This is a genomic window from Streptomyces antimicrobicus, from assembly GCF_020532625.1.
GTDB classification, from domain to species: Bacteria; Actinomycetota; Actinomycetes; order Streptomycetales; family Streptomycetaceae; genus Streptomyces; species Streptomyces antimicrobicus.
Genome location: NZ_JAJAUY010000010.1, coordinates 1 through 88,004, shown reverse-complemented (window position 1 = coordinate 88,004; position 88,004 = coordinate 1). Strand labels below are relative to the sequence as shown.

91 protein-coding genes and 4 tRNA genes are annotated in these 88,004 nt (G+C 70.6%); 79 read left to right on the top strand and 16 right to left on the bottom strand.

All coding sequences use genetic code 11. The features are described 5' to 3' along the window. Nucleotides 1–466 precede the first annotated feature (466 nt). Nucleotides 467–1,639 (bottom strand): sensor histidine kinase, encoded by a 1,173-nt coding sequence (locus LG632_RS04720; protein ID WP_226725454.1) that lies wholly within the window; start codon nucleotides 1,637–1,639, stop codon nucleotides 467–469. A 298-nt stretch (nucleotides 1,640–1,937) separates the two neighbouring features. Here LG632_RS04720 and LG632_RS04715 point away from each other — a divergent pair, with 298 nt between their 5' ends. From LG632_RS04715 to LG632_RS04660, 12 genes are all read left to right on the top strand, one after another. After that, nucleotides 1,938–2,345, top strand: a complete 408-nt coding sequence (locus tag LG632_RS04715; protein WP_226725447.1) for an NADH-quinone oxidoreductase subunit A — start codon at nucleotides 1,938–1,940, stop codon at nucleotides 2,343–2,345. Continuing rightward, entirely contained in the window at nucleotides 2,336–2,986 is a 651-nt protein-coding gene (locus LG632_RS04710; RefSeq protein WP_226725446.1) for an NADH-quinone oxidoreductase subunit B, read from the top strand. Before LG632_RS04715 ends, LG632_RS04710 begins: the two co-directional genes overlap by 10 nt. Nucleotides 2,987–3,003: 17 nt before the next feature. Continuing rightward, nucleotides 3,004–4,494 carry an NADH-quinone oxidoreductase subunit C gene (locus tag LG632_RS04705; RefSeq protein WP_226725452.1) on the top strand — a complete coding sequence of 497 codons (1,491 nt, stop codon included), beginning with the start codon at nucleotides 3,004–3,006 and terminating at the stop codon, nucleotides 4,492–4,494. Further along, nucleotides 4,491–5,459 (top strand): complex I subunit 1/NuoH family protein, encoded by a 969-nt coding sequence (locus LG632_RS04700; RefSeq protein ID WP_226725445.1) that lies wholly within the window; start codon nucleotides 4,491–4,493, stop codon nucleotides 5,457–5,459. Before LG632_RS04705 ends, LG632_RS04700 begins: the two co-directional genes overlap by 4 nt. Continuing rightward, a complete protein-coding gene (locus LG632_RS04695) occupies nucleotides 5,459–6,238 on the top strand; it encodes a NuoI/complex I 23 kDa subunit family protein (protein ID WP_226725444.1) in 780 nt (259 codons plus the stop codon). The genes LG632_RS04700 and LG632_RS04695 overlap by 1 nt, the downstream gene beginning before the upstream one ends. Further along, the gene (locus tag LG632_RS04690; RefSeq protein WP_226725442.1) at nucleotides 6,238–6,885 is read left to right on the top strand and encodes an NADH-quinone oxidoreductase subunit J family protein; all 648 of its coding nucleotides are present in this window, start codon (nucleotides 6,238–6,240) and stop codon (nucleotides 6,883–6,885) included. Before LG632_RS04695 ends, LG632_RS04690 begins: the two co-directional genes overlap by 1 nt. Continuing rightward, nucleotides 6,885–7,247, top strand: coding sequence for an NADH-quinone oxidoreductase subunit NuoK (nuoK, locus tag LG632_RS04685; protein ID WP_226725440.1), 363 nt, complete (start codon nucleotides 6,885–6,887; stop codon nucleotides 7,245–7,247). Before LG632_RS04690 ends, nuoK begins: the two co-directional genes overlap by 1 nt. Next, the gene (locus LG632_RS04680; protein WP_226725438.1) at nucleotides 7,244–9,259 is read left to right on the top strand and encodes an NADH-quinone oxidoreductase subunit 5 family protein; all 2,016 of its coding nucleotides are present in this window, start codon (nucleotides 7,244–7,246) and stop codon (nucleotides 9,257–9,259) included. The genes nuoK and LG632_RS04680 overlap by 4 nt, the downstream gene beginning before the upstream one ends. A 38-nt stretch (nucleotides 9,260–9,297) precedes the next feature. After that, on the top strand, nucleotides 9,298–10,875 hold the full coding sequence (locus LG632_RS04675; RefSeq protein WP_226725450.1) for a complex I subunit 4 family protein: 1,578 nt from the start codon (nucleotides 9,298–9,300) through the stop codon (nucleotides 10,873–10,875). 20 nt (nucleotides 10,876–10,895) lie between these two features. After that, nucleotides 10,896–12,572, top strand: a complete 1,677-nt coding sequence (locus tag LG632_RS04670) for an NADH-quinone oxidoreductase subunit N (protein WP_374203398.1) — start codon at nucleotides 10,896–10,898, stop codon at nucleotides 12,570–12,572. 218 nt (nucleotides 12,573–12,790) lie between these two features. Then, nucleotides 12,791–13,654: a zinc metalloprotease HtpX gene (htpX, locus tag LG632_RS04665; protein WP_226725435.1), complete on the top strand. Its 864-nt coding sequence runs from the start codon at nucleotides 12,791–12,793 to the stop codon at nucleotides 13,652–13,654. After that, nucleotides 13,651–14,043, top strand: coding sequence for a YccF domain-containing protein (locus tag LG632_RS04660; RefSeq protein ID WP_226725433.1), 393 nt, complete (start codon nucleotides 13,651–13,653; stop codon nucleotides 14,041–14,043). Before htpX ends, LG632_RS04660 begins: the two co-directional genes overlap by 4 nt. 271 nt (nucleotides 14,044–14,314) lie before the next feature. On the opposite strand, the gene LG632_RS04655 is transcribed toward LG632_RS04660, so the two are convergent. The 3 genes from LG632_RS04655 to LG632_RS04645 all read right to left on the bottom strand — a co-directional run bounded on the left by LG632_RS04655 (nucleotide 14,315) and on the right by LG632_RS04645 (nucleotide 17,640). Beyond that, nucleotides 14,315–15,559 (bottom strand): APC family permease, encoded by a 1,245-nt coding sequence (locus LG632_RS04655; protein ID WP_226725430.1) that lies wholly within the window; start codon nucleotides 15,557–15,559, stop codon nucleotides 14,315–14,317. 10 nt (nucleotides 15,560–15,569) lie between these two features. Beyond that, complete coding sequence (locus tag LG632_RS04650) at nucleotides 15,570–17,015, bottom strand: SulP family inorganic anion transporter (RefSeq protein ID WP_226725427.1); 1,446 nt, start codon at nucleotides 17,013–17,015, stop codon at nucleotides 15,570–15,572. 136 nt (nucleotides 17,016–17,151) lie between these two features. Further along, the gene (locus tag LG632_RS04645) at nucleotides 17,152–17,640 is read right to left on the bottom strand and encodes a YajQ family cyclic di-GMP-binding protein (RefSeq protein ID WP_226725425.1); all 489 of its coding nucleotides are present in this window, start codon (nucleotides 17,638–17,640) and stop codon (nucleotides 17,152–17,154) included. 167 nt (nucleotides 17,641–17,807) lie between these two features. On the opposite strand from LG632_RS04645, the gene LG632_RS04640 reads away from it, so the two are divergent. Beyond that, nucleotides 17,808–17,889, top strand: a tRNA-Tyr gene (locus tag LG632_RS04640). 147 nt (nucleotides 17,890–18,036) lie between these two features. Further along, entirely contained in the window at nucleotides 18,037–18,471 is a 435-nt protein-coding gene (locus LG632_RS04635) for a DUF3574 domain-containing protein (protein WP_226725423.1), read from the top strand. Between the two features lie 30 nt (nucleotides 18,472–18,501). Here LG632_RS04635 and LG632_RS04630 read toward each other — a convergent pair whose 3' ends face one another. Then, the gene (locus LG632_RS04630; RefSeq protein ID WP_226725421.1) at nucleotides 18,502–19,158 is read right to left on the bottom strand and encodes an SDR family oxidoreductase; all 657 of its coding nucleotides are present in this window, start codon (nucleotides 19,156–19,158) and stop codon (nucleotides 18,502–18,504) included. A gap of 43 nt (nucleotides 19,159–19,201) precedes the next feature. After that, nucleotides 19,202–20,455: an amidohydrolase family protein gene (locus LG632_RS04625; protein ID WP_226725418.1), complete on the bottom strand. Its 1,254-nt coding sequence runs from the start codon at nucleotides 20,453–20,455 to the stop codon at nucleotides 19,202–19,204. A 1,129-nt stretch (nucleotides 20,456–21,584) separates the two neighbouring features. On the opposite strand from LG632_RS04625, the gene LG632_RS04620 reads away from it, so the two are divergent. The 10 genes from LG632_RS04620 (at nucleotide 21,585) to LG632_RS04575 (ending at nucleotide 27,583) form a co-directional block, all read left to right on the top strand. Then, nucleotides 21,585–21,657: transfer RNA gene (locus LG632_RS04620), tRNA-Thr, on the top strand. A 46-nt stretch (nucleotides 21,658–21,703) separates the two neighbouring features. Then, a tRNA-Met gene (locus tag LG632_RS04615) sits at nucleotides 21,704–21,776 on the top strand. 88 nt (nucleotides 21,777–21,864) lie between these two features. Continuing rightward, nucleotides 21,865–22,029 carry a 50S ribosomal protein L33 gene (gene rpmG / locus LG632_RS04610; RefSeq protein WP_003956487.1) on the top strand — a complete coding sequence of 55 codons (165 nt, stop codon included), beginning with the start codon at nucleotides 21,865–21,867 and terminating at the stop codon, nucleotides 22,027–22,029. Nucleotides 22,030–22,131: 102 nt separating this feature from the next. Continuing rightward, nucleotides 22,132–22,584, top strand: a complete 453-nt coding sequence (locus LG632_RS04605) for a MaoC family dehydratase N-terminal domain-containing protein (protein WP_226725416.1) — start codon at nucleotides 22,132–22,134, stop codon at nucleotides 22,582–22,584. Nucleotides 22,585–22,587: 3 nt separating this feature from the next. Next, the gene (locus LG632_RS04600; protein ID WP_226725415.1) at nucleotides 22,588–23,016 is read left to right on the top strand and encodes a MaoC family dehydratase; all 429 of its coding nucleotides are present in this window, start codon (nucleotides 22,588–22,590) and stop codon (nucleotides 23,014–23,016) included. A gap of 101 nt (nucleotides 23,017–23,117) precedes the next feature. Continuing rightward, the gene (locus LG632_RS04595) at nucleotides 23,118–23,807 is read left to right on the top strand and encodes a TetR/AcrR family transcriptional regulator (RefSeq protein WP_374203397.1); all 690 of its coding nucleotides are present in this window, start codon (nucleotides 23,118–23,120) and stop codon (nucleotides 23,805–23,807) included. 266 nt (nucleotides 23,808–24,073) lie between these two features. Beyond that, a complete protein-coding gene (locus LG632_RS04590; RefSeq protein WP_226725449.1) occupies nucleotides 24,074–25,519 on the top strand; it encodes a DHA2 family efflux MFS transporter permease subunit in 1,446 nt (481 codons plus the stop codon). Nucleotides 25,520–25,566: 47 nt separating this feature from the next. Then, complete coding sequence (locus LG632_RS04585; RefSeq protein WP_226725413.1) at nucleotides 25,567–25,995, top strand: DUF3291 domain-containing protein; 429 nt, start codon at nucleotides 25,567–25,569, stop codon at nucleotides 25,993–25,995. A gap of 115 nt (nucleotides 25,996–26,110) precedes the next feature. Next, a complete protein-coding gene (locus LG632_RS04580) occupies nucleotides 26,111–27,166 on the top strand; it encodes a UDP-N-acetylmuramate dehydrogenase (RefSeq protein ID WP_226725411.1) in 1,056 nt (351 codons plus the stop codon). Nucleotides 27,167–27,211: 45 nt separating this feature from the next. Then, the gene (locus tag LG632_RS04575) at nucleotides 27,212–27,583 is read left to right on the top strand and encodes a hypothetical protein (protein WP_226725409.1); all 372 of its coding nucleotides are present in this window, start codon (nucleotides 27,212–27,214) and stop codon (nucleotides 27,581–27,583) included. A gap of 193 nt (nucleotides 27,584–27,776) precedes the next feature. On the opposite strand, the gene LG632_RS04570 is transcribed toward LG632_RS04575, so the two are convergent. Beyond that, entirely contained in the window at nucleotides 27,777–28,796 is a 1,020-nt protein-coding gene (locus tag LG632_RS04570) for an adenosine deaminase (RefSeq protein ID WP_226725407.1), read from the bottom strand. A gap of 183 nt (nucleotides 28,797–28,979) precedes the next feature. Next, the gene (locus LG632_RS04565; RefSeq protein ID WP_226725405.1) at nucleotides 28,980–30,206 is read right to left on the bottom strand and encodes a pyridoxal phosphate-dependent aminotransferase; all 1,227 of its coding nucleotides are present in this window, start codon (nucleotides 30,204–30,206) and stop codon (nucleotides 28,980–28,982) included. 203 nt (nucleotides 30,207–30,409) lie between these two features. Between LG632_RS04565 and LG632_RS04560 the strand changes: the two genes are divergently transcribed. From LG632_RS04560 to LG632_RS04515, 10 genes are all read left to right on the top strand, one after another. Further along, nucleotides 30,410–30,482 (top strand) — tRNA-Trp (locus LG632_RS04560). Nucleotides 30,483–30,587: 105 nt separating this feature from the next. Next, a complete protein-coding gene (gene secE / locus LG632_RS04555; RefSeq protein WP_226725403.1) occupies nucleotides 30,588–30,869 on the top strand; it encodes a preprotein translocase subunit SecE in 282 nt (93 codons plus the stop codon). Nucleotides 30,870–30,952: 83 nt separating this feature from the next. Continuing rightward, entirely contained in the window at nucleotides 30,953–31,864 is a 912-nt protein-coding gene (gene nusG / locus LG632_RS04550; RefSeq protein WP_226725401.1) for a transcription termination/antitermination protein NusG, read from the top strand. Between the two features lie 167 nt (nucleotides 31,865–32,031). Then, entirely contained in the window at nucleotides 32,032–32,466 is a 435-nt protein-coding gene (gene rplK / locus LG632_RS04545; RefSeq protein WP_031076594.1) for a 50S ribosomal protein L11, read from the top strand. Nucleotides 32,467–32,554: 88 nt separating this feature from the next. Continuing rightward, entirely contained in the window at nucleotides 32,555–33,283 is a 729-nt protein-coding gene (gene rplA, locus LG632_RS04540) for a 50S ribosomal protein L1 (RefSeq protein ID WP_226725399.1), read from the top strand. Between the two features lie 238 nt (nucleotides 33,284–33,521). Continuing rightward, nucleotides 33,522–34,388, top strand: a complete 867-nt coding sequence (locus LG632_RS04535; protein ID WP_226725397.1) for an SCO4651 family lipoprotein — start codon at nucleotides 33,522–33,524, stop codon at nucleotides 34,386–34,388. 264 nt (nucleotides 34,389–34,652) lie between these two features. Then, nucleotides 34,653–35,183, top strand: a complete 531-nt coding sequence (gene rplJ, locus LG632_RS04530) for a 50S ribosomal protein L10 (protein WP_226725395.1) — start codon at nucleotides 34,653–34,655, stop codon at nucleotides 35,181–35,183. Nucleotides 35,184–35,294: 111 nt separating this feature from the next. After that, nucleotides 35,295–35,681 carry a 50S ribosomal protein L7/L12 gene (gene rplL, locus LG632_RS04525; protein ID WP_226725394.1) on the top strand — a complete coding sequence of 129 codons (387 nt, stop codon included), beginning with the start codon at nucleotides 35,295–35,297 and terminating at the stop codon, nucleotides 35,679–35,681. 573 nt (nucleotides 35,682–36,254) lie between these two features. Further along, nucleotides 36,255–39,737: a DNA-directed RNA polymerase subunit beta gene (gene rpoB / locus LG632_RS04520; protein ID WP_226725392.1), complete on the top strand. Its 3,483-nt coding sequence runs from the start codon at nucleotides 36,255–36,257 to the stop codon at nucleotides 39,735–39,737. A 98-nt stretch (nucleotides 39,738–39,835) separates the two neighbouring features. Continuing rightward, a complete protein-coding gene (locus tag LG632_RS04515) occupies nucleotides 39,836–43,735 on the top strand; it encodes a DNA-directed RNA polymerase subunit beta' (protein ID WP_226725390.1) in 3,900 nt (1,299 codons plus the stop codon). 99 nt (nucleotides 43,736–43,834) lie between these two features. On the opposite strand, the gene LG632_RS04510 is transcribed toward LG632_RS04515, so the two are convergent. The 6 genes from LG632_RS04510 to LG632_RS04485 all read right to left on the bottom strand — a co-directional run bounded on the left by LG632_RS04510 (nucleotide 43,835) and on the right by LG632_RS04485 (nucleotide 52,157). Next, on the bottom strand, nucleotides 43,835–44,779 hold the full coding sequence (locus LG632_RS04510) for a M48 family metalloprotease (protein WP_226725388.1): 945 nt from the start codon (nucleotides 44,777–44,779) through the stop codon (nucleotides 43,835–43,837). Beyond that, nucleotides 44,776–45,735 (bottom strand): hypothetical protein, encoded by a 960-nt coding sequence (locus LG632_RS04505; RefSeq protein WP_226725386.1) that lies wholly within the window; start codon nucleotides 45,733–45,735, stop codon nucleotides 44,776–44,778. The genes LG632_RS04510 and LG632_RS04505 overlap by 4 nt, the downstream gene beginning before the upstream one ends. Before the next feature lie 15 nt (nucleotides 45,736–45,750). Next, complete coding sequence (locus LG632_RS04500; RefSeq protein WP_226725384.1) at nucleotides 45,751–47,907, bottom strand: hypothetical protein; 2,157 nt, start codon at nucleotides 47,905–47,907, stop codon at nucleotides 45,751–45,753. Then, complete coding sequence (locus tag LG632_RS04495) at nucleotides 47,904–48,677, bottom strand: hypothetical protein (protein WP_226725382.1); 774 nt, start codon at nucleotides 48,675–48,677, stop codon at nucleotides 47,904–47,906. The genes LG632_RS04500 and LG632_RS04495 overlap by 4 nt, the downstream gene beginning before the upstream one ends. Nucleotides 48,678–48,855: 178 nt before the next feature. Continuing rightward, nucleotides 48,856–49,563, bottom strand: coding sequence for a Crp/Fnr family transcriptional regulator (locus LG632_RS04490; RefSeq protein ID WP_226725380.1), 708 nt, complete (start codon nucleotides 49,561–49,563; stop codon nucleotides 48,856–48,858). Nucleotides 49,564–49,589: 26 nt separating this feature from the next. Beyond that, nucleotides 49,590–52,157, bottom strand: a complete 2,568-nt coding sequence (locus LG632_RS04485; RefSeq protein WP_226725378.1) for a YfhO family protein — start codon at nucleotides 52,155–52,157, stop codon at nucleotides 49,590–49,592. A 66-nt stretch (nucleotides 52,158–52,223) separates the two neighbouring features. Here LG632_RS04485 and rfbB point away from each other — a divergent pair, with 66 nt between their 5' ends. The 42 genes from rfbB to glmM all read left to right on the top strand — a co-directional run bounded on the left by rfbB (nucleotide 52,224) and on the right by glmM (nucleotide 82,463). After that, nucleotides 52,224–53,303 (top strand): dTDP-glucose 4,6-dehydratase, encoded by a 1,080-nt coding sequence (rfbB, locus tag LG632_RS04480; RefSeq protein ID WP_374203396.1) that lies wholly within the window; start codon nucleotides 52,224–52,226, stop codon nucleotides 53,301–53,303. A 213-nt stretch (nucleotides 53,304–53,516) separates the two neighbouring features. Then, entirely contained in the window at nucleotides 53,517–53,888 is a 372-nt protein-coding gene (rpsL, locus tag LG632_RS04475) for a 30S ribosomal protein S12 (RefSeq protein WP_125642255.1), read from the top strand. A gap of 2 nt (nucleotides 53,889–53,890) precedes the next feature. Continuing rightward, nucleotides 53,891–54,361 carry a 30S ribosomal protein S7 gene (gene rpsG / locus LG632_RS04470; RefSeq protein ID WP_125642252.1) on the top strand — a complete coding sequence of 157 codons (471 nt, stop codon included), beginning with the start codon at nucleotides 53,891–53,893 and terminating at the stop codon, nucleotides 54,359–54,361. 39 nt (nucleotides 54,362–54,400) lie between these two features. After that, nucleotides 54,401–56,527: an elongation factor G gene (gene fusA, locus LG632_RS04465; RefSeq protein WP_226725374.1), complete on the top strand. Its 2,127-nt coding sequence runs from the start codon at nucleotides 54,401–54,403 to the stop codon at nucleotides 56,525–56,527. Between the two features lie 149 nt (nucleotides 56,528–56,676). Continuing rightward, entirely contained in the window at nucleotides 56,677–57,870 is a 1,194-nt protein-coding gene (gene tuf / locus LG632_RS04460; RefSeq protein ID WP_226725373.1) for an elongation factor Tu, read from the top strand. Nucleotides 57,871–58,109: 239 nt separating this feature from the next. Then, on the top strand, nucleotides 58,110–59,252 hold the full coding sequence (locus LG632_RS04455; protein ID WP_226725371.1) for a hypothetical protein: 1,143 nt from the start codon (nucleotides 58,110–58,112) through the stop codon (nucleotides 59,250–59,252). A gap of 488 nt (nucleotides 59,253–59,740) precedes the next feature. Continuing rightward, entirely contained in the window at nucleotides 59,741–60,049 is a 309-nt protein-coding gene (gene rpsJ, locus LG632_RS04450) for a 30S ribosomal protein S10 (RefSeq protein ID WP_003948644.1), read from the top strand. Nucleotides 60,050–60,063: 14 nt separating this feature from the next. After that, nucleotides 60,064–60,708, top strand: coding sequence for a 50S ribosomal protein L3 (gene rplC, locus LG632_RS04445; RefSeq protein ID WP_226725369.1), 645 nt, complete (start codon nucleotides 60,064–60,066; stop codon nucleotides 60,706–60,708). 5 nt (nucleotides 60,709–60,713) lie between these two features. Further along, nucleotides 60,714–61,364, top strand: a complete 651-nt coding sequence (gene rplD, locus LG632_RS04440; RefSeq protein WP_226725367.1) for a 50S ribosomal protein L4 — start codon at nucleotides 60,714–60,716, stop codon at nucleotides 61,362–61,364. Then, the gene (gene rplW, locus LG632_RS04435; protein WP_226725365.1) at nucleotides 61,364–61,684 is read left to right on the top strand and encodes a 50S ribosomal protein L23; all 321 of its coding nucleotides are present in this window, start codon (nucleotides 61,364–61,366) and stop codon (nucleotides 61,682–61,684) included. The genes rplD and rplW overlap by 1 nt, the downstream gene beginning before the upstream one ends. Nucleotides 61,685–61,723: 39 nt before the next feature. Then, a complete protein-coding gene (gene rplB, locus LG632_RS04430; RefSeq protein WP_125642230.1) occupies nucleotides 61,724–62,560 on the top strand; it encodes a 50S ribosomal protein L2 in 837 nt (278 codons plus the stop codon). A 12-nt stretch (nucleotides 62,561–62,572) separates the two neighbouring features. Beyond that, on the top strand, nucleotides 62,573–62,854 hold the full coding sequence (gene rpsS / locus LG632_RS04425; RefSeq protein WP_017949661.1) for a 30S ribosomal protein S19: 282 nt from the start codon (nucleotides 62,573–62,575) through the stop codon (nucleotides 62,852–62,854). A 43-nt stretch (nucleotides 62,855–62,897) separates the two neighbouring features. Then, the gene (gene rplV, locus LG632_RS04420) at nucleotides 62,898–63,245 is read left to right on the top strand and encodes a 50S ribosomal protein L22 (RefSeq protein WP_030201575.1); all 348 of its coding nucleotides are present in this window, start codon (nucleotides 62,898–62,900) and stop codon (nucleotides 63,243–63,245) included. Further along, nucleotides 63,245–64,078, top strand: a complete 834-nt coding sequence (rpsC, locus tag LG632_RS04415) for a 30S ribosomal protein S3 (RefSeq protein ID WP_125642222.1) — start codon at nucleotides 63,245–63,247, stop codon at nucleotides 64,076–64,078. Before rplV ends, rpsC begins: the two co-directional genes overlap by 1 nt. 5 nt (nucleotides 64,079–64,083) lie before the next feature. Further along, complete coding sequence (gene rplP / locus LG632_RS04410) at nucleotides 64,084–64,503, top strand: 50S ribosomal protein L16 (RefSeq protein ID WP_125642216.1); 420 nt, start codon at nucleotides 64,084–64,086, stop codon at nucleotides 64,501–64,503. Further along, complete coding sequence (gene rpmC / locus LG632_RS04405) at nucleotides 64,503–64,727, top strand: 50S ribosomal protein L29 (protein ID WP_125540842.1); 225 nt, start codon at nucleotides 64,503–64,505, stop codon at nucleotides 64,725–64,727. Before rplP ends, rpmC begins: the two co-directional genes overlap by 1 nt. Continuing rightward, entirely contained in the window at nucleotides 64,727–65,008 is a 282-nt protein-coding gene (gene rpsQ / locus LG632_RS04400) for a 30S ribosomal protein S17 (protein WP_125642213.1), read from the top strand. The genes rpmC and rpsQ overlap by 1 nt, the downstream gene beginning before the upstream one ends. A 107-nt stretch (nucleotides 65,009–65,115) precedes the next feature. Next, on the top strand, nucleotides 65,116–65,484 hold the full coding sequence (rplN, locus tag LG632_RS04395; RefSeq protein ID WP_003956455.1) for a 50S ribosomal protein L14: 369 nt from the start codon (nucleotides 65,116–65,118) through the stop codon (nucleotides 65,482–65,484). Nucleotides 65,485–65,486: 2 nt separating this feature from the next. Continuing rightward, complete coding sequence (rplX, locus tag LG632_RS04390) at nucleotides 65,487–65,798, top strand: 50S ribosomal protein L24 (RefSeq protein WP_226725363.1); 312 nt, start codon at nucleotides 65,487–65,489, stop codon at nucleotides 65,796–65,798. Further along, nucleotides 65,798–66,349, top strand: coding sequence for a 50S ribosomal protein L5 (gene rplE / locus LG632_RS04385; RefSeq protein WP_226725361.1), 552 nt, complete (start codon nucleotides 65,798–65,800; stop codon nucleotides 66,347–66,349). Before rplX ends, rplE begins: the two co-directional genes overlap by 1 nt. A 5-nt stretch (nucleotides 66,350–66,354) precedes the next feature. Continuing rightward, nucleotides 66,355–66,540: a type Z 30S ribosomal protein S14 gene (locus LG632_RS04380; RefSeq protein WP_003956452.1), complete on the top strand. Its 186-nt coding sequence runs from the start codon at nucleotides 66,355–66,357 to the stop codon at nucleotides 66,538–66,540. Between the two features lie 220 nt (nucleotides 66,541–66,760). Next, a complete protein-coding gene (gene rpsH / locus LG632_RS04375; RefSeq protein WP_030201558.1) occupies nucleotides 66,761–67,159 on the top strand; it encodes a 30S ribosomal protein S8 in 399 nt (132 codons plus the stop codon). A 20-nt stretch (nucleotides 67,160–67,179) separates the two neighbouring features. After that, a complete protein-coding gene (gene rplF, locus LG632_RS04370) occupies nucleotides 67,180–67,719 on the top strand; it encodes a 50S ribosomal protein L6 (RefSeq protein ID WP_125642205.1) in 540 nt (179 codons plus the stop codon). Between the two features lie 4 nt (nucleotides 67,720–67,723). Then, nucleotides 67,724–68,107: a 50S ribosomal protein L18 gene (gene rplR, locus LG632_RS04365; RefSeq protein ID WP_226725359.1), complete on the top strand. Its 384-nt coding sequence runs from the start codon at nucleotides 67,724–67,726 to the stop codon at nucleotides 68,105–68,107. 45 nt (nucleotides 68,108–68,152) lie between these two features. Further along, on the top strand, nucleotides 68,153–68,758 hold the full coding sequence (rpsE, locus tag LG632_RS04360) for a 30S ribosomal protein S5 (RefSeq protein ID WP_226725357.1): 606 nt from the start codon (nucleotides 68,153–68,155) through the stop codon (nucleotides 68,756–68,758). Then, nucleotides 68,758–68,940, top strand: coding sequence for a 50S ribosomal protein L30 (gene rpmD / locus LG632_RS04355; protein ID WP_071273185.1), 183 nt, complete (start codon nucleotides 68,758–68,760; stop codon nucleotides 68,938–68,940). The genes rpsE and rpmD overlap by 1 nt, the downstream gene beginning before the upstream one ends. Nucleotides 68,941–68,942: 2 nt before the next feature. After that, nucleotides 68,943–69,398, top strand: a complete 456-nt coding sequence (gene rplO, locus LG632_RS04350; protein ID WP_226725355.1) for a 50S ribosomal protein L15 — start codon at nucleotides 68,943–68,945, stop codon at nucleotides 69,396–69,398. 187 nt (nucleotides 69,399–69,585) lie between these two features. Further along, nucleotides 69,586–70,899: a preprotein translocase subunit SecY gene (gene secY / locus LG632_RS04345; RefSeq protein ID WP_226725353.1), complete on the top strand. Its 1,314-nt coding sequence runs from the start codon at nucleotides 69,586–69,588 to the stop codon at nucleotides 70,897–70,899. Then, nucleotides 70,899–71,546 (top strand): adenylate kinase, encoded by a 648-nt coding sequence (locus LG632_RS04340; RefSeq protein ID WP_226725351.1) that lies wholly within the window; start codon nucleotides 70,899–70,901, stop codon nucleotides 71,544–71,546. The genes secY and LG632_RS04340 overlap by 1 nt, the downstream gene beginning before the upstream one ends. A gap of 91 nt (nucleotides 71,547–71,637) precedes the next feature. Continuing rightward, nucleotides 71,638–72,498, top strand: a complete 861-nt coding sequence (gene map, locus LG632_RS04335; protein WP_226725349.1) for a type I methionyl aminopeptidase — start codon at nucleotides 71,638–71,640, stop codon at nucleotides 72,496–72,498. A gap of 138 nt (nucleotides 72,499–72,636) precedes the next feature. Then, entirely contained in the window at nucleotides 72,637–72,858 is a 222-nt protein-coding gene (gene infA, locus LG632_RS04330; RefSeq protein WP_003956442.1) for a translation initiation factor IF-1, read from the top strand. Nucleotides 72,859–72,929: 71 nt separating this feature from the next. Then, entirely contained in the window at nucleotides 72,930–73,043 is a 114-nt protein-coding gene (gene rpmJ / locus LG632_RS04325) for a 50S ribosomal protein L36 (RefSeq protein WP_003956441.1), read from the top strand. A 185-nt stretch (nucleotides 73,044–73,228) separates the two neighbouring features. Next, nucleotides 73,229–73,609: a 30S ribosomal protein S13 gene (gene rpsM, locus LG632_RS04320; RefSeq protein ID WP_125642187.1), complete on the top strand. Its 381-nt coding sequence runs from the start codon at nucleotides 73,229–73,231 to the stop codon at nucleotides 73,607–73,609. Between the two features lie 54 nt (nucleotides 73,610–73,663). Continuing rightward, nucleotides 73,664–74,068, top strand: coding sequence for a 30S ribosomal protein S11 (rpsK, locus tag LG632_RS04315; RefSeq protein WP_003956432.1), 405 nt, complete (start codon nucleotides 73,664–73,666; stop codon nucleotides 74,066–74,068). Nucleotides 74,069–74,186: 118 nt separating this feature from the next. Continuing rightward, nucleotides 74,187–75,209, top strand: coding sequence for a DNA-directed RNA polymerase subunit alpha (locus LG632_RS04310; protein WP_010473911.1), 1,023 nt, complete (start codon nucleotides 74,187–74,189; stop codon nucleotides 75,207–75,209). A gap of 108 nt (nucleotides 75,210–75,317) precedes the next feature. Beyond that, nucleotides 75,318–75,812, top strand: coding sequence for a 50S ribosomal protein L17 (gene rplQ / locus LG632_RS04305; protein WP_226725347.1), 495 nt, complete (start codon nucleotides 75,318–75,320; stop codon nucleotides 75,810–75,812). A 93-nt stretch (nucleotides 75,813–75,905) separates the two neighbouring features. After that, nucleotides 75,906–76,757 (top strand): tRNA pseudouridine(38-40) synthase TruA, encoded by an 852-nt coding sequence (gene truA / locus LG632_RS04300; protein ID WP_226725345.1) that lies wholly within the window; start codon nucleotides 75,906–75,908, stop codon nucleotides 76,755–76,757. 60 nt (nucleotides 76,758–76,817) lie between these two features. Then, a complete protein-coding gene (locus tag LG632_RS04295) occupies nucleotides 76,818–78,446 on the top strand; it encodes an ABC-F family ATP-binding cassette domain-containing protein (RefSeq protein WP_226725343.1) in 1,629 nt (542 codons plus the stop codon). Between the two features lie 25 nt (nucleotides 78,447–78,471). Then, nucleotides 78,472–79,707, top strand: coding sequence for a glycosyltransferase family 87 protein (locus LG632_RS04290; RefSeq protein WP_226725340.1), 1,236 nt, complete (start codon nucleotides 78,472–78,474; stop codon nucleotides 79,705–79,707). A gap of 254 nt (nucleotides 79,708–79,961) precedes the next feature. Further along, nucleotides 79,962–80,405 (top strand): 50S ribosomal protein L13, encoded by a 444-nt coding sequence (gene rplM, locus LG632_RS04285; RefSeq protein WP_226725337.1) that lies wholly within the window; start codon nucleotides 79,962–79,964, stop codon nucleotides 80,403–80,405. 42 nt (nucleotides 80,406–80,447) lie between these two features. Then, nucleotides 80,448–80,963, top strand: a complete 516-nt coding sequence (rpsI, locus tag LG632_RS04280; RefSeq protein WP_226725335.1) for a 30S ribosomal protein S9 — start codon at nucleotides 80,448–80,450, stop codon at nucleotides 80,961–80,963. A 141-nt stretch (nucleotides 80,964–81,104) separates the two neighbouring features. Next, nucleotides 81,105–82,463, top strand: a complete 1,359-nt coding sequence (gene glmM, locus LG632_RS04275) for a phosphoglucosamine mutase (protein WP_226725332.1) — start codon at nucleotides 81,105–81,107, stop codon at nucleotides 82,461–82,463. 54 nt (nucleotides 82,464–82,517) lie between these two features. On the opposite strand, the gene LG632_RS04270 is transcribed toward glmM, so the two are convergent. Both LG632_RS04270 and coaA read right to left on the bottom strand, forming a co-directional pair. Continuing rightward, nucleotides 82,518–83,474 (bottom strand): DUF389 domain-containing protein, encoded by a 957-nt coding sequence (locus tag LG632_RS04270; protein WP_226725331.1) that lies wholly within the window; start codon nucleotides 83,472–83,474, stop codon nucleotides 82,518–82,520. Between the two features lie 32 nt (nucleotides 83,475–83,506). Further along, nucleotides 83,507–84,502, bottom strand: coding sequence for a type I pantothenate kinase (gene coaA, locus LG632_RS04265; RefSeq protein ID WP_226725329.1), 996 nt, complete (start codon nucleotides 84,500–84,502; stop codon nucleotides 83,507–83,509). 214 nt (nucleotides 84,503–84,716) lie between these two features. Here coaA and LG632_RS04260 point away from each other — a divergent pair, with 214 nt between their 5' ends. From LG632_RS04260 to LG632_RS04250, 3 genes are all read left to right on the top strand, one after another. After that, entirely contained in the window at nucleotides 84,717–85,454 is a 738-nt protein-coding gene (locus LG632_RS04260) for a hypothetical protein (protein WP_226725327.1), read from the top strand. A 144-nt stretch (nucleotides 85,455–85,598) separates the two neighbouring features. Continuing rightward, nucleotides 85,599–87,446: a glutamine--fructose-6-phosphate transaminase (isomerizing) gene (gene glmS / locus LG632_RS04255; RefSeq protein ID WP_226725325.1), complete on the top strand. Its 1,848-nt coding sequence runs from the start codon at nucleotides 85,599–85,601 to the stop codon at nucleotides 87,444–87,446. Nucleotides 87,447–87,516: 70 nt separating this feature from the next. Further along, the gene (locus tag LG632_RS04250) at nucleotides 87,517–87,885 is read left to right on the top strand and encodes a holo-ACP synthase (protein WP_226725323.1); all 369 of its coding nucleotides are present in this window, start codon (nucleotides 87,517–87,519) and stop codon (nucleotides 87,883–87,885) included. Nucleotides 87,886–88,004: the final 119 nt, after the last annotated feature.

Sequence of the window (88,004 nt, the reverse complement as noted above, 5' to 3'; positions counted from 1 at the left end):
GGCGGGCGGCGCGGCTTGGGCTTCGAGCGGGCGCGCCCAGCCAGCGGCCAGGCGTCGGCGGGGCTAGCCCCGTGCCGTGTCCGGCCGGTCGACGAGCCGCCGTACGAGCCGACCTACAAGCGCGGTCGCCGACGGCGCCTAAGCCCGGAGGCCTGACCCAGGTCGGCTGGGCTCCGGGCCGAGGACGGCTGGGCGAGAACGGGCCGCCTGGGCCCGCCGGGCCAGATGGGCGGCGTCAGGCCGGGCCGTCTGGGCTCGACGGGCCAGCTGCGGGGCCGGCCAGATGGGGCGAGGCGGGCCCGGCCGGGGTCTGGGACGGCTGGGCGGGGGCCCCGGGCCTGGGGGCAGCCGGGGCATGTGTCGGGCCGGCCGCCCCCCCCAGAGGCCTCGGCCCGGCCGGGCCCGGTTGGGCCGGGCCCGCCCAGGGCCCGTAAGCCGGGGAACGGCCAGCCCCCGGCAGGATCGCTCAGGCCCCGCCGGCAGGCGTAGCACGGCGGTCGCGCCACGGGAGTTCCGCCGTGACGGTGGTGCCGCCGCCCTCGGGCGAGTCCACCACGAAGACGCCGTCGACGGCGCCGAGCCGTTCCGCCAGCCCCGCCATCCCCGAGCCGCGGTCCATCCGGGCCCCGCCCCGCCCGTCGTCGGACACCCGCAGCATCAGCCGCGGCCCCGAACGCCACACCTCGACCGTCGCGCTCCGCGCCTGCGCATGCTTGCTGACGTTCTGCAGCAGCTCCGACACCGTGAAGTACGCGATCCCCTCGATCGCCTCCGCCGGCCGCGCCGGCAGGTCCACCCGCACCCGCACCGGCACCGTGCACCGCGACGCCACCGACGACAGCGCCGCGTCCAGCCCCCGGTCCGTCAACACCGCCGGATGGATCCCGCGGGCCAGGTCCCGCAGCTCCTGCAGCGCCAGCTTGACCTCCCCGTGCGCCTCGTCCACCATCGCCGCCGCCGCGTCGGGGTCCTCCAGCAGCTTCTCCTTGGCCAGACCCAGCCCCATCGCCAGCGCCACCAGCCGCGCCTGGGCCCCGTCGTGCAGGTCCCGCTCGATCCGCCGCAGGTCCGCCGCCGCCGCGTCGACCACGACGCCCCGGTCCGTCTCCAGCTCCGCGATCCGCCGCTCCAGCTCGTCCGACGGCGACAGCAGCGCCCGCACCATGGCCCGGTCGACCAAGGTCAGGCCCCGGACGACGTACGGCAGCACCGGCCACAGCACGAACAACCCGGTCAGCACGACCGTGAAGGTCAGCACCCCCCACGGCAGCCGGATCAGCCCGTACAACGTGGTCCGCCACGCCACCGGGTCCTTCAGCGAGGCCCACAGCCACCCGAAGAACCCGCCGGCCCGCCGCGACCCGGGCAACGGCGTCGGCTCCTCCACCCGCGTCCCGAGCAGCACCCGGGCCCGCCACCGCTCCACCCGTCCCAGCTGCCGCGCCCCCCACAGGCCGCACGCCAGCAGCGGCAGCCCCACGACGGTCACGGAGAGCCCGGCCCCGACCGAAATCATGAACACCGTGTAAAGAAATCCGATGATCGTCATCGGGAGATTGGCCAGAAGGTGACAGATTTCCTTCCACGTCACCACACTGAAAACAGGGCGGACGGGCGGAAGTCGATCAGGGTCCAGCACGGAGCCCGTCGCCGGGCCTGCGGCCGGACCCGTGGCCGGGTTCGTCGCCCGGCCCGTCGCCGGGTTCGTCGCCGGGTTCGTCGCCGGGTTCGCGACCGGGCCCGTGGCCGGGTCGGTCACGGAGTTCGTCGCGGAGTTCGTCGCGGTCATGACCGACAGCCTGCCAACCCCGTCCGCCCTCGTGCCATGGGGTGCCCTTGCGCCGGTGAACGGGGGATAACCCCACCCGGTAGGAGGCAGGCCCTAGACTCCCGTGCGTAACAGATCGTCGACAGTGGCCAGGGAGCGAGGAACGGACGTGCCTGAAGGATCGGTATCGACCGTCACCGTGCTCGCGGCGGACTACTTCCGAAGCTATTCGGTCGTCGGCCTGCTCGCGGTCCTCGGTGTGCTCTTCGTGGCCGTCGCGTTCGGCGCGGGCCGCCTCCTGCGGCCCGTCGTACCGACCCCCGAGAAGCTGCTGACGTACGAATGCGGCGTCGACCCGGTGGGCGAGGGCTGGGCGCACACCCAGGTCCGCTACTACGTCTACGCGTTCCTCTACGTCATCTTCGCCGTCGACTCGATCTTCCTGTTCCCCTGGGCGACGGTCTTCGCCGCCGCCGGCTACGGCGCCACCACCCTGGTCGAGATGTTCATCTTCCTGGGCTTCCTCGCCGTCGGCCTGCTCTACGCGTACAAGAAGGGCGTCCTCGAATGGACGTGACACCTCAGGGCGCGACGCCTGACACGACGCGCCAGGACACGACGCCTCAGCCGGGGGCGGCCGCCCGCACCGAGCTGCTGCCCGAGCCGAGGCGCCTGGGGGTCCTGTCCCGGCTGGCTCCAGAGCCGATGAAGGTGGTCCTCAACTGGGGCCGCCGCTACAGCCTGTGGGTCTTCAACTTCGGCCTCGCCTGCTGCGCCATCGAGTTCATCGCGGCGTCCATGGCCCGGCACGACTTCATCCGACTGGGTGTGATCCCGTTCGCGCCCGGTCCCCGGCAGGCCGACCTGATGATCGTCTCGGGCACGGTCACCGACAAGATGGCCCCGGCCGTCAAGCGCCTGTACGAGCAGATGCCGGAGCCGAAGTACGTCATCTCCTTCGGCGCCTGCTCCAACTGCGGCGGCCCCTACTGGGACTCGTACTCCGTCACCAAGGGCGTCGACCAGATCATCCCGGTGGACGTGTACGTGCCCGGCTGCCCGCCGCGGCCCGAGGCGCTGCTCCAGGGGATCCTCAAGCTCCAGGAGAAGATCGCCCGGGAGTCGCTGGCGGCACGCTACGCCCCCGGCGCCGACGCCCCCGCTCCGCCGTCGGTCGCCCAGCTGACCAGCGGCCTGGTGAAGGGCCCCGACGCATGACGGACGACGCACGCGACATGACCACCTCCGCCGCCGCCCCGCACGACGCGGCCCACGGCTCGCCGTACGACGCCCTGCCCGAGGCCGCGGCGCAGATCTTCGGCGAGGAGGCCCTGGCCGAGGTCTCCTACGACGTCCTGACCGTCGACGTCCCCGTGGGCTCGTGGCTGCCGGCGCTGGAGATCGCCCGCGACAAGCTGGGCTGCACCTACTTCGACTGGCTGAGCGCGGTGGACGAGCCGGGCACCGGCTTCCGGATCTGCGCGCACGTCGTGGCCCTGGAGGGCCGCCAGGTGCGCCGGCTGCTGCTGCGCACGACCGTGCCGCACACCGTGCCGTCGCTGCCGTCGGCCGTCACCGTCTACGCCGGCGCCGCGTGGCACGAGCGCGAGACGCACGAGATGTTCGGCGTGGTCTTCACCGACCACCCCCACCTCGTGCCGCTGCTGCTGCCCGAGAACTTCGAGGGCCACCCGCTGCGCAAGGACTTCGTCCTCGCCGCCCGCGTCGCCAAGGCCTGGCCGGGCGCCAAGGAGCCGGGCGAGGGCGCCGAGGCCGGCGGCGCGAAGCGCCGCACGATGCTCCCGCCGGGCGTGCCGGACCCCAACGAGTGGGGCCCCCTGAAGGGCCAGCTCCCCCCGGCCCCGACCCGCCCCGCCCGCACCCCGCGCGCGGCCGGCACGACCCCCGCCCGCGAGGGCGCCCCGGCCCGCCGCACCCGCACCACGGCAGAAGGCTCGGCCAGCCAGGCGGCGGCTTCGGTGGAGTCGGGCGCGGAGTCCCCGGCCCGCCCGGCGCCGCGCCGCACCCGCTCGGCCTCGGACGGCTCGGCCAGCCAGGCCGCGGCCCCGACCACACCCCGCCGGGCCACGGCCCCCCGGAGTGCGGACGCCCCCTGGCACAACCCGAAGCCGGCCTTCGACGACCCGGACGCCACCCCGAACCGCCCGGCAACTGACGAGCCCGCGGCCGCGAAGCCCTCCGCCACGAGCCCGGCGGCAGCCGAACAGACCGCGGCAGCCGACGAGCCCGCGGCAACGAAGCCCTCCGCCACCGGCTCGGCCGCAGCCGAACAGACTGCGACAGCCGACGAGCCCGCGGCGGGGAAGCCCTCCGCCACCGGCCCGGCGGCAGCCGAACAGACTGCGGCAGCCGACGACGAGCCCGCGGCGGGGAAGCCCGCTGCGGAGGCCCCGGCGGACGCCGAATCCGCGTCCGAGCCCCCGGCCGCAGCCGACGCGCCGCGTCCCGGCAGCGACCCGGACCCGCACCCCGACCCGCACCCGGACCCGCACCCCGAGTCGGCCCCTGGCTCAGAGTCCGAGCCCGGCTCCGACCCCGGTACCGGGTCGGCCCCCGGCTCCGAGCCGGCCCCCGGTGCCGAGCCGGCCCGCAGCTCCGAGTCGGCCAGCGGTTCCGCCTCGGACTCGGACAACCACCCCGACCCACACTCACCACACCCTCACCCCCACCCCCACCCACGCCCACACCAGGGAGGCGACGCGTGAACGACGTCCTCGACGTCGCCCTGCGACTGCTCGTCGTCTTCGCCGTGTTCCTCGTGCTGCCGCTCGTCGTCGGACAGACCGAGCACAAGGTGATGGCTCACATGCAGGGCCGTCTCGGCCCCATGTACGCCGGCGGCTTCCACGGCTGGGCCCAGCTCGTCGCCGACGGGGTCAAGTTCGCGCAGAAGGAGGACGTGGTCCCGGCCAACGCCGACCGCCGCATCTTCCAGCTCGCCCCCGCCGTCGCCCTCCTGCCGTACCTCCTCGTCCTCATCGCCATCCCGATCGGCCCGAGCGAGAGCGCGGTCGGCCAGGTCATCGACGCCGGCCTCTTCTTCGTACTGGCCGTCATGGGCGTCGGTGTCCTCGGCAGCCTGATGGCAGGCTGGGCCTCCGCCAACAAGTTCTCCCTCCTCGGCGGCCTCCGTACCGCCGCCCAGCTGCTGGCCTACGAGCTCCCCATGCTGCTCGCGGCGGCCTCCGTAGCCATGGCCGCCGGAACCGTGTCCCTCCCCGGCATCCTCGAAGCGTTCGAGTGGTGGTGGCTGCCCTGGCAGGTCGTCGGCGCCCTGGTCTTCTTCACCGCCGGCCTCGCCGAGCTCCAGCGGCCCCCCTTCGACATGCCCGTCGCCGACTCCGAGATCATCTTCGGCGCGTACACCGAGTACACCGGCCTCCGCTTCGCCCTCTTCCTCCTCGCCGAGTACGCCGGCATCGTCGTCCTGTGCGCCCTGACCACCGTCCTCTTCCTCGGCGGCTGGCACGGCCCCTTCGGCGCCGACGGTCTCGGCTGGGTCTGGACCCTGCTCAAGACCGCCGTCCTCGCCTTCGTCGTGATCTGGCTGCGCGTCAGCTACCCGCGCCTGCGTGAGGACCAGCTCCAGAAGCTCGCCTGGACCGTACTCATCCCGCTCGCGCTCGCCCAGATCGCGCTCACCGGCATCGTGAAGGTGGCGATCCAGTAATGCCCCCCATTCCCGGCTCCGGCCTCGCCAAGGGCCTCGCCGTCACCCTGCGGACGATGACGAAGCGGTCGCACACCGCCCAGTACCCCGACGCGCAGCCCGAACTGCCGCCCCGCACCCGGGGCGTCATCGGCCTGTTCGAGGAGAACTGCACGGTCTGCATGCTCTGCGCCCGCGAGTGCCCCGACTGGTGCATCTACATCGACTCCCACAAGGAGACGATCCCGGCCGCCACCCCGGGCGGCCGCGAGCGCAGCCGTAACGTGCTCGACCGGTTCGCCATCGACTTCTCCCTCTGCATGTACTGCGGTATCTGCATCGAGGTGTGCCCCTTCGACGCCCTGTTCTGGTCTCCGGAGTTCGAGTACGCCGAGACCGACATCCACGACCTCACCCACGAGCGCGACAAGCTGCGCGAGTGGATGTGGACCGTGCCGGCCCCGCCGGCCCTCGACCCGGCGGCCGAGGAACCGAAGGAGATCGCGGCCGCCCGCAAGGCGGTCGAGAAGGCCGAGGCCGCGGCAGCCGCTGCTGCCGCTGCTGCCGCCGCCGAGCAGGCCCAGCCCACCCCGGCCGAGCCCACCCCGGCCGAGCCCACCCCGGGCGAGCCCACCCCGGCCGAGCCCACCCCGGGCCGGGCCACGGCGGGCCAGTCCCCCCAGGGCCAGGCAACGCCAGGTCGGCCCACCCCCGGCCAGGCCGCCCCCGGCACCTCGGGCACCCCCAGCAGCTCCGAGAGCCCCGGCACCCCGGACACCCCGGCGGGAGGAACCGCCTGATGATCGGCCTCACCCTGGCCGCCGCCGCCACCCAAGGCGCGGGCGTCGGCGCCGGCGCGAGCGCCGCTGCCGGCGTCGGCAACGGCTTCCTCTCGCCCAGCGGCGTCGAGATCGCCTTCCTCCTCGTCGGCCTCGTCACCCTCGGCGCGGCCGTCGTGACCGTCACGACCAAGCAGCTCGTGCACGCCGCCCTGTGGCTGGTCGTGGCGCTGGGCGGCATCGCCGTGGAGTACCTCCTGCTCACCGCCGAGTTCATCGCGTGGGTGCAGGTCCTGATCTATCTCGGTTCCGTGGTCGTCCTCCTCCTGTTCGGTCTGATGCTCACCAAGGCGCCCATCGGCCGCTCCCCGGACGCCGACTCGGGCAACCGCTGGGTCGCCCTCGCCGTCGCCGTGGCCGCCGCCGGTGCCCTGGTCTGGGTCGTCGTGGACGCCTTCCGGACGACCTGGATCGACCTCGACGGACCGGTCCAGGGCTCCACGAAGGTGTCCGGCGAGATCCTCTTCCGGCACTGGGTGCTGCCGTTCGAAGCGCTCTCCGTCCTGCTGCTGGCCGCCCTGATCGGAGCCGTCGTGCTGTCCCGCAAGAACGGCGACCCCGACAACACCACCCGCGAGGCCTCCCCCCGCGAGAAGGGGAAGCGCTGATGCACCTCGCCTACCCCGCCGTCCTCGCGGCGCTGCTCTTCTGCACGGGCCTGTACGGAGTACTGGCCCGCCGCAACGCCGTCCTGGTGCTGATGTCGGTCGAGCTGATGCTCAACGCCGTCAACCTCAACCTCGTGGCGTTCGACGTCTGGCTGCGCGACGCCCTGCACGCCGGCCAGGCCCTGACCCTGTTCACCATCGCCATCGCCGCCGCCGAGATCGGCATCGGCCTGGCCATCGTGCTGATGGTCTACCGCAACCGGGGCACCTCGGACGTGGACCGGCTGCGCGACACCGCCGAGGGCAACGAGCCCGCGCCGGGCCCCGACCAGAGCTCCGTCCGGTCGGAGGTGACCGCGTGACCACCACGACCCTCGCCGTCCTCGTCCCGGCGCTGCCCTTCCTGAGCGCCCTGGCGGGGCTGCTGCTGGGCCGTACCGCCCCCGGCTTCGTCCGGCCGCTGGCCGTGCTGCCCACCCTGGCCGCCGCGGTGCTGGCCGTCCTGGTCGCCGTACGCCAGGGCGGCGGCCCGGCGATCGACTCCGCGACCGAGCTGACCCCCACCGGGTCGGTCCCGATCGAGCTCGCGCTGCACATCGACGGCTTCGCCGCCCTGGTCGGCGTCCTGGTCGGGCTCGTGGCCACCTGCGTCCAGCTCTACTCGACGGCCTACCTGCGCGATGACCCGCGCTACCCGTCGTACGCCGCTCTGGTCTCACTGTTCACCTCCGCCATGCTGCTCGTCGTCTACTCCGGCGACCTGATGGTGCTGCTGGTCGGCTGGGAGATCATGGGCATCTGCTCGTACTTCCTGGTCGGCCACTACTGGGAGACGGAAGCCGCCCGCTCCGCCTCCCTCAAGGCCTTCCTCGTCACCAAGCTCGGTGACGTCCCGTTCCTGATCGGCCTGTTCGCGCTCGCCGCCGACGCCGGCTCCTTCCGGATCACCAAGATCCTCGGTGCCGTCGCCGCGGGCGGGCTCGACCACCCGACGCTGATCGCGCTGCTCCTGCTCGCCGGCGTCGCGGGCAAGTCCGCGCAGTTCCCGCTGCACACCTGGCTCCCCGACGCCATGGCGGGCCCGACCCCGGTCTCCGCGCTGATCCACGCCGCGACGATGGTCGCCGCCGGTGTCTACTTCATCGCCCGTCTCCTCCCCGTCTTCGCGGCCTCCCGCGCCGCACTCGTCGTCATGGCGGTCATGGCGGCGGTGACCATGGTCGGTTCCGCCCTGGCCGCCCTCGCCCAGGACGACATCAAGCGCGTCCTGGCCTACTCGACCGTCGGGCAGCTCGGCTACATGACCGGTGCCCTGGCCGTCGGCGACCGCGGGGCCGCCGTCTTCCACCTCCTGTCGCACGGTGCCTTCAAGGCGCTGCTGTTCCTCGGCGCCGGCGTGATCATCCACGCCGCCGGGACGAACTCCCTGTCCGCCATGGCCCGCATGGACGGACTGGCCAAGCGCATCCCCGACGCCTTCTGGACCATGACGATCGCGCTGCTCGCGCTCGCCGCGATCCCGCCGTTCGCCGGCTTCTTCTCCAAGGAAGCCGTCCTCGTCGCCGCCGAGCACACCGCCGCCGGGGAGTCCGAGTTCGCCCCGAGCGCCGCCGGCTGGCTGGTGCTCGTCGCCGGTGTGCTGACCGCCCTGCTCACCGCCGCCTACGCCACCCGCCTGTGGCTGATGGCCTTCCGCGGCCGGGGCGCCGCCGCCCCCGACCACGGCAAGGAGCCCCTCGCCATGACCGGCGTGCTGTGGCTGCTCGCCGTGCCCTCGATCGCGTTCGGCCTGGCGGCCGGACCGCTGCCCGACTGGTTCGACGGCCACGAGCTGTCCCCGACCCTGACCACCTCCGTGCTCGGCACGGGCGCGGCCGTCGTCGGCGTGATGCTCACCTACGCCCTGTGGCAGCGCGCCGCCGCCCAGGCCGCCCGGGTCCCCGCCGGCCTCCCGGCCGTCGCCGCGGCCGCCGAGGTGGAGACCGCCGTCGAGGAGTCGGCCGCCCAGGCGCCCGAGGTCGAAGAGGTCACCCACGAGCACCCCGCCGCCGCGGCCGGCCCCGTCGCCGACCCCGGCAAGGCGCTGCTCGGCCCGCTGCACCGGCACGCCGCCGCCGGCTTCCACCTGGACGCCGTCTACACCGCGCTGTTCGTGCGGCCCGTGCGGGCCGGCGCCGGGCTCGTCCGCTTCCTCGACCGGGAGGTCGTCGACACGTACGTCCGCGGGGCGGGCGGTGGGCCCCGGCTGCTCGGCGCCCTCGTCCGCCGGGCCCAGACGGGCAACGTGCAGAGCTACCTGAGCGCCCTGCTCGCCGGCGCCGTGGTCCTGGCGATCGCCACCGCCGTCCTCGCCAACGTCAACGCCGGATCGTGAGCCGTGAGTCAGCCGTGATCGATATCAGCCCGTCCGTGATGCAGTTCCTTCTGGCGTTCGTCGTGGCCGCCCCGCTCGTCGGCGCGCTCGCGGCCCTGCTGCCGCCCCCGCCCGGACTCAAGGGCCGCAGCCCCGAACAGGCCGTGCTGCGCCACGGCGTGACCGTGACCGCGGTCGTGCTCGCCGCGGCCGTCGCCCTGACGCTGGGCTTCGACCACGACGCCCCGTCCCGCTTCCAGGCGACGACGGACATCAGCTGGATCCAGGCCTTGAACGTCCGGATCCACCTCGGCATCGACGGCATCTCGCTCCCCCTCCTCCTGATGACCGCGCTGCTGTTCTTCCTGTGCGCGCTCTACAGCTACTTCAAGCTCCCCGCAGGCCCCTCCCCGAAGGCCTTCGTCGCGCTGCTCCTGGTCCTGGAGTCCGGCACCCTCGCGACCTTCGCCGTCCTCGACCTGCTGCTGTTCTTCCTCGCTTTCGAGATGGTGCTCATCCCCATGTACTTCCTCATCGCCCGCTGGGGCGGTGACCAGCGGCAGTCCGCCGCCTGGAAGTTCATCCTCTACACGCTGCTCGGTTCCGTGGTCATGCTGCTCGGGCTGCTGCTCATCGGGCTGAACAGCGGCACGTTCGACATGGTGGCACTGGCCTCTGACAACGGCCGCGAACTCACCCGCACCACGCAGATCCTGGCCGTCCTCGCCATCGGCGTCGGCCTGGCGGTGAAGACCCCGATGTGGCCGCTGCACAGCTGGCTGCCGGACGCGCACACCGCCGCCCCCACCGTCGGCTCGGTGCTGCTCGCCGGCGTGCTGCTGAAGATGGGTACGTACGGGTTCGTCCGGATCCTGCTGCCCGTCACCCCCGACGGCATGCACACCTTCGCGCCGTACCTGGCCGCCTTCGCGGCGATCGGCATCGTCTACGGGTCCCTGGCCTGCCTCGCGCTCACCCGCAAGGGATCCAAGGGCGACCTCAAGCGCCTGATCGCGTACTCCTCCGTCGGCCACATGGGCTTCGTGCTGCTCGGCATCGCGACCATGACCCCCACCGGCGTCAACGGCGCGCTGTTCGCGAACATCGCCCACGGCCTCATCACCGGCCTGCTCTTCTTCCTGGTCGGCGCACTCAAGGACCGCTACGGCAGCAGCGACCTCGACACCCTCGCCGGGGCCACCGGCGCGGCCCTGTACGGCCGGGCGCCCCGCCTGGGAGCCCTGCTCGCCTTCGCCGCCGTCGCCTCCCTCGGCCTGCCCGGCCTGGCCGGGTTCTGGGGGGAGATGCTGGCCCTGTTCGGGGCGTTCGACCCGGCCGAGGGCCTGTCGCGGCCGGCCTTCCTGACGTTCATGGCCATCGGCGCGTTCGGCACCCTGCTGACCGCCGCATATCTTCTGATCGTCGTACGCAGGGTGTGCATGGGCGATCCGCACGCCCGTGTCGACGCCGCGCCCGGCGCTCCCGCCGGTGTCGCCCTCGCGGACGTCCACGGCTACGAGTTCGCCGCCTGGACCCCGCTCGTCGCCCTCACCGTCCTCGCCGGCCTGTGGCCCGCGGTCCTCCTCGGCCTCACCGACCCGGCCGTCCAGAAGCTCCTCGCGGGAGGCAACGCATGACGGCGACGCTCATCACCGCCATCACCCCGGCCGCGGCCACCACGACGGCCACCACGACGGCCACCACCACGGCCGGCACGGTCACCACCGCCGCCGACCCGGGCGCCAGCCTGGTGCAGACCGTCGACTGGCTCGCCATCGCGCCCGCGGCCCTGCCCGCCGCCGTCGCGCTCGTCGTCCTCGTCGCCGACCTGTTCCTCAGCGAGCGCAACAAGCCGCTCCTCGGCTGGCTCTCCCTCGCCGGACTGGCCGCCTCCACCGCCCTCCTGCTGCCGCTGCGCTCGGGCGACCGGTCCACCTTCTGCCTCACCGACGCCCCCCAGGCCTGCAGCTACACCGCGGACCACTTCACGCTCGTCATCCAGTTCCTGGTGCTGGCGGGCGCCCTGGTCACCGCCCTGCTGTCGGTCGCCGAGACCCGGGAGGGAGGGCTGCCGGCCGGCGAGTTCTGGTTCCTGCTGCTCTCCTCCGTCGCCGGCGCCGCCCTGCTGCCGGCCTCCCGCGACCTCGCGACCTTGATCGTCGCCCTGGAGGTCGCCTCGCTGCCCGCCTTCGCGCTGGTGGGCCTGCGCCGCGGTGACCGGCTGTCCTCCGAGGCCGCGCTCAAGTTCTTCCTCTCCTCGGTCACCGCGACCGCCGTCTCCCTGCTGGGCGTCAGTTTCGTCTACGCCGCCACGGGTACCCTGCACCTGACCGAGGTCGCCGCCCGCCTCGACGACGTACCCGCCCAGCTCGACACCCTCGCCATGGCCGGCGTCGCCCTCACCCTTGTCGGCTTCGCCTTCAAGACGGCCGCGGTCCCGTTCCACTTCTGGGTCCCCGACACCTACGTCGGCGCGCCGCTGCCCATCGCGGGCTACTTGTCCGTGATCGGCAAGGCGGTCGGCTTCACCGGCCTCATCCTCGTCACCGTGATCGCCTTCCCGGCGTACTCGGACATCTGGGGGCCGGCCCTCGCGGTGCTCGCCGCACTCACCATGACCATCGGCAACGCCGCCGCCCTGCGCCAGGCGCCCGACCGCGCCCACAGCGCCGTACGGCTGCTGGCCTGGTCCTCGGTCGGACAGGCGGGCTACCTGCTGGTGCCGATCGCCGCGGCCGCCTACTCCGGGCGCGACGCCATCGGCTCCACGGTCGCGTACGCCCTCATGTACGCCGCCGTGAACCTCGGCGCCTTCGCCGTGGCCGCGCTGGTCGCCCGCACCAGGCCGCTGAACCGGATCAGCGACTACCGCGGGCTCTACGCCGAGCGCCCGGCGGCCGCCCTGGCCCTGGCCTTCTTCCTGCTCTGCCTGGCCGGCCTGCCGCCGGGCATCATCGGGCTCTTCGCGAAGGTCACGGTCTTCCAGGCCGCCGTCGACGCGGGCCTGGGATGGCTGGCCGTGGTGATGGCGGTCAACGTCGTCGTGGCGCTCTACTACTACCTGCAGTGGACGGCCGTGCTGTTCCGGTCGCCGGAGGGCGCTGAGGCGCCGGAGCGGGCGCTTGCGGCCGCCCCCGGGACCGGGGCCGAGGGGGGCGCCGCCGTCGCGGTGGCGACCCGCGCGCCGGTCACGACGGCCCCCGTCCCCGTGGCGGCCCGCGTGCCGGTCCCGATCACCCTCGCCATCGCGTCGACCGGCATCGTCTCGCTGATCCTCTCCGGCGCACCGCAGGCGGTCCTGCGCTTCGCGGCGACGAGCCTGTTCCCGCACTGAGACCGGCGGCCGGACGGCCGCGCGCCGCCGGGCGGACGGGGCCGCGTTCCGGCCTCGGCCGCCCGGAGCGTCCGCATGTCCCCCGAACGGCCTGACGCCCGCCCCGGCCCCGGCCGGGAACCGGGCGTCCCCGCCTGGCGTTGACCAGGAAGGGAGGGTCCACTGGACCGTAGAACCCCTTGCCGGGTCCCCCTGCCGTACCACTAGGAGGGCGTACCGTGCACCGCCGGCACAACGGGCTGAAGACCGCCGTACTCCTGGGCGGCCTGTCCGCACTCATCATCGTCATCGGGAGCTTCTTCGGCCGCGGTGGTCTGATCGTCGCGGTCCTGGTGGCCCTCGGCACCAACGCGTACGCGTACTGGAACAGCGACAAGCTGGCTCTACGCGCGATGCGCGCCCGGCCGGTGAGCGAGTTCGAGGCACCCGAGCTCTACCGCATGGTCCGCGAGCTCTCCACGTCCGCGCGCCAGCCCATGCCCCGGCTCTACATCTCGCCGACGGAGGCCCCGAACGCCTTCGCCACCGGCCGCAACCCGCGCAACGCCGCCGTGTGCTGCACGGAAGGCATCCTGCGCATCCTCGACGAGCGGGAGCTGCGCGGCGTCATCGGACACGAGCTCAGCCACGTCTACAACCGCGACATCCTCATCTCCTCGGTCGCCGGAGCCCTCGCTTCCGTGATCATGTTCCTGGTCAACTTCGCCTGGCTGATCCCCGTCGGCCGGTCCGACGACGACGAGGGCCCCGGTCTGCTCGGCATGCTGCTGATCATGATCCTCGGCCCGCTGGCGGCGACCGTGATCCAGCTGGCCGTCAGCCGCTCCCGGGAGTACGAGGCCGACGCCTCCGGCGCGCAGCTCACCGGCGACCCGCTGGCCCTGGCCAGCGCGTTGCGCAAGCTGGAGGCGGGCACCAAGCAGCTGCCGCTGCCGCCCGAGCCGCGGCTGGAGACCGCCAGTCACATGATGATCGCCAACCCCTTCCGTCCCGGGGCGGGCTTGTCCAAGATGTTTTCCACCCACCCACCGATGGCCGAGCGCATCGCCCGGCTCGAACAGATGGCAGGCCGCAGGCAGTGAAGACAATCCTGAACGTCATATGGCTCGTGCTCAGCGGGTTCTGGCTCTTCCTGGGCTACTGCCTGGCCGGCCTGATCCTGTGCGTCACGATCATCGGAATCCCCTTCGGCGTGGCCGCGTTCCGCATCGCGCTCTACGCCCTGTGGCCCTTCGGGTACACCACCGTCGAGCGCCGCGACGCCGGGGCCGGCTCCGCCCTCGGCAACATCCTGTGGCTGCTCCTGGCGGGCTGGTGGCTCGCCCTCGGCCACATCTTCACGGGCATCGCCCTGTGCGTCACGATCATCGGCATCCCGTTCGGCATCGCCAACTTCAAGATGATCCCGATCTCGTTGCTGCCGCTGGGCCGCGAAATCGTCCCGACGGACGCGCCGTTCGCGACGCGCTGACGGCGGGGGTGGCGTTTTCCGACGCGCGCTGACGGCGGTGCGCGCGGTGAGCCGTCTCCCTCGGAGAGCGTGAAGTCGGGGTTCCGGATCGGCGGGCGGCACGTTGTCCACAGGGTGTGCGGGATGTGGGCGGGGTGGTCCACGATGAGCCCATGAACCGGACACAGCAGTTACCGAAGTTGCCGAAGCAAGTCCTTGAACGCGTACGCCGGTGCGCGCGGGCCGGGCGGACCCGAGGGTCCGTGCGGGCGCGAGGACCGGGCGCCCGGGCTCAGGCTGCGTCGCGCCGCCCGATCCACCCCCGGGCGCCGTAGACCAGCGCGCCCAACGCGAGGACGGCCGCCCCGGCGACAGCACTCGCGGCGGGCAGCGTGCACGCCAGCAGCACACAGCCGGACAGCCCGACGGCTGCCACGGCCCGGCCCTTGACACCTGAATCGAGCGTCCACGCGGAGGCGTTCGCGATCGCGTAGTAGGCCAGCACCCCGAACGAGGAGAAACCGATCGCGCCCCGCAGGTCGACGGTGGCGGCCAGCACCGCCACCACCGCTCCCACGGCCAGTTCCGCGTGATGCGGCACCTGGTGGCGGGGATGTACGGCGGCCAGCACGCGCGGGAGATGGCCGTCCCGGGCCATGGCCAGCGTCGTCCGCGAAACCCCGAGCACCAGCGACAGCAACGCGCCCAGCGCGGCCAGCGCCGCACCCACCCGGACCACGGGGGCCAGTCCGGGCCGACCCGCCTCCCGTACCGCGTCGGCCAAGGGCGCCGTCGACGCGGCCAGCCCCTCCGCACCCAGCACCGACAGCGCCGCCACCGCCACGGCGGCGTAGACCAGCAGGGCGATCCCCAGGGCCACCGGCACCGCCCGCGGGATCGTGCGCTGCGGATCGCGCACCTCCTCGCCCAGGGTGGTGATCCGCGCGTACCCGGCGAAGGCGAAGAACAGCAGCCCGGCCGCCTGCAGCAGCCCGGCGACACCCCCGGACGCCCCGTCCGACAGCCGCCCGGCGTCGGCCGTTCCCGAGCCCAGGCACGCCGCCACGACCCCGGCCAGCACTGCCAGCACCACCGCCACGATCACCCGGGCGATCCGGGCGGACTTCTGCACACCCCCGTAGTTCGCCGCGGTGAGCGCCACCACCGCCGCGACCGCCACCGCGTGCTCCCGGCCCGGCCAGACGTACGCCCCGACCGTCAGCGCCATCGCCGCGCAGGACGCGGTCTTGCCGATCACGAAGCCCCAGCCGGCCAGATATCCCCAGAAGGGCCCGAGCCGCTCGCGCCCGTAGACGTACGTGCCCCCGGACGCCGGGTACCGGGCGGCCAGCCGCGCCGAGGAGTGCGCGTTCGCGTAGGCGACCACCGCCGCCAGGGCCAGCGCCCACAGCAGCGCACTGCCCGCCGCCCGGGCCGCAGGGGCGAGAGCGGCGAAGATCCCGGCGCCGATCATGGCGCCCAGCCCGACGACGACGGCGTCGGAGACGCCCAGGGTGCGTCTCAAGTCGCGTTCCACGCGGCGGAGACTAGCCCGGCTCGGGTGCGCTCTCCCGGCCGGGGGTCCCCGCGCGCCGCTCCCGCTGGCGGGCCCAGCCGTCCAACGCGGTCAGGCAGGCGTGGTCGAGGTGGCGAAGTCCGCTCAGGTCGAGGCGGACGGGCCGGTCGCCCGGCTGGGACTCCAGGGCGTCCAGCAGCTTGGGCAGCCGCAGGAAGCTGGCGTTGCCCACCACCCGCAGGCACAGGACCCCGTCCTCCCAGACCTGCTCCACATGCACGTGGGAGGTCTCCCAGGCGGCCTTGGCGACGGCCAGCGCCAGCCCGATCAGCACCCCCTCGAAAAGGTTCGTGGTCACGATCGCCCCGGCCGTCGCCACCAGCACCACCGCCTCGCCCCGGTGCGTGCGCCACAACGTGACCACCGCCCGGGTCGGCAACAGCTTCCAGCCGGCGTGCAGCAGCACCCCGGCCAGGGCCGCCAGGGGCACGGCCGACAGCGCCTGAGGCAGAGCCACGGCGAACAGCAGCAGCCAGGCGCCGTGCAGCACCCGCGAAGCCCTCGTCCGGGCTCCGGCCTGCACGTTGGTGGCGCTGCGCACGATCACGGCCGTCATGGGCAGCGCCCCGAGCACCCCGCACACGGTGTTGCCGACGCCCTGGGCGACGAGTTCGCGGTCGTAGTCGGTCCGCGGCCCGTCGTGCATCCGGTCCACGGCGGCGGCGCTGAACAGTGTTTCGGCCGAGGCGATGAGAGCCAGGGCGACCACGGTGCCGACGGCCGCGGGGGAGGCCAGTGCGCCGAGGTCCGTGACGCCGAGCGGCTCGACGGCGGAGAGGACGCCGGCCACCTGCACCCGCTGGGCGGGCAGCGACAGCAAGTTCGCGGCGGCGGTCGCGGCCGCCACCCCGACCAGGGCCCCGGGCACCACGCGGATCCGGTCCGGCATCCGCTGCCAGCCGGCCATGATCAGCACGGTCCCGGCCCCCAGCGCCACGGCCGCCCACTCGGCGCGGCCCGTCAGGTCCACGAGCCCGCCGAGCTTCCCGGGCATGTCTCCGGGGGCGGGGACGTCCCCGAGCGCGTAGACCTGCCCGGCGATCAGCACGAGCCCGATCCCGGCCAGCATCCCCTGCACCACCGCGACCGAGATCGCCCGGAACCAGCGCCCGAGCCGCAGCACCCCCATGCCCAGCTGCAGCACCCCGGCGCCCAGCACCAGCACCCCGAGAGCGGCCGGGCCGTGCGTGTGGACGGCCTCGTACACGAGCACGGTCAGCCCGGCGGCGGGCCCGCTGACCTGCAACGAGCTGCCCCGGAAGCAGCCGACCAGCAGCCCGCCCACGACGCCGGTGACGATCCCCAGCTCCGCCGGCACGCCGGAGGCGACGGCCACCCCCACGCAGAGCGGAAGTGCGACCAGCGCGACGACGACGGACGCTCCGAGGTCGTCGCGGAATGTGCCGGCCCCGAGCATGCGAGAACCCCCTGCCACGTGTGATGGACGTCACCCAGCGTGGTGGGCGCATTCGGCCCGTGCCAAGTGACCACAGGGGGTCTGCGGAGGGGCGCGCGCTGCACGCGCGCCGCATGCGACCGGCGAGCGCCGATCTTTACCGGTAGTTCACGAACTGGATCGCGAAGTCCAGGTCCTTGCCCTTGAGCAGCTGCTGGACGGCCTGGAGGTCGTCACGGCTCTTCGAGCTGACCCGCAGCTCGTCGCCCTGGACCTGGGCCTTGACGCCCTTGGGGCCCTCGTCGCGGATGATCTTGGCGACCTTCTTGGCGTTCTCCTGGGAGATGCCCTCCTGGATCGTCGCGAAGATCTTGTACTCCTTGCCGGAGAGCTGCGGCTCACCCGCGTCGAGCGCCTTGAGCGAGATCTGGCGCTTGACCAGCTTGGTCTCGAAGACGTCGAGGACGGCCTTGACCCGCTCCTCCGAGTTCGCCTCCATCAGGATCTTGTCGCCGGACCAGGAGATGGAGGCGCCGGTGCCCTTGAAGTCGTAGCGCTGCGAGAGCTCCTTGGCGGCCTGGTTGAGGGCGTTGTCGACCTCCTGCCGCTCGACCTTCGAGACGATGTCGAAACTGGAGTCGGCCATGTGCTGTGGCTCCTTGATGTCGGCTGCGATTGCTCTGGGCAAAGCCTAGCCACCGCACCCGGCGGAAGCGCTGATCAATCCGGTGGCGAAGCACCCCCGCGCATCAGGTATTGTTTACGTCGTTGCCAGAGAGCACCGCGGAAAGCGGATCCGAGGCGACATCCCATGGCGGTGTGCCCGAGTGGCCAATGGGAGCGGACTGTAAATCCGTCGGCTTAGCCTACCCAGGTTCGAATCCTGGCGCCGCCACACGAAGAGAGCCCCCTGATCGCGGAAGCGCGGTCAGGGGGCTTCTTCGATCTTCAGCCTCGTCCCGGCATCCTGAGGTGCGGGGCCAGAGGTGCAAAAGGGGAGCAGCGGGGCGTATCCGGCCGCTCTGGGCGTCGTTGACCTGGCGTGAAGTGGACTGCGAAGGCGCGGGGGAAGGTCGGCGGCGGGGTACTGCTCGCCCTGCTCGGAGCCGGGATCCCGGCTCTGGTGGGGGCGCTGCAGGGGCCGGTCGGCGAGTCGTACCACGAGACCCGGTTGTACTTCGGGACCCAGCGGGCCGGCGGGGGCGAGGTGCGCGAGCAGGAGTTCGCGGCGTTCCTCGACCGCGTCGTCACCCCCGCCTTCCCGGAAGGACTGACCCTCCACGAAGGCCGCGGGCAGTGGCGCGAGCGGGACGGGGACCTCGTCCGGGAGCGGTCGTACGAACTCGTGCTGCTCTACCCCGAGAGCGAGGCCGAGGAGCGCAACGCGCGGGTCGAGCGGATCCGGCGCGAGTACCGGCGCACGTACGACCAGGATTCGGTCGGGCGGTCCGACGACCAGGTCAAGGTCGACTTCTGACCGGGGGCGGCAGGTCCGTTCGCGCGGCGGTCAGTTGCCCGCCACGTCCTTGACCGCCACCGGGAACGGGGTGGAGCCGGAGACGAGTTCCAGCGTCAGACCCGCCGTCGCGGGCGTCTCCAGCAACTCGGCCACCACCGCCGCCACGTCGTCGCGCGGGATCGTCCCACGGCCGGTGCGGGCCTCCAGCCGGACCAGGCCGGTTCCCGGTTCGTCGGTCAACCCGCCCGGGCGCAGGATCGTCCACTCCAGGCCGAGCCGGGTGCGGACGTACTCGTCGGCCTGGCCCTTGGCCCGGAGGTAGGCGTCGAACACCTCGTCACCCGGACGGCGGGGGTCCGCGCCCATCGAGGAGACCATCACGAAGCGGTGGACGCGGGCGCGTTCGGCCGCATCGGCGAACAGCACCGCCGCGCCCCGGTCCACGGTGTCCTTGCGGGCCGCCCCGCTGCCCGGTCCCGCCCCGGCGGCGAACACCGCGGCCTGCGCGCCCTGGAGGACCGCGGCGACCTGCTCGACCGAGGCCGACTCCAGGTCGCACCACACCGGTTCGGCGCCGGCCTCCCGCAGGTCGTTGCCCTGCGCCGGGTCCCGGATGATGCCCGCGACCTCGTACCCGCGCGCGCTGAGCAGCCGCTCCAGCCGCAGCGCGATCCGACCGTGTCCCCCTGCGATGACGATGCGCATGCAACGACCGTACGACGGCGGGCGCGCGGCCGCCCGCAGCCGCTCAGGGACCTGGCTCCATACGGCCCTGCCGGGGCAGGTCCAGGGCCACCGCGACCGCCGAGTCGCAGTACTCGCGCACCGCGCTGGTTCGGGCCACCACCCGGCCCCGGTGGATGACGATCCGGCTGTACGCGAGGGAGAGCACGCCGGCGATCCGGTCGCCGCGCACGGCGAGGAGCTCGGCGGGGAACCCGGCCTCCACCCGCACCTCCGGCAGGCCCATCGCCTCCCGGGCGGCGGCGCTGACCGCCTCGTACGCCTCGGCCGGCCGCAGACCCCCCTGCGAGGCGAGGAGGTAGGCGGCCTCCAGGGGGTCGCCCCGCCCGACGGGGTTGCCGGCGTCGCGCAGTGCGCCGCTGCCCGCGGCGACGCGGACCCCGGCCGTGCGCAGCAGCCGGATCGGGGCCGGGAGGGGGCCGCGCCGCTCCAGGGCGGCGCAGTCGCCCTGCGGGAGACAGGTCACGCGGACGCCGGCGGCGGCCAGTTGGTCGGCCGCCCGGCCGGCCACGTCGGCGGGGAGGCGGGTGAGCCCGCCGCAGGGTCCGACGGACACGCCGGGGCGCAGCTCGCCGGCCATCGCCGCGAGGCGGGTCAGGCGGGCCGGGTCGTCGCCGTCGGTGTGGAGGTCGACGGGACAGCCGTGCTCGGCGGCGAGTTCGAGCACGGCCTCCAGGAAACCGGTGGGGTCGGGATCCAGGTCCGGGCAGCCGCCGACCACCGCCGCGCCCATCTTGAGGGCGTCGCGGAGCATCGCGAGGCCGTCGGCGCCGGCGACGCCGGTGAGGAGGCGGGGAACGGCGACGGCGGTGAGGTCGGCGAGTCCGCGCAGCGATCGGCGGGCCTGGAGGACGGCCTCCAGGGGGCCCAGGCCGTGCACGTCACCGATCCGGACGTGCGAGCGGACTGCCGTGGCGCCGTGGCCGAGTTGGAGCAGGGCCGCCTCGGTGGCGCGGCGTTGCACCTCGTCGACGGTGTACGGGACCGGGCCCTCGGTGTCGGCGGTGAGGGCCGTGTCGCCGTGGGCGTGGGGTTCGGCGGGGGCGGGCAGCAGCAGGTAGCCGGTGAGGTCGATCCGGGAGGGAGCCGGGGCGGGCAGGCTGCCGGCGGTGCCGACGGCCTGGATGCGGCCGCCGCTGAGCCGGACGTCGACCGTCCGCCCGTCCGTGAGGCGGGCGCCGGCGAGGAGCAGCGTGGTGGGGTCGGCGGCCGAACCGTGGTGGGCGGCGCCGTGTCCGGGGGCGTGGCTGTCGGGCATCGCGCTCCTGCGGTGGGCTCGGGCGTTCCCCGGGCCCTGGCCGCAGCCACGGCCCAAGATCGCGCAGCGTGCTCAGAGCCTAGGGGGCGGGTGCCGCAGCGTCGTGGAAGAGCCGAATAGTCGTACCGCCGTGGCCCCGACCATCCCTCGACTGGCCTCGGCCCCGGCATGCGGAGCGCCCCGGCCTCAGCGGGGTCCGGCACCCGGCGAGACCCGTCCAGCGAGTCCGGGCCAGCGAGTCCGGGCCAGCGAGTCGGGGCCAGCGAGGCTGGCGGCCGCCCGCAGCAGGTCCGGTAACCGGCGAGTCCGGGCCAGCGAGCCTGGCGGCCGCTCGCCTGGCCCAGCACCAGGCCACCCGGCCGGTCCGGCGCCCGGCCGCCCCGCCTGGTCTGGTGCCCGGCCGCCCGCCTGGTCCGGTGCCCGGCCGCCCTCTGTGACGTAGCCGTCTGCCCGGTGGAGGCCCGAGCCCGGCCGGGGGGGCATGACCCGAGGCCCGACTCCCTGGCGGCCCAGCACCTGGCCCGCCCGGTCCGGTGCCCGGCGCCGTCTGCGAAGCAGCCACCTGCCCGGTGGGAGTCCGAGCCCGGCCGGGGAGGGGTGCATGACCCGAGGCCCGATTTCCTGGTCCGGCGCCGGGCTGCGACCTGCTTCGCAGCCGCGTGCCCGGGCGTGGCCCCCGCCTGGGGCGTGTCCCGGACTCGGTCCTCGGGTCTGCGCCCGGCCCCCGCCTGCCATGTGGCGACCCGCTGCCCCCGGGGCCCAACCCCTGCTTCCCGCCGCCCCCAGGAGCCCAACCGCCGCCCCCGGCTCACCCGCCGCGTCCGGGCCCAGCCCCCGCCTACCGCAGCCCCCGGGCCCGCCACCGGCCAGTCGGGTGCTGGCCCACCGGAGGCTCGGGCGGGGTGGCGTTGTCCGGCGGAAGGGGGTGGCAAGGCCCGGGTCCGGGCGGCGGTCTGGGCGGTGGACCGGGGGCGCTGGGGGAGGGCCGGGGTGGCTTGTTCGGTGGGGGTGGAGGTGTCGGGCGGGGGGTCGGGTGTGGCCTGCGTCGCAGGCGTCCGGGTCGGTGCGGAGGGGGCGGGGGAAAGGATTTGGGCGAACGGCCGGGGGCCGTGTAATGTCTTCCCTGCTCGCCCCAATAGCTCAGTCGGCAGAGCGTCTCCATGGTAAGGAGAAGGTCTACGGTTCGATTCCGTATTGGGGCTCTGGTGAGAGAGGTTCCCGCCCTCGGGTGGGAACTGATCACATCAAAGCGGCGTAGCTCAGTCGGTAGAGCAAGCGGCTCATAATCGCTGTGTCACCGGTTCAAGTCCGGTCGCCGCTACACACAGTAGCCGATTGTGGGGTCGGTCTCCCGATCGGCTACTCTTTTCTGCGTTCATCCGTCCATCCGTCCGTCAAGGAGCACTCACGTGGCTGCCACCGACGTCCGCCCGAAGATCACGCTGGCCTGCGTGGAGTGCAAGGAGCGGAACTACATCACCAAGAAGAACCGGCGCAACAACCCGGACCGTCTTGAGATGAAGAAGCACTGCCCGCGCTGCAACTCGCACACCGCGCACCGCGAGACCCGCTGACCCCAGCGAGTCTTCGGACAAAGGCACTGTCATGAGGTCGTCCCCTTTTCCGGGGGGCGACCTCGTGTCGTTTTCGCAGTTTCTACCAGGAGGTAGTGAGCCATGGCGCTCGACCAGTCCTTCGTGGGGCGGACGTATCCGCCCACCGATCCGTACGAGGTCGGCCGGGAGAAGATCCGTGAATTCGCGGAGGCCGTGGGCGACGCCAACCCCGCCTACACCGACCCGGACGCCGCCAAGGAGCTCGGCCACCCCGATGTGATCGCCCCGCCCACCTTCGTGTTCGCGATCACGTTCAAGGCCGCCGGCCTGGTCGTCCAGGACCCGCAGCTGGGGCTGAACTACGACCGCGTGGTGCACGGCGACCAGAAGTTCGCGTACACGCGTCCGGTGCGCGCCGGCGACCGCCTCTCCGTGACCTCGACGATCGAGGCCGTCAAGACGATGGCGGGCAACGACATCATCGACATCCGCGGCGAGGTCCACGACGCCACCGGCGAGCACGTGGTGACCGCCTGGACCAAGCTCGTGTCCCGCGCCGCCGAGGAGGGCTGACCCATGACCGCCAGGATCAACTACGCGGACGTCGAGGTCGGCACCGAGCTGCCCGCCCAGTCCTTCCCCGTGACGCGCGCCACGCTCGTCCGCTACGCCGGTGCCTCCGGGGACTTCAACCCGATCCACTGGAACGAGAAGTTCGCCAAGGAGGTCGGGCTCCCGGACGTGATCGCGCATGGCATGTTCACCATGGCCGAGGCGATCCGCGTGGTGACCGACTGGACCGGCGACCCGGGCGCGGTCGTCGAGTACGGCGTGCGCTTCACCAAGCCGGTCGTGGTGCCGAACGACGACGCCGGCGCGGTCATCGAGGTCAGCGGCAAGGTCGCCGCCAAGCTGGACGACAAGCGGGTGCGGGTCGATCTGACGGCCATGAGCGCTGGTCAGAAGGTCCTGGGGATGTCGCGGGCCGTCGTTCAGCTCGGCTGAGACCGCTCGTCCGCCTCGTCCGCTTCCGGGAAGTCAGGCGCCCCGCGGGGCGCCTTCTTCTTCCCTTGCGTAGTTAGTGATTGAGTACTAACCTTCACTGCATGGTGAGGATGAGCGCGGAAGAGCGGCGCGAGAGCGTCATCGTGGCGGCCATGCGCGAGTTCGCGCAGGGCGGCTACTACGGCACGTCGACCGAGGCGATCGCCAAGCGCGTCGGGGTGTCGCAGCCGTACCTGTTCCGGCTCTTCCCTAACAAGCAGGCGATCTTCCTCGCCGCCGCCGCCCGCTGCATCGAGAACACCCGCCGGGTGTTCGCCGAGGCGGCGGACGGGCTGCACGGCGAGGAGGCGCGCAGCGCCATGGGCGGCGCCTACCTGCAGCTGATCACTCACGATCCGCACACCCTCCAGATGCAGCTGCAGATGTACGTCACCGTGGCCGCTGCCGAAGCGGCTGGCGACCGCGAGCTCGGCGAGCTCGTGCGCGCCGGCTGGCTGGAGCTGTGGGACACCGTGCGGATCCCGCTGGGCGGTGACGTCGAGGAGGCCACGGCGTTCATGGCGCAGGGCATGTTGATCAACACGCTCACCGCCATGGGGTTCCCGCCCGACCATCGGATCTGGGCCGGGCTCATGAGGTCCGGTCTCGGCAACTCGGGCGCAGGCGCTGCCGGCGCTACTGCCGGCGTCACCGGCACGGCCGGCGCCGCTGCCGACGCCACCGGCGCTGCCGACGCCACCGGCCCCACCGGTACTGCCGGCGTCGCCGACTGCTCCTCGGTTCGGCCGTAGTCGCCGTAATCCCGCCCGCCAGGAGGTCTTCGGGGCGCGCGTCGCGCCCCGGGAGTGGGCCTTCTTGTGGGCCAGGAAGTTAGTTACCGATCAATAACTTGCGCATGCAGGCACGCACACACACCCACGCAGGGGGAATCGTGGAACCGCAACGCACCGCAGGCGCCGCACGCAACGCAGGCACCGCACGCACCGCAAGCACCGCAAGCACCGCTCTGAAGGGGCCCGCCCTCTGGGCCCTCGTCCTCACCGGCGCCGCCAGCTTCATGGCCGCCCTCGACAACCTCGTCGTCACCACCGCCCTCCCCGCCATCCGCGCGGACCTCGGCGGCAAGCTGGAGGACCTCGAATGGACGGTGAACGCCTACACGCTCACCTTCGCCGTCCTCCTCATGCTCGGCGCCGCCCTCGGTGACCGCTTCGGCTGCCGCCGCCTCTTCGTCGCCGGCCTCGCCGTCTTCACCGGCGCCTCCGCCGCGGTCGCCCTCTCGCCCGACATCGACGCCCTGATCGCCGCCCGCGCCGTGCAGGGCGCCGGCGCGGCCGTGATGATGCCGCTCACCCTCACGCTGCTCACGGCCGCCGTCCCGGCCGCCCGCCGCGGCGCGGCGCTCGGCATCTACGGCGCCGTCACCGGCCTCGCCGTCGCCAGCGGCCCCGTCATCGGCGGCAGCCTGACCGAGCACCTGTCCTGGCAGTGGATCTTCTGGCTGAACGTGCCCATCGGCCTCGTCCTGATCCCGCTCAGCCGGTTCAAGCTCGCCGAGTCCACCGCCCCCGGCGCCCGGCTCGACGTCCCCGGCACGCTCCTGATCAGCGCGGGCCTGTTCGGCGTCGTCTACGGCCTGGTCAACGCCAACGCCCACGGCTGGACCAGCGGACCCGTGCTGACCGGTCTGATCGCGGGCGGAGCGCTCGTCGGCGCGTTCGTGGTCCACGGCTTCCGCGCCAAGAACCCCATGCTCCCCATGCGCCTCTTCCGCCACCGGGGCTTCCTCGGGATCAACATGGCCAGCCTGCTGATGTTCCTCGGCATGTTCGGCTCGATCTTCCTGCTCGCCCAGTTCCTCCAGGGCGTCGCCGGCTACTCGCCCGCCGAGGCCGGACTGCGGATGCTGCCCTGGACCGGCATGCCGATGCTCGTCGCCCCGCTGGCCGGCGCCCTCGCCGACCGCATCGGCGGCCGCCCGGTCGTCGCCGCGGGCCTCGCCCTGCAGGCCGTCGGCCTCGGCTGGTTCGCGGTCGTCCTCGACCCCGGGGTGAGCTACGCCACCCAGCTGCCCGCCCTGATCCTCAGCGGCATCGGCATGGCCCTGTACTTCGCCCCGGCCGCGCACGTCCTCATGTCCACCGTCGCCACGGCCGACCAGGGCAAGGCCTCGGGCGCCAACAACGCCCTGCGCGAGGTCGGCGGGGCCCTCGGCGTCGCGGTCATGGCCTCGGTGTTCGCGGCCCAGGGCGGCTACGAGTCCCCGCAGGCCTTCGCCGACGGCACCGTGCCCGCCCTGTGGATCGGCGCCGGCGCGGTCGCCCTGGCCGCCGTCCTGGCCCTGCTCGCCCCGCGCCGCCGGAGCGCCCCGACCGCGGCCACCACCACGGCCTCCCTCTCGACGCCGGCCACGACCTCGACGTCCGCCTCCACCTCGACCTCCACCCCGACCTCCACCCCGACCTCGGCCACGACCGCGGACCCGGCCCCCGCCACCCTCTGACGCCACCCACCGACCTGACGCCACCGACCCAGGCAGGAGCACACGTCATGCCCGACATCCCCTGGACCACCCCCACCGCCCCCGCGCCCGACGCCGAGGTCTACCTGATGGCGTCCCGCTTCGAGACCCGCACCCTGCTCGACGCCGTCCGGTTCTTCCTCAAGGCACCCGGCATCGTCCGCCAGATCCGCAAGGCCCCCGGCGCCCACGGCGCGGCGCTGCGCGCCCGGGTGTTCGGCCGGACCTTCTACACCCTCTCGGCCTGGCAGGACCGCGACGCGCTCTACCGCTTCGCCCGCAGCGAGCCGCACCGCTCCAGCTCCCGCGCGCTCGCCGCGTCCATGAAGGACTCCACCTTCACCTTCTGGACCGCTCCGGCCGCCGCCCTCCCGATCACCTGGCCCGAGGCCGTACGCCGCCTCGCCGACGCCGACGCCGACGCCGACGCCGAAGCCGAAGCCGAGCGGAACCGCTGACCGGAACCGGAACCGGAACCGCAGACCGTACCGGCCCGGGCCCCGCCCCCCCGTACGACGGCACGGTCCGTGGCCCCGCCGGGATCCCGGGGCCACGGACCGTACTCTTGTGCACGTGCAGGAACTCCACGACGCCCCCCTGGCCCCGCTGACCACCTTCCGCCTCGGCGGCCCCGCGACCCGGCTGGTCACCGCGACCACCGACGCCGAGGTCGTCGCCGCCGTCCGCGCGGCCGACGAGAGCGGGACCCCGCTGCTCGTCATCGGCGGCGGCAGCAACCTGGTCATCGGGGACAAGGGCTTCGACGGCACCGCCCTGCGCATCGCCACCACCGGTTTCGCCCTGGACGGCACGACCCTGGAGCTCGCCGCCGGCGAGAACTGGTCCGACGCCGTGGCGCGCACCGTCGAGGCGGGGCTCGCCGGCATCGAGTGCCTGGCCGGTATCCCCGGCTCGGCCGGCGCGACGCCGATCCAGAACGTCGGCGCGTACGGCCAGGAGGTCTCCGACACGATCACCGAGGTGGTCGCGTACGACCGCACGACCGGTGAAACGGTCACTCTGACCAACGCCGAGTGCGCCTTCCGCTACCGCCACAGCCTCTTCAAGGACCGGCCCGACCGCTACGTCGTGCTCCGCGTCCGCTTCCGGCTGGAGGACGCCGGCGGCCTCTCCGCGCCGATCAAGTACCCCGAGACCGCCCGCGCCCTCGGCGTCGAGGCCGGCGAGCGGGTCCCGGCCGCCACCGCCCGCGAGACCGTGCTGAAGCTGCGCGCCGGCAAGGGCATGGTCCTGGACCCCGCCGACCACGACACCTGGTCGGCCGGCTCCTTCTTCCACAACCCGATCCTGGCCGACGAGGCGTACGCCGCGTTCCTCGCCCGCGTCCAGGACCGCCTCGGCGCCGACGTCCGCCCGCCCGCGTACCCCGCCGGGGAGGGCCGTACGAAGACCAGCGCGGCCTGGCTGATCGACAAGGCCGGCTTCACCAAGGGCTACGGCACCGGCCCGGCCCGCATCTCGACCAAGCACACCCTCGCCCTGACCAACCGCGGCCACGCCACCACCGAGGACCTGCTCGCCCTGGCGCGGGAGGTCGTGGCGGGTGTGCACGAGGCGTTCGGGATCACCCTCGTCAACGAGCCGGTGACGGTCGGCGTCACCCTCTGAATGCTGTGTCCCCGTCACGGGGCCGGCACTGACCCCACCCGTCTTGTGGGACGCACGATCAGCCGGGTCGTCGCGTCCTGGCACGTCTGCGAGGGCGAGCGGTCCGAGGCGCCGCTCGACGTCTGGCTGATCGACACCGTCGGCGACTGCACGCGGATCACCACCGGGTCCGACGGATGCCTGATCGTCGAGTCCACCCCGCCCCACGAGCCGTACGACCTGGGGGAGTGGGGCCGGGTCGAGGTCGGCGAGGACCTCGGGGACCATCCGTTCCTGCGGCACGTCGGCGAGACGGTGGCCTCGGTCGCCGAGTACGCGCTGCCCGAGCAGGGCCGCACGCACCTGGAGATCGGCTTCCCCGAAGGCGGCCTGGTCCGCGCCGACTGCTACGAGGGCGACCTGCGCCTGATGCGCTGAGCGTGCGCCTCCTCGCGCGCCCTCTCGCGCGCCTCCTCGCGCCGGTACGCGCTCCCGCTCGCGCTCCCGCTCGCGCTCCCGCTCGCGCTCCCGCTCGCGCTCCCGTACGCCAGCCTCCGGCGCCCCCCGGCCCGCGGCCGCCCGCCTGCCCGGCCCACGCCCGCCTCCGGCGCCCCCCCCCCCCCCCCCCCCCTCAGCCCTCCAGCCAGTGGTCCACGCCCGCCAGCAGCTTCGCCTTGATCTCCTCCGGGGCCGCCGAGCCGCGCACCGACTGCCGGGCCAGCTCCGCGAGCTCCGCGTCGGTGAAGCCGTGGTGGCGGCGGGCGATCTCGTACTGGGCGGCCAGCCGCGAGCCGAACAGCAGCGGGTCGTCGGCGCCCAGCGCCATCGGCACGCCCGCCTCGAACAGGGTGCGCAGCGGCACGTCCTCGGGGCGCTTGTAGACGCCGAGGGCCACGTTGGAGGCCGGGCAGACCTCGCAGGTGATCTGCCGGTCGGCCAGCCGCTGCAGCAGCCGGGGGTCCTCCGCCGCGCGCACCCCGTGCCCGATCCGGGCGGCGTGCAGGTCGTCGAGGCAGTCGCGGACCGAGGCCGGCCCGGTCAGCTCACCGCCGTGCGGGGCCGCGAGCAGCCCGCCCTCGCGGGCGATGGCGAAGGCCCGGTCGAAGTCACGGGCCATGCCGCGCCGCTCGTCGTTGGACAGGCCGAAGCCGACGATGCCGCGGTCGGCGTAGCGGACGGCGAGCCGGGCCAGGGTCCGGGCGTCCAGCGGGTGCTTCAACCGGTTGGCGGCGACCAGGACGCGGATGCCGAGCCCGGTGTCGCGGGAGGCGGCCTCGACGGCGTCGAGGATGATCTCCACGGCCGGGATCAGCCCACCCAGGCGCGGCGCGTACGAGGTGGGGTCCACCTGGATCTCCAGCCAGCCGCTGCCGTCGCGGACGTCCTCCTCGGCGGCCTCGCGCACCAGGCGCCGGATGTCGTCCGGCTCCCGCAGGCAGCTGCGGGCGGCGTCGTAGAGGCGCTGGAAGCGGAACCAGCCGCGCTCGTCGGTGGCCCGGAGCTTGGGCGGCTCACCGGCGGTGAGGGCGTCCGGGAGCCGGATGCCGTACTTGTCGGCCAGCTCCAGCAGGGTCGAGGGGCGCATCGACCCGGTGAAGTGCAGGTGCAGATGGGCCTTCGGCAGAAGCGTGAGATCGCGTGCGTGCTCCATCCGGTGATCCTGCCCCATCCGTCACCCGTTCGGCAGCCGGATTCCCTGAACGAGAGCTTGCCCGAACGCAGAAACGAAGGGCGGAGGGAGGGGACGAAGGCCCGCCCGAACGCCCCAACGCACGAACGGGCGCCCGGCGACAACCCCGTCGTCGCCGGACGCCCGTTCCGGGCCGGGCCTGGCTCAGGCCTTGGCCTCACCCAGCAGCTTCTGGATCCGGGACACGCCCTCGACGAGGTCCTCGTCGCCGAGCGCGTAGGACAGGCGCAGGTAGCCGGGGGTCCCGAAGGCCTCACCCGGGACGACGGCGACCTCGACCTCGTCCAGGATCAGGGCGGCGAGCTCCACGGAGGTCTGCGGGCGCTTGCCGCGGATCTCCTTGCCCAGGAGCGCCTTGACCGACGGGTACGCGTAGAACGCGCCCTCGGGGGTCGGGCAGACCACGCCGTCGATCTCGTTGAGCATCTTGACGATCGTGCGGCGGCGGCGGTCGAAGGCCTTGCGCATCTCCGCGACGGCGTCCAGGTCGCCCGAGACGGCGGCGATCGCGGCCGCCTGAGCCACGTTGGAGACGTTGGACGTGGCGTGCGACTGCAGGTTCGTCGCGGCCTTGATCACGTCCTGCGGGCCGATGACCCACCCGACGCGCCAGCCGGTCATCGCGTACGTCTTGGCGACGCCGTTGACCACGATGCACTTGTCGCGCAGCGCCGGGACCAGCACGGGCAGCGAGGTGAACTTCGCGTCGCCGTAGACCAGGTGCTCGTAGATCTCGTCGGTCAGCACCCACAGGCCGTGCTCGGCGGCCCACTCGCCGATCGCGCGGGCCTCGTCCTCGGCGTAGACGGCGCCGGTCGGGTTCGAGGGGGAGACGAAGAGGACGACCTTGGTGCGCTCGGTGCGCGCCGCCTCCAGCTGCTCGACCGAGACCCGGTAGCCGGTGGTCTCGTCGGCGACGACCTCCACCGGGACACCGCCGGCGAGCCGGATCGACTCCGGGTAGGTGGTCCAGTACGGCGCCGGGACGATGACCTCGTCACCCGGGTCGAGGATCGCGGCGAACGCCTCGTAGATGGCCTGCTTGCCGCCGTTGGTGACCAGGATCTGCGACGCGTCCACCTCGTAGCCCGAGTCGCGCAGGGTCTTCGCGGCGATGGCCTTCTTCAGCTCCGGCAGACCGCCCGCCGGGGTGTAGCGGTGGTACTTCGGGTCACGGCAGGCCTCGACCGCGGCCTCGACGATGTAGTCCGGGGTCGGGAAGTCGGGCTCGCCCGCGCCGAAGCCGATGACCGGCCGTCCGGCGGCCTTCAGGGCCTTGGCCTTGGCGTCCACGGCGAGGGTGGCGGACTCGGAAATGGCGCCGATACGGGCGGACACCCGGCGCTCGGAGGAAGGCGTTGCAGAGGTCATGCGGCCCATCGTCCCAGACCGGGCAGGGCGGCGGGGCACCGTTCCAGAGACCGGACGACGGGCGTCCGCAAGCCGTCCGGATCATTCCTGTTCGACGTCGGGGCCGGGACCACGTACACTCACCTGTCGTTGGACCTCGCCAGCCGCAGGAAAGCGCGCGCACTCCGTGCACTCGCTCGGATGCGGTAGGTTGGGGGACGCAAAGGGTCGTAGCTCAATTGGTAGAGCACTGGTCTCCAAAACCAGCGGTTGGGGGTTCGAGTCCCTCCGGCCCTGCTCCACACTCCTTCGCCGGATGTGTGCGCAGGTACGTACTTCGATGCACCGCCGTGCGGCTCAACCGGGCGCGGCACGGCCATGACCCGGATTCAGGTGAGAGACGTGACGGACGCCCTGGGCTCCATCGACATGCCTGACGCCGAGGACGAGACCCGCGAGAAGAAGGCCCGCAAGGGTGGCAAGCGCGGGAAGAAGGGCCCTCTCGGGCGCCTTGCGCTGTTCTACCGCCAGATCGTCGCGGAACTCCGCAAGGTCGTCTGGCCCACGCGCAGCCAGCTGACGACGTACACCACTGTGGTGATTGTCTTCGTGCTCATCATGATCGGTCTCGTTACCGTGATTGACTATGGGTTCCAGGAAGCCATCAAGTTCGTCTTCGGCTGATCCCCGCGGAGGGCGGCGCCTTGATGGTGCCGCCCGTTTTCGCATGTTCCACCCATTTTTGTATCCAGGAAGAAGCAGCCACCGTGTCTGACCCGAACCTGAACGGCCCCGACTCCGTCGAGTCCATCGAGGACGAGCTCGACATCGTCGAGGCGGCGGACGCTGTGGACCCTGACGAGATCGAGATCGCCGACGCCGCCGAGGCCGGTACGGCTGCCGAGGACGCCGCCCTGCACGTCGAGGACGAGGGTGCGGAGTCCGACGAGGACGTCGACGCCGACGAGGACGAGGACGCCGACGAGGACGAGGGCGTCGCGGACGCCGCCGTCGAGGCCGAGGCCGAGGCGGAGGAGGCTCCCGAGGAGCCGGCCGCGCCCGCCGACCCGATCGAGGCGCTGCGCGAGGAGCTCCGCGGGCTGCCCGGCGAGTGGTACGTGATCCACACCTACGCCGGTTACGAGAAGCGCGTGAAGGCCAACCTCGAGCAGCGTGCCGTCTCGCTGAACGTCGAGGAGTTCATCTACCAGGCCGAGGTGCCCGAGGAGGAGATCGTCCAGATCAAGAACGGCGAGCGCAAGAACGTCCGGCAGAACAAGCTGCCCGGCTACGTGCTCGTCCGGATGGATCTGACGAACGAGTCCTGGGGCGTCGTCCGCAACACCCCCGGTGTCACCGGCTTCGTCGGCAACGCGTACGACCCGTACCCGCTGACCCTGGACGAGATCGTCAAGATGCTCGCCCCGGAGGCCCAGGAGAAGGCCGCCAAGGCCGCCGCGGAGGAGGCCGGCCTGCCGGCGCCCGCCGTCAAGCGCGAGGTCCAGGTGCTGGACTTCGAGGTCGGCGACTCGGTCACCGTCACCGACGGCCCGTTCGCCACGCTGCAGGCGACCATCAACGAGATCAACGCCGACTCGAAGAAGGTCAAGGGCCTCGTCGAGATCTTCGGCCGCGAGACCCCGGTCGAGCTGAGCTTCGACCAGATCCAGAAGAACTGATCTTCTGGTTCCACAGCTGTCCGAACAGGTCGGACCGCCCCGTTGAGGGCGGTCTGACCTGCTCGGTTTTAAGCCCCGCACCGATACCCGTTATCGTGGTGCGGTATGCCTCCATCCGGATGACCGGGTGGTGGCTGGAAAACTCTCACTAGGACCCGGAGAGAGCAATGCCTCCCAAGAAGAAGAAGGTCACGGGGCTTATCAAGCTCCAGATCCAGGCCGGTGCCGCCAACCCGGCTCCGCCGGTCGGCCCCGCGCTGGGTCAGCACGGCGTCAACATCATGGAGTTCTGCAAGGCCTACAACGCCGCGACCGAGTCGCAGCGTGGCATGGTCGTGCCGGTGGAGATCACGGTCTACGAGGACCGTTCCTTCACCTTCGTGACCAAGACTCCGCCGGCCGCCAAGCTGATCCTCAAGGCTGCGGGTGTGGACAAGGGCTCCGGCGAGCCCCACAAGACCAAGGTCGCCAAGCTGACGCGCGACCAGGTCCGGGAGATCGCCACCACCAAGATGCCCGACCTGAACGCCAACGACCTCGACGCCGCCGAGAAGATCATCGCCGGCACCGCCCGCTCCATGGGCATCACGGTCGAGGGCTGAGTTCAGCCTCCCAGCAGTACCCCGTGGTAGGGCCGGCGCTGGCCCGCACCACAACTCCACACCTGAAGCAAAAAACACAGGAGCAGAAGTGAAGCGCAGCAAGACTCTCCGCGCTGCGGACGCCAAGATCGACCGGGAGAAGCTGTACGCCCCGCTCGAGGCCGTCCGTCTCGCCAAGGAGACCTCCTCGGTCAAGTTCGACGCCACCGTCGAGGTCGCCTTCCGCCTGGGTGTTGACCCGCGCAAGGCCGACCAGATGGTCCGTGGCACCGTGAACCTCCCGCACGGCACCGGTAAGACCGCCCGGGTCCTGGTCTTCGCGACCGGTGACCGTGCTGCGGCCGCGGAAGCCGCCGGCGCCGACATCGTCGGCAACGACGAGCTGATCGACGAGATCGCCAAGGGCAACCGCCTGAACGAGTTCGACGCGGTCGTCGCCACCCCGGACCTCATGGGCAAGGTCGGCCGCCTCGGCCGCGTGCTCGGTCCCCGTGGCCTGATGCCGAACCCGAAGACCGGCACCGTCACCATGGACGTGGCCAAGGCCGTCACGGACATCAAGGGCGGCAAGATCGAGTTCCGCGTCGACAAGCACTCGAACCTGCACTTCATCATCGGCAAGGTCTCCTTCACCGATGAGCAGCTGGTCGAGAACTACGGCGCGGCCCTGGAGGAGATCCTCCGTCTGAAGCCGTCCGCCGCGAAGGGCCGCTACCTGAAGAAGGCCGCCCTGACCACCACCATGGGCCCCGGCATCCAGCTGGACCCGAACCGCACCCGCAACCTCCTCGTCGAGGAGGACCCGGCCGCGGTCTGAGCCCCCTGACGGCTCTTCGAGTGGCTCGAACGGGCCCTTCGCCCCCTTCCCGGGGCGGGGGGCCCGTTCGTTTTCGGGTGCGCTGTGCGAACCCCTGTGCGCATCGTGTCAGTGGGGCGACGTAGAGTCGCGGGTGGGGGGCACCGGGGCGCATGACCGCCGCCGCGGTGGGCAGAGCGCGCACGGCGCACCAGACGCACGCGCGTGCGCACAAGACACAGGACAGTGGGGGGACCCGATGAACGCGACGTACCGTACGAAGACGGCCGGGGCCGTGCTCGCGGCCGTGCTGCTCGCAGGCGGCGCCACGGCGTGCGACGGCGGCAAGGACGGCAAGAGCGGCAAGGCCGCCGACAGCGGCGCCGCGGCGCCCTCGCAGGCCGCCCAGAAGCCGGCGGAGGTGGCGCCGGCCGCGTACCTGGAGAAGACGAAGAAGAAGTCGCAGGAGATCACTTCCGTCCGGTACACCATGTCGGGCACGTCCGCGGGGCAGCCCGTCAACGGCGACGCGTCCCTGCGGCTGAAGCCCACCGTGGCCATGGCCATGAAGATGGCCAGCCCGGAGACGCCCGGCGAGAGCGTCGAGATCCGGCTCCTCGACGGGGCCCTCTACCTCGGCGGCGAGGGCAAGTGGCTGAAGTTCGACATCAAGACCCTGGCGCCCGACCAGGCGAAGCAGCTGGACGCCCTCGGTGGCGGCCAGCAGGGGGAGAACCCGGGGGACAAGGCCGGGGACCTCAGCGCCGCCAAGGACCTGAAGAAGGTCGGTGAGGAGACCGTCGACGGCCAGAGGACCACGCACCTGACCGGCACGGTCACGCTGGACCAGCTCAAGGCCGAGTCGGCCACCGCCACGCCCGAGGCCAAGGAGCGCCACGCCAGGAGCGTGAAGCAGATGGAGGCCCAGGGCATCAAGGAACTGGTCATGGACATCTGGATCGACGACAACGACCAGACCAAGCAGTTCCGCACCCGCGGCCAGGGCACCTCGGGCCCGATGGACGTGACGATCAAGTTCCTGGACGTCAACAAGCCGGTCGACGTCACCGCCCCGCCGGCCGACCAGGTCCTCGACCTCGCCGAGCTGGGCAAGCAGCAGGGCTGAGGGCGCCCCGGAGGGCGATTTGCTCTCCTGGGAAGGGTTCGCGTACAGTTCCACAGAAGCCAAAGACCGCTGGTCGTTGCCGTGCTCGTAAGGGTGCGGTGACCGAAGGATCCGCTGAAAGCGGGCGACCCGCGCAGGTGACTGTGGAAATGTTCCCGGACGTTCGTCCGGTCGAGCCTTGCCCCGTGCGCCTGCGCCGGGGCGCTTTGTTTTGTACAGCCCCTTCTGAGCGGTCCTCATCACCCGGAAGGAGGCTGACGCACCATGCCGACGCCCAACAAGGCTGCATCGGTGGCCGAGCTCACGGACGCGTTCCAGAGCTCCAACGCCGCCGTGCTGACCGAGTACCGGGGTCTCACCGTCGCTCAGCTCAAGACGCTGCGCCGTGCTCTCGGTGAGAACGCCCAGTACGCCGTGGTGAAGAACACGCTGACCAAGATTGCGGCCAACCAGGCTGGCATCACCGCGCTGGACGACCACTTCGCTGGTCCGACCGCGGTCGCCTTCGTCACCGGTGACCCGGTGGAGTCGGCGAAGGCTCTGCGTGACTTCGCCAAGGAGAACCCGAACCTGATCATCAAGGCCGGTGTCCTTGATGGCAAGGCTCTCTCCGCCGACGACATCAAGAAGCTTGCGGACCTCGAGTCCCGCGAGGTTCTGCTCGCCAAGCTGGCCGGCGCGCTCAAGGGCAAGCAGTCTCAGGCTGCCTCGCTCTTCCAGGCGCTGCCGTCGAAGCTCGTCCGCACCGTGGACGCGCTCCGTGCCAAGCAGGCCGAGCAGGGCGGTGCCGAGTAATTCGGCTCGCGCATTGATCCGCGCCGCCTAGTGCGCGGGTCGTAGCGGGCCGATACGCCCGCCTTTCGATACATCTCGGCACCAGCCGAATTAGTGGAAGGATCGCCCATCATGGCGAAGCTGTCTCAGGACGACCTGCTGGCCCAGTTCGAGGAGATGACCCTCATCGAGCTCGCCGAGTTCGTGAAGGCCTTCGAGGAGAAGTTCGACGTCACCGCTGCTGCGGCCGCCCCGGTCGTCGTGGCCGGCGGTGTCGGCGGCGGCGAGGCTGCCCAGGTCGAGGAGAAGGACGAGTTCGACGTCATCCTCACCGGCGCCGGCGACAAGAAGATCCAGGTCATCAAGGTCGTGCGTGAGCTGACCTCCCTGGGTCTGAAGGAGGCCAAGGACCTCGTCGACGGCACCCCGAAGCCGGTCCTGGAGAAGGTCAACAAGGAGGCCGCTGACAAGGCCGCCGAGTCCCTCAAGGCCGCTGGCGCGTCCGTCGAGGTCAAGTAACACCTCTGAGGCCGTCCCACGGCCTCTGCGAAGGGCGACCACCCGATCGGGTGGTCGCCCTTTGGCGTATTCGCAGTGCCTGGCTTGCCCTGCTCTCGTTGGGGAGTATGGTGATCTTCGTTGCCTGCACTCCGGGTCCGGTGATGATCCGCACGGAGCAGGGGGCCTTGACGAACGGCACGCGGCGCGCAATTCTCAGACCCGTCACGAGGTCAGCCAGGTCGATCCGGATCCGAGGCATGGATCGGCTACGAAGAGGGCAGTATCGATACGCGCTCTGTGCACGAGGGCCGCGCAGCGTTGATCGCAGGGTTGGTTTGAACAACAGTGGGGAAGGCCTGTTGCCGGACTCCGGAAACCTGGTCTGGACATCAGTGAGCCAAGTGGCTACACTGACCCTTTGCGCTGCCTGTTAGCTGCCTCCTGCCCGTCGCCAGGGGCATGCCCACGCTAGAGCACACCAGACCGAAGTCTCTGACCTGGCCTTTTGGTCCGATCAGGCGTCGTCTGTCTTCTGTGTCGGCTGGGACCGGTACGCGCGTAGTGAGTCCGAGCCCTCGGAAGGACCCCCTCTTGGCCGCCTCGCGCAACGCCTCGACCAATACGAACAACGGCGCCAGCACCGCCCCGCTGCGCATTTCCTTTGCAAAGATCAAGGAGCCTCTTGAGGTTCCGAACCTCCTGGCGCTGCAGACCGAGAGCTTTGACTGGCTGCTCGGCAACGCCGCCTGGAAGTCTCGGGTCGAGACGGCCCTTGAGAGTGGACAGGACGTTCCCACCAAGTCCGGTCTGGAAGAGATCTTCGAGGAGATCTCCCCGATCGAGGACTTCTCCGGGTCGATGTCGCTCACGTTCCGCGACCACCGCTTCGAGCCGGCGAAGAACTCCGTCGACGAGTGCAAGGAGCGCGACTTCACGTACGCGGCGCCGCTCTTCGTCACGGCCGAGTTCACCAACAACGAGACCGGTGAGATCAAGTCCCAGACGGTCTTCATGGGCGACTTCCCGCTCATGACCAACAAGGGCACCTTCGTCATCAACGGCACCGAGCGTGTCGTGGTGTCGCAGCTCGTCCGTTCTCCCGGTGTCTACTTCGACTCCTCCATCGACAAGACGTCCGACAAGGACATCTTCTCGGCCAAGATCATCCCGTCCCGGGGTGCCTGGCTGGAGATGGAGGTCGACAAGCGCGACATGGTCGGCGTCCGCATCGACCGTAAGCGCAAGCAGTCCGTCACCGTCCTCCTGAAGGCGCTCGGCTGGACCACCGAGCAGATCCTCGAGGAGTTCGGCGAGTACGAGTCCATGCGCGCCACCCTGGAGAAGGACCACACTCAGGGCCAGGACGACGCGCTGCTCGACATCTACCGCAAGCTGCGTCCGGGCGAGCCGCCGACCCGCGAGGCCGCGCAGACGCTGCTGGAGAACCTGTACTTCAACCCGAAGCGCTACGACCTGGCCAAGGTCGGCCGCTACAAGGTCAACAAGAAGCTCGGTGCGGACGAGCCGCTGGACGCCGGCGTGCTCACCACCGACGACATCATCGCGACGATCAAGTACCTGGTGAAGCTGCACGCCGGTGAGACCGAGACGGTCGGCGAGAACGGCAGCACCATCGTGGTCGAGGTCGACGACATCGACCACTTCGGCAACCGCCGCCTGCGCAACGTCGGCGAGCTCATCCAGAACCAGGTCCGTACGGGTCTGGCGCGTATGGAGCGCGTCGTGCGCGAGCGCATGACCACCCAGGACGTCGAGGCGATCACGCCGCAGACCCTGATCAACATCCGGCCGGTCGTCGCCTCCATCAAGGAGTTCTTCGGCACCAGCCAGCTGTCGCAGTTCATGGACCAGAACAACCCGCTGTCGGGTCTCACCCACAAGCGCCGTCTGTCGGCTCTTGGCCCGGGTGGTCTCTCCCGTGAGCGGGCCGGCTTCGAGGTCCGTGACGTGCACCCGTCCCACTACGGCCGCATGTGCCCGATCGAGACCCCCGAAGGCCCGAACATCGGTCTGATCGGCTCGCTCGCCTCGTACGGCCGCGTCAACGCGTTCGGCTTCGTCGAGACCCCGTACCGCAAGGTCGTCGACGGCCAGGTCACCGACGAGGTCGACTACCTGACCGCCGACGAGGAGGACCGCTTCGTCATCGCCCAGGCCAACGCGCGCCTGGACGAGAACCTGCGCTTCGCCGAGGGCCGCGTCCTCGTCCGCCGCCGTGGCGGCGAGGTCGACTACGTCCCCGGGGACGACGTCGACTACATGGACGTCTCGCCGCGCCAGATGGTGTCGGTCGCGACCGCCATGATCCCCTTCCTCGAGCACGACGACGCCAACCGCGCCCTCATGGGCGCGAACATGATGCGCCAGGCCGTTCCGCTCATCAAGGCGGAGGCCCCGCTCGTCGGCACCGGCATGGAGTACCGCTGCGCGGTCGACGCCGGTGACGTCATCAAGGCGGAGAAGGACGGTGTCATCCAGGAGGTCTCGGCCGACTACATCACCGTCGCCAACGACGACGGCACGTACACCACGTACCGCGTCGCCAAGTTCTCCCGCTCGAACCAGGGCACCTCGGTCAACCAGAAGGTCGTCGTCAACGAGGGCGACCGCGTGATCGAGGGCCAGGTGCTGGCCGACGGTCCCGCGACCGAGAACGGCGAGATGGCGCTCGGCAAGAACCTGCTGGTCGCGTTCATGCCGTGGGAGGGCCACAACTACGAGGACGCGATCATCCTGTCGCAGCGCCTCGTCCAGGACGACGTCCTGTCCTCGATCCACATCGAGGAGCACGAGGTCGACGCCCGCGACACCAAGCTGGGCCCCGAGGAGATCACCCGGGACATCCCGAACGTCTCCGAGGAGGTCCTCGCCGACCTCGACGAGCGCGGCATCATCCGGATCGGTGCCGAGGTCGTCGCCGGCGACATCCTGGTCGGCAAGGTCACCCCGAAGGGTGAGACCGAGCTGACGCCGGAGGAGCGCCTGCTCCGCGCGATCTTCGGTGAGAAGGCCCGTGAGGTCCGTGACACCTCGCTGAAGGTGCCGCACGGCGAGACCGGCAAGGTCATCGGCGTGCGCGTCTTCGACCGCGAGGAGGGCGACGAGCTTCCCCCGGGCGTGAACCAGCTGGTCCGCGTCTACGTCGCCCAGAAGCGCAAGATCACCGACGGTGACAAGCTCGCCGGCCGTCACGGCAACAAGGGTGTCATCTCCAAGATCCTCCCGATCGAGGACATGCCGTTCCTGGAGGACGGCACCCCGGTCGACATCATCCTCAACCCGCTCGGTGTCCCGTCCCGAATGAACCCGGGACAGGTCCTGGAGATCCACCTCGGCTGGCTCGCCAGCCGCGGCTGGGACGTCTCCGGCCTCGCGGACGAGTGGGCGCAGCGCCTGCAGACCATCGGCGCCGACCAGGTCGCCCCCGGCACCAACGTCGCCACCCCGGTCTTCGACGGTGCGCGCGAGGACGAGCTGGCCGGTCTGCTGCAGCACACCATCCCGAACCGCGACGGCGAGCGCATGGTGCTCCCGTCCGGCAAGGCGCGCCTGTTCGACGGCCGCTCCGGCGAGCCGTTCCCGGACCCGATCTCGGTCGGGTACATGTACATCCTCAAGCTCCACCACCTGGTCGACGACAAGCTGCACGCGCGTTCGACCGGTCCGTACTCGATGATCACGCAGCAGCCGCTGGGTGGTAAGGCGCAGTTCGGTGGTCAGCGCTTCGGTGAGATGGAGGTGTGGGCGCTGGAGGCTTACGGCGCCGCGTACGCCCTCCAGGAGCTCCTGACCATCAAGTCCGACGACGTCACCGGCCGTGTGAAGGTCTACGAGGCCATCGTCAAGGGCGAGAACATCCCCGAGCCGGGCATTCCTGAGTCCTTCAAGGTGCTCATCAAGGAAATGCAGTCGCTCTGCCTCAACGTGGAGGTGCTGTCCTCGGACGGCATGTCCATCGAGATGCGCGACACCGACGAGGACGTCTTCCGCGCGGCGGAGGAGCTCGGTATCGACCTGTCCCGGCGCGAGCCGAGCAGCGTCGAAGAGGTCTGACGGGCCCGGCGGGGGCTCCACAAGAGCCCCCGCCGTCCCCGGGACCGTTTCAGACCACTGATCAAGAGACACGACCCCGAAAGAGGGATTGACGCACAGTGCTCGACGTCAACTTCTTCGACGAGCTGCGGATCGGCCTTGCCACCGCGGACGACATCCGTACCTGGTCCCACGGCGAGGTAAAGAAGCCGGAGACCATCAACTACCGCACCCTGAAGCCCGAAAAGGACGGACTCTTCTGCGAGAAGATCTTCGGTCCGACCCGGGACTGGGAGTGCTACTGCGGCAAGTACAAGCGTGTCCGCTTCAAGGGCATCATCTGCGAGCGCTGTGGCGTCGAGGTCACCCGCGCCAAGGTGCGCCGTGAGCGGATGGGCCACATCGAGCTGGCCGCTCCCGTCACCCACATCTGGTACTTCAAGGGCGTCCCGTCGCGCCTGGGCTACCTGCTGGACCTCGCGCCGAAGGACCTCGAGAAGGTCATCTACTTCGCCGCGTACATGATCACGTTTGTGGACGAGGAGCGTCGTACCCGCGACCTGCCGTCCCTGGAGGCCCACGTCTCCGTCGAGCGCCAGCAGATCGAGAACCGCCGCGACGCGGACCTCGAAGGCCGGGCCAAGAAGCTCGAGACCGACCTGGCCGAGCTGGAGGCCGAGGGCGCCAAGGCCGACGTGCGCCGCAAGGTGCGCGAGGGCGCCGAGCGCGAGATGAAGCAGCTGCGCGACCGCGCGCAGCGCGAGATCGACCGCCTGGACGAGGTCTGGAACCGCTTCAAGAACCTCAAGGTCCAGGACCTGGAGGGCGACGAGCTCCTCTACCGCGAGCTGCGTGACCGCTTCGGCACGTACTTCGACGGCTCGATGGGTGCCGCGGCGCTGCAGAAGCGCCTGGAGTCCTTCGACCTGGAGGAGGAGGCCGAGCGCCTCCGCGAGATCATCCGCACCGGCAAGGGCCAGAAGAAGACCCGCGCGCTCAAGCGCCTGAAGGTCGTCTCCGCGTTCCTGCAGACCAGCAACAGCCCCAAGGGCATGGTCCTGGACTGCGTCCCGGTCATCCCGCCGGACCTGCGTCCGATGGTGCAGCTGGACGGTGGCCGCTTCGCGACCTCCGACCTGAACGACCTGTACCGCCGTGTGATCAACCGCAACAACCGTCTGAAGCGCCTGCTCGACCTCGGTGCGCCCGAGATCATCGTGAACAACGAGAAGCGGATGCTCCAGGAGGCGGTCGACGCCCTCTTCGACAACGGCCGCCGCGGCCGCCCGGTCACGGGCCCCGGCAACCGTCCGCTGAAGTCCCTCAGCGACATGCTGAAGGGTAAGCAGGGTCGCTTCCGTCAGAACCTGCTCGGTAAGCGAGTCGACTACTCGGCGCGTTCCGTCATCGTCGTCGGCCCGCAGCTGAAGCTGCACCAGTGCGGTCTGCCCAAGGCCATGGCGCTGGAGCTCTTCAAGCCGTTCGTGATGAAGCGCCTGGTCGACCTGAACCACGCGCAGAACATCAAGTCGGCCAAGCGCATGGTCGAGCGCGGCCGCACCGTCGTGTACGACGTCCTCGAAGAGGTCATCGCCGAGCACCCGGTGCTGCTGAACCGTGCGCCCACGCTGCACCGCCTCGGCATCCAGGCCTTCGAGCCGCAGCTGGTCGAGGGCAAGGCCATCCAGATCCACCCGCTCGTCTGCACCGCGTTCAACGCGGACTTCGACGGTGACCAGATGGCCGTCCACCTGCCGCTCTCCGCGGAGGCGCAGGCCGAGGCCCGCATCCTGATGCTGTCCTCGAACAACATCCTCAAGCCGGCCGACGGCCGTCCGGTGACGATGCCGACCCAGGACATGGTCCTCGGTCTGTTCTTCCTCACCACCGACGGCGAGCTGCGCGACGTCAAGGGCGAGGGCCGCGCCTTCGGCTCCACCGCCGAGGCGATCATGGCCTTCGACGCCGGCGAGCTCTCGCTGCAGTCGCAGGTCGACATCCGCTTCCCGGTGGGCACCATCCCGCCGCGCGGCTGGGTGCCGCCGGTGGCCGAGGAGGGCGAGCAGGAGTTCCAGCCGGGCGACAGCTTCCGTCTGCGGACCACGCTGGGCCGTGCGCTCTTCAACGAGCTGCTGCCCGAGGACTACCCGTTCGTCGACTACTCGGTGGGCAAGAAGCAGCTCTCCGAGATCGTCAACGACCTGGCCGAGCGCTACCCCAAGGTCATCGTGGCGGCGACGCTCGACAACCTGAAGGCGGCCGGCTTCTACTGGGCGACCCGTTCCGGTGTCACCGTGGCCATCTCCGACGTCGTGGTCCCCGAGGCCAAGAAGGAGATCGTCGCGGGCTACGAGGCCCAGGACGAGAAGGTCCAGAAGCAGTACGAGCGCGGTCTGATCACCAAGGACGAGCGCACGCAGGAGCTCATCGCGATCTGGACCAAGGCGACCAACGAGGTCGCCGAGGCGATGAACGCGAACTTCCCCAAGACCAACCCCATCTTCATGATGGTTGACTCGGGTGCCCGAGGAAACATGATGCAGATGCGGCAGATCGCCGGTATGCGTGGTCTGGTGTCGAACGCGAAGAACGAGACCATCCCGCGTCCGATCAAGGCCTCGTTCCGTGAGGGCCTGTCCGTGCTGGAGTACTTCATCTCCACCCACGGTGCCCGTAAGGGTCTCGCCGACACCGCCCTGCGTACCGCCGACTCGGGTTACCTGACCCGTCGTCTGGTGGACGTCTCGCAGGACGTGATCATCCGCGAGGAGGACTGCGGCACCGAGCGCGGTCTGAAGCTGAAGATCGCGGTCAAGGACGAGACCGGTGTGCTGCGCAAGGCCGAGGACGTCGAGACGTCGGTCTACGCCCGCATGCTGGCCGAGGACGTCGTCGTCGACGGCAAGGTCCTCGCCCCGGCCAACGTCGACCTGGGTGACGTCCTCATCGACCAGCTGGTCGCGGCGGGCGTCGAGGAGGTCAAGACGCGTTCGGTCCTGACCTGCGAGTCGGCGGTCGGCACCTGTGCCTACTGCTACGGCCGCTCGCTGGCCACCGGCAAGCTGGTCGACATCGGTGAGGCGGTCGGCATCATCGCCGCCCAGTCCATCGGTGAGCCCGGTACCCAGCTGACGATGCGTACCTTCCACACCGGTGGTGTGGCCGGTGACGACATCACCCAGGGTCTGCCGCGTGTCGTCGAGCTCTTCGAGGCCCGTACCCCGAAGGGTGTCGCCCCGATCGCCGAGGCCGCCGGCCGCGTGCGCATCGAGGAGACCGAGAAGACCAAGAAGATCGTCATCACGCCGGACGACGGCTCCGACGAGACCGCGTACCCGATCTCCAAGCGCGCGCGCCTGGAGGTCGGCGAGGGCGACCACGTCGAGGTGGGCCAGAAGCTCACCGCGGGTGCCACCAACCCGCACGACGTGCTGCGCATCCTCGGCCAGCGGGCCGTCCAGGTCCACCTGGTCGGCGAGGTCCAGAAGGTCTACAACTCGCAGGGCGTGTCGATCCACGACAAGCACATCGAGATCATCATCCGGCAGATGCTCCGCCGCGTGACGATCATCGAGTCCGGCGACGCCGAGCTGCTCCCGGGCGAGCTCGTCGAGCGCTCGCGCTTCGAGTCCGAGAACCGTCGGGTCGTGACGGAGGGCGGCCACCCGGCCTCCGGCCGTCCGCAGCTGATGGGTATCACCAAGGCCTCGCTGGCGACGGAGTCCTGGCTGTCGGCCGCCTCCTTCCAGGAGACGACCCGAGTCCTGACGGACGCGGCGATCAACGCCAAGTCCGACAGCCTCATCGGCCTCAAGGAGAACGTCATCATCGGTAAGCTCATCCCGGCCGGTACGGGCCTGTCCCGCTACCGCAACATCCGGGTCGAGCCGACCGAGGAGGCCAAGGCCGCGATGTACTCGGCCGTCGGCTACGACGACATCGACTACTCCCCCTTCGGCACGGGCTCCGGCCAGGCCGTCCCGCTGGAGGACTACGACTACGGCCCGTACAACGGCTGACGTCGGTAGGCAGTAGGCAGTAGCCAGTCACGGGGAAGCCCCCGCCGGCTCCGGGAGGAGCGGGCGGGGGCTTTTCCGTGGGCGGGGGGCCGGGTCCGGCTAGCGCACGAGGCGGTGCAGGCGGGTGCGCGCAGGAGGCCGGGACGAGAGCAGCAGCCTCAGGGTGCCGCTCTCCTCGGGCTCCGGCTCCTCGGCGAGCAGCTCCGCCAGCACCGGGCCGAAGCCGAGGGCAGCGGCATGCCGGTCCGCCCGCAGCTCGTCGCGCCGGTCCACCCAGGCGGTGAGGAAGGGCAGCAGGCCGAACCCCAGCAGCAGCCCGTAAGGGCTGGTCAGGGCACCGTGCGCCGCCCAGAGCGCGCTGATCAGCAGCAGCGCGGCGACCGGGCCCGGCAGCTGCCGCGCGGTCTGCCGCGCCGCCCGGCCGACGGGGCGGAACACCAGCCACAGCAGCCGGCCGGGCAGGGCGTACCACCAGCTGACGAGCCGGGCCCAGGTGTGTCCCGCAGTGTGGTGGCCCAGCTCGTGCGCGAGGACCGCGGCGAGCCGGGCGGTGGACAGCGTCTCCAGCGCGTGCCGTGTGACGATCACCAGGTGTCCGCCGGCCGCGGCAGCCGTCAGGTCCGCGCTGTCCTCGATCCACAGCTCGTAGCGGCTGCCGTCCACCCCCGCGCGCAGGGTGACCTCGCGCCAGACCGGCCCGAGAACGGCCAGCTCCCGGGGCAGCGGCCGGTGCAGTCCGAGCAGGTAGCGGGCCAGCAGACCCTCGGTCGGCCGGTGGAAGGTGAGCAGCCCCGCGGCCAGCCACAGGCAGGGCAGGATCCCGTACGGAAGTCCGCACCACTGCTGGAGACCCCAGCCGGCCAGCAGCACCAGGCCGAGGTTGATCAGCAGCACGGGCAGGTGGAGGAGCAGCCGGCCGAGGGCCGTCAGCCCGGCGCCACGCTGGTGGGCGACGTACTCGGCGCGGGTGCCGGGGGCGTGCCGGTAGTCCAGGTCGTCCTGGGGCCGGGCCGGATGCTCGGGCGGCATGTCCACGGCGGTCACCCCTCCTCCGGCGGATTCGGGTCACCCGCGAGCGGCTGGGCGAGCACCTTGGTCAGCGTCTGGAGGGCGTGCCGCCGGGGTTCGGCGAGCTCGTGGTTCTCGGCGGTCTCCGCCTCGAAGAGGCTCTTGACCAAGGCGAGCTGCGTCCGTGCCAGCTCCTGCTGGTCGGCCCGCATGTTCTGCACGATCTCGTGGGCCCTGTCGGGGTACTGCGCCAGGTACCAGGACCAGGCGCGCACGGCGCCCTGCTCCAGGAAGACCTCGTAGAGCTTGGCGCTCTCCGCCTGCAGCCGCAGGAGCGCCGCGCGCCTGCTGTCGATCGCGGCGTCGAGCTGCTCGCCGCGCCATTCGTGGTGGATCTTCTCGTCCATGGTCTGGTCGATCTCCTGGAGGCGCAGCTGGTGCGCGATGGCCTGGTCGTTGCGCCGAAGGCGCAGCGTCCAGCTCGTCGTCAGTCCGGCCGTGGCGCCCAGCGGCGGCCAGCCGGCCGCCTCGTCGAGCAACCGGGCCTCGGCCCCCGCGCTGTCGGTGACGGCGAACCGGCGGGCCACCGGGCGGGCCGCCTTCTCCAGCTCGCCGGCCAGCAGGCGGGGCACGTCGCGGCAGCCGCTGCGTACGTACGCCACCGCGTCGGCCACCTGCCACTCGATCTCCACGCTCGCCTGGAATTCGAGGGCGTCGTTCTCACTGGGCAGTTTCAGATCGACGGTGACGGGGTGCCGACCGGTGTCCACCTCGTACACGGCGCGGTACCGGCTCGTGCCTCTGGGACGGTCCGGCGGGACGAAGGTCTCGTACCCCCCGTGCTTGGTCGCGTAGACCAGGCAGTGGTCGAAGCGGGTCAGCCGGGTGCGGCGCAGGTCCAGCAGGGCGAGCTGGCGGACGCTGATCACGGGGTCCTTGAGCTCCGTGTGCCGGTCGGCGGTCTGCAACCAGTCGAACCTCGGTGCGGACATGGGTCTCCCTTGTGCTCAGGGCCGGGGCAGCAGGGCCGACAGCCGGTCGGCGACGGCGGGGCGGGGGCCGCCGTCCTCACCGCGGACGGTCGCGAGGAGGTGCTGGACGCGGTGGAGGTCGGTGGTGTCCCCGATCAGGGTGGGCAGCAGGTCGGCCAACGCGCTCTCGGTCCGCGGATCGGTGTCGGCGGCGCGGACCCAGGCGGTCAGCCTGTCCAGGGCGTCCGAGGTGAGCGCGCGGTCGCCGAGCGCGTACCGCCACAGCCGCGGAACCGCCTCGGCCGCGGGACCCCCTGCGGCACGGGCCTGCGCGAACTGCCCGAGGACCAGTGGACAGGAGCCCGGGCCGTCCGCGGTGTGGCCGCAGGCCCTGAGGAATCCGTCCATGCTGAGCCGGCGGACGGCCTTGTGGTCGTCGAGGGTGCGCAGCACCTCGGCGAGGACGCGGGGGGCCGCCTCGGAGAGCAGGAGCACCTCGACGGACTGGGCGAGTTCGCCGGCCAGCAGAGGGTCCGGCGTCTTCCCGTACTGCCGGCGGGCCTGGATGCGTAGTTGCGCGAAGGCGGCCTCCGGCCGGTCCTTGCCGAGCAGGCCCTGCGCCCGGACCCCCACCCAGCACCGCTGCGGGTCCTCCCCGGTGGTCCAGTCGTCGACGATGCGCAGGACGTTGGGAGCGCCTGCCTCGTGGGCGAGGACCAGGGAACTGACGGCCCCGGTACGCCGCTGGGCGTTCCGTGACACCGCCCAGCGCTCGACGATCAGGGCCATGGCGGAGGGCAGGTCGGCGGAGGCGAGCGCGGCCACGGTCGCCGCCGCCCGGGTGCGCACGAAGGGGCGCCGGTCCTCGACGAGCCGGTCGAGCCACGCGACGAGCGCCGGGCGCGCCGACGGGTGGCCGATCCACACCTCCTGCAGCAGCACCGGCGCGGTCCGGTTGTCATGGAACGCGGTCTTCCGCTGCACCACCGGTCCCCACTCGGTGGGTTCTTCGGCCTCGTACCCGCGGACCCGGCCGAGTTGCAGCCGCTTGCCGATGTTGGTGCCGAAGACGGGGACCTTGCTCGGCAGCTCCGAGTTCACCGTCTTCTGCAGGGCGAGGAACAGCAGATCGCTGAGCTCGGCCGTCAGCGCATACGGTCCGTCGTCGAAGACGGCCTGGGCGATCAGGAAGGCCTTCTCCCGCAGGTGGACCGTGGTCTCGTCCGCCTCGAACCACTCCTGGACCTGGCGCTCCAGCGCCTCCAGCGAGGTCTGCTCCAGCGTGTTCTCGTCGACCTCGCCACGGGCGTACCGGACGAGCTGCCCGGCGTACGCGACCACTTCGCGCGGCTGCGGTTCGCGGGCGACGAAGTCGGTGACGACGGGCCGCGCCATGAGCCGGTCCACCTCGGAGCTGGCCAACGGTCCGTCGAGACGCCGGCGCAACAGCGGGCCGGCGGCGGGCGGGTGCCAGGTGCTGGTGGGCACGTCCTCCTCCACCCACGGTCGGAGCCCCGTGGTGACGACCAGGAAGGCGCCGTGGTCCCGGAGGGCGTCCCGCAGGGCGAGCACATGACTCTCGCGCAGCGGCTTGTCGGGGCTGGTGACCAGGTCGCACAGGACGTACCCGCCGGCCTTGCCGTCCCGCACGTGACCGGCGATGTCCTGAGGAGCGGTCTTGCGGTCGATCACGTGCACGGGGGTGGCGCCGAGCTCGCGCAGCAGCATGAGCGCGGCGGTGCGCCGTCCGGTGGCACGGGCACCGTCGAGCACCAGCAGCGGGTCCCGCCGCAGGCGGTCGAGGAGCACATCGAAGCGGGTCCCGTCGCGGACGAAGCCCTCGGTCTCGGCGGCGAGGTCCGCCGGCGGCATCTCGCCCGAGGTGCGTAAAGGGCCGCTGGGGCCGAAGTTGTTGATCGTGACGCCGCCGGCGACGCTGCCCGCGAACACTCCGTGGTTGGTGCCGCGGAAACGCAGGCTTCGAGGCGCGTGCCGGTGCAGGTCACGCTGCGTGTCCCAGGCGTCCTGCGGCTTCTGCTGCTCCTGCGCCGCCTCCTCGGTCCCGTCCGCTTCTCCCTTGTCCCGTCCCTTCTCCTCCGCCTTGTCCTTGGGGTGCTCCTTGTCGTCGGCCGTGGCCGCGGGCTGCGGGGAACCCGGCCCGCCCTGCCGGACGTCGACGGGGTCCGCCGTCATGCCTGGTCACCCCGGTCCGCCCCACCGGCGCCGCCGCCCAGGAACACGGAGCCGGTGATCTGCTGGGCGACGACACCCGTGTTGCGACCACGGAAGTGGAGGCCGCCGTGGGGACGCAGGGCGGGGGAGGGCGAGGGGGCGGGGCCGGGGGGCGCGGGAACGGCTGCGGCCTGGGCGGCTTCCGCCGGGGCGGTGGCCGGCGTCGGGGGAGAGCCGTAGAGCCAGGCATGGAGCGGGCCGTTCTTGCTGTGCACGGTGATCTCGTGGAAGGAGGCCGCCGGGATACCGGGGTGGTCGTGCTGCACGATGCCGCGGTGGACCGACTCGGACACGCACAGGGCGATGTCCGTCGTCGCCGTGCGCAGCGCCTCCCGCAGGGCCTCGGCGTCCAGGAGCCGGAACGCGAGGTTGACGTCGGTGCCCACCGGCCCGTCCGCGTCCTGCGTGACGAATCCGGTGGCGAGCACCGTACGGAGCCGGATCTGGGCGGCGCTGGAGGCCATGCGGTTCATCGCGTGCAGCTGACCGGGGCCCTCGGTCAGCAGGACCTTGAGCAGGCCCGTCACGGGGACGTTGGCGTCGATCACCACGAGCAGGCCGTCGCCGCGGTCCTCCCGCAAGTGGCGGGTCCGGTCGATGCCGGCCGCCTGGAGGATCCGGTCCACGACGTCGTAGAGCATCCGGCGCAGGAACGCCTGTTCCACGTCGTCGCGGTCGCTGAACCTCTCGATGTCGAACAGGAGCAGGGTGCGGTAGAGCGGGCCGGTCATGGCGGTGCCTCCCAGGCGTCACGTGGTCCGAGCGCGACCAGAGTGGCGCCGTACGCCGCACCGGTGTGAGGGCAGATGACGCACTCGGACTGTGACGGAGTGCACTGAGCGGGGGCCCGACCCGCCCGGTCCTGCCGGCGAAGCGGCGCGCGCGGCGGGCGCGGCTGGCGCGCCGGGCTCAGGCGTGCGGGCGACCGATCCGGTGCAGGACGTCCGGCCGTACGATCACCAGCGCGCGCCGCCCGGTGCTCACGACCCCGCGGGCGCGGAGCTCCCGGAGCTGGCGCTGCACCATCTCGCGCGAGGCGCCGACGGCACCCGCGAGCTCCTGCTTCGTCAGCGGGACGGTGATCTCGACGCCGTCCTCGGTGCGCCGGCCATGGGTCCGGCTGAGGTCGATGAGCAGCGCGGCCAGGCGCTCGCGCACGCTCATGGACGCGAACTCCAGCTGCCGCTGGTCCGCTGCGCGGATCCGGTCCGCGGTGAGGCCGAGCAGGGTGAGGGCGACCCTGGGGCGGTGCGCCAGAAAGGTGTGGAAGCCGTGCTGATCGATGGCCACGGCCTGGACGGGTTCGAGTGCGGTCACGGTGGCCGAGCGCGGCCGACCGGTGACACCGGCGGATTCGCCGACGATGTCGCCGGGGCCGCGTAGGGCCAGCAGAGCGTGGTAGCCGCCGGCGCCGGCGACGGTGACCTTGGTCCAGCCGGTGAGGATCAGCAGCACATGGGTGGACGGCTCGTGCTGTTGCATGAGCGGGGAACGGGCGGCGAAAGTGATCGGGCGGCCGAGGCCCCGTAACGCGGAGGCGTCCTCGGCCTCCAGCCGCGCCAGGAACGGCACCCGGTCACCGAGACCGCCGTCACCAGGCAGAACAGCGGAATCCATGGCAGCCCCCCCGATCGTCCGGGTGGTCAATGTACTGATCGAAGATCCGCCGCGTCCTGGGTTCCCCCGTGAGGCCCTGCCGGGGGCTCGGGGGTGCTGCGGGTGCGGCGGTTGCGGTGGAGGGTGGTGGCGCAGGCCGTCAGGAGGGTCACCAGGGCCGCTGCGCCCGCGGCGAGGCCGGGGAGGAGGCCCTTGGGGGTGTAGGTGCAGGTGATCGTGGTGGTGTCGCCCGTGAGGGGGACGGCCAGGAGGCCGTGGAAGGGCGTCGTGGGGCGGGAGCACTGCCAGCCGGGGGTGGCCGTGGTGGCGATGACGGCCGTGCCGGTGGAGCCGGCCGGGAAGGTGGCCTTCAGGGTGTGGCCGTCCGGCTGGACGCGGGTGGCGCCCGTCGCGCGCAGGTGCGCGATCGCGGCGTCGAGGCGGGCGCGGTCCAGGCAGCCGATCGGGTGGGCGGGGACCGACGGCCCGGTCGTGGCGGAGTCGACCGTCGCCCTCACCTCGCCCGAGGCGGGGACCGGGCCCAGGCGCACCACGCCGGTCATCCTGGCCTCCAGGGGGAGCGAGGTGCCCGTGGCGGTCCGCAGGGTGCCCGTGGTGTCGGGGGAGTACCAGAAGGCCTCCGTGCCCGGGGTGCAGCGCGCCGTCCAGGTGGCGCCGGTGCGGGTGGGGGTCGGAACCTCGTGGACCGCGGCGCCGAGGACGTTCTCCTGGCGGGCGTAGACGCTGTCGGCCGGGGCCGGCGAGGTGAACGCCAGGGTGGGGCGGAGCGTGACCAGGGGCGGGGCCGGGAAGCGGTCGGCGTGCCAGCCGTCGCCGGTGGCGTCCGGGCGGACCCGGGCGCCGATGGCGAAGATCGCGTCCAGGACCGGGTTGTCGGCGCCGAAGATCGTGCGCCCGTCGTTCTTGTAGCCGTACCCGAGGGGCTCCAGGGCCTCGAAGGTGGCGGCCGGCAGGTAGCTGCTGTAGTACTGCGGGCCCTCCGCGCGCAGGGCCAGGGCGTCGTTGTACGAGGTCTGGGGCGAGCCGGAGTCGGTGCGGTAGGCCGGCCAGCCGTCGGCGGAGCGGACCGCCTCGAAGTGCCGGGTGATCGACCCGCTGGAGGTGACGGCCGGTGTCGCCCAGCCCTCGCGGGACCGGCGCTGGTCGGCGTTCAGGGCGGCCAGCGCGGACTCGCCCAGCACCACCGCGACCATGAGGACCGCGGCGACCGGGACCAGCCGGGGGTGCCGCTCGGCGCGCGCGAGCAGGCACAGGGCCAGCAGCGAGACCGCGCCGCCGCCCAGGACGGCGTACCAGGTGGCCCCGCCGAAGTCGTCGGTGTGCCGCAGCACGAAGGCGGCCGCCACCATCAGGGCCGCGGTCACCGCCAGGTGCAGCGGGCGCGGCCGGTGGGCCAGGCACATCCAGGCGACGATCACCAGCATCCCGGAGAACACGAAGGCCTCCCGGTACGGGTTGCCGTTCGGGACCGCCAGACCGTGCCAGACGTACTGGGTGGGCGGGAACTGGAACGAGGCCGCGACCAGCACGACCGCCACCGTCCACACCAGCCGGGTGCGCCGGGCGACGGCCGTGTTGAGGACGAACGTCCCGGCCAGGACCATCCCCAGCGAGGCGATGTACAGCCGCGGCCGGCCGCCCCACAGGTGCGTGGCCGGCAGCATGCCGGTCAGGAAGATCTCCAGCCGGACCGGGTCGAACGCCCCCGCCTTCGTCGGCTGCGCCGCCCCGCTGGACAGGAAGGACGGCAGGAGCAGCGGAAGGTTCAGCAGGATGCCGGTGGCCGCGGCGCCGGCCGCCCGCCCCAGCGCGCGCAGGCGCTGCCGCCCGGTCAGGTCGAGGACGACCAGCCGGATCAGCAGCAGCACGCAGGCCGCCATCGTGGCCATCATCGCCGTGTAGAAGTTGCCCAGCCAGGCGAGCGCGACGAGGACGGTCGCGGCCGGCCAGCGCCGCCGCTCCAGGCACCACTCGACCGCGATGCCGAGCATCGGCAGCGCCACCAGGCCCCACAGCCACATCGGGATGTACGAGGCGTCGGACAGGGCCCAGCCGCACAGGCCGTACGCCGCCCCGAGCACGCCCCGCTGCCACCAGGGGCCCGGCACGAGCTTGCCGAGGTAGACCGTCATCACGGCGGCGGCGAGCCCCATGGTCAGGGGGGTGACGACGAAGACGGCGAGGTCCACGTGCGCGCGGGGGACCACGACGGCCAGCCAGGACAGCGGGTTGCCCAGGTAGGTGTAGTAGTCGGAGAGGAACTGCTGGCCGAAGCCGCCCCGCCAGGTGAACAGCAGGTCGCCGGCCGCCTGGCCGTGCGCCAGGTCCCACAGCGCGCGGTGGAAGGGCACGTACTGGTTGGCCTGGTCGTTGATCGCACGGCCCGTGGCGCCGAAGGGGAACGAGCCCCGGGCCACCCAGGCCGCGCAGAACGCCGTCACGGTGACGGCGAAGGCGAGCAGAGGGCCCGCGGGACCGCCAGGACCCGCCACACTGGAGGGGCGGGAGGGGCGGGAGAGGCGCACGAGACGGGAACGGCCGTCGAGGCCCGTCAGCCACCGGGACGTACGGGGTCGGCTGGACGGGGTCGCCACTGGCTGCTCCTGTGATCGTGCTCGGTCGCTTCGGGCGGGATCGCTCCGGAAGTGTAGTTCGCCGGGATGGACCGGCCGCTCAGCAAGGGAAAGGCAGGCCCGACCGTGCCGCACGTCCTCGTGACCGGGGGAGCCGGCTTCGTCGGCTCGCACTACACCCGCATGCTGCTGACCGGCGCCGACTCCCGCGCGGACCTGACCGTCACGGTGCTCGACAAGCTGACGTACGCCGGCAACCGCGCCAATCTCGCGGACCTGGCCGATCATCCGCGCCTGCGCTTCCGCCGCGGCGACATCACCGACCACGCCCTGCTCGACGCGCTCCTCCCCGGTGTGGACACCGTGGTCCACCTCGCCGCCGAGTCGCACGTGGACCGCTCCATCGAGGACGGCGGCGCCTTCGTCCGCACCAACGTGCTCGGTACCCAGGCGCTGCTGGACGCCGCCGTGCGCCACGGCGTCCGTACGTTCGTGCACGTCTCCACCGACGAGGTGTACGGCTCCGTCGAGCACGGCTCCTGGCCGGAGACCGACCCGCTGCGGCCCAGTTCCCCGTACGCCGCCTCCAAGGCGTCGTCCGACCTGCTGGCGCTGGCCTGCCACCGCACGCACGGCCTGGACGTGCGCGTCACCCGCTGCTCCAACAACTACGGCCCGATGCAGTACCCCGAGAAGATCGTCCCGCTGTTCGTCACCCGGCTGATCGACGGGCTGACCGTCCCCCTGTACGGCGACGGCCGGCACGTCCGCGACTGGCTGCACGTCGAGGACCACTGCCGCGGCATCGAGCTCGTACGGACCAAGGGCCGCCCGGGCGAGGTCTACAACATCGGCGGCGGCACCGAGCTCACCAACCGCGAGCTCACCGCCCTGCTGCTCGACGCCTGCGGCGCGAGCTGGGACTCCGTCCGCCTGGTCGAGGACCGCAAGGGCCACGACGTGCGCTACAGCGTCGACTGGGGCAAGGCCCGCGCCGAACTCGGCTACGCACCGCGCCACGACCTGGCCACCGGACTGGCCCGCACCGTCCGCTGGTACCGGGACAACCCGGACTGGTGGAGGCCGCTGCTGAGGGCCTCCGGCGAGGCCTGTGCTGGGCCTTTGCGGGCCCCGTCGGGCCGCCCGGCGGCGCGGCTTTTGTTTTGACCGGAGTGAGTGCGGTAGGTACGCTCAGACCTTGTGCCTGGGGTGTGCCCCGTCACGAGCGTGTCCATGAACCGCCCGTGACCGTATCAGCCACCGCGATCCTTGTACGTTTCCGCACTTCGCGGAAGTGTCCGGGTCCGACACGCCCGACCGCGTGGGTCGGAAAAGTTCCAGGTTAGCTTTACTGAACGGCACACAGAAACCGGAGAAGTAGTGCCTACGATCCAGCAGCTGGTCCGAAAGGGCCGGCAGGACAAGGTCGAGAAGACGAAGACGCCCGCGCTGAACTCTTCCCCTCAGCGTCGTGGTGTCTGCACGCGTGTGTTCACCACCACCCCGAAGAAGCCGAACTCGGCCCTCCGTAAGGTCGCGCGTGTGCGTCTGACCTCGGGCATCGAGGTCACGGCCTACATCCCGGGTGAGGGGCACAACCTGCAGGAGCACTCCATCGTGCTCGTGCGAGGTGGCCGTGTGAAGGACCTGCCGGGTGTTCGTTACAAGATCATCCGCGGTGCGCTTGACACGCAGGCTGTCAAGAACCGCAAGCAGGCCCGCAGCCGCTACGGCGCCAAGAAGGAGAAGTAAGAATGCCTCGTAAGGGCCCCGCCCCGAAGCGCCCGGTCATCATCGACCCGGTCTACGGTTCTCCTCTGGTGACCTCGCTCATCAACAAGATCCTCCTGAACGGCAAGCGCTCCACCGCCGAGCGCATCGTCTACGGCGCCATGGAAGGCCTCCGCGAGAAGACCGGCAACGACCCGGTCATCACGCTGAAGCGCGCGCTGGAGAACGTCAAGCCGTCCCTCGAGGTCAAGTCCCGCCGTGTCGGTGGCGCGACCTACCAGGTCCCGGTCGAGGTCAAGCCCGGCCGTCAGTCCACCCTCGCGCTGCGCTGGCTGGTCGGGTACTCCCGCGCCCGCCGCGAGAAGACCATGACCGAGCGCCTCATGAACGAGCTGCTGGACGCCTCGAACGGCCTCGGCGCTTCGGTCAAGAAGCGTGAGGACACGCACAAGATGGCCGAGTCCAACAAGGCCTTCGCGCACTACCGCTGGTAGTCGCAACCCCCATCGAGACCGAGAGAAGACTGAGCCGACATGGCTACCACTTCGCTTGACCTGGCCAAGGTGCGCAACATCGGCATCATGGCCCACATCGACGCGGGCAAGACGACCACGACCGAGCGCATCCTGTTCTACACCGGTGTGTCGTACAAGATCGGCGAGGTCCACGACGGCGCCGCCACGATGGACTGGATGGAGCAGGAGCAGGAGCGCGGCATCACGATCACGTCCGCCGCGACGACCTGCCACTGGCCGCTCGAGGACGTCGACCACACGATCAACATCATCGACACCCCGGGTCACGTCGACTTCACCGTCGAGGTGGAGCGTTCGCTCCGCGTCCTCGACGGTGCCGTCACCGTGTTCGACGGTGTCGCCGGTGTCGAGCCGCAGTCCGAGACGGTGTGGCGCCAGGCCGACCGTTACGGCGTGCCCCGCATCTGCTTCGTCAACAAGCTCGACCGCACCGGCGCCGAGTTCCACCGCTGCGTCGACATGATCGTGGACCGCCTCGGCGCGACCCCGATCGTCATGCAGCTCCCGATCGGTGCCGAGGCCGACTTCCAGGGCGTCGTCGACCTCGTCCGCATGAAGGCCCTCGTGTGGTCCGCCGAGGCCACCAAGGGCGAGATGTACGACGTCGTCGACATCCCGGCCACGCACACCGAGGCGGCCGAGGAGTGGCGCGGCAAGCTGCTCGAGGCCGTCGCCGAGAACGACGAAGAGATGATGGAGCTGTACCTGGGCGGCGAGGAGCCGACCGAGGAGCAGCTGTACGCGGCCATCCGCCGCATCACCATCGCCTCCGGCAAGGGCGGCAGCACCACTGTCACCCCCGTGTTCTGCGGCACCGCGTTCAAGAACAAGGGCGTCCAGCCCCTGCTCGACGCTGTCGTTCGCTACCTGCCGTCGCCCCTGGACGTCGAGGCCATCGAGGGCCACGACGTCAAGGACGCGGAGGAGATCGTCAAGCGCAAGCCGTCCGACGAGGAGCCCCTCTCGGCGCTGGCGTTCAAGATCATGAGCGACCCGCACCTCGGCAAGCTCACCTTCGTCCGGGTCTACTCGGGCCGCCTGGAGTCCGGCTCTTCGGTGCTGAACTCCGTCAAGGGCAAGAAGGAGCGCATCGGCAAGATCTACCGCATGCACGCGAACAAGCGTGAGGAGATCGACTCGGTGGGCGCCGGCGACATCGTCGCCGTCATGGGCCTGAAGCAGACCACCACCGGTGAGACGCTGTGCGACGAGAAGGCCCCGGTCATCCTGGAGTCCATGGACTTCCCGGCCCCGGTCATCCAGGTCGCCATCGAGCCCAAGTCCAAGGGCGACCAGGAGAAGCTGGGTGTCGCCATCCAGCGTCTCGCGGAGGAGGACCCCTCCTTCCAGGTCCACTCGGACGAGGAGACCGGCCAGACCATCATCGGCGGTATGGGCGAGCTGCACCTCGAGGTGCTGGTCGACCGCATGCGCCGTGAGTTCAAGGTCGAGGCCAACGTCGGCAAGCCGCAGGTGGCCTACCGCGAGACGATCCGCAAGGCCGTCGAGCGCGTGGACTACACGCACAAGAAGCAGACCGGTGGTACGGGTCAGTTCGCCAAGGTCCAGATCGGCATCGAGCCGATCGAGGGCGGCGACGCCTCGTACGAGTTCGTGAACAAGGTCACCGGTGGCCGCATCCCCAAGGAGTACATCCCCTCGGTGGACGCGGGTGCGCAGGAGGCCATGGCCTTCGGCATCCTGGCCGGCTACGAGATGACCGGCGTCCGCGTGATCCTCCACGACGGTGCCTACCACGAGGTCGACTCCTCCGAGCTCGCCTTCAAGATCGCCGGTTCGCAGGCCTTCAAGGAGGCCGCGCGCAAGGCCAGCCCCGTGCTGCTCGAGCCGATGATGGCCGTCGAGGTCACCACGCCCGAGGACTACATGGGTGAGGTCATCGGCGACATCAACTCCCGCCGTGGTCAGATCCAGGCCATGGAGGAGCGTCACGGCGCCCGCATCGTCAAGGGCCTCGTGCCGCTGTCGGAGATGTTCGGCTACGTCGGCGACCTCCGCAGCAAGACCTCGGGTCGCGCAAGCTACTCGATGCAGTTCGACTCCTACGCCGAGGTTCCGCGGAACGTCGCCGAGGAGATCATCGCGAAGGCCAAGGGCGAGTAACTCTCCCGAGTACACGCTTTAGGCTTGTCACCGGAGCCTCTGGGGCAACGGGAGCAACACTTTCGTTGCCCCGGAGGGCCGGCATTCCAGCAAAGATCACCTGGCGCCGATGAGTAAGGCGTACAGAACCACTCCACAGGAGGACCCCAGTGGCGAAGGCGAAGTTCGAGCGGACTAAGCCGCACGTCAACATCGGCACCATCGGTCACATTGACCACGGTAAGACGACCCTCACGGCCGCCATTACCAAGGTGCTGCACGACGCGTACCCGGACCTGAACGAGGCTTCGGCCTTCGACCAGATCGACAAGGCTCCCGAGGAGCGCCAGCGCGGTATCACCATCTCCATCGCGCACGTCGAGTACCAGACCGAGGCGCGTCACTACGCCCACGTCGACTGCCCGGGTCACGCGGACTACATCAAGAACATGATCACCGGTGCCGCGCAGATGGACGGCGCCATCCTCGTGGTCGCCGCCACCGACGGCCCGATGCCGCAGACCAAGGAGCACGTGCTCCTGGCCCGCCAGGTCGGCGTTCCGTACATCGTCGTCGCCCTGAACAAGGCCGACATGGTGGACGACGAGGAGATCCTGGAGCTCGTCGAGCTCGAGGTGCGTGAGCTCCTCTCCGAGTACGAGTTCCCGGGCGACGACCTGCCGGTCGTCCGCGTCTCCGCGCTCAAGGCCCTCGAGGGCGACAAGGAGTGGGGCGAGAAGCTCCTCGGCCTCATGAAGGCCGTCGACGAGGCGATCCCCACCCCGCCGCGTGACACCGACAAGCCGTTCCTGATGCCGGTCGAGGACGTCTTCACGATCACCGGTCGTGGCACCGTCGTCACCGGTCGTATCGAGCGTGGTGTCCTGAAGGTCAACGAGACCGTCGACATCATCGGCATCAAGCCGGAGAAGACCTCCACCACGGTCACCGGCATCGAGATGTTCCGCAAGCTGCTCGACGAGGGCCAGGCCGGTGAGAACGTCGGTCTGCTGCTCCGCGGCATCAAGCGCGAGGACGTCGAGCGCGGCCAGGTCATCATCAAGCCGGGCTCGGTCACCCCGCACACCGAGTTCGAGGCGCAGGCCTACATCCTGTCCAAGGACGAGGGTGGCCGCCACACGCCGTTCTTCAACAACTACCGCCCGCAGTTCTACTTCCGTACCACGGACGTGACCGGCGTCGTGACCCTCCCCGAGGGCACCGAGATGGTCATGCCGGGCGACAACACCTCCATGTCCGTCCAGCTGATCCAGCCGGTCGCCATGGAGGAGGGCCTGAAGTTCGCCATCCGTGAGGGTGGCCGGACCGTCGGCGCCGGCCAGGTCACCAAGATCGTCAAGTAAGTTCCTTGCTTGCAGGTCTGACCTGGTAGCTCTCCAGAGCTCCTGAAGGGGCCCCGTCCCACCGCTTCGGCGGCGGGACGGGGCCCCTTCGCGTTGCCGGGGCCGGCACCGGGGCGGGGGGCGGCCACCGGGGCGGGGGAGGGCCCCTCGGTCACGGCGTGAGATGCTCCGCGATGCATGACCATGACAGACAAGGGTGGGGACGCACAGCGGTGGGAACGAACGACGGGCGGCCGTCCGTGAGCGACGAGGAGTGGGCCGCGTTCGTGGCGCGGGCCGAGTCGGAGCAGGGGAGCGCGCCCAAGGAGCCGTCGGCGCGGGCGCGGATGGTGACCGAGCGGCTGCGGCGCGAGGACGAGGAGCGCGCCCGCGCCGCACGCCGCGGCCGGTGGCGGCGCACGCCGAAGGCCGTACGGAGCGAGCCCGAGGGGTGGCGCACCGGGCCGGCCTGGCAGGAGCTGGAGGGCCGGCGCAGGCCCGGTCCGGTCCGCACCGTCCTGATCCTGCTGCTGATCGCCGGGCTGGCGCTGATCGCCCTGCGGCCGGAGCTGCTGATCGACCGACTGGTGGGCAAGGGCGGGGGAGACCGTACGCCGCTGCCCGCCGAGACCGCACGGCCCAGCCGGGCGCCCGAGCAGACCGCGCCGGACCGGGGCACCCCGTCGGACCCCTTCCGCGGCTCCCCGGCCCTCCAGTGGGCCGACGGGGCCGCCGGGATCGAGCTGCCCGAGGCCAAGGCCGTGGGCGGGGTCTCCCAGGAGGCGATCGCCGCCCAGCTGGCCCGGGTCAAGGAGTTCCTCGTCGCGGCCAACCTGGACCCCGCCACGCTGCGCGGTGAGCGGCCCGGGGCCGCGCTGGCGCTGCTGGACCCGCTGAACAAGGAGTTCAAGAGCGAGGTCGAGAAGGGGCTGGAGCAGCCGACGGCCACCGACAACGCGCTGACGCTGTTCACCCGGTTCAAGCCCACCGAGGCGCAGCCGGCCGGCCCGGTGGTGAAGGTGCGCGGGCACATAGAGCTGAGGCCCGGGGAGACCCACGGCCAGGCCCAGGTGGTGGCGGACTACACGTTCGTGTACCCCGTGGTCGAGCCGGGCGGCACCGCGGTGGAGCGGACGGTCGTGCGGCGGCAGATCACCTTCACCGTCGCCGACAGCCGCAAGTGGGAGGGCACGGCCGGCAAGCTCTGGGTGGGGAGCGTCCAGTACGAGCACGCCAACGGCTCCTGCGACACCTCCGACGGGTTCCTGCACCCGCCGCTGCGGCGGGGTGCGGCGCCCACCGGCGGCCCGACGCCCTCCGGCCCGCCGGTCGACCCGTACGACCGCAGCAGGACGCTGGACCGGAACGGGATGGACGGCTGCGGCGTGGTGAGCCGCACCTAGGGGTGCCCCCGGTCCTCCAGGGGCCGCCGGACCGCCGGCCCCTGGGGGGCGACCCGCGCGCCGTGGTTTGACCTCATCACCGCGCGGGGTATTCTCTTCGGCCCCGATTGGCGCACTACATGTCTCGTATGGCAGACTGTCGGGGTTGCTCGGTTGAGTGCCGATGCTGCGCGCCTCCCGCCGGGAGGACCGGAAGCGAGTCCCACAGTACTCGTCGCCTTTACCTGCCCCTCGGGGCAGCACTGGGGCGGACGTACGGGAATCTTCCGGGAAGCGTGGGCGGGGTGCCGACCAGGCACTCGGTGGGTGTCTCTCCCCCGAAGCGTGGCCCTGGCGGGCCGCAACCCCTGATGCAGGGAGTTTCCGTATGGGAATTTTCTGAGCGGGAGTGCGACACGCCCGACCGCGTGGGTCGGAGGGAGGCGGCGCGGAAGCGCAGCCGACCGAGTTCCAGAGCGTTTCACTAGACAAAGGACTACTGAGTAGCCATGGCGGGACAGAAGATCCGCATCCGGCTCAAGGCCTACGACCACGAGGTCATCGACTCCTCGGCGAAGAAGATCGTCGAGACGGTGACCCGCACTGGTGCGTCGGTCGCGGGCCCGGTGCCGCTGCCCACTGAGAAGAACGTGTACTGCGTCATCAAGTCGCCGCACAAGTACAAGGACTCGCGCGAGCACTTCGAGATGCGCACGCACAAGCGCCTGATCGACATCCTCGACCCGACGCCCAAGACCGTTGACTCGCTGATGCGCCTGGACCTTCCGGCCGGCGTCGACATCGAGATCAAGCTCTGAGAGGCGCGGAGAAGATGGCTAAGCAGATCAAGGGCGTCCTGGGCGAGAAGCTCGGCATGACCCAGGTCTGGGACGAGAACAACCGTGTCGTCCCGGTCACCGTCGTCAAGGCCGGGCCCTGCGTCGTCACCCAGGTCCGTACCAATGACATCGACGGCTACGAGTCGGTCCAGATCGCCTTCGGCGAGATCGACCCGCGCAAGGTGAACAAGCCCCTCAAGGGCCACTTCGCCAAGGCCGACGTCACCCCGCGCCGCCACCTGGTGGAGATCCGCACCTCCGACGCCAGCGAGTACACGCTCGGCCAGGAGATCACCGCCCAGGTGTTCGAGGCCGGCGTCAAGGTCGACGTCACCGGCAAGAGCAAGGGCAAGGGCTTCGCCGGTGTCATGAAGCGCCACAACTTCCGTGGTCTGGGCGCCGGACACGGCACGCAGCGCAAGCACCGCTCTCCCGGTTCCATCGGTGGCTGCGCCACCCCGGGCCGTGTGTTCAAGGGCCTCCGCATGGCTGGCCGCATGGGCAACGAGCGGGTCACCACCCAGAACCTGACCGTTCACGCCGTTGACGCGGAGAAGGGCCTGCTGCTCATCAAGGGCGCGGTTCCTGGTCCGAACGGCGGCCTCGTCCTGGTCCGCACCGCGGCCAAGGGGGCCTGAGGACTATGAGCACCATTGACATTCTGTCGCCTGCCGGCGACAAGACCGGGACCGTCGAGCTCCCGGCCGAGATCTTCGACGCCAAGGTCAGCGTTCCGCTGATCCACCAGGTCGTCGTCGCGCAGCTGGCCGCCGCCCGTCAGGGCACGCACAAGGTCAAGACGCGTGGCGAGGTCCGTGGTGGTGGCAAGAAGCCGTACCGCCAGAAGGGCACCGGCCGCGCCCGTCAGGGTTCGACCCGCGCTCCGCAGTTCGCCGGCGGTGGCGTCGTCCACGGTCCCGTGCCGCGTGACTACTCGCAGCGGACCCCCAAGAAGATGAAGGCCGCCGCCCTGCGTGGCGCCCTCACCGACCGGGCCCGTCACTCCCGCATCCACGTCGTCTCCGGCGTGGTCGAGGGTGCCGCCTCCACCAAGGCCGCCAAGACGCTGTTCGGCAAGATCTCGGAGCGCAAGAACCTGCTCCTGGTCGCCGAGCGCTCTGACGAGCTGGCGTGGCTGTCCGCCCGCAACCTGCCCCAGGTGCACATCCTGGAGCCGGGCCAGCTGAACACGTACGACGTGCTCGTCTCCGACGACGTGGTCTTCACCCAGGCCGCTTTCGAGTCCTTCGTGTCTGGCCCCAAGGCCGCCGAGACCGAAGGGAACGAGGGCTGATGTCTGACGCCACGATCACCAGCAAGACCTTCACGGACCCGCGCGACATCCTTGTCCGCCCGGTTGTCTCCGAGAAGAGCTACGCGCTGCTGGACGAGAACAAGTACACGTTCATCGTCGACCCCCGCGCCAACAAGACCCAGATCAAGCAGGCCGTCGAGGCGGTCTTCTCGGTCAAGGTCGCCGGGGTGAACACGATCAACCGCCAGGGCAAGCGCAAGCGCACCCGCACCGGTTTCGGTAAGCGCGCCAACACCAAGCGCGCCATCGTGACCCTTGCCGAGGGCGACCGTATCGACATCTTCGGCCAGGCCTCCTAACGGAGCGCCCTGGTCCGAATATCGGACGAGGACTGAGAAATGGGTATCCGCAAGTACAAGCCGACGACTCCGGGCCGTCGTGGCTCCAGCGTCGCCGACTTTGTCGAGATCACGCGGTCCACGCCGGAGAAGTCGCTGGTCCGTCCCCTGCACAGCAAGGGCGGCCGTAACAACGCCGGTCGTGTGACCGTTCGCCACCAGGGTGGCGGACACAAGCGCGCCTACCGTGTCATCGACTTCCGTCGTCACGACAAGGACGGCGTGCCGGCCAAGGTCGCGCACATCGAGTACGACCCCAACCGCACCGCGCGCATCGCCCTCCTGCACTACGCGGACGGCGAGAAGCGCTACATCATCGCTCCGCGCGGCCTGAACCAGGGCGACCGGATCGAGAACGGCCCGACGGCCGACATCAAGCCCGGCAACAACCTGGCGCTGCGCAACATCCCGGTCGGTACCACGATCCACGCGATCGAGCTCCGTCCCGGTGGTGGCGCCAAGTTCGCCCGTTCCGCGGGTGCCTCCGTGCAGCTGCTGGCGAAGGAAGGTGCCATGGCGCACCTCCGTATGCCGTCCGGTGAGATCCGCCTGGTCGACGTGCGCTGCCGCGCCACCGTCGGCGAGGTCGGCAACGCCGAGCAGTCGAACATCAACTGGGGCAAGGCCGGCCGCATGCGCTGGAAGGGCGTCCGCCCGACCGTTCGCGGTGTCGCCATGAACCCGGTCGACCACCCGCACGGTGGTGGTGAGGGCAAGACCTCCGGTGGTCGCCACCCGGTGTCCCCGTGGGGTCAGAAGGAAGGCCGTACTCGTTCGCCCAAGAAGGCGTCGAACAAGTACATCGTCCGCCGCCGCAAGACGAACAAGAAGCGCTAGGAGCGGGTTTAGATGCCGCGCAGTCTCAAGAAGGGGCCCTTCGTCGACGACCACCTCATCAAGAAGGTGGACGCCCAGAACGAAGCCGGCACCAAGAACGTCATCAAGACCTGGTCCCGTCGCTCGATGATCGTCCCGGCCATGCTGGGCCACACGATCGCGGTGCACAACGGCAAGACCCATGTCCCGGTGTTCGTCACCGAGTCCATGGTCGGCCACAAGCTCGGCGAGTTCTCGCCGACTCGCACCTTCCGCGGCCACGTCAAGGACGACCGGAAGTCGAAGCGCCGCTAATCGCGGGGTGGGAACGACTATGACTTACACCGAAGGGACAACCATGGAAGCCAGGGCCCAGGCGCGGTACATCCGCGTCACGCCCATGAAGGCCCGCCGTGTGGTGGACCTCATCCGTGGCATGGACGCCACGGAGGCCCAGGCGGTCCTGCGTTTCGCCCCGCAGGCCGCGTCTGTGCCGGTCGGCAAGGTGCTCGACAGCGCCATCGCCAACGCCGCGCACAACTACAACCACACGGACGCCTCCTCGCTCTTCATCAGCGAGGCGTTTGTTGACGAGGGCCCGACCCTGAAGCGGTTCCGTCCGCGCGCCCAGGGCCGTGCCTACCGGATCCGCAAGCGGACCTCCCACATCACCGTGGTCGTCAGCAGCAAGGAAGGAACCCGGTAATGGGCCAGAAGGTAAACCCGCACGGGTTCCGGCTCGGCATCACCACCGACTTCAAGTCGCGCTGGTACGCCGACAAGCTGTACAAGGACTACGTCAAGGAAGACGTCGCCATCCGTCGGATGATGACGTCCGGCATGGAGCGCGCCGGCATCTCGAAGGTTGAGATCGAGCGCACCCGTGACCGTGTCCGCGTGGACATCCACACCGCCCGCCCGGGCATCGTCATCGGCCGCCGTGGCGCCGAGGCCGACCGCATCCGCGGCGACCTCGAGAAGCTCACCGGCAAGCAGGTCCAGCTGAACATCCTCGAGGTCAAGAACCCCGAGGTCGACGCTCAGCTCGTGGCCCAGGCCGTTGCCGAGCAGCTCTCCTCCCGCGTCTCCTTCCGTCGGGCCATGCGCAAGAGCATGCAGTCCGCCATGAAGGCCGGCGCCAAGGGCATCAAGATCCAGTGTGGTGGCCGTCTCGGCGGCGCCGAGATGTCCCGCTCGGAGTTCTACCGCGAGGGTCGTGTGCCGCTGCACACGCTGCGCGCGAACGTCGAGTACGGCTTCTTCGAGGCCAAGACCACCTTCGGCCGCATCGGCGTGAAGGTCTGGATCTACAAGGGCGACGTCAAGAACATCGCCGAGGTCCGCGCCGAGAACGCTGCGGCCCGTGCGGGTAACCGCCCGGCCCGTGGTGGCGCTGACCGCCCCGCCGGTCGTGGTGGCCGCGGTGGCGAGCGTGGCGGCCGTGGCGGCCGCAAGCCGCAGCAGACCGCTGCTGCCGAGGCCCCCAAGGCCGAGGCCGCTGCCGCTGCTCCGGCCGAGAGCACCGGAACGGAGGCCTGACCGACATGCTGATCCCTCGTAGGGTCAAGCACCGCAAGCAGCACCACCCCAAGCGCCGCGGCATGGCCAAGGGTGGCACTGAGGTGGCATTCGGCGAGTACGGCATCCAGGCCCTGACGCCGGCGTACGTCACCAACCGCCAGATCGAGTCCGCTCGTATCGCGATGACCCGTCACATCAAGCGTGGCGGCAAGGTCTGGATCAACATCTACCCGGACCGCCCGCTCACGAAGAAGCCCGCCGAGACCCGCATGGGTTCCGGTAAGGGTTCCCCGGAGTGGTGGGTCGCGAACGTGCACCCGGGTCGGGTCATGTTCGAGCTGTCCTACCCGAACGAGAAGATTGCGCGTGAGGCTCTGACTCGTGCGGCCCACAAGCTGCCGATGAAGTGCCGGATCGTCAAGCGCGAGGCAGGTGAGTCGTGATGGCGGCCGGTACCAAGGCGTCGGAGCTGCGTGAGCTGGGCAACGAGGAGCTCGTTGCCAAGCTGCGTGAGGCCAAGGAAGAGCTGTTCAAGCTCCGCTTCCAGGCGGCGACCGGACAGCTCGAGAACAACGGCCGGCTCAAGGCCGTCCGCAAGGACATCGCCCGGATCTACACCCTGATGCACGAGCGCGAGCTCGGCATCGAGACGGTGGAGAACGCCTGATGAGCGAGAAGAACGTGACTGAGAAGATCGAGCGCGGTTTCCGCAAGACCCGTGAGGGTCTGGTCGTCAGCGACAAGATGGACAAGACCGTCGTCGTCGCCGTCGAGGACCGTGTCAAGCACGCGCTGTACGGCAAGGTCATCCGCCGTACCAACAAGCTCAAGGCGCACGACGAGCAGAACGCCGCCGGCATCGGCGACCGCGTCCTCCTGATGGAGACCCGGCCGCTGTCCGCCACGAAGCGGTGGCGCGTCGTCGAGATCCTCGAGAAGGCCAAGTAATTAGTTCGAGGGGCCTTCCCTCGGATTCGTTCCGCCAGGCTCGGCAGGGGCCTCACCTGAAAGGGTGAAGCCCCTGCCGGGAACCGGCAGACAAACAGGAGATAGACGTGATCCAGCAGGAGTCGCGACTTCGCGTCGCCGACAACACTGGTGCCAAGGAGATCCTTTGCATCCGTGTTCTCGGTGGTTCGGGTCGCCGCTACGCGGGCATCGGTGACGTCATCGTCGCCACCGTCAAGGATGCGATCCCCGGTGGCAACGTGAAGAAGGGTGACGTCGTCAAGGCGGTCATCGTTCGCACCGTCAAGGAGCGCCGCCGCCAGGACGGCTCGTACATCCGCTTCGACGAGAACGCCGCCGTCATTCTGAAGAACGACGGCGACCCTCGCGGCACCCGCATCTTCGGCCCGGTCGGCCGTGAGCTGCGCGAGAAGAAGTTCATGAAGATCATCTCGCTCGCGCCGGAGGTGCTGTAAGCATGAAGATCAAGAAGGGCGACCTGGTCCAGGTCATCACCGGCAAGGACAAGGGCAAGCAGGGCAAGGTCATCCAGGCCCTGCCGGCTGAGAACCGCGTCCTCGTCGAGGGTGTCAACCGGGTCAAGAAGCACACCAAGGCTGGTCCGAACCAGGCCGGCGGCATCGTGATCACCGAGGCCCCCGTCCACGTTTCGAACGTTCAGCTGGTCGTGGAGAAGGACGGCAAGAAGGTCGTCACCCGCGTCGGTTACCGCTTCGACGAAGAGGGCAACAAGATCCGCGTTGCCAAGCGCACGGGTGAGGACATCTGATGGCTACCACTCCGCGTCTGAAGACGAAGTACCGCGAGGAGATCGCGGGCAAGCTGCGTGACGAGTTCAAGTACGAGAACGTCATGCAGATCCCCGGCCTCGTCAAGATCGTCGTGAACATGGGTGTCGGCGACGCCGCCCGTGACTCGAAGCTGATCGACGGCGCTGTCCGTGACCTCACCACGATCACCGGTCAGAAGCCGGCCGTCACCAAGGCCCGCAAGTCCATCGCGCAGTTCAAGCTGCGCGAGGGTCAGCCGATCGGTGCCCACGTCACCCTCCGTGGCGACCGCATGTGGGAGTTCCTGGACCGCACCCTGTCGCTCGCGCTGCCGCGCATCCGCGACTTCCGCGGCCTGTCCCCGAAGCAGTTCGACGGCCGTGGCAACTACACCTTCGGTCTCACGGAGCAGGTCATGTTCCACGAGATCGACCAGGACAAGATCGACCGCGTCCGGGGTATGGACATCACCGTGGTGACCACGGCGACCAACGACGACGAGGGCCGGGCCCTCCTTCGTCACCTCGGCTTCCCGTTCAAGGAGGCGTAAGCGAGATGGCGAAGAAGGCTCTGATTGCCAAGGCTGCTCGTAAGCCCAAGTTCGGTGTGCGTGCGTACACCCGCTGCCAGCGCTGCGGCCGCCCGCACTCCGTGTACCGCAAGTTCGGCCTGTGCCGCGTGTGCCTCCGTGAGATGGCTCACCGTGGCGAGCTGCCGGGCGTGACCAAGAGCTCCTGGTAAATCCTTCTGTCCTCGGACAGTTGGGTTTGCCGGTAACTCTCGGTAAGCATCTGGGTCGGCGGAGGCCCGGCCCCCATGGCGTAGGCTAGTGGGGTTGGGCGTCCGCCGCCCGTACGACTTACTACGCCGTAGGTCCCCGCGCCGCACCCGTCCCGTCTGAGTACGGGGAGAGGGATGGCGCATACAGGAAACCCCGGCGAGAGAGGCCGAAGGCCAATTCATGACCATGACTGACCCGATCGCAGACATGCTCACGCGTCTGCGTAACGCTAACTCGGCGTACCACGACACCGTCGTGATGCCGCACAGCAAGATCAAGTCGCACATCGCGGAAATCCTCAAGCAGGAGGGTTTCATCACCGGCTGGAAGGTCGAGGACGCCGAGGTCGGCAAGAACCTCGTCCTCGAGCTGAAGTTCGGTCCGAACCGCGAGCGCTCGATCGCCGGCATCAAGCGGATCTCGAAGCCGGGTCTGCGTGTCTACGCGAAGTCCACCAACCTGCCGAAGGTCCTCGGCGGCCTGGGCGTGGCGATCATCTCCACGTCCCACGGTCTCCTGACCGGCCAGCAGGCGCAGAAGAAGGGCGTGGGTGGGGAAGTCCTCGCCTACGTCTGGTAGTCGGGAACGGAGGAAAAGCTATGTCTCGTATCGGCAAGCTCCCCATCCCGGTTCCCGCCGGCGTGGACGTCACCATCGATGGCCGTACGGTCACCGTCAAGGGCTCGAAGGGCTCCCTGACGCACACCGTCGCCGCCCCCATCGAGATCGTTAAGGGCGAGGACGGCGTTCTGAACGTCACCCGTCCGAACGACGAGCGTCAGAACAAGGCCCTGCACGGCCTGTCCCGCACGCTGGTGGCCAACATGATCACCGGTGTGACCACGGGATACACCAAGGCGCTCGAGATCAGCGGTGTCGGTTACCGCGTTGCCGCGAAGGGCTCCGCTCTGGAGTTCCAGCTCGGCTACAGCCACCCGATCCTGGTGGAGGCCCCCGAGGGCATCTCCTTCAAGGTCGAGTCGCCGACCAAGTTCTCGGTCGAGGGCATCGACAAGCAGAAGGTCGGCGAGGTCGCCGCGAACATCCGCAAGCTGCGGAAGCCCGACCCGTACAAGGCCAAGGGCGTCAAGTACGCGGGCGAGGTCATCCGCCGCAAGGTCGGAAAGGCTGGTAAGTAAAGCCATGGCATACGGTGTGAAGATCGCCAAGGGCGACGCTTACAAGCGGGCCGCCAAGGCCCGCCGCCACATCCGCATCCGCAAGAGCATCTCGGGTACGGCGGAGCGTCCGCGCCTCGTCGTGACCCGCAGCAACCGCGGTATCACCGCCCAGGTCATCGACGACCTCAAGGGTCACACCCTGGCGTCGGCGTCCCACCTGGACGCGTCGATCCGTGGTGGCGAGGGTGACAAGTCCGCGGCGGCCAAGCAGGTCGGCGCCCTGGTCGCCGAGCGCGCCAAGGCCGCCGGTGTCGAGGCCGTCGTGTTCGACCGTGGTGGCAACAGGTACGCCGGGCGCATTGCCGCTCTGGCTGACGCCGCCCGCGAAGCCGGGCTGAAGTTCTAGGCCCCGGTTCCGGGACTAACGGACGTAACAGAGAGAGGTAATCCAATGGCTGGACCCCAGCGCCGCGGCAGCGGTGCCGGTGGCGGCGAGCGGCGGGACCGGAAGGGTCGCGACGGTGGCGCTGCTGCCGCCGAGAAGACCGCGTACGTTGAGCGCGTAGTCGCGATCAACCGCGTCGCCAAGGTTGTCAAGGGTGGTCGTCGTTTCTCCTTCACCGCGCTCGTCGTGGTGGGTGACGGTGACGGCACCGTGGGTGTCGGTTACGGCAAGGCCAAGGAGGTGCCGGCCGCCATCGCCAAGGGTGTGGAGGAGGCCAAGAAGCACTTCTTCAAGGTCCCCCGTATCCAGGGCACCATCCCGCACCCCGTCCAGGGTGAGAAGGCTGCGGGCGTCGTCCTGCTGAAGCCTGCTTCCCCCGGTACCGGTGTGATCGCCGGTGGCCCGGTGCGCGCCGTCCTGGAGTGCGCCGGCGTTCACGACATCCTGTCGAAGTCGCTCGGCTCCGACAACGCGATCAACATCGTGCACGCGACCGTGGAGGCCCTGAAGGGCCTGCAGCGTCCCGAGGAGATCGCGGCCCGCCGCGGTCTGCCGCTCGAGGACGTCGCTCCCGCGGCTCTCCTTCGTGCGCGCGCTGGGGCGGGTGTCTGATGGCCCGCCTCAAGATCACGCAGACGAAGTCGTACATCGGCAGCAAGCAGAACCACCGCGACACCCTGCGTTCGCTTGGCCTCAAGCGGGTCAACGACGTGGTCGTCAAGGAGGACCGCCCCGAGTTCCGCGGCATGGTGCACACCGTCCGCCACCTCGTGACGGTTGAGGAGGTCGACTGATCATGGCGGAGAACAACCCGCTCAAGATCCACAACCTCCGTCCCGCCCCGGGCGCCAAGACCGCCAAGACCCGTGTCGGTCGTGGTGAGGCGTCGAAGGGTAAGACGGCCGGTCGTGGTACCAAGGGCACCAAGGCCCGCTACCAGGTTCCGGAGCGCTTCGAGGGTGGCCAGATGCCGCTCCACATGCGCCTCCCGAAGCTGAAGGGCTTCAAGAACCCGTTCCGCACCGAGTTCCAGGTCGTCAACCTGGACAAGCTGGCCGCCCTGTACCCGCAGGGTGGCGAGGTCACCGTGGCCGACCTGGTCGCCAAGGGTGCCGTGCGCAAGAACCAGCTCGTCAAGGTCCTGGGCCAGGGCGAGATCTCCGTGGCGCTGCAGGTGACGGTCGACGCCGTCTCCGCCTCCGCCAAGGAGAAGATTGCCGCCGCCGGCGGCACGGTCACCGAGCTCGTCTGAGACGAGTCCAGTGACTCATAGCGAGTGAAACCGACCGGGGATGCCTCACAAATGGGGCATCCCCGGTTGGTCGTTCCACGGGGGGCGCAGACGCCGGTAAGGTGGCCTGCACCTTTGCTTTGTCGTACACATCGATTCCTCAGACCGTCACCTCTGACGCAGTAGCGCGGGGGTCGCAGGAGGCACCGTGCTCACCGCGTTCGCCCGGGCGTTCAAGACGCCCGACCTGCGCAAGAAGCTGCTCTTCACGCTCGGCATCATCGTGCTGTTCCGGCTCGGGTCCCACATCCCGGTACCCGGCGTGAGCTACAAGTTCGTCCAGCAGTGTGTGGACCAGGCTGGCACCAGCAACAGCCTGTTCGGGCTGGTCAACATGTTCAGTGGCGGCGCGCTGCTGCAGATCACGATCTTCGCGCTCGGCATCATGCCGTACATCACGGCGAGCATCATCCTCCAGCTGCTGACCGTGGTCATCCCCAAGCTGGAGAACCTCAAGAAGGAGGGCCAGAGCGGCACGGCGAAGATCACGCAGTACACGCGTTATCTGACGGTCGCGCTCGCCATCCTCCAGGGGACCGGCCTCGTCGCCACCGCCCGCTCCGGCGCCCTGTTCCAGGGCTGCACGGTCGCCGGCCAGATCGTGCCCGACCGCTCGATCTTCGCCACCGTCGTCATGGTCGTCACCATGACCGCCGGTACCTGTGTCGTCATGTGGCTCGGCGAGCTCATCACCGACCGCGGCATCGGCAACGGCATGTCGATCCTGATGTTCATCTCGATCGCCGCCGGCTTCGTCAGCGCGCTGTGGCAGATCAAGCTCCAGGGCAAGATCGCCGACGGCTGGGTGGAGTTCGGCGTCGTCATCCTGGTCGGTCTCGCGATGGTCGCCCTCGTCGTCTTCGTCGAGCAGGCCCAGCGCCGGATCCCCGTCCAGTACGCGAAGCGCATGATCGGCCGCCGCGCGTACGGCGGAACGTCCACCTACATCCCGCTCAAGGTGAACCAGGCGGGTGTGATTCCCGTCATCTTCGCCTCGTCGCTGCTCTACATCCCGGCCTTGATCGTCCAGTTCAGCGGGTCCACCGCGGGCTGGGCCACCTGGATCCAGAAGCACTTCGTCAAGGGTGACCACCCCTACTACATCGCCGCCTACTTCCTCCTGATCGTCTTCTTCGCCTTCTTCTACGTGGCGATTTCGTTCAACCCGGAGGAAGTCGCGGACAACATGAAGAAGTATGGTGGCTTCATCCCGGGTATCCGGGCGGGCCGTCCTACTGCCGAGTACCTGAGCTACGTGCTCAACCGGATCACCTGGCCGGGGTCGCTGTACCTGGGTCTCATCGCTCTTGTGCCGACGATGGCGTTGGCCGGCTTCGGAGCGAACCAGAACTTCCCGTTCGGCGGGACGAGCATCCTCATCATCGTGGGTGTGGGTCTGGAAACCGTGAAGCAGATCGAGAGCCAGCTCCAGCAGCGCAATTACGAAGGGTTCCTCCGCTGATGCGTATCGTCCTCGTCGGGCCTCCCGGTGCGGGCAAGGGAACGCAGGCCGCGTTCCTTGCCAAGAACCTGTCGATCCCGCACATCTCCACGGGTGACCTGTTCCGCGCCAACATCAGCCAGAACACGGAGCTGGGCCTGCGCGCCAAGTCCTTCATGGACGACGGCAAGCTCGTGCCCGACGAGATCACCGTCGGCATGGCCAAGGACCGGATGCAGCAGCCCGACGCGGCCGGCGGCTTCCTCCTCGACGGCTTCCCGCGCAACGTCTCGCAGGCCGAGGCGCTCGACGCGATGCTCAAGGACGCCGGCATGAAGCTGGACGCCGTCCTCGACCTGGAGGTCGCGGAGGACGAGGTCGTCAAGCGCATCGCGGGCCGCCGGATCTGCCGCAACGACTCGGCGCACGTCTTCCACGAGACGTACACCCCGCCGAAGGTGCCGGGCGTCTGCGACACCTGCGGTGGCGAGCTCTACCAGCGCAGCGACGACTCCGAGGCGACCGTGCGCACCCGGCTGGAGGTCTACCACACGCAGACCGAGCCGATCATCGACTACTACAAGGCCCAGGGCCTGCTGGTGACGATCTCCGCCCTCGGCGAGGTCAAGGACGTCACCCGGCGTGCGATGGACGCGCTGAAGAAGTAGTCCGCAGTACCTCCGTACGGCCGCGGTGTCCACCGGACGCCGCGGCCGTACTGTTGAGAAGTCCCGATTCGAAGGTGGAAGGCACACCCCCATGGTCCAGCTGAAGACCCCCGAGCAGATCGCGAAGATGCGGGAGGCCGGCCTGGTCGTCGCAGCGATCCACGAGGCGACCCGGGAGGCGGCCGTGCCGGGTGCCACCACGCGCGACCTGGACATGGTGGCCCGCAAGGTCATCGCCGACCACGGGGCGAAGTCGAACTTCCTCGGCTACGGCGGCTTCCCGGCGACCATCTGCACCTCGGTCAACGAGGTCGTCGTCCACGGCATCCCGGACGAGAAGACGGTCCTCAAGGACGGTGACGTCATCTCGATCGACGCCGGCGCCATCGTCGACGGCTGGCACGGCGACGCGGCCTACACCGCCTTCGTCGGCACCGGTCACGCCCCGGAGCTGATCGAGCTCTCCCGGGTGACCGAGGAGTCCATGTGGGCCGGTATCGCGGCCATGAAGCTCGGCAACCGCCTGGTGGACATCTCGCGCGCCATCGAGACCTTCATCAAGCGCCAGCCGCGCCCGGCCACCGGTGACCACAGCCTCGGGCGCTTCGGGATCATCGAGGACTACGGCGGCCACGGCATCGGCTCGGAGATGCACATGGACCCGCACCTGCTGAACTACGTCTCGCGCAAGCGCGGCAAGGGGATCAAGCTGGTGCCGGGTGTCTGCCTGGCCATCGAGCCGATGGTGTCGCTGGGCACCGCCCAGACCGAGGTGCTCTCCGACGACTGGACGGTCGTCACCACCGACGGCACGTGGTCCTCGCACTGGGAGCACTCGGTCGCCCTGACCGAGGAGGGCCCCCTCGTGCTGACCGCCCCGGACTGCGGCAAGGCGAAGCTGGCGCAGTACGGCGTCACGACCGCCCCCGACCCCCTCGACCTGTCGGCGTAATGATCTAGACTCGTGGGCAAACTTTCCGGATTCGTCTTTCTGGGTGCCCTGACGTAGACTGACTCGTCGGCTCGCGTGCATCTCCATGTCCGCATGGTGCAGCGAGCTGATCAAGGTAGCCGATTCGAAAGGCGAAGCGTGGCCAAGAAGCAAGGTGCCATCGAGATCGAGGGCACCGTGATCGAGTCCCTCCCGAACGCCATGTTCAAGGTGGAACTCCAGAACGGTCACAAGGTCCTCGCGCACATCAGCGGAAAGATGCGGATGCACTACATCCGTATCCTCCCGGATGACCGGGTCGTGGTGGAGCTCTCTCCGTACGACCTGACGCGTGGCCGGATCGTCTACCGATACAAGTAGATCTTGCTCCTGCTCCCGCCTGGGGTCTTCCCGGCGCGGGTGGTGGCACTGACCCGGAGAACCTTAAGAACATGAAGGTCAAGCCGAGCGTCAAGAAGATCTGCGACAAGTGCAAGGTGATCCGCCGTCACGGCCGGGTCATGGTCATCTGCGACAACCTGCGCCACAAGCAGCGCCAGGGCTGACGCACGCCGACCGACCTGCACCTCGCAGTTCTTCGCGCGACGCAACACACGTAAATACGCAGAGCCCGCCCAGCCCGGACAGGGTCGGCGGCACCTCCGGCGGGGGCCGGGGACCCGATCCGTACCTCATACGGCGGTCGGGAGCGGCTTTGCGGAAGACCCCCGACTAACACAGGAGCCATTGAATGGCACGCGTTTCCGGTGTTGACATCCCGCGCGAAAAGCGCGTGGAGATCGCACTCACCTACGTCTTCGGTATCGGGCGCACCCGGTCCAAGGAGATCCTCGCCGCGACCGGCGTGAACCCGAGCACCCGCGTTCGTGACCTGGCCGAAGAGGACCTGGTCAAGATCCGCGAGTACGTGGACGCCAACCTCCGCACCGAGGGTGACCTCCGCCGCGAGATCCAGGCCGACATCCGCCGCAAGGTGGAGATCGGCTGCTACCAGGGTCTGCGTCACCGCCGTGGCCTGCCGGTCCGCGGTCAGCGCACCAGCACGAACGCTCGTACCCGCAAGGGCCCGCGTCGCGCCATCGCCGGCAAGAAGAAGCCGGGCAAGAAGTAGTCCTGTTCAGCGGTCTTGCGCTGTAGGACCGACCACCTCCCGTAGGAGTACGACATGCCCCCCAAGGGTCGTCAGGGCGCTGCCAAGAAGGTGCGCCGCAAGGAAAAGAAGAACGTCGCTCACGGCCACGCGCACATCAAGAGCACGTTCAACAACACCATCGTCTCGATCACGGACCCGTCCGGCAACGTGATCTCCTGGGCCTCCGCCGGCCACGTCGGCTTCAAGGGCTCGCGCAAGTCCACCCCCTTCGCCGCGCAGATGGCCGCCGAGTCGGCCGCCCGCCGCGCGCAGGAGCACGGCATGCGCAAGGTCGACGTCTTCGTCAAGGGTCCCGGCTCCGGCCGTGAGACTGCGATCCGCTCCCTCCAGGCCACCGGCCTCGAGGTCGGCTCGATCCAGGACGTCACCCCCACGCCGCACAACGGCTGCCGTCCGCCGAAGCGCCGTCGCGTCTGACGCCTGGCGTTGACCTGGGCTTTTCGGGCGGTACGCCCCCTTCGGGGCGTGCCGCCCGTACCCTTGCAGTACCCCGAGGACGTCAAATAGTGGGCGTCCACGACTGAAGGAAAAAGACATGCTTATCGCTCAGCGTCCTTCGCTGACCGAAGAGGTCGTCGACGAGTACCGCTCGCGGTTCGTGATCGAGCCGCTGGAGCCGGGCTTCGGCTACACCCTCGGCAACTCCCTGCGCCGTACGCTCCTCTCCTCGATCCCGGGTGCCGCTGTCACCAGCATCCGCATCGACGGTGTCCTGCACGAGTTCACCACCGTGCCGGGCGTCAAGGAGGACGTCACCGACCTCATCCTCAACATCAAGCAGCTGGTCGTCTCCTCGGAGCACGACGAGCCCGTCGTGATGTACCTGCGCAAGCAGGGCCCCGGCCTGGTCACCGCCGCCGACATCGCGCCGCCGGCCGGTGTCGAGGTGCACAACCCGGACCTCGTCCTCGCCACGCTGAACGGCAAGGGCAAGCTGGAGATGGAGCTGACCGTCGAGCGCGGTCGCGGCTACGTCTCCGCCGTCCAGAACAAGCAGCTGGGCCAGGAGATCGGCCGCATCCCGGTCGACTCCATCTACAGCCCGGTCCTCAAGGTCACCTACAAGGTCGAGGCGACCCGAGTCGAGCAGCGCACCGACTTCGACAAGCTGATCGTCGACGTCGAGACCAAGCAGGCCATGCGCCCGCGCGACGCCATGGCGTCCGCCGGCAAGACCCTGGTCGAGCTGTTCGGTCTGGCGCGCGAGCTCAACATCGACGCCGAGGGCATCGACATGGGCCCGTCCCCGACGGACGCCGCCCTGGCCGCCGACCTGGCGCTGCCGATCGAGGAGCTGGAGCTCACCGTTCGGTCGTACAACTGCCTCAAGCGCGAGGGCATCCACTCCGTGGGTGAGCTCGTCGCCCGCTCCGAGGCCGACCTGCTCGACATCCGCAACTTCGGTGCGAAGTCGATCGACGAGGTCAAGGCGAAGCTGGCCGGCATGGGCCTGGCCCTGAAGGACAGCCCGCCCGGGTTCGACCCGACCGCCGCCGCCGACGCCTTCGGCGCCGACGACGACGCGGACGCCGGTTTCGTCGAGACCGAGCAGTACTAGTAAGAGACCTGCGGGGGGTCCACGCCCCCCGCACACCCCTCTCGCGACCGCTTGAGGGAACTGACACCGGTACCTGACACGGCCGGTGCAGCACAGAGGAGAAACACCATGCCGCGTCCCACCAAGGGCGCCCGCCTCGGCGGCTCCGCCGCGCACGAGAAGCTGCTGCTCGCGAACCTCGCGAAGTCGCTCTTCGAGCACGGCCGCATCACCACGACCGAGGCCAAGGCCCGCCGCCTGCGTCCGGTCGCCGAGCGCCTGATCACCAAGGCGAAGAAGGGCGACATCCACAACCGTCGCCTGGTGCTGCAGACGATCACGGACAAGAGCGTCGTCCACACGCTCTTCACCGAGATCGCCCCGCGCTACTCCGAGCGCCCGGGTGGCTACACCCGCATCACCAAGATCGGCAACCGTCGTGGCGACAACGCCCCGATGGCCGTGATCGAGCTGGTCGAGGGCGAGATCGCCAAGAAGGCGACCGTCGCCGAGGCCGAGGCCGCCACCAAGCGCGCCGTCAAGGAGGCCGACGAGGCCGCCAAGACCGAGGCCACCGAGACCGAGGCCGCCGAGGCCCCGGCCGAGGAGACCAAGGAGGCCTGATCCGGTTCCCGGATCGCCTTCAGCCGTCAGGCTTGGAACGGGTCCGTCCCTTCGGGGGCGGGCCCGTTCCGCACGTTTGAGAGGATGTGGCACGTGAGTGACGAGGTGGAGCCCGGTTTCGTCCGGGTGCGGCTGGACCTGTCGTACGACGGCAAGGACTTCTCCGGCTGGGCGAAGCAGACCGCGCGGCGGACCGTCCAGGGCGAGCTGGAATCGGGCCTGCAGACCGTGATGCGGCTGCGCGAGCCGGTCGAGCTGACCGTGGCCGGGCGGACCGACGCGGGCGTGCACGCGCGCGGCCAGGTGGCCCATCTGGACCTGCCCGAGGCGGTCTGGGCCGAGCACCGGGACGTCCTCATGCGGCGCCTGGCGGGCCGGCTCCCGCACGACGTGCGGGTCTGGCGGGTCGCCGAGGCCCCGGCCCACTTCAACGCCCGCTTCTCCGCGATCTGGCGCCGCTACGCCTACCGGGTGGGCGACCACAAGGGCGGGGTGGACCCGCTGCGCCGCGGGCACGTGCTGTGGCACGACTGGCCGCTGGACGTGGACGCCATGAACGAGGCCTCGCAGGCGCTGCTCGGCGAGCACGACTTCGCGGCGTACTGCAAGAAGCGCGAGGGCGCCACGACCATCCGGACGCTCCAGCGGCTGAGCTGGGAGCGGGACGCGGACGGCATCGTCACGGCGACGGTCCGGGCGGACGCGTTCTGCCACAACATGGTCCGCTCGCTGGTCGGCGCCCTGCTGCACGTCGGCGACGGGCACCGGGCCGTGGACTGGCCGGGCAAGGTGCTGGCGGCCGGGGTACGGGACTCCGCCGTGCACGTCGTACGGCCGCACGGGCTGACCCTGGAAGAGGTCGGCTACCCGGCGGACGAGCTGCTGGCCGAGCGCAACCGGCTGGCCCGCAACGTCCGGACCCTGCCGGGCGCCGGCTGCTGCTGATCCCGAGGGGGCCGGAAAACCGTTTTGGCCCTCGCGGGTCCGGCCGGGACAATCCCCGGCATGGGACATCTCGAAGCCGGCCATCTGGAGTACTACCTGCCCGACGGGCGGGTGCTGCTGCCCGATGTGTCCTTCCGGGTCGGCGAGGGCTCCGTGGTCGCCCTGGTGGGCGCGAACGGCGCCGGCAAGACCACCCTGCTGAAGCTGCTCTCCGGTGAGCTCCAGCCGCACGGCGGCACCGTCACGGTCAGCGGCGGGCTCGGCGTGATGTCGCAGTTCGTGGGCTCGGTCCGGGACGAGAGCACCGTCCGTGACCTGCTGGTATCGGTGGCGCAGCCGCGGATCCGCGAGGCCGCGAAGGCCGTGGACCGCGCCGAGCACCTGATCATGACGGTCGACGACGAGGCCGCGCAGATGGCGTACGCGCAGGCGCTGAGCGACTGGGCCGACGTCCAGGGCTACGAGGCGGAGACGCTGTGGGACGTGTGCACCATGGCGGCGCTGGGGGTCCCGTACGAGCGGGCGCAGTTCCGCGAGGTGCGCACCCTCTCCGGCGGTGAGCAGAAGCGGCTGGTCCTGGAGGCGCTGCTGCGCGGGCCGGACGAGTGCCTGCTGCTCGACGAGCCCGACAACTACCTCGACGTGCCGGGCAAGCGGTGGCTGGAGGAGCAGCTGAAGGCCACCCGCAAGACGGTGCTGTTCGTCAGCCACGACCGGGAGCTGCTGTCGCGGGCGGCGCAGAAGATCGTCAGCCTGGAGCCGAGCCCGGCGGGCACGGACGTGTGGGTGCACGGCGGCGGCTTCGACACCTACCACGCGGCGCGCAAGGAGCGCTTCGCGCGGTTCGAGGAGCTCAAGCGCCGCTGGGACGAGGAGCACGCGCGGCTGAAGGCGCTGGTGCACCGGCTGCGCCAGCAGGCCGCGATCAGCCCGGACATGGCGTCGCGGTACCGCGCGATGCAGACCCGGTTCCAGAAGTTCGAGGAGGCCGGGCCGCCGCCGGAGCCGCCGCGGGAGCAGGAGATCAGGATGCGGCTGCGGGGCGGCCGTACCGGGGTGCGCGCGCTGACCTGCGAGCGGCTGGAGCTGACGGGCCTGATGAAGCCCTTCGACCTGGAGGTCTTCTACGGCGAGCGGGTGGCGGTGCTGGGTTCGAACGGCTCCGGCAAGTCGCACTTCCTGCGGCTGCTGGCCGGGGACGCCGAGCACCCGGTGGCGCACGAGGGCGTGTGGAAGCTGGGCGCGCGGGTGGTGCCCGGGCACTTCGCCCAGACGCACGCGCATCCGGAGCTGTTCGGCCGGACCCTGGTGGACATCCTGTGGAAGGAGCACGCCAAGGACCGGGGCGGGGCGATGAGCGTGCTGCGCCGCTACGAGCTGGAGCGGCAGGGCGACCAGCCGTTCGACCGGCTCTCGGGAGGGCAGCAGGCGCGGTTCCAGATCCTGCTGCTGGAGCTGGCGGGGACCACGGCGCTGCTGCTGGACGAGCCGACGGACAACCTGGACCTGGAGTCGGCCGAGGCGCTCCAGGAGGGCCTGGAGGCGTACGAGGGCACGGTGCTGTGCGTGACGCACGACCGCTGGTTCGCGCGGTCCTTCGACCGGTTCCTGGTCTTCGGGTCGGACGGGGTGGTCCGCGAGACGGCGGAGCCGGTCTGGGACGAGCGCCGGGTCGAACGCGTGCGCTGACGCCCGGCCGCTAGCATCGGGCCCCATGAACTGGGTCAGGCCGGGTGCCTGGGACCGCGTGCTCGGCCGGCTGCTCACTCCGGCGCCGCGCTCCTGGTGGGCCGCGGCGCTCGTGGTGGTGCTCACCGTCGCGGTCTCGACGAGCCTGCGGGACAACGGCGGCTCGGACAACGCCTTCGTGGTCAAGGCCGCGGACGCGTTGCTGGCCGGGGTTTCGCCGTACGAGGACAAGCGGTTCCTGTACCTGCCGAGCGCGGTGCTGCTGGCGGTGCCGGAGGCGCTGCTGCCGCCGCTGCTGCTGCGCTGGACGCTGCCGCTGGTGATGTCGGCGCTGCTGGCGGCCGGCTGGTGGGCGGCGCTGCGGTTGTTCGGGGTGCCGGTGCGGTCCCGGTTCGCGGTGGGCGGCTGGGGCGCGCTGGCGCTGGCGTACAGCCCGTACCTGAACCTGGTGCTCATCGGGAACTGGACGTCGGTGTCGGCGGCGGCGCTCCCGGTGGCGCTGCTGCTGGCCCACCGGGGCCGGTGGACGCGGGCCGGCCTGGTGGTGGGGGTGGCGATCGCCGCCAAGCCGATGCTGGTGCCGGTCGGGCTGGTGTTCCTGCTGGCCCGGAGGTGGCGGGGGCTGGCGGTGGCGGCGGGGGTGCCGGTGGCGCTGTCGCTGGCGGGGGCCCTGGCGATGCCGAGTCCGACGCTGTTCTTCACCAAGACCCTGCCGTTCCTGCTGCAAGGCCAGGACGCGTACGCGCTGGTCTGGGACGCGTCCCCGGTGGCGGTGCTGCCGCGGCTGGGCGTGCCGCAGCCGGTGGCGGTGGCGCTGGCCGGGGCGGGGGCGGTGGGCGCGCTGTGGGCCGCGTGGCGGCGCTGGCGCGGGGCCGACGCGGACGGCGGGCACGGCGGGGACGGCGGGGCGCAGCGGCTGGCGGAGACGGCCTGCATGGTGATGCTCGCCGCGTTCCTGGTGTCCCGTCCTTCGTTCGACCACTACCTCCTGGTGGTGCTGCCGCTGCTGCTCGCCTCGGCGGTGCGGGAGCGCTCGGCGGCCCGCTCGCCCTGGTTCTGGGTGGGGCTGGCGCCGCAGATCGCCGGGGTCCCGGGCCCGTCGGCGCTGGACAACCACCGGCGCGCCTTCGAGGACTGCTGGGCGCTGTGCGGGGTGGCGGTGGCGCTCGCGCGCCGGTGCCTGGCCGCGCCCGGGGTTAACCTGGAGGACGGACGGACAACAGGAACCGTGCGCGACGAGGAGACGGCCCCTGCGGCTTGATCCCCTCCGTCGTTTTGACCCGTCCGGGGCAGCGCGGGTATCCTGCTGGTTCGTTATGCGTATTGGCTTGTTCATTCTCACGTGAAAGGGCCCTTACGCCGGTCCACCGGGCCGATGACCAGCGGTACACACGGGTTGCGTCCCCGTAGTGCACCAGGGCTGTCGTGATCGTCCGTGGTGACCTTTGTCAGGACCCGTCCCCAGGGTCAGCCCGGGGGATACCCCACCACTGAAGAAGCGAAGGCATACGACCCGTGCGTACGTACAGCCCCAAGCCCGGCGACATCTCGCGCCAGTGGCTCGTCATTGACGCCCAGGACGTTGTCCTCGGCCGTCTGGCGACCCAGGCCGCTGCCCTCCTGCGGGGCAAGCACAAGCCGACCTACGCCCCCCACATGGACATGGGCGACTTCGTCATCGTCATCAACGCCGACAAGGTTCACCTGTCCGGCAACAAGCGCGAGCAGAAGATGGCCTACCGCCACTCCGGCTACCCGGGTGGTCTGCGCAGCGTCCGTTACGACGACCTGCTCGCCAACAACCCGGAGAAGGCCGTCGAGAAGGCGGTCAAGGGCATGCTCCCGAAGAACTCCCTGGGCCGTCAGATGCTCTCGAAGCTGAAGGTCTACTCGGGCGACCAGCACCCGCACGCTGCCCAGCAGCCGGTGCCGTTCGAGATCAGCCAGGTCGCGCAGTAATCCCGGCCACCCCCTAAGACACAGAGAATTCTGAGGAGAATCGTGGCCGAGACCACCTTCGAAGCCCCCGTCGAGGGCGACGAGACCTACGACGCTGTGACCACCTTCGAGTCCGAGGCCCCGGAGGGTGACTACACCTCCGAGTCCCTGGCCTCCCGCTTCGGCGACCCGCAGCCGGCTGCCGGCCTGGGCCGTCGCAAGAACGCCATCGCCCGCGTCCGGATCGTCCCGGGCACCGGCAAGTGGAAGATCAACGGTCGCACCCTTGAGGACTACTTCCCGAACAAGGTGCACCAGCAGGAAGTCAACGAGCCCTTCAAGGTGCTCGAGCTCGACAACCGCTACGACGTCATCGCCCGCATCGCGGGTGGCGGTGTCTCCGGCCAGGCCGGCGCCCTGCGCCTCGGCGTGGCCCGCGCCCTCAACGAGGCGGACGTGGACAACAACCGCGGCCCGCTGAAGAAGGCCGGCTTCCTCTCCCGCGACGACCGTGCGGTCGAGCGCAAGAAGGCCGGTCTGAAGAAGGCCCGCAAGGCTCCGCAGTACAGCAAGCGCTAATCTCCGCCTGCTGCTCTGCACGAATCCGCCCCGGCGGCACACTCTGTGCTGTCCGGGGCGGTTCGTTTACCGCTGTAGGCGGCACATACCTGTCACGCGGTACGTACAACGATGTACCCAGCGCGAACTCGGAGGACAACAGTGGGACGACTCTTCGGCACGGACGGTGTACGCGGTGTCGCCAACGCGGATCTGACGGCCGAGCTGGCGCTCGGCCTCTCCGTGGCGGCCGCCCATGTGCTCGCCGAAGCGGGCACCTTCGAGGGCCACCGGCCGACCGCCGTGGTCGGGCGCGACCCCCGGGCCTCCGGCGAGTTCCTGGAGGCCGCGGTCGTCGCCGGCCTGGCCAGCGCGGGCGTGGACGTCCTGCGCGTCGGTGTGCTGCCCACCCCGGCGGTGGCGTACCTCACCGGTGCCCTGGGCGCCGACCTCGGCGTCATGCTCTCCGCCAGCCACAACGCGATGCCGGACAACGGCATCAAGTTCTTCGCGCGCGGCGGCCACAAGCTGGCCGACGAGCTGGAGGACCGGATCGAGTCCGTCTACGAGGAGCACCGCACCGGCGCCCCCTGGGACCGTCCCACCGGCGCGGGCGTGGGCCGGGTCACCGACTACGACGAGGGCTTCGACCGGTACGTCGCCCACCTGATCGGTGTCCTCCCCAGCCGCCTGGACGGCCTGAAGATCGTCCTGGACGAGGCGCACGGCGCGGCCGCGCGGGTCTCGCCCGAGGCCTTCGCGCGGGCCGGGGCCGAGATCGTCACCATCGGCGCCGAGCCGGACGGCCTCAACATCAACGACGGCTGCGGCTCCACCCACCTGGACCAGCTCAAGCGGGCCGTCGTCGAGCACGGCGCGGACCTGGGCATCGCCCACGACGGTGACGCCGACCGGTGCCTGGCCGTGGACGCCTCCGGCGCGGAGATCGACGGCGACCAGATCCTGTGCGTGCTGGCGCTCGCCCTGCGCGAGGCCGGGCAGCTGCGCAAGAACACCGTGGTCGGCACGGTCATGTCGAACCTGGGCTTCAAGCTGGCGATGGAGCGCGAAGGCATCGAGGTCGTGCAGACCGGTGTCGGCGACCGCTACGTGCTGGAGTCGATGAAGGAGCACGGCTACGCGCTCGGCGGTGAGCAGTCCGGCCACGTGATCATCCTCGACCACGCCACCACCGGCGACGGCACGCTGACCGGCCTGATGCTGGCGGCCCGGGTCGCGGCCACCGGCCGGAGCCTGGCCGACCTGGCGGGCGTCATGCAGCGCCTGCCGCAGGTCCTGATCAACGTGCCCGACGTCGACAAGACGCGGGTCGGGACCTCCGGGGAGCTGGCCGCCGCCGTCGCGGACGCCGAGCGGGAGCTGGGCAGCACCGGACGGGTGCTGCTGCGGCCCTCCGGCACGGAGCCGCTGGTGCGGGTGATGGTGGAGGCCGCCGACATCGAGCAGGCCCGCGCGGTCGCCGGCCGGCTCGCGGACGCCGTCAAGTCGGCGCTGGGCTAGTCGCCGGCCAGCGCTGCGGCCCCGCGGCCCCCGTCCCGGACACCAGCTGTGGTTTCAGCTGCGGGACAGGGGCCGCTGCCGCTTCCAGCGGCCGCGCTGGGTGCGCCACAGCGCCTTCCCGGCGATCAGGGTCAGTGTCCCGGCGAGCATGATCCCGCCGAGGTTCAGCAGCAGCTGCTCGGCGGAGCCCCACATCTGGGCGTACTCGCCGTAGCTGAGGGCCACGGCCGCGTTGGCGGCGGCCGGGACGGTGGTCACCGAGATGGCGACGCCCACCAGGGCGCCGGACTTCGCCGAGGTCAGCGAGAGCATGCCGGCGGCGCCGGCCAGGACGGCCACCACGAGCGAGAACGGGTCCGGCTGCCAGACGAAGCTGGTGTTCGGCCGCCCGTTGTCCAGCATCTGCCGGCTGAACAGCCCGGCCTGGTCCATCAGCAGGCTGAACACCGTGGTGGCCGCGATCGCCGCCGCGAACCCGATGAGCAGGGCCGCCAGCGACCGCGCGGCCAGCGCCGGCCTGCGCTGCACCAGGCCGGTGCACACCCCGGCCAGCGGCCCGAACTCGGGGCCGACGGCCATCGCGCCCACGATCAGGACCGCGCTGTCGAGCACCACACCGCAGGCCGCGATCATCGTGGCGAGGATCATGAACGCGGTGTAGGTGACGGTGAGGGTCGACTCCTCGTGGGTGGCCTCGGTGAGCTGCTCCCAGATCACCGCGTCCGCCGGCTCGCCCGGAGCCTCCTCCTCGGCCTGCTCGGCGCGCTTCGACAGCGACAGGTCGATGTTCTCCACGGCGATCGAGCCGTCCTGGTCGATGCCCAGCGCCCGCAGCTCGTGCAGCAGCTCGTCCCCCGCCTCGCGGGCGACGTCGCACAGCACGAGGTCGCCCTGCGGGTCCCGGGCGGCGCCGGGCAGGACCACCAGATGGGTGGTGCCGACGGTCGCCTCGATGACCTCGGTCACCGCTTCCGTCCGGTCGGGCGGGGTGATGAGCCTCAGATGCAGCATGCCCGAAGCTTACGGAGGCCCGGCCGAACGGCTCAGAGCTTGCGCAGGCTCAGCCGCTGCACCTTGTGGTCGGGGCCCTTGCGGATGATCAGGTTGGCCCGGCCGCGGGTGGGCGCGACGTTCTCCAGCAGGTTGGGCCGGTTGATGGTCCGCCACGTGGTGCGGGCGTACTCCATGGCCTCCTCCTCGGAGACCTGGGTGTACTTGCGGAAGTAGGAGAAAGGGTTCTGGAACGCGGTCTCGCGCAGCTTGCGGAACCGGTTGAGGTACCAGCGCTCGATGTCCTCCGGGCGCGCGTCGACGTAGACGGAGAAGTCGAAGAAGTCCGCGAGCCCGACCCGGGTGCGGCCGTCCTTGCCCGGCAGGGCCGGCTGGAGCACGTTCAGCCCCTCCACGATCAGGATGTCCGGGCGGCGCACGACGAGCCGCTCGCCGGGGACGATGTCGTAGATCAGGTGGGAGTAGACCGGGGCGCTGACCTCCTCCTTGCCCGCCTTGATGTCGGCGACGAAGCGGGTCAGGGCCCGGCGGTCGTAGGACTCCGGGAAACCCTTGCGGGAGACCAGCCCGCGCTCCTGGAGCTCCTTCATCGGGTACAGGAAGCCGTCGGTGGTCACCAGCTCCACCCGCGGGTGCTCGGGCCAGCGGGCCAGCAGTGCCTGCAGCAGGCGGGCGACGGTGGACTTGCCGACCGCGACGGAGCCGGCGACCCCTATCACGAACGGGGTGCCGGTCTGCGCGCCGTGGCCGTTGCCGGCGTCGCCGAGGAAGGTGTTCAGGGCGCCGCGCAGGTTGCTGGTGGCCCCGACGTAGAGGTTCAGCAGCCGGGAGAGCGGCAGGTAGACGTCGCGCACCTCGTCGAGGTCGATGACGTCCCCGAGGCCGCGCAGCCGCTCGACCTCCTCCGCGGTCAGCGGCAGCGGGGTCCGGTCGCGCAGCGCGCTCCACTCGGCGCGGGTGAGGTCGACGTACGGCGAGCCCTCGGCACGCGGACGGGCGCTTGCGCTTCGTGGCGGCGAAGTGATCACACCGTCATTGTCGGCGTTCCGGGCGGCTTGTGGGTGGTGGGGTCGGTCACGTGGGCGACGGCGGGGTGTCGTGCGGATCTCGTGTCGGTCACGATGGGCACGCCGTGGGCGGTTCCCCGATCTTGTGTCGGCGCCGCCCGGTAGGTTGGCCGTGCCAATGCCGTTCGTGGGGGGTATTTCCACCGTGCGTAACACCATCGTCCGTCGTTCTGTCATGACCGCGTCCGCGCTGTCGCTCGCGCTGCTGGCCACCGCCTGCGGTTCGGACAAGCCGGCCGACAAGAAGGACGAGCCGAAGCCGGCCGGGTCCTCGGCCGCCGCGCCCGCGGCCAAGGGCAAGACCGACGCCGAGGTCGCTGCCCTGGTTGTCACCCAGGCCGACGTGCCCGACCAGCTGGTCTCCGCCGAGGGCGGCGCCAAGGCCGCCGCCGAGGGGTCCAAGGCCACCGTCGACAAGGCCGAGTGCAAGCCGCTGATGCAGGCCCAGTCCGCCCAGAAGGTGGGCGCGGCGACCGGCAGCGGCCGTACGGTCGCCAAGGCCAAGCCGAAGGAGCCGAGCGCCGGCGCCTCGGCCGAGGACAAGCTGAAGGCGGGCCTGGAGGCCCTCGGCGCCACCCAGACGCTGGTCAGCGTCGGCTCGTACGACGGCAAGGGCGCCGAGGAGGCGTTCGCCTCCCTCAAGACGGCGGCGGGGGCCTGCGCGGGCGGCTACACCGTCGACGAGGGCGGCGACAAGGTCAAGTTCCTCGACGTCAAGCCGGGTGCCTCCGTCACCGCCGGCGACGAGGCCGCGGCCTTCACCATGACCATGGACCTGGACGGCGGCGAGAAGTCCACCAACCACTTCGTCGTGGTGCGCAAGGGCAACTCGCTGGCCACCTTCTACTCCTTCGGCCTGACGGCCACGCAGCCCAAGACCGTCATCGACGCCCAGGCCAAGAAGCTCGGCTGACGATCCGCCGAGCGCGGGCCCGGCGCCCGCCGAACACGCGTACCCGACGCGACGTCAACCCCGCTCCGGTGGCTTCCACCGGGCGGGGTTTTCGTCTGGTTCGGGTACGGGGCAGAACCCCGGGTTCGGCGTACGCTGCGCCCTATGTGCGGAATTGTGGGTTACGTGGGAGCGCAGTCGGCGCTCGATGTGGTCGTCGCGGGCCTCAAGCGGCTGGAGTACCGCGGGTACGACTCGGCGGGCGTCGCCGTCCTGGCGGACGGCGGACTGGCCGCCGCGAAGAAGGCCGGGAAACTGGTCAACCTGGAAAAGGCCCTGGTCAGCAGGCCGTTGCCGACCGGCTCGACCGGCATCGGCCACACCCGCTGGGCCACCCACGGCGGGCCGACCGACGCCAACGCCCATCCGCACCTGGACAACGCGGGACGCGTCGCCGTCGTCCACAACGGCATCATCGAGAACTTCGCCGCGCTGCGCGCCGAACTGACGGAGCGTGGCCACCTGCTCCAGTCCGAGACCGACACCGAGGTCGTCGCCCACCTCGTCGCCGAGTGCTTCTCCTCCACCGGTGACCTGGCCGAGGCGATGCGGCAGGTCTGCCGGCGCCTGGAGGGCGCCTTCACCCTCGTCGCCGTGCACGCCGACGAGCCGGACGTGGTGGTCGGCGCCCGCCGCAACTCCCCGCTGGTCGTGGGCGTCGGCGAGGGCGAGAACTTCCTGGCCTCCGACGTCGCCGCGTTCATCGAGCACACCCGCTCCGCCATCGAGCTCGGCCAGGACCAGGTGGTCGAGCTGCGCCGCGACAGCGTCACCGTGACGGACTTCGACGGCGCGCCGGCCGACGTACGGGCCTACCACGTCGACTGGGACGCCTCGGCCGCCGAGAAGGGCGGCTACGACTACTTCATGCTCAAGGAGATCGCCGAGCAGCCCAAGGCGGTCGCCGACACGCTGCTGGGCCGGATCGACGCCAGCGGCACGCTCAGCCTGGACGAGGTGCGCATCCCCGCCTCGGTGCTGCGCGAGGTCGACAAGGTCGTGGTCGTGGCGTGCGGGACGGCGTACCACGCGGGCCTGATCGCCAAGCTGGCCATCGAGCACTGGACGCGGATCCCCTGCGAGACCGAGCTGGCCAGCGAGTTCCGCTACCGCGACCCGATCCTGGACCAGCGCACGCTGGTGGTGGCCATCTCGCAGTCCGGCGAGACGATGGACACGCTGATGGCGCTGCGGCACGCGCGGGAGCAGGGGGCCAAGGTGCTGGCCATCTGCAACACCAACGGCTCCACGATCCCGCGCGAGTCCGACGCCGTGCTGTACACGCACGCCGGTCCGGAGGTGGCGGTCGCCTCGACGAAGGCGTTCTTGACCCAGCTGGTGGCGTGCTACCTGGTCGCGCTGTACCTGGGACAGGTACGGGGCACCAAGTGGGGCGACGAGATCCGGGCGGTGATCCGCGAACTGTCGGAGGCCGAGGCCGCGGTGGAGCGCGTCCTGGAGACGATGGAGCCGGTGCGGGCGCTGGCGCGGTCGCTGGCGGAGAAGAACACGGTGCTGTTCCTGGGGCGGCACGTGGGGTACCCGGTCGCGCTGGAGGGCGCGCTCAAGCTGAAGGAACTGGCGTACATGCACGCCGAGGGCTTCGCAGCCGGGGAGCTCAAGCACGGGCCGATCGCGCTGATCGAGCAGGACCTGCCGGTGGTGGTCGTCGTGCCGTCGCCGCGGGGCCGGTCGGTGCTGCACGACAAGATCGTCTCGAACATCCAGGAGATCCGGGCGCGCGGGGCGCGGACGATCGTGATCGCCGAGGAGGGCGACGAGGCGGTGGTCCCGTACGCCGACCACCTCGTGCGGATCCCGGTGACGCCGACGCTGCTGCAGCCGCTGGTGGCGACCGTGCCGTTGCAGGTCTTCGCGTGCGAGCTGGCCACCGCGCGGGGGAACGAGGTGGACCAGCCGCGTAATCTCGCGAAGTCCGTGACCGTGGAATAGGGCCGAGGGCGGGCCGGGGGCCGAGGGCCTGCGGCCCGGCGGCCCGTGACTGGCTGTGGGGTTGCTTTCGATGATCATCGGTGTGGGGATCGACGTGGCGGAGATCGACCGGTTCGCGGCGGCGATGGAACGCACACCGCACCTGGCGGACCGGCTCTTCGTGGAGTCCGAGCTGCTCCTGCCGAGCGGCGAACGCCGGGGCATGGCCTCCTTGGCCGCGCGGTTCGCGGCCAAGGAGGCGCTGGCGAAGGCGCTGGGCGCGCCGGGGAACCTGCTGTGGACGGACGCGGAGGTGTACGTCGAGGCGAGCGGGCAGCCGAGGTTGCGGGTGACGGGGTCGGTGGCGGCGCGGGCGGCGGAGCTGGGGGTGGCGTCGTGGCACGTGTCGTTGAGCCATGACGCCGGGGTGGCTTCGGCGGTGGTGATCGCCGAGGGGTGACGCGGGGTGGCCCTGGCCGGGTGGGTGGGTTCGGCTTGGTCGGGGTCGGGGTCGGGGTCGGGTCCGGGGGCCGGGGGGGGGGGGGGGGGGGGGGGGGGGGGGGGGGGGGGGGGGGGGGG

Excerpts from the sequence above, each read along its gene's own strand:
- map (WP_226725349.1), top strand. The coding sequence starts at position 71,638 with ATGGTCCAGCTGAAGACCCCCGAGCAGATCGCGAAGATGCGGGAGGCC.
- rplW (WP_226725365.1), top strand. The coding sequence starts at position 61,364 with ATGTCTGACGCCACGATCACCAGCAAGACCTTCACGGACCCGCGCGAC.
- rplX (WP_226725363.1), top strand. The coding sequence starts at position 65,487 with ATGAAGATCAAGAAGGGCGACCTGGTCCAGGTCATCACCGGCAAGGAC.
- rplB (WP_125642230.1), top strand. The coding sequence starts at position 61,724 with ATGGGTATCCGCAAGTACAAGCCGACGACTCCGGGCCGTCGTGGCTCC.
- LG632_RS04535 (WP_226725397.1), top strand. The coding sequence starts at position 33,522 with ATGAACGCGACGTACCGTACGAAGACGGCCGGGGCCGTGCTCGCGGCC.
- glmS (WP_226725325.1), top strand. The coding sequence starts at position 85,599 with ATGTGCGGAATTGTGGGTTACGTGGGAGCGCAGTCGGCGCTCGATGTG.
- LG632_RS04250 (WP_226725323.1), top strand. The coding sequence starts at position 87,517 with ATGATCATCGGTGTGGGGATCGACGTGGCGGAGATCGACCGGTTCGCG.
- rplF (WP_125642205.1), top strand. The coding sequence starts at position 67,180 with ATGTCTCGTATCGGCAAGCTCCCCATCCCGGTTCCCGCCGGCGTGGAC.
- LG632_RS04570 (WP_226725407.1), bottom strand. The coding sequence starts at position 28,796 with ATGGAGCACGCACGCGATCTCACGCTTCTGCCGAAGGCCCATCTGCAC.
- LG632_RS04705 (WP_226725452.1), top strand. The coding sequence starts at position 3,004 with ATGACCACCTCCGCCGCCGCCCCGCACGACGCGGCCCACGGCTCGCCG.
- rpsH (WP_030201558.1), top strand. The coding sequence starts at position 66,761 with ATGACCATGACTGACCCGATCGCAGACATGCTCACGCGTCTGCGTAAC.
- LG632_RS04600 (WP_226725415.1), top strand. The coding sequence starts at position 22,588 with ATGACCGCCAGGATCAACTACGCGGACGTCGAGGTCGGCACCGAGCTG.
- LG632_RS04650 (WP_226725427.1), bottom strand. The coding sequence starts at position 17,015 with ATGCTCGGGGCCGGCACATTCCGCGACGACCTCGGAGCGTCCGTCGTC.
- LG632_RS04505 (WP_226725386.1), bottom strand. The coding sequence starts at position 45,735 with ATGTCCGCACCGAGGTTCGACTGGTTGCAGACCGCCGACCGGCACACG.
- rpmC (WP_125540842.1), top strand. The coding sequence starts at position 64,503 with ATGGCGGCCGGTACCAAGGCGTCGGAGCTGCGTGAGCTGGGCAACGAG.
- nuoK (WP_226725440.1), top strand. The coding sequence starts at position 6,885 with ATGCACCTCGCCTACCCCGCCGTCCTCGCGGCGCTGCTCTTCTGCACG.
- LG632_RS04695 (WP_226725444.1), top strand. The coding sequence starts at position 5,459 with ATGCCCCCCATTCCCGGCTCCGGCCTCGCCAAGGGCCTCGCCGTCACC.
- LG632_RS04585 (WP_226725413.1), top strand. The coding sequence starts at position 25,567 with ATGCCCGACATCCCCTGGACCACCCCCACCGCCCCCGCGCCCGACGCC.
- rplC (WP_226725369.1), top strand. The coding sequence starts at position 60,064 with ATGGCTAAGCAGATCAAGGGCGTCCTGGGCGAGAAGCTCGGCATGACC.
- LG632_RS04495 (WP_226725382.1), bottom strand. The coding sequence starts at position 48,677 with ATGACCGGCCCGCTCTACCGCACCCTGCTCCTGTTCGACATCGAGAGG.
- LG632_RS04490 (WP_226725380.1), bottom strand. The coding sequence starts at position 49,563 with ATGGATTCCGCTGTTCTGCCTGGTGACGGCGGTCTCGGTGACCGGGTG.
- LG632_RS04605 (WP_226725416.1), top strand. The coding sequence starts at position 22,132 with ATGGCGCTCGACCAGTCCTTCGTGGGGCGGACGTATCCGCCCACCGAT.
- rplD (WP_226725367.1), top strand. The coding sequence starts at position 60,714 with ATGAGCACCATTGACATTCTGTCGCCTGCCGGCGACAAGACCGGGACC.
- rplP (WP_125642216.1), top strand. The coding sequence starts at position 64,084 with ATGCTGATCCCTCGTAGGGTCAAGCACCGCAAGCAGCACCACCCCAAG.
- LG632_RS04270 (WP_226725331.1), bottom strand. The coding sequence starts at position 83,474 with ATGCTGCATCTGAGGCTCATCACCCCGCCCGACCGGACGGAAGCGGTG.
- LG632_RS04645 (WP_226725425.1), bottom strand. The coding sequence starts at position 17,640 with ATGGCCGACTCCAGTTTCGACATCGTCTCGAAGGTCGAGCGGCAGGAG.
- LG632_RS04500 (WP_226725384.1), bottom strand. The coding sequence starts at position 47,907 with ATGACGGCGGACCCCGTCGACGTCCGGCAGGGCGGGCCGGGTTCCCCG.
- rpsE (WP_226725357.1), top strand. The coding sequence starts at position 68,153 with ATGGCTGGACCCCAGCGCCGCGGCAGCGGTGCCGGTGGCGGCGAGCGG.
- LG632_RS04595 (WP_374203397.1), top strand. The coding sequence starts at position 23,118 with ATGGTGAGGATGAGCGCGGAAGAGCGGCGCGAGAGCGTCATCGTGGCG.
- rplJ (WP_226725395.1), top strand. The coding sequence starts at position 34,653 with ATGCCGACGCCCAACAAGGCTGCATCGGTGGCCGAGCTCACGGACGCG.
- rpsS (WP_017949661.1), top strand. The coding sequence starts at position 62,573 with ATGCCGCGCAGTCTCAAGAAGGGGCCCTTCGTCGACGACCACCTCATC.
- rplK (WP_031076594.1), top strand. The coding sequence starts at position 32,032 with ATGCCTCCCAAGAAGAAGAAGGTCACGGGGCTTATCAAGCTCCAGATC.
- LG632_RS04590 (WP_226725449.1), top strand. The coding sequence starts at position 24,074 with ATGGCCGCCCTCGACAACCTCGTCGTCACCACCGCCCTCCCCGCCATC.
- rpsG (WP_125642252.1), top strand. The coding sequence starts at position 53,891 with ATGCCTCGTAAGGGCCCCGCCCCGAAGCGCCCGGTCATCATCGACCCG.
- rpsC (WP_125642222.1), top strand. The coding sequence starts at position 63,245 with ATGGGCCAGAAGGTAAACCCGCACGGGTTCCGGCTCGGCATCACCACC.
- rplQ (WP_226725347.1), top strand. The coding sequence starts at position 75,318 with ATGCCGCGTCCCACCAAGGGCGCCCGCCTCGGCGGCTCCGCCGCGCAC.
- LG632_RS04260 (WP_226725327.1), top strand. The coding sequence starts at position 84,717 with ATGACCGCGTCCGCGCTGTCGCTCGCGCTGCTGGCCACCGCCTGCGGT.
- rplL (WP_226725394.1), top strand. The coding sequence starts at position 35,295 with ATGGCGAAGCTGTCTCAGGACGACCTGCTGGCCCAGTTCGAGGAGATG.
- LG632_RS04340 (WP_226725351.1), top strand. The coding sequence starts at position 70,899 with ATGCGTATCGTCCTCGTCGGGCCTCCCGGTGCGGGCAAGGGAACGCAG.
- LG632_RS04310 (WP_010473911.1), top strand. The coding sequence starts at position 74,187 with ATGCTTATCGCTCAGCGTCCTTCGCTGACCGAAGAGGTCGTCGACGAG.
- rpsM (WP_125642187.1), top strand. The coding sequence starts at position 73,229 with ATGGCACGCGTTTCCGGTGTTGACATCCCGCGCGAAAAGCGCGTGGAG.
- rpmJ (WP_003956441.1), top strand. The coding sequence starts at position 72,930 with ATGAAGGTCAAGCCGAGCGTCAAGAAGATCTGCGACAAGTGCAAGGTG.
- LG632_RS04295 (WP_226725343.1), top strand. The coding sequence starts at position 76,818 with ATGGGACATCTCGAAGCCGGCCATCTGGAGTACTACCTGCCCGACGGG.
- rfbB (WP_374203396.1), top strand. The coding sequence starts at position 52,224 with ATGGACCGGCCGCTCAGCAAGGGAAAGGCAGGCCCGACCGTGCCGCAC.
- LG632_RS04625 (WP_226725418.1), bottom strand. The coding sequence starts at position 20,455 with ATGCCCGACAGCCACGCCCCCGGACACGGCGCCGCCCACCACGGTTCG.
- rplR (WP_226725359.1), top strand. The coding sequence starts at position 67,724 with ATGGCATACGGTGTGAAGATCGCCAAGGGCGACGCTTACAAGCGGGCC.
- rpsJ (WP_003948644.1), top strand. The coding sequence starts at position 59,741 with ATGGCGGGACAGAAGATCCGCATCCGGCTCAAGGCCTACGACCACGAG.
- rpsK (WP_003956432.1), top strand. The coding sequence starts at position 73,664 with ATGCCCCCCAAGGGTCGTCAGGGCGCTGCCAAGAAGGTGCGCCGCAAG.
- rplO (WP_226725355.1), top strand. The coding sequence starts at position 68,943 with ATGGCGGAGAACAACCCGCTCAAGATCCACAACCTCCGTCCCGCCCCG.
- rplV (WP_030201575.1), top strand. The coding sequence starts at position 62,898 with ATGGAAGCCAGGGCCCAGGCGCGGTACATCCGCGTCACGCCCATGAAG.
- rplE (WP_226725361.1), top strand. The coding sequence starts at position 65,798 with ATGGCTACCACTCCGCGTCTGAAGACGAAGTACCGCGAGGAGATCGCG.
- LG632_RS04565 (WP_226725405.1), bottom strand. The coding sequence starts at position 30,206 with ATGACCTCTGCAACGCCTTCCTCCGAGCGCCGGGTGTCCGCCCGTATC.
- LG632_RS04675 (WP_226725450.1), top strand. The coding sequence starts at position 9,298 with ATGCAGTTCCTTCTGGCGTTCGTCGTGGCCGCCCCGCTCGTCGGCGCG.
- LG632_RS04630 (WP_226725421.1), bottom strand. The coding sequence starts at position 19,158 with ATGCGCATCGTCATCGCAGGGGGACACGGTCGGATCGCGCTGCGGCTG.
- LG632_RS04380 (WP_003956452.1), top strand. The coding sequence starts at position 66,355 with ATGGCGAAGAAGGCTCTGATTGCCAAGGCTGCTCGTAAGCCCAAGTTC.
- LG632_RS04690 (WP_226725442.1), top strand. The coding sequence starts at position 6,238 with ATGATCGGCCTCACCCTGGCCGCCGCCGCCACCCAAGGCGCGGGCGTC.
- LG632_RS04710 (WP_226725446.1), top strand. The coding sequence starts at position 2,336 with ATGGACGTGACACCTCAGGGCGCGACGCCTGACACGACGCGCCAGGAC.
- rpsQ (WP_125642213.1), top strand. The coding sequence starts at position 64,727 with ATGAGCGAGAAGAACGTGACTGAGAAGATCGAGCGCGGTTTCCGCAAG.
- rpmD (WP_071273185.1), top strand. The coding sequence starts at position 68,758 with ATGGCCCGCCTCAAGATCACGCAGACGAAGTCGTACATCGGCAGCAAG.
- LG632_RS04290 (WP_226725340.1), top strand. The coding sequence starts at position 78,472 with ATGAACTGGGTCAGGCCGGGTGCCTGGGACCGCGTGCTCGGCCGGCTG.
- fusA (WP_226725374.1), top strand. The coding sequence starts at position 54,401 with ATGGCTACCACTTCGCTTGACCTGGCCAAGGTGCGCAACATCGGCATC.